Origin of the sequence: Rhabdonatronobacter sediminivivens, from assembly GCF_013415485.1 — a bacterium.
GTDB classification, from domain to species: Bacteria; Pseudomonadota; Alphaproteobacteria; order Rhodobacterales; family Rhodobacteraceae; genus Rhabdonatronobacter; species Rhabdonatronobacter sediminivivens.
Genome location: NZ_JACBXS010000003.1, coordinates 1 through 112,936, shown reverse-complemented (window position 1 = coordinate 112,936; position 112,936 = coordinate 1). Strand labels below are relative to the sequence as shown.

Here is a 112,936-nt window from a genome sequence, read left to right as displayed (position 1 = left end):
CTGGCGGTGTTCCCCTGGCTCAGCCTCGCGCTGCTATAGGCCGCCCGGGCCGCGCGCGGGCAGGTCGGCCAGCACCGCCTGCGCGGCGGCGCGCGGATCGCCCGCCTGCCAGATGGGTCTGCCCACCACGATATGATCCGCCCCCGCAGCGATGGCCCCCGCAGGGGTGGCGACCCGCTTCTGGTCCCCCCGCGCGCTGCCCTCCGGGCGCACACCGGGGGTGACGATCAATCGGCCCCGTGCCTCGGGCAGGGCACGCAGGCGGGCGGCCTCGTGCGGGCTGGCAATCACCCCGTCGGCCCCGGCCTCAAAGGCGCGCGCCGCGCGTTCGACCACGATATCCGCCATGTCCCCCGGCACCATCATCCCCGCATCCAGATCGCCCCGGTCCAGCGAGGTCAGCACCGTCACCGCCAGGATCTTCATCTCGGACCCGGCGGCCCCTTCCATCGCCGCGCGCACCACATGCGGGTCGCCATGCACGGTCAGGAAATCCAGATCAAACCGCGCCAGGCCGCGCACCGCGGCCTCAACCGTGGCGCCGATGTCAAAGAGCTTCATGTCCAGAAAGATGCGCTTGCCCTGCTCATCCTTCAACTCGCGCGCCAGTGCCAGCCCGCCGCCGGTCAGCATCCCCAGCCCGATCTTGCAAAAGGAGACCGAGTCGCCCAGCCGCTGCACCAGCGCCAGCGCGTCAATCGCATTGGGCAGGTCCAGCGCAACGATCAGCCGGTCATCGGCCCTGGTGACAGTCTGAAGCGACATGGCTGCATCCTTTCGCGCGCTGAAGGCCCACCGGTGATACGCCAGCCCCGCCAATCCGTAAAGCCCCCGACACCCGCAGCGCGCGCGCCCGCGCCCCTTTCGGGGCGCAGCGCCCACGAGGCGCACAGGGCGGGTGGGTGGGTGCGGCTCGTGGGCGCTTCCCGGCGCGGGCCAGACGCGCATCCACGGGTGTCGCGCATCTGCGGATCGGGTATACTCCTGCCCCATGCGGATCGTCACCTTCAATGTCCAGAACCTGCGCCTGCGCCGCGCCGCCGGGCGGCCCCGTTTCGACGGCGCGCGCGATCTGGACACGCCGGGCGATGACACCCCCGCGGCCGGCGCGCTGGACCTGGCCGACCGGCGCCTGACCGCGCAGGTGCTGGCCCATGCTCAGGCCGATGTGATCGCCCTGCAGGAGGTCTTTGACCAGGAAACGCTGGATTATTTCCATGACCATCTGTTGCGCGCTGCCGGTGCACCGCACTATCCCCACCGCCTGTGCCGGCGCGGGAATGACGGCGGCGGGCGCAACCTGGCGCTGCTGTCACGCCGATCCTGGGCGTCTGTGCAAAGCCATGCGCAATTGATGGCGGCTGATTTCGGGGACAGCAACCCGCCCGGCACCGCCCCGGAAACGCCCGTGTTCCGGCGCGATTGCCTGTCGGTGCGCCTTGACGCGCTGACCCTGTTCCTGTGCCATTTCAAGGCCCCCTGGCCGGACCCCGCCGCCGCCTGGCCCGTACGCGCGCTGGAGGCCCGGGCGCTGCGCTGGCTGATCGACACCCGGCTTGGCAAGGATCCGCAGGCGCTCTGGCTCATTGCCGGGGATCTGAACGAACCCAGTGGACCCGGCGCGCCCGGATCGGCGCTGGCACCGCTGGTCGCCGACGGGTTCGCGGTGGATCTGATGGCGCGGATGCCCGATGCCGCGCGCTGGACCTTCCATGAACCCGGCAACGGGCGCTATGGCCGCCCCGATGCGCTGCTGGCCTCGCCCGCGCTGGCCCGGCGCTTTCCCCATGCCCGCCCGACGATCCTGCGCGAGGGCCTGTCCCAGAACGCCGCGCGCCATGCCGGGACGCGCCTGCAGGACGTGGGCAAGCACCGCCCTCATGCCAGCGACCATGCGGCAGTCCTGATTGACCTCCCCGGCCTGTGATCGGCGCGATCGGCGCGCCCGCCTGGAAGCACCCCGCGCCCCGTCTGCAACGGCGTCGCCTGCGTGGACCGCCCGGTCAGAACCCGCCTGAACCCCCTCCCAGCCATGCGCAATCCGCAGGTGCAGGCGCTCCGACTGCCCGAGGGCACGATCATCGGCGAAAGCGCGGCGATCATCCTGACCCTGGGCGAGCGACATCCGGGCGCGCTGGCCCCCGGCACCGGGCGATTCGGATCGGCCGCAATTCCTGCGCTGGCTCATCTACATGGCCGCAAGCCCCTACATGACCTTCGTCCAGTTCAATCATCCCTATCTGTTTCTTCAGGACCGCAAGACCCATGCCGCGCTGATCGCAAACGCGCGCAGCCGTTTGCTTGCCCAGTTCTCAATCCTTGAAAATGCGATAGCAGGGGCGCCGTTCTTTCTGGCCCGGGGCCTGACCGCGCTCGATCCCTATCTTTGCATGCTGGTGGAGTTCCATGACGACCATGCCGCGCACTTTGATGGCAGGCCAGGGCTGCACGTCCTGCACGGCACCGTTTCCGTGCGTCAGTCCGTGCAGACCATCCGGCCCGGCCACGGGTGACCCTTCACGCAATGGCCGCGCGCAATGACCCTGACGCGGTGCCGCACGCCCTTGGCGCCCTCAGAACGCCAGCGCCGTTCCGTCATGGGCCTCAAAGACACCGCTGCGGGCCAGATCCAGCGCGGCAAAGCGGGTGCGCAGGCCTGCCACGGCCGCGTCCAGGCCGATATCGGCACCGGAACCGCCCATGTCGGTGCGCACCCAGCCGGGGTGATAGACCCCCACGGCAATGCCTTCATCACGCAGATCGGTGGCCAGGTTGCGGCCCAGGTTCAGCACTGCCGCCTTCGAGGCCCGATACACATAGGCCCCGCCATTGGCATGGGCGCTGGAGCCCATGATCGACCCAAGTATGGCGATCCGCGCGCCGGGACGCAGATGCGGGCGCATGGCCTGCACGGTCCAGAACACCCCGGCCACATTGATGGCGAAACTCTGCGCCCAGATCTGCGGCGTCAGATCACCCGGGGCCATATGCTTGTCCAGATAGACACCGGCATTGCAGATCAGAAGGTCGACGGGCCGCTCCAGCCGCCCGGCCAGGACCTGCAGCGCCTGCGGGTCGGTCACATCCGCTTGCTGCCAGTCAATCCCCGCGTCCGGCGGGGCGGCGCCGCGCGTGCAGGCCACCACCTGCGCACCCTCCCGCGCGTAGCTCAGGGCCAGCGCCCGGCCGATCCCGCGGGCCGCGCCCGTGATCAGGACATGGTCCATCGCACCCTCCTGCGTTGCCCTGGCTCAGAAATCGACGGCAATGCCCTTGCGTTCCCAATCGCCATAGCGGACGGGTTCGGGGCCCTTGCGGCCGCCCAGTTCGCGCGGGGCGGGCGGGGCCTCGGCGGCGGCTTCCTCGGCCAGGCGGCGGCGCTCGGCGGCCTCGGCCAGGGCGCGCCGGGCGGCGGGGGGCAGATCGGGGCGGGGATCGTCGGACATGGGCGTCTCCTGCGGGCGGTTGCTTGTCTGGACCCTGCCGCTGTTATAGGGCTGGGCGGGCGCACAGACAACCGGACCCGCCATGCCGCCGCCGCCCCCTCGTCGCCCACGCCCCGGGCCCGCGCCCCGGCCTGCACCGCCCGCGGATGCGCGGGCGGGCGCACTGGCGCTGCTGCGCGCCACGCTGGGCCGGGGGCAAACCCTGGCCGAGGCCCGCAGCACCGCGGACACCCCCTTTTCCCGCCTGCCCCCGCCCGATCAGGCCCGCGCCCTGCGGCTGGCGCTGTCGACCCTGCGCAACCTGGACCGCGCCGATACCACCCTATCACCGCATCTGCGCACCCCCCCGCCCGAGCCTGCGCGCACCATCCTGCGGCTGGCCATCTGCGAATGCATGGTCTTTGACGCGCCCGCCCATGGGGTGGTCAATGCCGCCGTGGCCCTGACCCGCACCAGCCGCAAGGGCGCGGGGCTGGCCGGGCTGGTCAATGCCGTCCTGCGCAAGGCCACCGCCACCCCCCGCAGCACCTGGGACACCCTGCCCCCCCAGCGCCTGCCCGCATGGCTGCGCAAACCGCTGACACGCGCCTGGGGCAAGGCGCGCGTCAGCGCGATGGAGGTCGCCCATCTGCAGGGCGCCCCGCTGGACCTTACCCTGCGCAGGCCCGATCAGGCCGCGCACTGGGCCGCGCAACTGGGGGCCGAGCTTCTACCCACCGGCAGCCTGCGCCTGCCCGCCGGCGCGCAGGTCACCGCCCTGCCCGGCTATGCCCAAGGCGCCTGGTGGGTGCAGGATGCCGCCGCCGCCCTGCCCGCGCAACTGCTGGCGCCGGCGCCCGGCGCGCGGGTTCTGGACCTCTGCGCGGCACCGGGGGGCAAGACGCTGCAACTGGCCGCCATGGGCGCGGATGTCACGGCGCTGGATATCTCGGCCCCGCGTCTGGAACGGCTGCACCGCAACCTGGCGCGCACCGGCTTGCGCGCGCAGGTCGCCACCGCCGATGCGCTTGACTGGCGGCCTGAAGCACCCTTTGACGCCATCCTGCTGGATGCGCCCTGTTCGGCCAGCGGCACCATCCGGCGCCACCCGGATATGCCGATGGCACGCAAACCCGCCGATCTGGAGGCGCTGCGCAGCCTGCAGGCGCGCCTACTGGACCGCGCCCTGGACCCGGCGCAGGGGCTACTGCGGTCCGACGGGCGGGTGGTCTATTGCACCTGCTCACTGCTGCCGCAGGAAGGTGAGGACCAGATCGCCGCCGCCCTGCATCGCCACCCGCAGATCCGCCTGCGCACCCCGTCCCTGCCCGGCGTGGATCCGGCGTGGATGCATCAGGGCGGGCTGCGCACACGCCCCGACCATTGGGCCGGTCGCGGGGGGCTGGACGGGTTCTTCATGGCCGTTCTGGACCATTGCCCCGATGCAACGACCGGCGCATGATCGACCCCGCCGCAGTCCCTGCACCGGTGACTTTGCCGCCCCGCCCCCATAGACTGCGGCGTGAAAGCGGATGAGCGCCCACTGCAAAGGACCAGACCCCGCGTGATCCACCATGACGCCGCGCCCTCGCGGCGCACCCGTTTCATGAACGCCCTGGCCGCGCGGATCACGGCCCGCGGTGTGCAGCCTGCTGACTTCACCGCCCCGCCCGAACCAAGCGGCCTCGGCGCATCGGCGCGCGGCCAGCAGGTGCTGGACGGGCATTTCCTTGTCGGCGGACGGATCGTCCAGCTGCCACAGGGCACCTCACCCTGGGACCGTCCCATGCCGGACCGGGCGCTGAGAAACGGGATGCACGGGTTCGAATGGCTGGACCATCTGGCCGCCCTGGGCAACCGGGCCGCGCGGCGAACCGCGCAGGACTGGACGGCGCAATGGATCGCCCGCTTTGGCCGGGGCAGCGGGCCGGGCTGGTCGCCTGCACTTGCAGGCCAGCGGCTGCGGCGCTGGACCGGCCATGCGCTGTTGCTGATGTCCGATGGCAAGGCCCCGGCGCGCGATGATGCCTTCCTGCGCGCACTTGCCCATCACACGGCCTTTGTCGCGCGCCGCTGGGATGCCGCAGCGCCTGGCCAACCACGACTGGAGGCCCTGACCGGGCTGCTGCTGGCCGCGCTCTCGCTGCAGGGGATGGCGGGCCATGTCCCCGCCGCCAAGGCCGCCCTGGTCCGCGAATGCCGCGCCCGGATCGATGCCAATGGCGCCATTCCCAGCCGCAACCCACAGGAACTGCTGGATATCCTGGTGCTGCTGACCACAGCCGCACGGGCGCTGGAGGATGCCGGACGCATGGTCGAACTGGCCATCACCGAAGCGATCGAACACATCGCCATCACCCTGCGCACCCTGCGCCATGCCGATGGCGCGCTGCCGCGCTTTCACGGGGCCGACAGCGCAACCGAAGGGCTGCTGGACCGGACGCTGGCCGAGTCGGCCATTCGTGCCCCGTCCCGGGACGGGCGCGCCATGGGATATGGGCGGCTGACAGGCGGGCGCAGCACGCTCATCGTCGATGCCGCCCCGCCGCCGCTGGGCCCGGGGTCCGAGCGCGCCCATGCCTCCACCCTCGCATTCGAACTGGTGTCGAACCGGCGCGCGGTGATCGTCAACTGTGGCGCGGGGGCACCCTTCGGCGCCGATTGGGAACGGGCCAGCCGGGCCACGGCCTCGCATTCCACCCTGGCGCTGGATGGCCTGTCCTCGGCCCGGATGGGGGTCACGCGCCGCGGCAGCGCCCCCCTGGGTGACGGACCGCGCACCATCGGCGCCGAGCTGGAGCGCGAACCCTCGCACACCGCCTTTCTGCTCAGCCATGACGGCTATGTGGCCAGCCACGGGCTCACCCATCTGCGGCGGCTGGACCTCAGCCGCGATGGCCGGGCGCTGGTGGGCGAAGACACGCTGGTGGCCCTGGCCCCGGACGACAAGCACCGGCTTGAACGGGTGCTGGCCCGGGCGGGCGACCACGGTATCGGCTATGCGATCCGCTTTCACCTGCACCCGCAGGCCCGGGCCGAACCGGACCCCGCAGGCACCGGCGCCACCATAACCCTGCAAAGCGGCGAGGTCTGGGCGCTGCGCTTCGAGGGCCCGGCACGGCTGTCGCTGGAGCCATCGGTCTATCTGGAGGCCGCAGCACTGCGGCCCCGTGCCACAATGCAGATCACCTTGTCAGCCGCGGTCCGGGACTATACCAGCCAGATTGCCTGGACCCTGGCCAAGACCGCCGACACCCCCCTCGCCCTGCGCGACATCGGCCGCGATGACGCGCTGGCGCTGCCACCACTCTGACGACCCATAGGGCCGCCCATAACCCGAAAGACCCGCCATGACCGATACCCTTCCCCTGCGCCGCGCCTTGATCTCGGTTTCGGACAAGACCGGCCTGATCGACCTGGGCCAGGCGCTGGCCGCGCGCGGGGTGGCGCTGATCTCCACCGGTGGCACCGCATCGGCCCTGCGCAACGCCGGGCTGCGCGTGCAGGATGTCGCCGAGATCACCGGCTTTCCGGAAATGATGGACGGCCGGGTCAAGACCCTGCACCCCATGGTCCATGGCGGGCTGCTGGCCCTGCGCGACAATCCCGCGCACAGGGCCGCCATGGACACCCACGGGATCGGCGACATCGACCTGCTGGTGGTCAACCTCTACCCGTTCGAGGCCACGGTGGCCCGCGGCGCCGGGTATGACGAAGCGGTGGAAAACATCGACATCGGCGGCCCGGCCATGATCCGCGCCGCCGCCAAGAACCACCGCTTTGTCACCGTGCTGACCGATCCGCAGGATTACGGCCCCCTGCTGGCCGAACTGGACAGCCATGACGGCCATACCGGCTATGCCTTCCGCCAGCGCATGGCGCAGATCGCCTATGGGCGCACGGCAGCCTATGACGCGGCGGTCTCGGGGTGGATGGCCGGTGCCATGGGCGAGCCCGCCCCGCGCCACCGGGTGGTGGCCGGAACCCTGGCCCAGACCCTGCGCTACGGCGAGAACCCGCACCAGACGGCCGCTTTCTACCGCGATGGCAGCGACCGCCCCGGCGTGGCCAATGCCACCCAGCATCAGGGCAAGGAACTGTCCTGGAACAACCTCAACGACACCGATGCCGCCTTCGAACTGGTGGCCGAATTCCTGCCTGCCGATGGCCCCGCCTGCGCCATCATCAAACACGCCAACCCCTGCGGCGTGGCCCGCGCCGACACCCTGGCCGAAGCCTACGCCCGCGCATATGATTGTGACCGGACCTCGGCCTTCGGCGGGATCATCGCGCTGAACATGAAACTGGATCTGGCCACCGCCCGCGCCATCACCGAGATCTTCACCGAAGTCGTCATCGCCCCCGGCGCTGACGAGGACGCCATGGCGCATTTCGCCACCAAACCCAACCTGCGGCTGCTGACCACCAATGGCCTGCCGCTGGCCGGCGCACCCGCCCTCTCGCTGCGCCAGCTCTCGGGCGGGTTTCTGGTGCAGGACCGGGACAGCGCCATGATCGATGCCGACGCCCTGCGCGTGGTCACCGACCGCGCCCCCACCCGGGCCGAGCTTGATGACATGCTCTTTGCCTGGCGCGTGGCCAAACATGTGAAATCCAACGCCATCGTCTACGCGAAGGACCAGGCCACCGTCGGCATCGGCGCAGGCCAGATGAGCCGGATCGACAGCACCCGCATTGCCGCGCGCAAATCCGCCGACATGGCACAGGCGCTGGACCTTCCCGCGCCCCTGACCCAAGGGTCAGTGGTCGCCTCGGACGCCTTCTTCCCCTTTGCCGACGGGCTTCTGGCCGCGGCCGAGGCCGGGGCCACCGCCATCATCCAGCCCGGCGGCTCCATGCGCGATGACGCCGTGATCGCCGCCGCGAACGAAGCTGGCCTGGCCATGGTCTTCACCGGCCAGCGCCATTTCCGGCACTGAACGGCCATGCGCATACTCGCTGCCACACTTGCCCTGACCCTGCTGGCCGATCAGGCCAGCAAATGGGCCGTGATCGACCGCATGGCCCTCGCCCAGCGCCTCTATGTCGAAATCTGGCCCCCCTATCTGAATTTCACCATGGCCTGGAATACCGGCATCAATTTCGGCCTGTTTGGCGGCGGCACGGATGCCACCCGCTGGATCCTGATCGCCCTGGCCCTCGCCATCTGCACATGGGTGCTGGTCTGGACCTGGCGCGAGCGGGCCAACCGCATGATGCAACTGGCCGCCGGTCTGCTGGTCGGCGGCGCGCTGGGCAATGTGATCGACCGGCTGCGCTACGGCGCCGTGGCCGATTTCATCAACATGAGCTGCTGCGGCATCAACAACCCCTATGCCTTCAACATTGCCGATGTGGCCATCTTCGCCGGCGCGGGCCTGCTGATCCTCTTTGCCGGGCGCAAGAACACCCCGTGACGGCTGGCGGCATATGGGGTAAACAGGGCCCGAGATACGCGAACACAAGGGGCTTTATGATGCTGCGCGGCAAGGGTGTTCTGGGGGTAATGGCGCTGGCGCTGCTCACGCTGGCCGGATGCGGCGGGACGGAAAACCCCGCGCTCATGCATGCCGCCGCCGAATCGCGCAGCCCGGATGAGTTCGCCATCCTGCCCACCCGCCCTCTGGAAATGCCGGACCGGATGGACAGCCTGCCGGACCCCACGCCGGGCGGAACCAACCGCGCCGACCCGCAGCCCCGCGCCGATATCGCCGCGGCCCTTGGCGGCAGCCGCCAGGCCGCGCTCGAAGGCGCGGTTCCCGCCGCCGATGGCGCGCTGGTCTCTCGCGCCACTCGCTTCGGCACCGACCCCGCCATCCGCGACCAGCTGGCGGCCGAAGACCTTGAATTCCGTCGCGCCAATCGCGGCCGCCCTCTGGAACGCCTGTTCGCCGTGAATGTCTATCACCGCAACTACCGGGTCATGGCACTGGACCGCTACGCCGAGCTTGAACGCTGGCGCGCCCGCGGGGTGCAGACCTCTGCCGCCCCCCCGCCAAGGGAACGCTGAACCTCTCCGCACCATCCCGGGCCTCCTCTCAGCTTCATCTTGCCGGAAATACTCTCCGGGGGTGAATGCGCGCCCGCGCGCAGAGGGGGCAGAATGCCCCCTGAAACCCGCACGCAGTGCCAGAAGACCTGCGCGCGGAACGCGCGCTCCGTGTGATGACGCAGCGTGACGGGTGACAGGCCCCCACGCCCCTGCCACTGTGGCGCCACTCTGGAACCGAAGGTGCCCGCATGTCCCCCTATCCGCATCTGTTCACCCCGATTGATCTGGGCCGGCTGACCCTGCCCAACCGTGTGCTCATGGGCTCCATGCATACCGGGCTGGAGGAAATGGGCGACTGGAACCGCGTCGCCGAATACCACGCGGAACGCGCGCGCGGCGGCGTGGGGCTGATGGTCACCGGCGGCATGGCCCCCAATGCCGAAGGCGGCGTCTTCCCCGGCGCGGCGGGGCTTTTCACCGACACCGACATCGCCAACCACCGCACCGTCACCGACCGGGTGCATGACGCGGGCGGGCGGATCGCCATGCAGATCCTGCACGCCGGCCGCTACGCCTATGGCAAGGACTGCGTCGCCCCTTCGGCCATCCGCGCCCCCATCGCCCCCTTCACCCCCCGCGAACTGGACGAGGACGGGATCGAAAAGCAGATCACCGACATGGTGACGGCGGCCACCCGCGCCCGTGACGCCGGCTATGACGGGGTCGAGGTGATGGGCTCCGAGGGCTATTTCCTCAACCAGTTCCTCTGCCTGCACACCAACCACCGCACCGACCGCTGGGGCGGGGATTATGCCAACCGCATGCGCCTGCCGGTCGAGGTGGTGCGCCGCATCCGCGCCGCCACCGGCCCCGACTTCCTGCTGATCTACCGGATTTCACTGCTGGATCTGGTCCCCAATGGCCAGAGCTTCGACGAGGTCCTGCGCCTTGCCCGCGCGATCGAAGAGGCGGGCGCCGATGTGCTCAACACCGGCATCGGCTGGCATGAGGCGCGGGTGCCCACCATCGCCACATCCGTACCGCGCGCGAATTTCACCTGGGTCACGCGCAAGCTGATGGGGGCGGTGGGGGTGCCAGTGATCACCTCGAATCGCATCAACAGCCCTCAGGTGGCCGAAGACGTGCTGGCGCGCGGCGATGCCGACATGGTCTCCATGGCGCGCCCCTTCCTGGCCGACCCGGAGTTCCTGGCCAAGGCCAAGGCCGGCCGCGCCGCTGAAATCGCCCCCTGCATCGCCTGCAACCAGGCCTGTCTGGACCACACGTTTCAGGGCAAGGTCGCCTCGTGTCTGGTCAACCCCCGCGCCGGGCATGAAACCGAGCTGACCTACACCCCCACCACCACGCCGCGCCGCGTCGCCGTTGTCGGCGCCGGGCCTGCGGGCATGATGGCCGCGATCACGGCGGCGCAACGCGGGCATGCGGTGACGCTGTTCGAAACGGCCGACCGCATCGGCGGGCAGCTCAACATGGCGCGCGTGATCCCCGGCAAGGAGGAGTTTCACGGCCTGGTGGACTGGTTCGCCACCATGCTGGAGCGCGCAGGCGTGACGCTGCGGCTTGGCCAGGCCGCGGATGCCTCGGCGCTGGCGAGCTTTGATGCGGTGGTGATCGCCACCGGCGTGCGCCCGCGCGACCCCGGGATCCCCGGGCAGGCGCGGGCGAATGTCCTGCGCTACACCGATGTGCTGCACGGCAAGGCACAGGCGGGCGCACGCGTCGCAATCCTGGGGGCGGGGGGGATCGGCTTTGACGTGGCCGAATACCTCTCGCATCACGGCCCCAGCCCGACGATGGAGCCCGCGCTTTGGGCCCGGGTCTGGGGTGTCAGCGATCCGGCCCGCCACCCCGGGGGCCTTGCCCCCGACGGCCCCCGCCCCGAGGCCCCCGCCAGGGCCATCACCCTGATGCAGCGCAAGGCCGAAAAGCCCGGCAAGCGGCTGGGCAAGACCACCGGCTGGATTCACCGGCTGGGCCTGCAGGCGCGCGGGGTGCGGATGATGGGCGGGGTGGAGTATCTGCGCTTCGACGATGCGGGCCTGCATATCCGCCGCGACGGCAGCGAAGAGGTGATCGCCGCCGATACCTTCGTGCTTTGCACCGGGCAGGAACCCGAGCGCGCCCTGGCCGAGACGCTGGCCGCGACGGGGGCGGAAATCCATGTGATCGGCGGGGCGGATGTTGCCGCAGAGCTGGACGCGAAGCGGGCGATCGACCAGGGCGCACGGGTGGCCGCAGCGCTGTAGGGATCCGATCCAGGGGTGTTTGAAACGATGCCCCCGGACCAAGCCGATAGCCGGGGGGCCAGCCCCCCGGACCAAGCCGATAACCGGGGGGCCAGCCCCCCGGACCCCCCGGGATATTTTTACAAGGATGAAAGGGGGGCGGGGTTTTGCTGCGGAATGGGTCAGCGTCCGGCGCGGGCCTGTTTGCGGAGCATCCAGCCGACGATCAGAACGGCGATGGTGACGATGCCGATGATGATCGTGGCCAGCGCGTTGACATCGGGGCTGACACCCAGCCGCACCTTGGAAAAGATCACCATGGGCAGGGTGCTGGCGCCGGGGCCAGAAACGAAGCTGGCGATCACCAGATCATCGAGCGACAGTGTGAAGGCCAGCAGCCAGCCCGAGACCAGCGCCGGGGTGATCACCGGCAGGGTGATGTCGAAGAACACCCGGACGGGGCCGGCGCCGAGGTCGCGGGCGGCCTCTTCGAGGCTTTCGTCCATATCACGCAGGCGGGACTGGGCGATCACGGCGACAAAGGCGGCGCAGAATGTCGTATGGGCGATGATGATGGTGGTCAGGCCGCGCCCGGCGGGCCAGCCCAGTGTCAGCTCCATCGACACGAACAGCAGCAGGAGCGACAGGCCGGTGATCACCTCGGGCATGACCAGCGGCGCGGTGATCATGCCGGTCAGCAACAACCGCCCGAAGAACCGCCCCATCCGCACCAGCACGAAGGCCCCCAGCGTGCCCACGATCACCGCCAGGTTGGCCGACCAGAACGCCACCTTCAGGCTGACCCAGGCGGCGTTCAGGATCTGGCGGTCGCGCAACAGCTCTCCATACCAGCGGGTCGAAAAGCCGCCCCAGACCGTGACCAGGCGGCTTTCGTTGAAGGAAAACACCACCAGCGAGATGATCGGCGCATAGAGGAACACGAAGCCGAAAACCACCGCCATGGGCAGGACCCAGCCGCGCCCGGTCATTTCAGCTCCCTCCGGTTCTGGACCGATTGCAGCCACATGATCGGCGCGACCACCAGCACCAGCATGACGATCGCCACCGCCGAGGCCACCGGCCAGTCGCGCGAGGAGAAGAACTCATCCCACAACACCCGGCCGATCATCAGCGTGTCCGGCCCGCCCAGCAGCGCCGGGATCACGTATTCGCCGATGGCCGGGATGAAGACCAGCATGGAGCCCGCCACGATCCCCGGCAGCGACAGCGGCAGGGTCACGGTGAAGAAGGTCACCATGGGCGAGGCGCCCAGATCCGCCGCCGCCTCCAGATGCGCATCATCAAGCTTGGTGAGGTTGGCGTAGAGCGGCAGGATCATGAAGGGCAGATAGGTGTAGACGATACCGATATAGACCGCGAAATCGGTCTGCAGCATGGTCAGCGGGCTGTCGATCACCCCGGCCCAGATGAGGAAATTGTTGATCACGCCTTCGCGCCGCAGAAAGCCCATCCACGCATAGACCCGCAACAGGAAGCTGGTCCAGAAGGGCAGGATCACCAGCAAAAGCAGGATCGAGCGGCGCGGTTCGGGCGAGCGGGCGATGAAATAGGCCATCGGGTAACCGATCAGCAGCGCGAAGATGGTGGAGACCACGGCAATGCGGATCGAGGACAGATAGGCATTGGCGTAAAGCCGGTCCTCCATGAGCCAGCGGTAGTTTTCCAGCGTGGCGATGATCTGCAGCGTGCCGTCGGCGTCACGCTCCCACAGCGGCGTGTAGGGGGGGCGGGCGATGATCGCCTCGGCCAGGGAAATCCGGCCCAGCACGAAGAAGGGCACCAGGAAGAACACCAGCAGCCACAGCATGGGGATGGCGATGACCAGCGTGCGCCCGCTGATCCCCAGCCAGCCGAACACCCGCGCCGTGCCGCGCCAGGGCGCGCTGCGGGTCAGGGGGTTGCCGGGCGCGGCGCTCATTCGGTCAGCACCTTGAACGCTTCGGGGCGAAAGCTGGCCCAGACCCGTTCATCCCAGCTGATGGGCTTGCCTTCGCGCAGGTTGTTGGGTTCGGTCACACGGATCATGCGGCCCGTGTCCAGCACCACGCGAAAGGTGGACATATGGCCGACATAGCCCACATCCTCGACCGTGCCGCGCAGGACATTGCGCGCGCTGTCCGGGCGGTCGCGGCTGAGCGTGATGCGTTCGGGGCGCAGGGCGCCCCAGACGGTCTGCCCCCGCGTCAGCCCGGTTTGCGGCGGGACCAGCACCGCGCCCCCCGCATCCGGGCAGGCCAGCCGCATCATGTCGGGGGCGGCGGCTTCGACCGTGGCTTCGAACAGGTTCACCGAGCCGATGAAATCGGCCACGAAGCGGGATTTCGGATTCTCGTAGATCTCGCGCGGTTCGCCCACCTGTTCGATCACCCCGTCACGCATGACGCCGATGCGGGTGGCCAGGGTCATCGCCTCATCCTGGTCATGGGTGACCACGATGAAGGTCACGCCCAGGGTTTCCTGAATGCGGATCAGCTCGAACTGGGTTTCCTCGCGCAGTTTCTTGTCCAGCGCGCCCAGGGGTTCGTCCAGCAGCAGCACCTTCGGCTGCTTGATCAGCGCGCGGGCCAGGGCGACCCGCTGGCGCTGGCCGCCGGAAAGCTGATGCGGTTTGCGCCGGCCAAAGGACTCCAGCTTGACCATTTTCAGCATCTCGGCCGCGCGGGCATAGGCCTCGCGGCGGGACATCCCCTCGCGCAGCAGGCCGTAAGCCACGTTCTTTTCCACCGTCATATGCGGAAACAGCGCGTAGGACTGGAACATCATGTTGGTGGGGCGCCGGTCCGGGGGCACGCGGCCCATGTCCTGCCCGTCAATCAGGATGGCGCCTTCGGTCGGGGTTTCGAACCCGGCCAACATCCGCAGCAGCGTGGACTTGCCGCAGCCTGACCCCCCCAGCAGGCAGAACAACTCGCCCCGGTGGATGCCCAACGACACGTCATTGACGGCGGTGAAATCGCCGAAGCGCTTGGTGATGTTGCGGATTTCAATAAAGGGCTGGCGGGCGGGATCGCGCCAGGGACGGGTATCGGCGGCAATCTGTGGTTCGGACATATTGGTGCGTCCCGGCTTGGAAAAGACCCGCCCGAGCCAGTGCCCCGGGCGGGTCATGTCGCTTACTGGCCGGTGCGCACCCGGGTCCACAGGCGCGTCACGGTCCGGTCGGTGCGGCTGTCATAGGTGACGCCGGTAAACAGCGTGTCCAGCACGTCATCGGTGGGATAGATTGCCGGATCGGTGCGGATATCCTCGTCCACCAGATCAAAGGAGGTGGCATTGGCGTTGGGGAACCAGACGTAATTGGTGATCTCGGCCGCGACCGAAGGCTCCATCATGAAGTTGATGAAGGCATGGGCGTTTTCGGGGTTCGGCGCATCCGCCGGGATGGCCAGCATGTCGAACCACTGCATCGCCCCTTCGCGCGGGATCGCATACCAGACATTGACGCCGCGGTCCGCTTCCTCGGCGCGGTCGGCGGCTTGCAGCACATCGCCGGACCAGCCCACGGCCACGCAGATTTCTCCATTCGCCAGGTCCGAGATATACTGCGAGGAGTGGAAATACCGCACATGCGGGCGCGCCTCCATCATCATCTCGGCGGCGGCTTCGAAATCCGCCGCATCGGTGGATTGCGGGTCCAGCCCCATCCAGGCGAAGGCGGCGGGGAACATGTCGGTGGGCGAATCAAGCCAGGAGATCCCGCAATCGGCCAGTTGCGCGGCGATCTCGGGGTCAAAGACCATGTCCCAGGTATCGACCTCGAAATCCTCGCCCAGCCGTTCGGCGACCATGTCGATGTTGTAGCCGATGCCGGTGGTGCCCCACATGTAGATGGTGGCATGTTCATTGCCCGTGTCATGGGCGGCGGCGGCGGCCATCAGGCCTTCGTCCATATGCTCCCAATTGGGCAGCTGGTCACGGTCCAGCGGCTGATACACCCCGGCCGCGATCTGGCGCTGCAAGAAGGTCGCCGTCGGCACCACCACATCGAACCCTGAAGAGCCCGCCAGCAGACGCGCCTCCAGCGTGTCGTTGCTGTCATAGACGTCATAGTTGACAGTGATGCCGGTTTCTTCGGTGAAGCGCTCCAGCACTTCATCGGTGATGTAATCGGACCAGTTGAACACATTGACCACATCGGCCTGCGCCGCGCCCGCCTGGGCGATGATGGCGGCACAGGCGGCCATGACAAAGCGGTTTTTCTGCATGGGTGAAGCTCCCTGACTTGGGTGGCCTGGGCCACATGGATTTCCGGGCGTTCGCCGCCTCTGGGAAAAAGTCTAAGGGCCGTGGCAGCAGTTTCACAAGCCAAAAGCTGCGTGATCGGCATGGGCCAGCAAGGATTTGATCAAAATTCCGACCTCAGCCCAGCATTGCGCGCCGCAGTCTGACAGCTTCGGCGCCCTCGTCCAGCGTCACATCCGCCATGCACAGCATCTCGCCCGCGGCCACATCGCGCCCAACCGGCACCCCATGCGCCAGACCGATCGGTAACAGCGCGCCTGCCCGCGACTGCGCCGCCGGAACCGCCTTGCCCCAGACGGTCCAGCCGCCCTCGCCGTCCAGAACCTCGCCCGCGCGCAGGTCGCGCTTGGCCACGGCCACCGCATCGCCGCGCCATTCCCGCGTCTGGCCCGTGGGTTCCCCCCGCAGCGCCGCCGAGAGGACCGAGACCGACAGTTCCAACCCGATCAGATGGAACGGCTTGTACATGGCCGCATAGCGCCCCGAGGCATCCGTCGGCAGCCCGTATTGGCGGAAACAGGCAGCCGCATAATCATTGGGCGCCTTCAGCACCACATAGACGCCCCAGCGCAGATCGCGGAACACCGGGCGGCCATCGCGCTCCAGACTGGAGACAACCTCGACCATCCCGTCGCGCGCCAACTGCCCGCCAACCGCGCGCGGGCGCAGCACATGGGCCAGATCATCCACCCCGCAGGGCGGGAAGCCCAGGCCACCCTCGGGCACATCCAGCCCGCAGGCATTGGCAATCGCCGCCATCTCGATCGCGGATTTGGTCCCATCAAGGAAACTGTTGAACATCTGCGGGTTCATGCCCGCCGCGGCGGCCTCCTGCGCCGTCAGCCCGTAGTGCGACCAGACATCATCCGGCGTCACGCCATGATAGGCGGGCAGGTACTTCGTCCCCTTCCCCGCCGCGGCCACCTCGAACCCCGTGGCGCGGGCCCAGTCCACCATCTCCGATACCAGCGCGGGCTGGTCGCCATAGGCCATGGAATAGACAACCCCCGCCGCCCGCGCGCGTTCCGCCAGAACCGGACCGGCCAGCACATCGGCCTCTACATTCACCATCACCACATGCGCGCCCGCCTCCATGGCGGCCAACGCATGGGCGATCCCGGGGCCGGGGGCGCCCGTGGCCTCGATCACCACATCCACCCCCGCCTGCGCCGCCGCCACACCGCTGTCCAGAAACTGCGTTCCCGCAATCCGCCCGTCATCCCAGCCCACCGTGCGGCAGGCCGCCCGGGCACGGTCCACGTCCAGATCGGCGATATGGCTGACCTCCAGCCCCGCGATATGCGGCACCTGTGCCAGAAACATCGACCCGAACTTGCCCGCGCCGATCAGCGCCACCCGCACCGGGCGCCCGTCGGCGCCGCGCTCTGCTGCCAGCCTTGCCAGATTCATCCACCTTCCCCCTCTGTCCTGCCTGCCGCAACAGGTCCCAGCCGCGCGCAGCGACAGCGAAGCGCCAGAAGACCTGCGCGCGGAACGCGCGCTCCGCATCCAAGGTTACAGAAACACCATCAGCGCCGAAACTGCCAGCAACAGCGCCATGATCCGCATGAACACCTGCCAGCGACGCGGCGATTGCAGCAGCGTCGTCAGCAGCGCCCCGGCCGAGGTCCAGAACAGGCATACCCCGAGGTTCACGCTGGAAAACGCCGTGGCCAACCGCGCGGCCTCCCACGCCGGGGCCATGCCTGCGCCATAGCCCGCCGAAGCCGCAAAGGCCACCGCCCAGACCTTCGGATTGATCCACTGAAACAGCACCGCCTGCCAGAGCGTCATGGGCGTGCCCTTGTCTGCGACCATCCCCGCCGGGCTGCGTGTAGCCTTGTAATAGTTCCAGGCCATATACAGGATCCACGCCGCCGCCAGCCCCCGCAACACCGTGCCCAGCACGGGGCTGGCCAGCACCAGTGCCCCCACGCCCAGCGCCGTGACCGCACCAATGACCCCCACGCCCAGCACCACGCCGAACAGATGCGGCAGGCTGGCCCGGAACCCGAAGCGCGCGCCCGAAGCCGTCAGCATGATCACATTCGGCCCCGGCGAGAACAGCCCGAGAAACAGGAACGCATAGAGCAACGGATCGAGGAACAAGCGCGGCACTCCCGGGAAAAAGGCCGGCGGAACCCCCGCCGGCCAGCGCATCGGATCAGTCGGGTAGAGCGTTTATTTTCGCATGTCGAAAAGCTCGGAACCGGAGTCCACTTCCGAGCGAGATGCTAAAGTACCGCTATCCGCCCAGAATGTAACTCGGGAACCACAGCACGATCGCCGGAAAGGCCACGCAAAGCGCCAGTCCCACCACCTGCAGCGCCACAAAGGGAATGATCCCCTTGTAGATTTGCTGGATCTTCACCTCGGGCGGGGCCACCCCCTTCATGTAGAAGAGCGCGAAGCCGAAGGGCGGTGTCAGGAAACTGGTCTGCAGGTTCACCGCCACCAGGATCAGGAACCATATGATGATCGGGTTGCCGATCCCGTCCCAGGTGCCGACATGGCCGCCGAAATCCAGCAGCGCCACGATGGGGGCAAAGATCGGCAGCACGATCAGCGTGATCTCGATCCAGTCGAAGAAGAAGCCCAGCAGGAACACCATGGCCAGCAGGACGAACAGGATCGACCACGGCCCCACGCCGGTGTCGCGGATGAAATTGACGATCAGGGTCTCGCCGCCGATGGCCTTGAACACGAAGGCGAAGGCCGTGGCGCCGACGAAGATGCCGAACAGCATCGCCACCGTCAGCGCCGAGCGTTTGCAGACCTCCAGGAAGTTCGCCCAGGTCAGGCGCCGGTTATACGCCGCCAGCAGGATCGAGCCGAAGGCACCCACTCCCGCAGCCTCGGTCGGGGTCGCAAACCCCGCAAAGATCGACCCCAGCACCATGGCGATCAGGAAGATCGGCGGCAGGAAGCTGGAGAAGATCATCTTCCAGAATTCCAGCCTTGTCGAAGGGCCGATGTCATCGGCCATGGGTGGCGCCAGTTCGGGGCGGAACCCGCACAACAGCAGGATGTAGACAAAATAGAGCGCCGCCAGCAGCAGCCCCGGCATGAGCGCGGCAATGAACACTGTCCCCACCGGCACCGACAGCAGGTCTGACATGATCACCAGCATGATCGAAGGCGGGATCAGGATGCCCAGCGTCCCCGAGGACGCGATGGTCCCCGTGGCCAGCGGCATGTTGTAGCCCGCCTTCATCATCACCGGCAGGGCCATGAGCGTGATCATCACCACCGAGGCGCCGATGATCCCCGTGGTTGCCGCCATGATGGTGCCCATCAACGTGACCGACAGCGCCAGCCCCCCCGGCACCCGCCGCAGGATCACCTGCAGCGCAAAGAGCAGATCCCGCGCGGCGCCGGATTTCTCCAGCATGGTGCCCATGAAGGTGAACATGGGGATCGCCACCAGCACCAGGCTTTCCATGGTCCCGCCATAGATGCGCAGCGGGATCAGGGTGAGTTGCTGCAGCCGGAAGGTGCCGAAGAAATCGCCCAGCACCGCGAACAACAGCGCCACACCGCCCAGGATGAAGGCCACCGGATATCCGGTGAACAAAAGCATCGCCAGCACGGCGAACATCACCAGCGGCAGATAGGTTACAAGAATTTCCATCGTTTATCTGTCCCTCGTCCCGGCGGCGTGTTCAGCGCGCCTGCGCCTGCGGTGGAAGCTCGCTCTCTTCGGGCGGTGCCGGGTTCTGGTGGCTGTAGGCGTAATAGTTCGACTGCGATTTCAGCGAAGGCGGGCCGAACAGATAGACCATGCATTTCAGTGCCACCGACATGCCCGCCAGCGCGATCAGCGCAAAGCCCAGCGGCAGCATGGCCTTGATGACGAAGCGGTTCGGAAGCCCGGTCTGCGCAGCCGATCCTTCGCCTATATTCCAGGATCGCATGGCGTTTTCGATGCCGTACTGCATGACCACATAGCAATAGGGCACCATGAACAGCAGACACCCGGCCAGTTCGATCCAGACGCGGGTGCGCGGGCGCAGCGTGTCGCGGACCAGTTCGATCCGCACATGTGCATCCTTCACATAGGCATAGCCCAGACAGAACAGAAACAGCGCTGCGTGCAGATGCCACTCCATTTCCTGAACCCTGGTGGCGCTGAACATCCGGTACCAGTCGGTGCGGGTCCATTGCGGATTGTAGCCCAGGTACTGGCGCTGGATCACATCATACATGATTGCAAAGATCAGTGCCGACAGCAGAACCACCGCCGCGGTGACCCCCACCCGTGTGAGGAAGGTTGCCAGCCCGTTGCTGGCGTCCAGCATGTTGTGGAAAACCGTCAGCCGCCCGCGCGCCATCCCGTAGCCGAACATGCCCAGAATGATCACCGTCAGCGCAAGCATCAGATAGGGCGCGTAGGGGGTCATGACCTCATAATAGGCCAGAAGGGCCTCGGCCTGCTCATCGCCGCGGTTGGCGACCCGTCGCAGGGCGTTGATCTCACGCGTGGTCAGCGCAAAGGGCTGGGCGAACATGACCGAAAACCAGCCCAATACGCTGGCGGCTGCAAACACCGCCGGATTGCCGCGCAGGAAGGTCGAAGCCACAAGGCCAAGCACCAGCACGCCCACCGTGGCGAAAATCATCGTCGAATCCGATGGCAGCACAACCAGCCAGAAAGCTGCGGCAAGCGACAAGATGCCACCAACGGTTCCAAGGGTCTCGCGCAAGGCCATGCAGCGGCTCCTTTCGGATCATAGGGATGCCGCGCGCGGCCAGATGTCGCGCGCGGCAAATGCATGGTTACAGTGAATGTGTCGGCGGATTAACGCAAGTAACCCCGTTCGCCCCAGACCGCGTAATTCTCGCGGAAGGTCCTGTAGCTTTCATAGACCCGGGCAAAATCGGGATCGGCGGCGGACTCCTCCTCGATCACTTCCATCCAGGCGGCTTCCAGCGCTTCCAGGATTTCCTCATCGAACTGGTGGATCGTCACACCGCGCTCTTCCAGCTCGGCCAGGGCATCGAACTGGATCGCCTCACCTTCGACGAAGCCGTGCAGCAGGTTGGCCTGGCAGACGGTTTCGATCTTGAACTGGGTCTGCTCATCCAGGCTTTCCCACAGATCCAGGTTGATCATCAGGTCAAACAGGGTGGACTGCTGGTGCCAGCCGGGCAGGTAGTAATGCTGCGCCACCTGATAGAAGCCAAGGTTCAGGTCGATGGCGGGCATCGAGAATTCGGCCGCATCAATGGTGCCAAGCTCCAGCGCCGGGAAGATGTCACCGCCTGCGAGCAACTGGGTCGAGGCGCCCATCTTCTCCATCACCTTGGCGCCCAGGCCGAAGAAGCGCATGGTCAGGCCCTGGAAATCCTCGACCGATTCGATCGGCTCGCGGAACCAGCCGGCGCCTTCGGGGGCCAGAACGCCGCACATGATGGATTTGATGTTGTGCGGCTCATAGAGCTCGTCCATCAGCTCCTGCCCGCCGCCATAGAAGAACCAGGCCAGGTATTCGCCGGTTTCCGGGCCAAAGGGCACCGAGCCCATGAACTGCAGCGCCGGAACGCGCCCGGCCCAGTAGCCCGGGGTGGACCAGGCCATCTCAACCGCGCCGGTGCCCACGGCGTCGAATGCTTCAAGCGCGGGGACGATGCCGCCGGGCTCCTGGAACTGGACGGTGATCTCGCCTTCCATGATTCGGGTGATGTTATCCGCAATCCGCACACCCAGCGTGCCCAGCTGCGTCAGCGACCCGGGATAGGTCGACTGCAGCTGCCAGGTTTCCTGGGCCTGCGCGGCCGGTGCGACCATGGCGGCGCAAACTGCGGTGGTTGTCAGTAGTTTCCTCATGGGGTTCCTCCCTGCTGTTGAACGGTCCCGGGCGTTCCCGGATGCGGCTTGATGCGCGCGTCATAGGGTGGGCTGGGTTCAACAAGGGGGCAGTTTCCTCTGCACTACGCCCTTTCCCATGCTCCTCCCGATTCGGTGGTAAAAGAAGTTTACCAATCTGTCCACGAAATTTTTACCCGAATTCGGAATTCCGAGTTCAGAATGTACAGAGCTTTCCAACCTCCTTCAACAGCGCATCACGCAGGTGCAGCATGCACCGTAACATCGCTTCAGGCTACAGTTACTTTTGGTTGGGGCGTCATTGCCGCGCGGTACGGCTGACCGAGACGTTCCGCCGGGTATAGAATTCCCCCATCAGGCCAACAAGAATGACCACCAGCGCGAACCAGATCGGATACATCAGTGATGTGTTGAACGGGTTGTAATCATTGAAGGTAAAGCCCCGCGCCTGATCGATCAGATGAAACAGCGGGTTCCAGGTGAAATAGGGCAGGAAGCTGGCCGGAAGGATATTGGCCACGAACATCTTGCCCGAGGCGATCATGTTGAACCGGGTATAGACCTGGGTCGTCAGCTTGACCGCATTGGGCGCCCAGGGTTTCACCGCCAGCAGCACCATGCCCAGCGCCAGCCCGGCAAACCAGGCCACCAGCAGCATGGCAAAGGCCGGGGCGGGCTGGTGCACCTCAAGCGGGGTCCAGATGGCGTGATACAGGAACAGGATCACGAACAGCGACAGCACCTGCACGTAAAGCTCGCCCAACGCGGCGCCGCCGATGGCGATGATGGTGTTCATCGGCGCGTGTTTCATCATGGGTGAGGTCGGCCCCTCGGACCCCACCACCGCCGAAAGCGTTTTCACATGGCACATGAACAGGAACACGCCGGTCATCAGATAGAGCAGGAAATCGCCCCGCAGACCGGCGCCCCGCAGGCCGAAGAAGGCAAAGACCACATAGAAGACCAGCACCAGCGCCAGGGTCTGGGCAATGTTGATCATCAGCCCGATGATGGCGTTGCCATGGCTCTTGCGGATGGAGCGAACCGCGGCGTGAAAGATCAGTTCGAATATGCTGAGCGCGACCAGAAACGCCGGTTCCGCGCGGTGTGTGTTCTGCATGGCAGCCCCATGGAATGCCGCTGACTTGCGGTTCGGCTATGCTGACAGCATAAGGCATGCGAAAAGGTTACTCAACGCGTGCGAAGGGAACAGGTCATGACCGAGGCAGAGCAGATCGAATCAGTGCTGCGCGACCTGGCCCGCGATGCCGGTGCGGCAATCATGGCGATCCACGCGCGCGATGATTTCGACATCCGCGCCAAATCCGACGACAGCCCCGTGACCGAGGCCGACCTGGCCGCCGATCGGATCATCATCGCCGGGCTGGAGCGCGCATTTCCCCATATCCCGGTGGTGACCGAGGAACGCGCCGACAGCCACAGCCTCTCGGCGGATCGGTTCTTCATCATCGACCCGCTGGACGGAACCAAGGAATTCATCCGCCGACGGTCGGATTTCACCGTCAATATCGCGCTGGTGGAAAACGGCGTGCCGGTGCGTGGCGTGGTCTACGCCCCGGCCCGCGCGCGCATGTTCTACACACGCGCCGATGGCAGCAGCGTCGAAGAGGAGGGCCCCTTTTCGACCCCCGGCACGTTACGTCCGTTGCGGGTGCGGGAACCGGCGAATGACGCGCTCAGGGTGGTGGCCTCGAAATCTCACCGTGATCTGGCCACCGACGCCTATATCGCCCGCTACCAGGTGGCCGATCTGGTCAGCGCCGGGTCATCGCTGAAATTCTGCCTGGTCGCCGCGGGTGAGGCTGATCTCTACCCCCGCCTTGGCCGGACCATGGAATGGGACACCGCCGCAGGCCATGCCGTGCTGGCCGGGGCCGGCGGACAGGTGCTGCGCTTCGATGATCACCAACCCCTGCTGTATGGCAAATCGGGGTATGAAAACCCCTTTTTCCTGGCCTTGGCGCCGGGTGTGGACCTGACACCCCCGGGCTGACCCCGGCACTGCGGCGGATACACAACACCCTGTTTCCTATCGGCCACAAACTGCAAATATAGCAGTCACCCTGCCCGAAAAACCCGCATTTCTTCATGAACTGGCCCTCGAACGTCTAAAATTTGACAGGATTCTCCGGCGAAAACTGGCCCCAAGCCGCAAGCGCGACAGGATTGCCCCTGCATCGCTTGCAAGACACAGGTCAGGAAATTGGAGAAAGACATGGCACATAAGGTCACCAAGGCAGTATTTCCCGTGGCAGGCATGGGCACGCGGTTCCTTCCCGCCACCAAATCGGTGCCGAAGGAGATCATGACGCTGGTGGACCGCCCGCTGATCCAATACGCCATCGACGAGGCCCGCGCCGCCGGGATCACCGAATTCATCTTCGTCACCTCGCGCGGGAAAAGCGCGCTGGAGGATTACTTCGATCACGCCCCGGAACTGGAGGCCAGCCTGCGCGCCAAGGGCAAGACCGCGCTGCTGGAAACGCTGGAGGCCACCAACATGGACAGCGGCGCCATCGCCTATGTCCGCCAGCATCAGGCGCTGGGGCTGGGCCATGCGGTCTGGTGCGCGCGCCATCTGATCGGGGATGAGCCCTTTGCCGTGCTGCTGCCCGATGACGTGATCGCTGCCGACAAGCCCTGCCTGAAACAGATGGTCGAAGCCTATGCCGATACCGGCGGCAGCATGGTCGCCGCCATGGAGGTCCCGCGCGACAAGGTCAGCGCCTATGGCGTGCTGGACGTGCATCCTGCCATCCGGTCGGTCCTGCCGGTCAAGGGGATGGTCGAAAAACCCGCCCCCGGCACCGAGCCGTCGAACCTGGCGGTGATCGGGCGCTATATCCTGTCGCCGGATGTCATGCGCAACCTGGACAGTGCGACCCCCGGCGCGGGCGGCGAGATCCAGCTGACCGATGCCATCGCCGCCCAGATCGAACAGTCGAACAATGTCTATGGCTACCGCTTTGACGGGCAACGCTTCGATTGCGGCTCCAAGGCCGGGTTCCTGCAGGCGACCATGGCCTTTGGCCTGGCGCGCGAGGATCTGCGCGAGGATCTGGAGGAGTACCTGCTCAAGACACTGGCCCAGCGTCAGGCGGCGGAATAACCCGGGGCCGGGGGGCGTTCAGTCCTCTGCAACCCCGCCGCGCAGGAACCGGGCCTGCAAGTCCGGCTCAGGCGCCACGGGTTCAGCGGCGAAATGGGGCCGCTGGCCCAGCCCGGGGAAGCGTGTGCGCAGATCCTCGGCCAGGGTGGGTGACAGACGCGGCACCATGGCGCTGCTGGCCCAGAGGCTTTCGACCGGGATGCCTTCGGCATAGACGATCTCATGCGCGTCGAAGACCAGGCTGAAATACTCTACAAAGCCCCCTTCGCGCAGGCGCACCCGGGCGCCATCGACCAGCGCGCGGGCGGGCACCAGAATCTCGGCCCGGCCGGCCAGGCGCGCATCGCCCCGCTGATACAGGAACACCCGGTGGTGCGGGCTGATCCGCAACGACGCGGCATTGCCCAGCACACCGGCGGCAAATTCCACCGGCGCAAAGGCGCCCTGCGCGCGCTGACTGGTCCGTCCGATCCAGACCAGCGGCTGCGCGCCATGGTCCCGGGTCAGCACCGCATCGCCGGGGCGCAGCGCCTCGATCGGGGTCTGCGTGCCATCGGGGCGGGCAATGCGGGTGCCGCGCACCAGGGATGCGCAGGCCATGTCCGACAGGCGGATGTCACCCGAGTCCGCCCCGGCGCGCACCAGCGTGTAATCCACCCCCGCCCGCATCGGGCTGAGCGGCAGCGCATAAACCGCATGCTCCATGCGCATCAGCTCCAGCGTCACGCTGTCACCGTCATGTGCCATCAGGACCAGCCGCCCGGCGGGGATGACAGGCGCGCCCGTCTGGCCCAGCGCCGATCCCGGCGCCACCACCATGGGGGTTGCGCGGGCATCCAGGTCCAGCCCCTGGGGCCGGGCAGTGGTGGAGAGCTGATAGATATCCCCCTCGAACACCTCGGCGGGTTCGGCAAGCGCATCCCCCTGCGCGGTGCCAGAGACCACGGTGATGTCTGCCGCGGCAAAGACCTCGGCCCGGAAGGGGGGGATGTCGGACATGAGTGCCCTTGTGACTGTGTTGCGCCCCATGGTTACAGGGGCGGCCCGGAAAAAGGCAAGCCCGGCGCGCGGATGCGGCCGGGCTGCGGGTTCGCGGGCGGCTTTGATCCGCCGGTCAGATGATGCGCACCTGGGTGCCGATCTCGACCAGTTCGTACAGATACTCCACATGCGGGTTCATCAGGCCGATGCAGCCGTTCGACGCGCGCCGCCCGATCTTGGCGGGGTTGTCAATCCCGTGGATGCGGTAATACTGCCAGCTGAGGTTCATGGCGCGGGTGCCCAGCGGGTTGTCCGGGCCGGCGTGAACGATTTCCGGCAGCGAGGGGTCGCGCTCACGCATGCCCGGCGTGGGGATCCAGGTGGGCTCGAACCGCTTCAGCGTGACATGGGTATAGCCGCGGCGGGTGAATTCCTCGGACATGGGCACGGACGAGGGATAGACCAGCTGCACGCTCTGATCCTCGGACCAATAATAGAGCGCGCGCGAATCCGTATCGCACAGGATCGCACCCTTGTTCAGGTTGTCGAAGTGATCTTGCCAGCGCTGGTTGCGAAAGCCCATTACATTGCGCTGCGCGCGGCGCACGGTGGTTTCGGGTTCATATTCCGGGACGGATACAGCCCGTGCAATCCCGGGAGCAGCCAACGCGCCCAGAACCGCAGCACCCGTTCCCAACAAAGCCCTCCGGGAAAATCGCTTGTCAGACATGGACCAATCCTCTTTCTTATTTGCCGTTTCTTGAATGCTTTATTGCGAAAAGAGTTCCCGAATCGCAAGTCACGAGCCCGTGCGCCCGGCAGCGCTGTTGCGGAAATGCGCCAATCCCGGCGCTTCAGGCGTGGCACGCGCAGCGCCGTGTCAATGAAAATCCCGGCTGGGAAACAACACCCGGGCCTGATCGCGCGGGTGGCGGGCGCTGCGGGGCTGGCGGGTGGGAACGGGGCGGCGGGCCTCATCCCCGCGGCCCTGCGTGGGGTCGATCTCGCCGCCCTGGCCCAGGGTCGACAGCCGGGCCGACAGATCCGTTACATCCTCGGCGATAAGGTGGATGACCATGCCTTCACGCTGCAGCCTTCCCGTGATGCGCAACAGCCGCCCACCGATCACCGCGCGGCGGAAGTGCGCGTAAACCTTGGGCCAGACCACCACATTGGCCACGCCGGTTTCATCCTCCAGCGTGATGAAGATCACCCCCGAGGCCGTGCCGGGCCGCTGCCGGGTGATGACCAGCCCGCAGGTGCTGACCCGCCCGCGCGCCTGCGCCAGCTCCGCCGCAGTGGTCAGCCCGGCGATGTCCGGGCGCAGCAGTTCCAGGGGATGCGCGCGCAGGGACAGGCGCAGCGCCAGGTAATCTTCGACCACCGCCTCGCCCAGCGTCATGTCCGGGAGCGTCACGCCCGGCTCCATGATCCCCTCGCCATCCATGCCCGCGAACAGCGGCAGGGGTTTGGATGCCCTGAGCGCGCGCACCGCCCAGAGGGCGGCGCGTCGGGTCAGGCCGAGGGCGGCAAAGCCGTCGCCCTCGGCCAGCCGTTCAAGTGCGGCCACCGGCACCCCGGCCCGCCGCCACAGGCTTTCCACATCCGGGTAGCCATTGGCGCGGGCGGCGACGATCCAGTCGGCATCCTCGGCCCGCAGCCCCTTGATCTGGCGAAACCCCAGCCGCAGCGCCAGCCGCCCGTCGGCGCGGGGCTCCAGCGTGCAGTCCCACTGGGATGCGTTCACGCAGACCGGCCGCACCTCCACCCCGTGTTCGCGCGCATCGCGCACGATCTGGGCGGGGGCGTAGAAGCCCATGGGCTGGCTGTTCAGCAGCGCGCAGGCGAAAGCCGCCGGGTGGTGGCGTTTCAGATAGGCCGAGGCATAGACCAGCAGCGCAAAGCTGGCGGCGTGGGATTCCGGAAAGCCGTATTCGCCAAAGCCTTCGATCTGGGCGAAACAGGCGGCGGCGAAATCGGCGTCATAGCCGCGCGCCAGCATCCCGCCGATGAACCGGTCGCGGAAGCTGCCGATGGTGCCCATGCGTTTGAAGGTTGCCAATGACCGGCGCAGGCGGTCGGCTTCCTCAGGCGTGAAGCCAGCGGCCACCACGGCGATCTGCATGGCCTGTTCCTGAAACAGCGGCACGCCCAGCGTGCGCTCCAGCACCCCGCGCAATTCGGGCGAGGGCAGATGCACCGCCTCCTTCCCCTGCCGCCGCCGGATATAGGGATGCACCATGCCGCCCTGGATGGGACCGGGGCGGATGATCGCCACCTCGATCACCAGATCATAGAAAGAGCGCGGGCGCATCCGGGGCAGGAAATTCATCTGCGCGCGCGATTCCACCTGAAACACACCGATGGCATCGGCCACACACAGCATGTCATAGACCTGCGGACATTCGCGCGGCAGGTTCTCCAGCGTGAATGCCGCCCCTTCATGCTGCGCGATCAGCGCAAACCCCTTGCGCAGGCAGGTCAGCATCCCCAGCGCCAGCACATCCACCTTCAGGATGCCCAGCGCGGCGATGTCATCCTTGTCCCATTCGATGGTGCTGCGCCCCTCCATCGCCGCATTGCCGATGGGGCAGAGCTCATCCAGCCGCCCCCGCGTGATGACAAAGCCACCCACATGCTGCGACAGATGCCGGGGAAAGCCGATGATCTCGGCGATCAGGGCCATGGTCTGGGTCAGGCGGCGGTCAGAGGGGTCCAGCCCGATCTCCTGCAATTGCTCCGGCCCCGGCGGCGTGGCCGACCAGCCCCATTGCAGCCCCGCCATGGCCCCCAGCACATCCGAGGACAAGCCCATGACCTTGCCGACCTCACGTATCGCGGCGCGGGTGCGGAAATGGATGACGGTGGCGGTCAGCCCGGCACGGTGGCGGCCATAGCGGTCATAGATATGCTGGATTACCTCCTCGCGCCGTTCATGTTCGAAATCCACGTCGATATCCGGGGGCTCGCCGCGCGCTTCGGACATGAAACGCTCGAACACCATGGAAATGGTGTCCGGCGCCACCTCGGTGATGCCCAGCGCGTAGCAGATCACCGAATTGGCGGCCGAGCCGCGCCCCTGGCACAGGATCCCGCGCCCGCGCGCAAAGGCCACGATGTCATGGACGGTCAGGAAATAGGCGGCGAAGCCCAGGGCGGCGATGATGCGCAACTCCTTGGCGGTCTTCTCGGCGATCTCGGGCGGGATGCCGCGCGGGAAGCGGCGCCACAGCCCGGCATGGGTCAGCCGCTCCAGCCGCGCCTGCGGGGCCTCGCCATCGGTGATTTCATCGGGGTATTCGTAGCTCAGGTCATCCAGGGTGAAAGCGCAGCGGGCGGCGATTTCGAGCGTGCGGCGCAGGGCGGCGGGATGGTCGGCAAAGATGCGCGCCATCTCGGCCGGGCTGCGCAACCGGCGTTCGGCATTGGGCAGGGCGCGGGCGCCGATGGTATCGATGGTGCAGCCTTCGCGCAGGCAGGTCAGCACATCGGCCAGGCGGCGGCGGCGGGCGTGGTGCATCAGCACATCACCGCAGGCGACCATGGGCAGGCCCAGGCGTTGCGCCAGCGCGGCCCGGGCCGCAAGGCGCGCACGGTCACGCCCGTCATAGCGCGGGGCGGCCCCCAGAAAGACAGTGCCGGGAAAGCGTGCGGCCAGCGCACGGGCGGCCCGGCTGGTGTCTTCGGCAGTATCTTCGGCGATATCTTCGGGCGGCAGTGCAATCAGGACCAGCCCCGCGCCATGGTCCAGCAGATCCGCCAGCGCAATGTCGCACTGGCCCTTCGGTGCGCGCATCTTGCCCAGGCTCAGCAGCCGCGAGAGCCGCGCCCAGGCGGCCCGGTCCACAGGCAATGCCAACCAATGCGCGGCGCAATCGCGCAACACAAGCCGCGCGCCAGGGATCAGCCGCGGCAGGCGGCCTGCGGGGGTCAGCGTGGCGCCGCCTTCGGTCTGGCGGCTGGAGGGATCAATCCGGGTCTGGCCGCGAATGGAAATCGTCCCGCCCTCGGCCGCCGCGCGGGCCAGTTCGCGCAACGCCACATGGGCGCGCACCACCCCCGCCACGCTGTTGCAATCGGTGATGGCAATCGCCGAAAGCCCCAGCTCGGCGGCGCGCGCGACCAATTCCTCAGGGTGCGAGGCGCCGCGCAGGAAGCTGAAGTTCGAGGTGACGCAAAGCTCGGCATAGCCGTCGGCAGCGGGCGCAAGGGCACTGGGGGAATCGGTCGCCATGGCGCGAACATATCATGAACATTTACCGCCGACCAAGGGGTGACCGGCGCAGAGGGGGTGGCCACACCCAACCGATGCCGACCCTAACGAAAGGCCTCGCAGGGATCAGGGCGGTCCACCGGGTCGGTGACGATCCACAGATCAAAGGGCGGCGCGGAGTCGGGCGCCGCTTCCAGCTGGCCCAGCGCCAGAACCGTGATCCCGGGCGCCGCACGCGCAAGCTTCAGCGGCACCCCCTGATCCCGGCGCACATGCCCGGTGCCGGTGATCACGACAACCGGCCCGCCAGTCTCGGCATGGGCCAGCATCGCAGTGCGGGCCAACATCGCATCGCGCAGCCGCTGGATCTCGACCATCGCGGGCAACAACTCATCAGGCAGCATGTCGCAATGGGCGGCAGCCTGAAGCGCTTCGCGGCTGGCCTGCTCATCCTCGGACAGGGGCTGGTCCAGACCGAAACTGGCCGCCTCGGGGCCGAACGCTTCTTCGGCAGTTTGCGCCATCATGGCACGGGCCTCATTGCGCGGCAGGGCCGCACCACGGATCCGCGCCTGGGGGGCGGCGTCGAAAATGGGGAAATACATGGCGAAATCAGGCCAGCCAGAGGCTTCCCATTCCAGAACCTCGGCCAGAACCTCGGGGTCCTGACGGTTTGCGGCGGTGACCCGCGCGGCCTGTCCGCGTGTCAGCATCTCGAACACCAGCGCCGCGGGCTCCAGGGCCGCAACGGCGCGGGCTTGATGGGTGTGATGCGCCGGGTTGTCATGGATTTCACCCAGCAGATACACATCGGCCGGGGGCAGGCGCTCCAGATCATCCGGCGTTATTTCCGACGCCTCAGCCCCAAGCGAAAGCACACAGAGCAGAACACCCGCCAACAACCCCGCCCCATCCGTTCGGAACGAACGGACAGCGCCCCCGAGGCGCACGGGGTGGGTGGGTGGGTGCGGCTCGGGGGCGCTTTCTCTATCGCTTGTGAAGCAGGAACTCATGCCAGGAAGTGTTGCACTTCCCGCGACTGGGTTTCAAGGTTGCGCCGCATCTTGGCAAAGGCTGCGGCTTCAAGCTGGCGCACCCGCTCCTTGGACAGGCCCAGCTCATCGCCCAGGGATTCCAGCGTGCGTGGCTCCTCGCGCAGCTTGCGCTCGCGCACGATGAAACGTTCCCGGTCGGTCAGCGCATTCAGCGCCACCAGCAGCCATTCCCGCAACTGCGCCTGATCCAGCTTGATTTCCACCAACTCGGTCCCGGCATCGCTGTCATCTTCCAGCGTGTCGATCCACTCACGCCCCTCCTCATCCGAGGATTGCGTGGCATTGAGCGAAAAATCCATCCCGCCCAGGCGCCCCTCCATCATCTCCACATCGTGGATCGGCACGCCCACCTCGGCGGCAACAAGCTCGCGCAGGGTCTGGCGGTTCAGGGTCTCGCCCCGGGCGGCCGCCTCGCGTTCGATCTGCGCCTGGACCCTGCGCATGTTGAAGAACAAGGATTTCTGGCTTGACGTCGACCCGGTGCGCACCAGCGACCAGTTGCGCATCACGTAATCCTGAATGCTGGCGCGGATCCACCACACGGCATAGGTGGAAAACCGCACCCCGCGGTCGGGGTCGAACTTGTCGGCGGCCTTCATCAGGCCCAGCCCCGCCTCCTGGATCAGGTCATTCATGGGCGCGCCATAGCGGCGAAACTTGGCCGCCATGGAAATGGCCAGCCGCATATAGGCGTTGATCAGCCGGTGCAGCGCGGCTTCATCGCGGTGGTCACGCCAGGCATAGGCCAGCGCGCGTTCGGTTTCGGCATCCAGCAATTCGGCCTTCATGGCCTGGCGCGAAAAGCGGCGATCATCTTGTCCGTCAAGTGGCATTCTGGGCCTCCGGAGCGTTGTTTCCCTTTCCCTGTATTGCTTCGGATACGCGACGACGGGCGGAATGGATGACTCATGGTGCGGAATGTCGCACCCTGGCCACGGGAAACACGCCGCTCAGAGGGGGATCGGAGCCTCGGCTCCAGGGGGAAGAAGCCCCCCGGCGGCAATCCACCAGCCCGGCGCCCGGGGGCGCAGCGCCGCGGCGGCATGGTCGGCAGCAGCACGGCTGGGAAACAGGCCAAAGCAGGTGGCCCCGGACCCGGACATCCGCGCCAGAAGGCAGCCGGGCATCTGTTCCAGTGCGGCCAGGGCTTCGGCGATGACAGGTGCATGAATGATGGCAGGCCGGGACAGGTCATTGCGCTGGCCGCGCAACCAGTCGGCAAGCGCCTGCGCATCCGGCCAGGGGGCCGAACCGGTCGGCAGCGGGTCCATGGGCGGGTTGTCGCGCCGCGCCAGCGCGGCAAAGACCGCTGGCGTGGACAGGCCGACCCCAGGATTGACCAGCACCACCCCCAGGTCCGGCAAGGCGGGAATGGCGGTCAGAACCTCGCCCACCCCCTGCATGCGGCAGGGCTGGCCATGCAGGCAGACGGGCACATCGGCGCCCAGCCGCGCCAAGGCCCCGGCATCCGGCAAGACCGCCCCGGTCAGCGCCGCAACCGCGCGCAGGGTGGCCGCCGCATCCGAGGACCCGCCCCCGATCCCCGAGGCCGCCGGCAGATGCTTGTGCAGGGTCAGCGCCACGCCACCTGCCCCCATCAGCCGCGCCGCCCGCAAGACCAGATTGTCCGGCCCGCGCGGCACATCCGCCGCATAGGGGCCCAGCACCGACAGCGACAGATCGCCGGCCTCGGCGGCATCAACCCTGTCGCCGAAATCAAGCAGCACCACCAGACTGTCCAGCAGATGATACCCGTCAGCGCGCTGGCCGGTCACATGCAGGGTCAGGTTGATCTTGGCGGGAGCCAGGGTCCGCAAATGGCGGGGCATGGGTCAGTTTCCGCCGGTCTCGGAGGCTTCCTCTTCCAGCACCACATCCAGTCCCACGTCCAGCTTGCGGCGGATGCGCTCGACCTCCAGATCCGGATGCGGAGCAAAGGAAAGCGCGCGGCGCCATTGGAACCGGGCCTCGCGTTCACGGCCGACCATCCAGTAGACATCGCCCAGGTGATCATTCAGGATCGGGTCCGTGGGCATCAGCTCTACCGCGCGCTCCATGACCGGCACGGCCTCGTCATACCGGCCCAGACGATAAAGCGCCCAGCCCAGACTGTCGGTAATATAGCCGGATTCGGGGTCGCCTTCGACCGCGCGTTCGATCATATCCAGCGCCTCGTCCAGATTGCGCCGTTCTTCGACCAGTGAATAACCCAGGTAATTCAGCACGCTGGGGTTATCGGGGACAAATTCCAACGTGCGCCGGAACCAGGGCTCGGCCTCGGCGAAGCGGCCATCGCGCTCCAGCGAAATGGCATAGGTGTAGTAGAGCACCCAGTGGCGGCGTTCGGGGTCATCGATCAGGGCGATGGCGCGTTCATAGACGTCGATGGCTTCGGTGAACTGTTCCTCGCGGCGCAGGAAATCGCCCAGGGTGGTCAGCACCACAAGGTCATCCGGCATCTGTGCCGCCAGCGCGCGCAGCCGGTCGATCGCGGCTTCGGGGTCGCCTGCCTCGAACAGGGCCTGCGCGCGGCCCATTTCCGCGTTCAGGAAGAAGGGATCACCCTCGGGGACACGGGCGTAGGTGCTGTCGGCCAGGTCATGCTGGCCCATGCCTTCCAGCAGACGGGCCGAAAGCATCATGGCTTCGGAATGATCGGGGACCAGAAACTCGGCCAGCCGCGCATAGACCAGCGGCAGGGTGCCATCCTCATCAGCGGCCAGCGCGCTGCCGATGACGTGATAGACCTCGGCCAGGCCTTCGCGCGCATTGCCGATCAGCGTGAACGCGGGCTGGCGACCCTCGGCAAAGGCGGTGCGCAGTTCCTCTATGTCGGATTCAACATCGGCCCCGAACTGTTCGAACGAAAGCTCCAGCGCCTCATCGAAGCGTTCAAGCTGACCCAGAACCAGAAGCTGCGCCACGACCCCGCGTCGCCCCATGCTGATCGGCCCCGCGTCATCGCCCATGAGGATTTCATGCGCGCCTTCGAAATCCCCCACCATGGCCAGCGCCAGCGCCTTGTTGTAGAGCGCGAAGGGCGTGACCAGATCGCCGGCGATGGCATCGTCAAAGGCGGCCAGGGCCTCGGACATGCGGCCCAGGCCGATCTGCGCCCAGGCCGGGGCCAGGGCATCGGTCAGCGGGCCGGTATCGGGGCCGGTTTCCACGGCGTCCAGCACCGCGGCGTAGTCCCCTTCGGCAAAGCGCGCGGCCTGCACCACCAGCGCGGCCACCTGACTTTGACCACCGCTGGCCAGAAGCGTCTGCGCCAGCGGCAGGGCCTTCTCCACCTGCCCCAGCAGGACCTGCGCGTGCATGGCTGCATCCATGAAGAACAGGTTGGCGGGGTCTGCCTGCAGGGCGCGCTGGAAATAGGTCGCCTGGGCGGCAAAGTCGTTTTCGACCAGCGCCACGCGCCCGGCCAGGAAGGCCCCGGCCAGCCCGTCACCATGGTCTGGCATGTCGTGCTGATCGGCGGTGGCAGGGGCCGCACCCAGCATGAGCGCGGCCGCAAGGGCGATGACGTGGCGATGTCCCGGCAAGGGAGGCTCCTTCGCTGCTTCGCCTGCAACCCTAGTGCCGCGCCCGGGCAGTGACAATCGCCCGGCCCGAAGTTTCACCCCCAGGCGGCGCAGATCACCGCAGTTTTACATGTTGGGATAGTTCGGCCCGTCCCCGCCCTGCGGCGTGACCCAATGGATGTTCTGGCTGGGGTCCTTGATGTCGCAGGTCTTGCAATGCACGCAGTTCTGGAAGTTGATGACGAATTCAGACTTGCCGTCCTTTTCCACCACCTCATAGACCCCGGCCGGGCAATAGCGTTGCGCCGGTTCGGCAAATTTGGGCAGGTTCACCGCAATGGGCACCGAAGCGTCCTTGAGCGTCAGATGCGCGGGCTGGCTTTCCTCATGGTTGGTGAAGGAAAACGCCACATTGGTCAGCCGGTCGAAGCTGAGCTTGCCATCGGGTTTGGGGTAGTCGATGGGCTGGAACTTCGCGGCCTCGCCGGTGGCGGCGGCATCGGTCTTGCCGTGCCCCATGGTGCCGAAGACCGAAAAGCCCAGCGTGTTGGTCCACATGTCCAGGCCCCCCAGCGCCAGCGAGGGCACCAGCCCCCATTTGGACCACATGGGCTTGACGTTGCGCACCTTTTTCAGGTCCTTGCCCACCGGGCCGCTGCGCAGCTCCTGCTCATAGGCGGTCAGCTCATCGCCTGCGCGCCCGGCTGCGATGGCCTCATGCGCGGCCTCGGCCGCGGCCTTACCCGAAAGCATGGCGTTGTGGTTGCCCTTGATCCGGGGCACGTTGACCAGCCCGGCGGAACAGCCCAGGAGCGCGCCGCCGGGGAAGACCACCTTGGGGATGGACTGATAGCCCCCTTCCGAGATCGCCCGCGCGCCATAGGCCACGCGCTTGCCGCCCTCCAGCAACTCGGCCACCATGGGGTGATGCTTGAAGCGCTGGAACTCCATATACGGGTAAAGATGCGGGTTTTCATAGTTCAGATGCACCACGAAGCCGATCAGCACCTGATTGTTTTCAAAGTGATAGATGAAGCTGCCGCCGCCTGCATTCTTGCCCAGTGGCCAGCCCATGGTGTGGGTGACGGTCCCCTCGCGGTGCTTTTCGGGGTCGATCTCCCAGATTTCCTTCATGCCCAGGCCGAACTTCTGCGGCTCATGCCCCTTGGACAGGTCAAACTTCGCCATCACGTCCTTGGACAGCGACCCGCGCACGCCTTCAGACAGGAACACGTATTTGCCGTGCAGCTCCATGCCCGGTTCATAGTTCGGGCCGGGGCTGCCATCGGGGTTCTTGCCGAATTCTCCGGCGACCACGCCCTTGACGCGCCCGTCCTCGCCATAGACCACTTCTGAGCACGCCATGCCGGGGAAGATCTCCACGCCCAGCGCCTCGGCCTGTTCGGCCATCCAGCGGCAGACATTGGCCATGGACACGATGTAATTGCCGTGGTTGTTCATCAGCGGCGGCATGGGCCAGTTGGGCACGCGCATCTGCCCGGCGGGGCCCAGGACGCGGAATTCATCGCGGGTGACCGGCACGTTCAGCGGCGCGCCGCGCTCCTTCCAGTCAGGGATCAGCGCATCCAGGCCAACCGGGTCCAGCACGGCACCGGACAGGATATGCGCGCCCACCTCGGACCCTTTTTCCAGCAGGACCACGTTCAGATCCGCATCCAGCTGCTTCAGCCGGATCGCCGCCGACAGGCCCGCAGGCCCCGCCCCGACGATCACGACATCATACTCCATGGCTTCGCGCTCGATCCCGGACATGGCGGCTCCTTCGATGGCTGGGCGGGAAATTTTGTTACGTTGATGCGATAGCGCAGCGGAGCGGCCACGGTCAATCACAACAGGGCGTCAAAGCACCGGACGCCGCGTCGCAGCCACGCCACATTCATCTTTTCGCCGGATTCGACGGCTAACCCCGGACCATGTTGCGTGTTTGTGTCTTTGAGTCAGCCCTGCCCCCGGCGCCTGATCTGGTGCCGGGGCTCGGTGCTGAATGCGCAACCTCCTTGCCGGACCTGCCCATATCTTCCCGAAAGACCGCCCCATGACCGATCTGAGCGCCCAGACCCCGCATCAGGACAGGATCCCGGATCTGCGCGCCCTGACCCTGCGCAAGGTCACGGTGGCGATCATCTCGCTGATCACCACGGTGGTGCTGACCCTAGGCAAGCTGATCGTCGGCGTCATCTCAGGCTCGCTCGCCTTGATTGCCGATGCGCTGCAGGGGCTTGTGGATATCCTGGTGACCATGGTCACGCTGGTGGTGGTGGCCGTTTCCGGGCGCGGGCCTGACCCCGCCTGGACCTGTGGGCGTGACAAGCTTGAAGCCCTGGCCGCACTGATCGAGGCGGCACTGCTGTCCATCATCGCGCTGTGCATCTGGTATCTGGCACTGGGCAAGCTGCTCTTCGGGGTAAGCGAGGTCACAGTGGAACCCTGGTATATCGGGGCGGTCTTCGTGGCGGTGGTGGCCGATTTCTGGCGCCATGTGGTGATCCGCCGGGCCGCGCGCGCCACCCGCTCCATGGCGCTGGAGGCCAATGCGGCGCATTTCCTGACCGATTCCATGGCCTCGGCCGCGGTGATGCTGGGGTTGATTGCGGTGCATTTCGGCTATCCGGTCGCCGATACGCTGGCGACACTGGTGGTCGCCGGGTTCCTGACCTTCACCGCCTTGCGCGTGGGGACACGGGCAGTGGACATGCTGATCGACCGCGTGGACCCGGATGTGTCCATCCGGGTGCTGGCGCTTCTACAGGCCCGCCCGGAGGTAGAGGCGGTGCCGGTCCTGCGCCTGCGCCGCCCGCCCCACTGCCATGTCGTGGAAACCCGGCTGCGCGCCGCCGTGCCGGACCTGCGCGCCCAGCAGGCGCTGGTTGCCGCGATCGAACGCGATCTGGACGCGGCCCTGGGACCGGTGGATGCGCTGGTCAGCATCGACCCCGCATGACCGCACAGGGGCGCGGCACCGATCACCGACGATAACGCTTGCATTCGCTCCTGCCCTGCGGTCAGATATCGAAGGAATCTGGAACGGCCCCGGCGTATGCTGCGGGCGGTTTTTTTACATCATGGTGATGCGCAATGGACAAGATACCTCTGACCCGTGACGGCCATCAGAAGCTTGATGCGGAACTCAAGCGGCTGAAATCCGAAGAGCGCCCCGCGATCATTCGCGCCATCGCCGAGGCGCGCGAACATGGCGACCTGTCGGAAAACGCCGAATACCATTCGGCGCGCGAAAAACAGAGCTTCATCGAAGGCCGGATCAAGGAGCTGGAATCGATCCTCTCGCGGGCCGATGTGATCGATCCCGCGCGGCTTTCGGGCGCCATAAAGTTCGGCGCCCGCGTCACCGTGATCGACGAGGATACCGAGGAAGAACACCATTACCAGATCGTGGGCGAGGCCGAGGCGAATATCGAGAACGGCCTGCTCAACATCAAGTCGCCCCTCGCCCGCGCGCTGATCGGCAAGGATGAAGGCGACAGTGTCGAAGTGCGCACCCCCGGCGGCCAGCGCAGCTACGAGGTGCTGCGGATCCTGTACGAATGACCCCGCGAACCCCGGCGCGATGACGAAACCGCCCCCCCCTGCTGCGCCCTCACGCGCCGGATGGCTGGCCGGTTTCGCCTCGGCGTTGTGGGTGGGGCTGGTGGCGGTGCTGTGGCGGGGCGATGGCACGGGCACTTCGGCGCTGGCCCTGGCGGCACTGGCCGCGGCGCTGCCGGTGGTGATGCTGTGGCTGGCGGTGGCGCTGCATCGGGGTCAGCAGGCCCTGCGCCAGGACATCGCCGCCCTGCGCGACCGGCCAGAGCCGCCGCCCCCACCAACGCCCGAGGATCTGGCCGCCGCCCTTGTCGCCCGTATGCGGGCCGAACCCGCGCTGGCCGACAGCGCGCTGGGGGTTTTCGCCAGCACCCGGACCGGCACCACACTTCTCGCCGAAACCCAGCCCAGCCTGGCGCTGGGGGCCATGGCGGCCGCCGATCCCCCCGCCCATGCCGATCTGATCCGCGCGCTGCATTTCCCCGAAGACGCCGAAGACCACGAGGGGTTTGCCGCGCTCAGACGCTGCCTGGCCCATCATTCCGCCGGCCCGTTGATCCGCAGCGCGCAACAGGTGGTCACCGCCCTGGCCGAGGAAGGCATCTTCATGGATGACCTGCCCACCGCCCCGGCCCCGCCCGCGCTCTGGCGCGCCTTTGCCGACGGGCTTGGCGGCCCGGAGGTTGCCGGGCTGGCCGGGCTGGAGGATGTGGACATCCTGGACCGCACCATTGCCCGCATGCGCAGCGATGCCGCCTTTCGCAACGATGCCCACCGCTTCCTGCGCGGCTTTGACGACTGTCTGCGCGCCACCGCCCCGCGGATGGAAGATACCGATCTTGCCCGCCTGACCGATACCCGCAGCGCGCGAGCATTTGTGCTGCTGGGCCAGGCCACCGGCGCCTTCGGGCGCTGATCAAAGGCGCCGCCCCGCGATTGCACGCCCCGCCCCGTTGCCCTATTGCTGCACAGGTGAAGCAACCGGGGGGCACAGCATGCCACAAACGCCATACTGGCAGGGGGTCCGCGCAGGGCTGCCCTTTCTGCTGGTGATCGTGCCCTTCGGCATGGTCTTTGGCGTCGCCGGAGCCGAGGCCGGGCTGAACATTGCCGAGGTGATGGGCTTTTCCATCCTGGTCATTGCCGGGGCTGCGCAATTCGTGGCCCTGCAGATGATGATCGACAATGTGCCGGTGCTGATCGTTCTGGCGGCCTCGCTGGCGGTCAATCTGCGCATGGCGATGTATTCGGCCTCGCTTGCCCCGCATCTGGGGCATGTGGCCTGGTGGAAACGCGGGTTTCTGGCCTATTTCCTGGTGGACCAGTCCTATGCCGCCAGTATCCTGAAATTCGAGAACACGCCGGATATGACCGCGGGGCAGAAGATGGCCTTTTACTTCGGCACCATCACGCCGGTGTGTTTTCCGTGGTATCTGGCCACCTGGGCGGGCGGGGTGCTGGGGGCCTCCTTGCCGCCGGGGCTGCCGATCGACTTTGCCGTGCCGATCACCTTTCTGGCGCTGATCACGCCGATGCTGCGCACCGCGGCGCATGTGACGGCGGCCAGCGTGTCGGTGGTGGTGGCGCTGGCGCTGGCCTGGGTGCCGTTCAACCTTGGCCTGCTGGTGGCGGCAGCGCTGGCCATGATGACCGGGGCCTGGGTGGAAAAGCGCCAGCGCCAGATCGCCGCGCGGCACCAGCCCTAGGCGCTTGCCTGAGGCTGGATTTCCGGGCACCCTGCGCCACCCTGACCCGCCAGCAACTGCCAGCAAGGGCCTGCGCTCATGCCCCAGCCCGTCCTGCATATCGCCCAGGCCCCCGCCGCCGACCCCGATGCCTGGGACCGGCTGGCCCGGGAACTGGGACCGGAGCCGCTGGCGCTGGTGATCGTGCTGGCCGCGCCCTCGGCCCCGCTGGAGCGGATGCCCGCAGGGTTCGGCAGCGGCGCGCCGGTGATCGGCTGCACCACGGCGGGGGAAATCGGCACCAACGGCTATACCGAAGACACCATTGTTGCTATCGGACTGCCGGCACGGGATTTCAGCGCCGATACGCTGCTGATCGATGATCTGGCCGGGCTGGACCCGGATCCGCTGATCAGCACCCTGATCCGCAGGCGCGCGGCGCTGAGCGCGCAGCATCCGGACTGGTCGCATGAATTCGCCTTTCTGCTGGTCGATGGCCTGTCCTACCGCGAAGACGCTCTGGCATCGGTGCTGGCAACAGGGTTGGGGCCGGTGCCGCTGTTTGGCGGGTCCGCCGCCGATGGGACACGGTTTCTGGAAACCCTGGTGCTGCAGGGCACGCGCCGGCTGCGCAATGCGGCGGTGGTGGCGCTGGTGCGCACACGCTGCCCCGTCCGGGTGTTCAAGCTGGACCATCTGCGCCCCACCGCCACCCGCATGGTGGTGACCGATGCCGACCCCGCGCGCCGGATCGTGCGCCGGATCAATGCCGAACCGGCAGCGCTGGAATATGCGCGCCTTCTGGGCCGTGACCCCGCACAACTGACGCCTTTCACCTTTGCCGCGCATCCGGTGGTGGTGCGGGTGGGCGGGCACCATCATGTGCGCGCCATCCGCCAGGTGGCCGATAACGGCGATCTGGTCTTCTACTCTGCCATTGCCGAAGGCATGGTCCTGACATTGGCTGAACCCATGGACATGGAGGACCATCTGCGCCGCGAACTGGGCACGCTTTCGTCGCCCACCCCGCCCGCCGCCATCATCGCCTGCGATTGCGTGCTGCGCCGGATGGAGGCCGAAGAAAAGCAGAAGGCCTTTGCCCTGTCGCAGGTTCTGGCGGCGCACCGGGTGGTGGGCTTTTCCACCTATGGCGAACAGTTCAGCGCCATGCATGTCAACCAGACCCTGACCGGGGTGGCGATCTACCCGCCAGGTCCAACGCCATGACCCATCCGCTGATCAACCCCGCCGACCCGCCCGACCGCCAGCGCGAAAAGCTGCTGACCATTGTGGACGTGCTGATGCGCCGCGTGGAACAGGTGACCGATGAGGCCGGCGCCGCCTATGCCCAGTTCGAACGCGCCGCCATGCTGGAGGATCAGGTCCGCCAGCGCACCCAGGATCTGGAGCAGGCGCTCGATCTGCTCAACCAGTCCAACGCCCGCCTGGCACAGGCCAACCGCGAAACCGAGGCCGCCCGCAAGGATCTGGCCAACGCCATCGAGACCGTGCAGGAGGGCTTCGCCCTGTTCGGCCCCGATGATGTGCTGGTCATGTGCAATTCGCGCTTCGGCATGCACATGCCCGATATCCGCGAAAAGCTGCGCCCCGGGCTGCGGTTTGCAGCCTATGTGGCGCTGGTCGCCGGGTCACGCCACCTGCGCCTGCCCGAAGGCACCGACGCCGAGGCCTGGGCCGAACGCCGCATGCAGCGCCACCGCGACCGGCACCTGATGTTCACCGTGGGCATGAGGCCGGACCACTGGGTGCAGGTCTCCGAACACCGCACCCGCGATGGCGGCACGGTGATCCTGCAAACCGATGTGTCCGACATCATCCGCGCCGAACGGGCCGAACGCGGCAAGCTGCTGGACAATCAGGCGCAGATGGTGCGTGCCACGCTGGACCATATCAGCCAGGGCGTGGCGATCTTTGACACTTCCGCGCGGCTGATGGGCTGGAACGAACGCGTGGCCGAGCTGCTGGGTCTGGCCCGGGGGCGGCTGCGGCTGGGCATGGTGTTCGACGATCTGGTGGCGCGGCTGGCGCGCGATGTGCGGCTGGGTCAGGGGATGACCATGGCCACCCTGCGCGACTGGGCGCGGGTGACGGGGCGGCGCGCGCCCTTGCGGTTCGAATTGCGCCGTGGCGCCATCATTCTGGATGTCTTTGCCCAGGACATGCCGGACCGGGGTTTCGTGATCTCGTTCACCGATGTCACATCCGAACGGGGTGCCATTGCCGCGCTCAGCCGGATCAATGAAACCCTGGAAGCCCGCGTGACCGAACGCACTGAAGAGCTGCAGGCCGCGCTGGCCGATGCCGAACGCGCCAATGCCGCGCGCTCGCGCTTTGTGGCGGCGGCCAGCCATGACCTGTTGCAGCCGCTTTCTGCGGCCAAGCTGTTCGTTGCCGCGGCCCGCGATGAGATGGGCCAACCTCGCCGGGCCGAAACCCTGGACAAGGCCGCAGCGGCCCTGGAAAGCGTGGAGATCATCCTTGAAGCCCTGCTGGACATTTCGCGGCTGGAGGCCGGCAAGGCCGCGCTGCGGCCCGGTCCGGTGCAACTGGCGCCCCTGCTACAGCGTCTGGCCGATGAATTCTCCCATGTGGCGCGCGAAAAGGGCCTGCGCTTTCGCCTGCGCGGAGGCGATGCGCTGGTGGTGTCCGATGCGGCCTATCTGCGGCGCATTCTGCAGAACCTGATCGGCAATGCGCTGCGCTATACCGACCGCGGCGGGGTTCTGGTTGGGCTGCGCCGCCGGGGCGCAACCACCCTGCGGCTGGAGGTCGTGGACACCGGCCCCGGCATTCCCCGGTCCGAACAGAAGGCCGTGTTCCGCGAATTTCACCGCCTGAATGCACGGGCCTCGGCCTCCGAGGGGCTGGGGCTGGGGCTGGCGATCGTGGACCGCGCGGCGACCCTGCTGGGCCATCCGCTGGCGCTGCATTCCATGCCCGGGCGCGGCACCCGCTTCACACTGGACCTGCCGCTGGCCGATCCGCCCGGACCCGCCACCCCTGCCCCGCCCGAACCCGCCGCGCCCGCCCCCGCCCCCAAGCGCGACCTGATCGGCCTGCTGGTCGAGGATGACGAGGATATCCGCAGCGCCCTGACCCTGTTGCTGGAGGGATGGGGCCATTCGGTGCTGGAAGCGCGCGGCCATGCCGATGCGCTGGCGCTGGTGTCGGAGATCGACATTGCCCCCGACTTCCTGCTGGTGGACAACCGCCTGTCCGCCAGCCGCAGCGGGCTGGAGCTGATCGAACGGATGCGCCATCTGCACGGGCCGCTGCCCGCACGCATCATCACCGCCGACCGCAGCCAGACATTGCGCGATGCCTGCGCCCGTGCGGGGGTGGCGATCCTCTATAAACCCATTGATACCGTGCTGCTGGAGCGGTTCATCGCCTCGGTCGCGGCGCGGGGCTGACCTTGTCCAATGGTCGCATTTGCAGCCCTTCGGCTTGACCCCGCAGCGGGGCCCTCGCACTCTGCCCACAAACAGGGGCAGGAGGAACCGTGGCCGACAGGATCACCGCGATCGACGATGTCATCACCGCGCTGGCCGGGCAGAGTTATGTCTGCGGCCGTGCGCTGGGCACCGTGGCTTTTCTGGCGCTGCGCCTGGGCCGGCCCCTGTTTCTGGAGGGCGAGGCCGGCACCGGCAAGACCGAGATCGCCAAGGCCCTGGCCGCCGCCCTGGGCCGCCGACTGATCCGGCTGCAGTGCTATGAAGGGCTGGACGCCGCGCAGGCGGTCTATGAGTGGAATTTCGCCGCCCAGATGGTTGCCATTCGCAGCGCCGAGGCTACGGGCGGCACGGATGCCAGCCATCTGCGGGACACGCTCTTCACCTCCGACTTCCTGATCGAACGCCCGCTGTTGCAGGCCATGCGCCCCCAGCCCGGCGGCGCCCCCGTGCTGCTGATCGACGAGGTGGACCGCACCGACGAACCCTTCGAGGCCTTCCTGCTGGAGGCCCTGTCGGATTTCCAGGTCACCATCCCCGAACTGGGCACCATCCGCGCGCCCGAGCCGCCCATCGTCATCCTCACCTCCAACCGCACGCGCGAGGTGCATGACGCGCTCAAGCGCCGGTGCCTGTATCACTGGGTGGATTACCCGCGCTTTGATCGTGAACTGGAGATCCTGCAGGCCCGCGCGCCCGAAGCCTCGGCCCGGTTGTCGCGCGAGGTCGTGGCCTTTGTCCAGCGCCTGCGCACCGAAGACCTGTTCAAGAAACCCGGTGTGGCCGAAACCATCGACTGGGCCAAATGCCTGCTGGCGCTGGATGTGCTGACCCTCTCGCCCGAGGTGATCGCCGACACGCTGGGCGCGGTGCTGAAATACCAGGATGACATCGCCCGCCTGCAGGGGTCCGAGGCGAAACGCATTCTGGATGAGGCCCGCGCGACCCTGGAGCCTGCAGGCTGAAACCTCGCGCTGACGGGAATGTGTCCCGGTTTCCACGATCAGGATAATGTGTTTTTCCGATTTTGATTAAATCGTAACCGATTCTCCGTTAACCTCTGTCCGAGACTTCTAGCCAGAGCCGTTCCTGACCGGAGAGGAAGCATGTTCGACTCCGACACTGTCACCACGCCCGCCGCCCAAAGCTGGGATCCGGCCGAGGCATGCTGGACCGAGAACCCGGCCCCCCGGCCCACACGCTCGGTGCCGCCGGGCATGACCCTGATGCGCCCCTGGCACGAAAGCGATCTGGACCGCTATGTCGCCTTGCTGGATGACCCGGCGGTCTGGGCGCATCTGCCAGACCCCTACCCCGACCCGCTGACCCACGATCTGGCGGCTCAGCTGATCGCGCTGTCAAACGCCGCAGATCATCACCTGGTCCGCGCCGTGGTGCTGGACGGCCAGCCCGTGGGGCAGGTGCGCCTGTCCTTCACGCCCGGAAGCGCCGATCGCAGCCGGGCCGAAATCGGCTACTGGCTGGGGCGCGACTATTGGGGCAAGCGCATCGCACGCGACATGGTCGCCCGGTTCTCGGCCCAGTGCTTCGCCATGATGCCCGCGCTGGCCGAGCAATACGCCCGGGTGCACCGCGACAACCCTGCCTCACGCCGGGTTTTGGAGCGGATCGGCTTTGTCGCCGCCGGCCCCTGCCCCGAACATGACGGCTTCGACATCCTGACCCGCCCGCGCCCGGCCTGAGCGCGCATCACAAAAGGCGCACCCCGATGGGTGCGCCCGGACTTCGGTTCACCGCGGGATTCAGTTGACGCGGGACCCTTCGGCCCGGCCTTCCACCAGCGGCTGCTCGTCACGCGCATTGCGCGCGATTTCGATGCGGCGCGGCTTCAGCGCCTCGGGGACTTCGCGCACCAGATCGATATGCAGCATGCCATCGGCATGGGTGGCACCCGTCACCTTGACATGATCGGCCAGGTGGAAGCGGCGTTCGAACGCGCGGGTGGCGATGCCCCGGTGCAGGAAGGTGCGCTCGTCATCGGTCTCCTCGCGCCGGGCGCTGACCAGAAGCGCGTGCTCCTTCACCTCGACATTCAGGTCCTCGGCGCTGAACCCGGCCACGGCGATCGAGATGCGATAGGCATTCTCATCCACCTTCTCGATGTTATAGGGTGGGTAGCTGGGGGCCTGCACGTCGCTGGCCATCACGCGGTCCAGCATGTCGGCGATCCGGTCAAAACCGACGGTGGCGCGGTAAAGCGGGGTTGGGTCAAATGCTCGCATTGGGTCATCCTCCGTTGAGCGATGGTTCTGCGGCCCTCCGGCATGGACGGGCCTGGTTGCGATGCCCGGACCCGTTGTCGGCGTCCGGACGCATCTGATCTGGGGAGCGGTTTTCGCTGTTTCAAGACCCGGGCCGCGCCGGAGTGACGATGGCCGGTCAGCGCCGGGGCGGCGCGCGCTAGCCCCGCGCCAGAAAGGGCATCCTGGCCGCCATCACCGTCAGGAAGGGGATGTTCACATGGGCGGGCAGGTTGGCCATATGCACCACCGCATCCGTTACATGGACCACCTCCATCATCGGTTCGGGGCGAATGGAACCATCGGCCTGGGGCACGCCATGGGCGATCCTTTCAGCCAGTTCCGTGCGGGCATTGCCGATATCGATCTGCCCGCAGGTGATATCAAAGGCGCGCCCGTCCAGCTCCAAGGTCTTGGTCAGGCCGGTGATGGCGTGTTTGGTGCTGGTATAGGCCACCGAACCCGGGCGCGGCGCATGAGCCGAGACCGAACCATTGTTGATGATCCGCCCGCCCATGGGCGCCTGACGTCGCATCCGGGCAAAGGCTGCGCGGGCGCACAGGAACATGCCAGTCAGGTTCACCTCGACCGCAGCGCGCCATTCGGCGGGCGACAGCTCGTCAATCAGCGCGCCCTTGGGCATCAGCCCGGCATTGTTGAACAGCACGTCAATCCGGCCAAAGCGGGCGGCGGTTTCGTCAAAAGCTGCGTCAACCGCGGCCGCGTCGGTCACATCGCAGGGCAGGACCAGCGCGTTGGGCGCATCGCCTGCGGTTTCCGCCAGCGGGTCGGCACGGCGGGCGATCAGGGCGACATTCCAGCCCAGGGCCAGGAAACGCGCGGCGCAGTCACGGCCGATCCCGGCGCTGGCGCCGGTGATGAGGATGGTGCGGGGGTCAGCCATCTCAGAACGCCTTGAAGGTCATGGTGGTCAGGGTCCGCGCGATACCCGGAATGTCGAACAGCCGGTCGGTCAGGTAATGGCCGACATCGGCCTCTTCGGGGATATAGACCTTGGCGATCAGGTCATAATCGCCCGAGGTCGAATAAAGCTCGGACACCACCTCGCGGTCCCAGATGGCGTCGGCGACCTGATAGGTCTTGCCGGGGTGGCAGCGAAACTGGACGAAGACACAGCGCATGACGGATCCGTTTCTGGCATTCGGGTCAGGGGCCAGCCTAGGACAGCGCGGCGCGATCCGCCAGTGCCCATCGGCAGGGGTCAGACATCGGAGCCGGTCAGGGCCAGCGGCGCCGGGGGCGCTTCCAGATCGTCGATCCCCAGCGGGGCATCGGGGCGTTTGAGGCGGTTGCGCACCACCCAAAGCAGACGGTGTTCGGCGCGGGTGATGGCCACATAGGCCAGGCGCTTCCACAGCGGGATGCCGGCCTCGGACCGGCCAGAGCGCGCGGCGGCCCACAGGTCCGGCGCAAAAACCTGCACTTGCGGCCATTGCGAACCCTGCGCCTTGTGGATGGTCACAGCCGCCCCGTGCAGGAAGGATGCCCCCATATTCGCGGCGAAGGGGATGAAGGGTTCTTCGTCCACATCCTTTTCGATCTTGACGATCGAGGCGACGGAAATCTGCGGCTCATCCAGCCCCATCAGATGCAGGCGTGAAAACCCCGGCCGCCGCCCCGGCCCCAGATAAACCGCCTGCGCGCCCTTGATCAGGCCGCGTGCCTCCAGGTCCATCCGCTTCTTGCGGTGTTTCAGCGGCAGCTCCAGCCCGTCGCAGATCAGCGGCTCGCCGGGCAGCAGTTCGGTTTCGGGCGCGTCATAGGCAGTGCGAAAGGCCTGGATCAGCCGGATGCGGGTGGCATTGCGCCAGACCAGCACCGGAGAGCGCGCCATCAGCCCGGCATTGACGCTTTGCGCCACGCTCACCCGGTCATCGGCGGCGGCGGCGGCCTCGATCCGGCGTTCGAAGTCCTCAAAGCTCAGATCGGGGTCGCCCAGGGCGTGGGCCAGGTCCAGGATGGGATTGTCATCAGCCTGGCGGTGGATGCGCGACAGGTGCCGGGTCTGGCCCTGGGGCAGGCGGTCAAAGACCATTTCACCGGACTGGCCCACGGGCGCCAGCTGGGCAGGGTCGCCGAACAGTACAAGGGTGGAGAAGATCTCCTGCAGATCCTCAAGCTGTTTGGCATCCAGCATCGAGCTTTCATCGACAAAGCCGATATCCAGAGGATCCTCACGCCGTTTCCAGCCGCGTATGAAATCCGACCCGCGCAGCCCGGCGGCGGCCAGGGCGCCGGGGATGGACGGGACCGAGGCGAAGAAAGCCGCGGCGCGGTCCAGCGCCGTATCGCTCAGCCCCTCGATCTGCGGGCGGGGGCCGTCCTCGGACAGCCATTGCGCGATCTTTTCGTATTCCGGGTCATAGACCGGGGTGTAGATGATCCGGTGAATGGTGGTGGCGGGCACGCCACGGGTGCGCAGCACGCTGGCGGCCTTGTTGGTGGGTGCCAGCACCGCAAGGGTGCGCCGTTCCTTGCGGTGCCGGGGTTCGTAATCCCCCGAAACCGTTTCCACCCCGGCATTGCGCAGCGCGCGGGTCAGGGCCGCCAGCAGCATGGTCTTGCCCGACCCGGCCTTGCCCAGGATCGCCAGCAGCCGCCCGCCATCGGTTTCCGCAGGGGCCGCAGTGCCGTCAAACAGGTCGATGCCAACCCCACGGAGCACCTCGGCGACGGAATCCCAGGCTTCGGCCTGATCTTCGGACAGGGTGGCTTCAACGGGGCGGTCAGGGCTCTGCATGGGCGGACCCTAGCGCAGAACCGGGGCGGGTTGGAGAGCGGATGGAGGGTCCGGGCGCAATTCATGGCGCAACGGGCAAGCGTGCATCAACCCCACCCATTGAAACGCGTGGGGATCAAGCGGCAGGTGTCACCTGGAACCGTAGTGGAGCGCCAGTGCAATCGGCTGCACGGGGCCATCCGCTGCCCCCTCTGGCAACCCCGGCTTCGATGCGATCTCGGTCTGTGCAACCAGCCGCGTATCTTCGATTTCCTTGGCCAGTGCATCAAGCCTGTTTTCCTTGGCATAGGCCCTGAGGTCGTCAAGAACCTCGATGATCCAGTCATGTGGCAAGGCAGCTCTCCGATGGTGCGAGGGGCAGTTGGACGAATGAAGAACGTTCATGGGCCAACACTACGCCGCCGGTGGTTTAGAAATGGTTGATGATCCCCAGTCTAGCAACAAGAACGGCCGCCCCCAGGGGGGCGGCCGGTGCATGGGCGGAATTCCGCGCGCTTAGCGGTTGCGGCTGGCTTCCAGCGTGTCTTCGAAGGTGCGCAGCCCGGTGCGCGGGGCCTGAACCAGAACGGCCATGTTGCCGGGTTTGTGCTCATTGCGGCGCATCTTCATATGGGCCTCGGGGATTTCCTCCCAGGGGAGGACCTCGGACATGCAGGGGTCCAGGCGGCGCTCGACCATCAGCTGGTTGGCCGCAGCGGCCTGTTTGAGATGGGCGAAATGGCTGCCCTGCAGGCGCTTCTGATGCATCCACATGTAACGGACGTCAAAGGTGCAGTTGTAGCCCGTGGTCCCGGCGCAGATCACGACCATGCCACCCTTCTTCACCACCAGGGTGGAGACCGGAAAGGTCGCCTCGCCCGGATGTTCGAAGACCATGTCAACGCTGACACCCTTGCCGGTGATCTCCCAGATGGCCTTGCCGAAGCGGCGCGCTTCCTTCAGCCAGTCATTGTATTCGGGCGTATTCACCGTGGGAAGCTGGCCCCAGCAGTTGAAGTCCTTGCGGTTGATCACGCCCTTGGCGCCCAGCCCCATGACAAAATCGCGCTTGTCCTCTTCCGAGATCACGCCGATGGCATTGGCGCCCGCGGTATTGATCAACTGGATCGCATAGGAGCCAAGGCCCCCCGATGCCCCCCAGACCAGCACGTTCTGGCCTGGCTTCAGGTCATGGGGTTCATGGCCGAACAGCATCCGATAGGCGGTGGCCAGCGTCAGGGTGTAGCAGGCCGATTCCTCCCATGTCAGATGCTTGGGCCGCGGCATCAATTGCTGCGCCTGGGCGCGGGTGAATTGCGCGAAACTGCCGTCATGAGTTTCATAGCCCCAGATGCGCTGGCTGGGCGAATACATCGGATCGCCGCCATTGCAGTGTTCGTCATCGCCGTCATCCTGGTTGCAATGGATGACGACCTCATCGCCGACCTTCCAGCGCTTGACCTTGTCGCCCACCGCCCAGACGATCCCCGAGGCATCGGAACCGGCCACATGATACGGCGCCTTGTGAACATCGAACGGCGAGATCGGCACACCCAGCGAGGCCCAGACCCCATTGTAGTTGACGCCTGCGGCCATCACCAGAACCAGCACCTCATGGCTGTCCAGCTCCCAGGTGTCCACGACCTCGACCTGCATCGCGGTCTCAGGCTCCCCGTGACGCTCGCGCCGGATTGTCCAAGCGTACATCTGCTTTGGCACATGGCCCAGTGGGGGCATCTCGCCCAATTCATAAAGGTCTTTTTCGGGCGCGTCATAGGCCGCGATCCCAGCATTCACATCAAGCGCCATTTCTGCCTCCGTCTGATCTGTGCCGCATCGCAGAATCAATGCGGCCTTGCAGCATGGATAGAATCGGGTGCGCAACATTGCAACCGCCAATCGGCGGAAATTGTAATTTTATGTCTCGGCTGGTGAGGGGAGGGTCAGGCCGCGCGGCAGGTCGGTGCCGGGCAATGCGTCGCGCTGCAGCACCGAGGCCGCATAGAATTCCAGCGCGCCACGCTCTTCGGCGACGGGTTCAAAGCCGGCGTCCGTGCGGGTGATCAGCCCGCGCAGCAACAGGGCGCGAAGCCCCTCATCCAGAGCCTCGGCCACATCGCCCGCGGGCAGATGCAGCCAGCACCCCCGCTGATGCAGGGTTTCCACCAAAGCCGCCGCCGCATTGCCCAGTTCCGCGCGCGATTGCGGGCCGTCCTGCCGGCACAGCATGGCCGCCGCAAGCGGAACCGGCAGCACCGGAACGGCCATGCGGATGCGCGCCATCAACTCTTGCGCAAGGGTATCCACCGGCTTGTCGGCGTTGCTGCGCAGGTGATCCCGCAGCGACAGGGGCGCGCCGTAGCAGACCGCCGCATGACCGAAGCGTTCGAACCGCCCGCGCACGCGCTTCCACATCACCCCCCAGACAAACCGCGCCAGAACCCGAGGCTGCACGGGAAAACGGCGTGACCCGGCGCGTTGCGCGGCGATCAACACGCGATCTTCAAGCACCCGATCATAATTCACCGCCACCGGGACAAAGACCACGTCCCGGCCGCTATCCGGGCTGAAGTCCTGCACGATATACCGCAGAAGCCCCAGCCGCGCCTTGCCGACAGTGCCATCCAGGCTCAACCCGCCTTCGGGGAAGATTGCCTGGGTCGTGCCCTGCTGCACCGACATCTGTACATAGCGCGCCAGCACCGCACGATAGAGGTTGTTGGAATAGCGCCGCCGGATGAAATAGGCCCCCATCGCCCGGATCAGCGCCTTGAGCGGCCAGATCCGCGCCCATTCCCCCACGGCATAGGACAGCGCCGAATGCTTGGACGCCAGCCAGGTGACCAGCACATAATCCATGTTGGACCGATGGTTGATCACGAAAACCACCGCTGCGCGCTTGTCGATGGACTGCAGCGCCGGGCTGTCCGCCCCCCCCAGATGCACGCTGTAGAGGCCCTGGCTGATCTTTTGCGCCAGTTTCGTGGCAAAGCCGAAATAGGTGGCGGTGGAAAACCCTGGCACGATCTCGCGCGCATAAGAGCGTGCGCGCTCAAAGGCGATGTTCTGCGGCACACCCTGTTCACGGGCGAATTCGGTCACGGCCTCCATCACCTGGGGGTCGTAGATCAGGCGGATGACCTGATCCTGCCGGCGCATCAGCTTGAAGGGTTCGATGGGGACCGACAGTTTCTGGTTGATGCGATCGACCGCACGCTGCATGCGCCGGCGCAGAAACCACCGCGCCGAAGGCACAAGGATGCGGTCCAGCGCCGCAACGGCCGCAAAACCCAGCACCAGAAGTAGGACCCAATACGGTAGCTCAACCGTCGCGCTCATGTGCCCGCTTTACACCATACAAGGAGTCAGACAACGGCTTTCGGTCTGGGCGGGCGCGAAATCTGAGCCAAATCATGGCAGATCGGCACAAGCCGGAGAAGTGTTGGAAGGCGCCGGGAAGAAAGGACCAATCATCATGGGACGTGAAGTGACCCTGTTCAGCAGTGAAGAGCGCAAGAGCCGCGCCTAAGTAAGCGCATTTCTGCGCGCACTGGCCGACAAGATTGAAACCGGCCGCGTGACACTGCGCCAGGGCAATGAGGAACTGGTGCTGGTGTTGCCCGGACAGATGGTGATGGAGGTCAAGGCCGAGGATGAGGAAAAGGGCAGCAAGGGCACCCAGCATTCGCTGGAGGTAGAGCTGAAGTGGTGGACGGGGCTCAGGTCCCCGGGGGGGGGTACAGCTGGGGTAAAGCGGCCCCCGGGGCGGTCATGCCGCATTGCAGCGATTTTTGCTTGACATTAAGTTGCGCCATGGCGATTTGTCAGGAAAGAAAGTTGCGCTGCAGGCGCAGGGCCTGAATACCGGAGACTCGCATGACCGACCCCAGCACCCAACGCGACAAACCCTGGCTGTTCAGGACCTATGCCGGGCACTCCACTGCGGCGGCTTCGAATGCGCTGTATCGCCGGAACCTGTCCAAGGGTCAGACCGGGCTCAGTGTGGCCTTCGACCTGCCGACCCAGACCGGCTATGACAGCGACCATGAACTGGCCCGTGGCGAGGTGGGCAAGGTCGGTGTGCCGGTGGCGCATCTGGGCGACATGCGGATGCTGTTCGACCAGATCCCGCTGGACCAGATGAACACCTCGATGACCATCAACGCCACGGCGCCGTGGTTGCTGGCCCTCTATACCGTGGTGGCCGAGGAGCAGGGCGCCGATGTCGCACGGCTGCAGGGAACGGTGCAGAACGACATCATCAAGGAATACCTGAGCCGCGGCACCTATATCTGCCCGCCCGAACCCAGCCTCCGGATGATCACGGATGTAGCCGCCTGGACCCGGGAGCATATGCCGAAATGGAACCCGATGAATGTCTGTTCCTATCATCTGCAGGAAGCCGGGGCGACACCACAACAGGAACTGGCCTTTGCGCTGGCAACGGCAACGGCGGTGCTGGATGATCTGAAGGGCAAGGTGCCTGCGGCCGAGTTTCCGGCGATGGTGGGGCGAATCAGCTTTTTTGTGAATGCAGGCATCCGCTTTGTCACCGAAATGTGCAAGATGCGCGCCTTTTGCGAGCTGTGGGACGAGATCTGCCGCACCCGTTACGGTGTGGAAGACCCGAAGTTCCGCCGCTTCCGCTATGGGGTGCAGGTCAATTCGCTGGGCCTGACCGAGCAGCAGCCGGAAAACAATGTCTATCGCATCCTGATCGAGATGCTGGCGGTAACATTGTCGAAGAAGGCACGCGCCCGGGCGGTTCAGCTACCGGCCTGGAACGAGGCCCTGGGCCTCCCGCGGCCCTGGGATCAGCAATGGTCGCTTCGGATGCAGCAGATCCTGGCCTATGAAACCGATCTGCTGGAATTTGACGACCTGTTCGATGAAAACCCGGCGGTCGCGCGCAAGGTGACGGAACTCAAGGAGGGCGCGCGCGATGAGCTGGGGCTGATCGACAGCATGGGCGGGGCCGTCAAGGCCATCGAGCACATGAAGCGGTCACTGGTGGACTCGAATGCCGCGCGGATCGCTCAGATCGAAGCGGGCAAGACGGTGGTTGTGGGGGTGAACCGCTACACGACCACCGAGGATTCCCCCCTGACCACGGGCGATGACGCCATCATGAAGGCCGACGCCGAGGCCGAGGCCGACCAGATTGCCCGCCTGCGGGCCTGGCGGGCAGACCGTGACGAAGCCGCCGTGCGCGCGGCGCTGCAGGCGCTGCAGGCCGCCGCGCGCAATGGCGAGAACATCATGCCGGCATCGCTGCAGGCTGCACGCGCGGGCGTGACCACTGGCGAATGGGCCGGAGCTATCCGGGCCACCTTTGGGGAATACCGCGCGCCAACCGGGGTGTCGCAGGCGATCTCAAACCGGACCGAGGGCCTGGAGGAGATTCGCGAAGCCGTCGACGCCGTCAGCGCACGCCTGGGGCGGCGTCTGAAATTCGTCATGGGGAAGCCGGGGCTGGACGGGCATTCAAACGGCGCCGAGCAGATCGCCGCGCGCGCGCGCGATTGCGGGATGAACATCCACTATGAGGGGATACGGATGACGGTGGATGAGATCCTGGAAACGGCCCGCACCCAGGATGCCCATGTTCTGGGCCTGTCGATCCTTTCAGGCAGCCATGTCTCGCTGGTGGCCGAATTGATGGAGAAGTTGCGGCAATCCGGCCTGGAGCACATGCCGGTGATTGTCGGAGGCATCATCCCCGAAGCCGATGCAGTCCGCCTGCGGGCGCTGGGCGTGGCCGCGATCTACACGCCCAAGGATTTCGAACTGAACCGGATCATGATGGATATCGTGACTCTGTCCGAAAAGGGACTGGTAGCTGCCTGAAACCTGTCTGGCCGGTCATGACCGCGGGCCAGGATCGGCCTGGAGCCGGGTTCACCGTGCGGTGGAGAGAAGCTGGCATAGCTGGTCAAGCTGTTCCAGTGTCTTGTACTGGATGGTCAGACGCCCCTCGCCCCCGGCGCGGTGATCTATGACCACCGACATTCCCAGGTTGGCAGACAGGTCCTGTTCGATCACCCGGGTATCCGCATCCTTTTCGCTGGACTGGGGTTTGCTGCGCTTGCGCGGTTTCGCCGGGTTTCGGGCCAGAGCTTCGGTTTCGCGCACCGATAACCCCTTGGCGATCACCTGACGCGCCAGCTCGGACGGATTGGGCGTGGTGATCAGGGCGCGGGCATGCCCGGCCGACAAGCGGCCGTCACGCAGGTATGTCTGGATCTCTTGCGGCAGGTTCAGCAATCGCAGCAGGTTCGCAATATAGCTGCGACTCTTGCCCATCGCCTCGGCCAGGTGTTCCTGGGTATGGCCAAAGCGTTCTACAAGTTGCTTGTAGCCCGCCGCCTCTTCGACCGGGTTCAGATCCGCGCGCTGGATATTCTCGATGATCGCGATTTCCAGCACTTCGGTATCGGTGAATTCCCGCAGCAGGACAGGCACTTCATGCAGCTTGGCTAGCTGCGCGGCCCGCCAGCGACGTTCGCCCGCGACAATCTCATAGTGGCCGGGCTGACCCGGGGTCGCGCGGACGATCAACGGCTGGATGATCCCCTTCTGGCGAATGGAGGCAGCAAGCTCTTCAAGGGACTCAGGATCAAAGGCGCGGCGTGGCTGGTCCGGATTGGGGGCCAGGGATTCGACCGGAACCAACTGAGCGCCCGAAGATGTAGCAGATGTTGTTGTGTTCAGCACATCAGTCCCAACATCTGCCATAAGTGCCGATAACCCGCGTCCCAGACCGCGGCGCTCCGGTTTCTTGTCAGTCATTGGGAGGTCTCCGCAGGTTTGAGCTTCTGGTGCTTGATGAGCAATTCACGGGCGAGGGCACGATAGGCAACCGCCCCGCGCGATGCGGTGTCGTAATTCAGCACTGGCATGGCGAAGGATGGCGCCTCGCTCAGCCGGACATTTCGCGGTATCATCGTGTTCAGGACAAGGGCTCCAAGATTGTCGCGCGCGTCAGACTCAACCTGTTGTGACAGGTTGTTGCGCTGGTCATACATGGTCAGAAGGATTCCTTCGATCCGGAGGTCCGGATTTGCGGTCTGCCGAATCTCGCGGATGGTCAGCATCAACTGCGAGAGGCCTTCGAGCGCGAAGAATTCGCTTTGCAGAGGCACGAGGACCGTATCCGCCGCGACAAGAGCATTGATCGTCAGCAGGCTGAGCGAGGGCGGGCAATCGATAAAGATATAGTCCAGCGCCGAATCGCCCAAAAGCGGTTGCTGCAACGCATCGCGCAACATCGATGTCCGGTTCTGATTGGAGTACAGCGCCATATCTGCGGACGACAGGTCAGAATTTGCCGGGCACAACCAAAGACCTGGAATACCGGTCATTTGCATAGCGCGCTCCAGCGGCGCTTCGCCCATCAGAACATCATAGGTGGACAGGTCGCGGCTTTCAGGAAGGACCCCGAGGCCGGTAGACGCGTTCCCCTGCGGATCCAGATCAAGCAGTAGGGTGTTCTGACCACGCTCTGCAAATGCAGCAGCAAGGTTGATGGCAGTTGTAGTCTTGCCTACCCCACCCTTCTGATTGGCGACAGCTATCACGCGTGGGCTGGTGTTATCAGTAGCATCAGACACGGGAAGGTGACTCCAGCTTCAAGATCACCGAGTCCTGACTTGTTCGGCTTGGATGTATTTCATACGAAAATGACCAGGATACAAGCGCTGCATCGACTTCCTGGCGATACGACCGTCCTTTGGGCAAAAGCGCGACACCGTCAGGCGCCATATGACGCGCGACAAGCGGAAGCAACTGTGACAAAGGGGCAAGCGCGCGCGCGGTCACTACGGCAGCAGATTGCGGGGGGGCCTCCTCGATCCGCGCGTTGAGGATCCTTACGGAAAGGGAAAGCCTGCGGCTTGCTTCGGAAAGGAAGGCGCATTTGCGGGCGTCGCTTTCGATCAGCATGACCTTCAGATCGGCATTCAATTCCTTTGCAACGCACGCGATGACCAGCCCTGGAAGGCCGGCACCGGCGCCAATGTCAACCCAGCTCTTCGCATGCTTCGGTGCGTGCATGTACAACTGGGCAGAATCGACAATATGTCGGCGCCACAGATCGGGCAGCGTTGAGCGCGCAACAAGATTTACGTGCTGATTCCAACGCACCAGAAGTGCGCCGTATTCATCGAGCCGTTCTACTGTTTCACGTGAAACACTCTGGCCCAACGCGGCGCTGAGCGCAGCAACGTCAGGACGCATTTCGCCGCGCCTGGACCTGAAGCCTGGCAACAATCAAGACCAGCGCAGCCGGTGTCATGCCCTCGATCCCTGACGCCTGAGCAACCGAGTCCGGGCGCAAGGACTCCAGCTTCACCTTCAGCTCGTTGGAAAGACCTGCAATGGCGCCGTAATCGAAGTCCTTCGGTATGAGCCGCGCCTCCTCGCGCTGGACAGTTTCGATTTCGGCATTCTGCCTCTGAATATAGTGGAAATACAGCGCCTCACGCTCCAGCTGTGCACGAGTATCGGAGTCAAGATCACTTACGGATGGAAGCAGACAAGCGATCTCGGCAAACCCGAACTCTTTTTGTGACAGAAGATCCATCGCAGATCTGCGCACACCATCGAGCCGCACCGAGATACCCTTCTGAGACAATTGCGACGGCGTGAAGGACGCATTGGTCAGAACTTCTCTTGCTGCTTCAAGTTTTTCCATCTTGCGAAGAAAGACCGCTCGCCGTTCTTCAGATACACAGCCCAAATCTTCGCCAATCGGTGTCAATCTCTGGTCCGCATTGTCGGCGCGGATCGACAGACGATACTCGGCGCGGGAGGTGAACATCCTGTACGGCTCCTTGACACCGCGCGTTGTCAGGTCGTCGACCATGACGCCAATATAACTGTTGGTTCGGCTCGGCACGAAGGGCTCTTTGCCCAGCGCACATGCCGCTGCGTTGATACCAGCAACGAGTCCCTGCGCAGCGGCCTCTTCGTAACCTGTCGTGCCGTTTATCTGACCCGCAAGGAACAAACCCTGGAAATACCGGGTCTCCAGGCTCGAATGAAGCGATCTTGGGTCGATGAAGTCATACTCGATCGCATACCCTGGCTGGGTTATGTTCGCATGCTCCAAGCCTCGTATTGTCCTGACATAAGCGTTCTGAACATTGGCCGGAAGGGAGGTCGATATACCATTCGGATACACGATATCGGTATCCAGCCCTTCAGGTTCCAGAAAGATCTGATGTGACGATTTTTCCGCGAACCGTACCACCTTATCCTCGATTGACGGACAATACCGGGGGCCACTGCTTTCGATAAACCCGCCATAGATTGCCGAGGATGACAGGTTCTCTGAAATAATCGAATGGGTTTCGGGGTTGGTTTCCGTAATGCCGCAAGCAACTTGTTGCGCGACCGGTCGATTGCCGGAAAGGAAGGAAAACAGCTGAGGGTCATCATCACCCGGCTGCATCTCAAGCGCGCCCCATTTAATGCTACGGCCGTCAAGCCTCGGCGGCGTTCCCGTCTTCAGGCGCCCTAATGGCAGATCCATGGAAAGCATCTGCTCGGCAAGCCGATGGGCAGCCTTGTCTCCCACACGCCCCCCGGCATGAGCACTGTCGCCGATATGAATCCGCCCGCGCAGGAAGGTTCCAGTGGTCAGCACCACCGATCGCGCGATCAAAACTGAATCGTCGGCCAGCCGCACGCCTGAAACAACGCCTTTGCTCAGTTCAAGTGCAGTAACCTCTACTTCAATGACCGTAAGCTGTTTGCGCGACGTAACGGCTTTCCGGATAAAGCTTGCGTATCTAGATCTGTCCGCTTGCGCGCGGGGACCTTGAACTGCTGGACCTTTCCTTCGGTTCAATAGCCGAAACTGGATACCCGCAAAATCTGCCGCCCGGCCCATGAGCCCATCCATCGCATCGATTTCGCGGACCAGATGCCCCTTTCCGAGCCCGCCGATTGCCGGATTGCATGACATCACACCCAGATCCGCGCTCCGGAACGTTACAAGCCCCACGCGCGCACCCATGCGTGCCGCGGCATCAGCTGCCTCCACCCCAGCGTGCCCACCTCCAACGACAATGACGTCAAATTGTTTCACGTGAAACACTCCTACTTGCCGATGCAAAAACTGGCAAAGATATCATCCAGCAGATCTTCAACATCGACCTTCCCGATCAATGAATCAAGGGCGTGAACCGCCGCAGATATATCCGCAGCTGCCAACTCCACCATTCCATCAACATCCTGGACGCAGCCAAAGGCCTTTTCGAGGCGGTCGCGCGCGGCTCTCAACCCTTGTTCATGGCGGGCCCGCACAGCAAACCCGTCCGGAGTCACGCGCTCCTGCAACCGGTCTTCCAGTCTCTGCAGCAGCAGATCGATCCCCTGGCCCGTCACACCGGATACCCCACCAGAGCCAGCCGCCTGAATGTCGGCTTTTCCAACAATAACAATATCATCAGCGCGAGGAGGCACCGCGGGATCAGCCCCCCGATGCTCCAGAAGGATAACTCTGATATCAGCGTCATCGGCGCGCTGTCTTGCCCGCGCGATACCGATCTGCTCGATCTCGTCGTCACTGTCACGCAAACCTGCCGTATCCAGCAAGGTCACGGGAAACCCGCCAAGGTCCATCTGCACTTCAATGACATCGCGAGTGGTTCCGGCAATATGTGATGTGATGGCAGCCTCACGCCCCGCCAGGGCATTGAGCAGTGTCGACTTCCCGGCATTCACCGGCCCGAGAATCGCCACCTCGAACCCAGAGCGTATGCGCTCCCGGGCACGCATCCCATCCAGTTCCGTATCGATTTCTCGAATGACCTGCTCAAGATTGGCCGAGATTTCCCCCATGAAATCGCCCAGTTGCTCTTCAGCAAAGTCTATACCAGCCTCAAGCAGTGCAAGCGCACGCACCAGCTTTCCACGCCATTGGCCGATCGTCTTGCCTGCAGCGCCTTCAAGAAGGCGGATGGCCTGTTTACGCTGAAATTCTGTATCAGAATCAACAAGATCCGCCAAAGCTTCGACCTGCACCAGATCAAGGCGACCGTCTGCCAGCGCACGCCGGGTGAACTCCCCGGCCTCAGCATGGCGCAGACCAGGCATGCGCCCCAGCTCTCCTTCGACAGCTGCCACTCCCGCAGGACTGCCATGGATCATCAGTTCGGCAACCCGTTCTCCGGTAAAGCTCGCCCCGTCTTCGAACAACAGCACCAGGCCGGTATCCAGTACCGAGCCACATGCGCCCCGCAGCTTTCGCAGGCTGGGCACCCTTGGCATCAATCCCGTCCCGGCGAGTGTAGTTGCAGCGTCCCAGGCCGCAGGACCGGATACTCGGATTACGGCGACCCCGGCGCGCCCCCGCGCAGTGGCCAAGGCATAGATCGTATCCATACGGACCCTTCGCCTGACATCATCCTCAGGTATTCATCGAATCGAAAAACTCGCTGTTGGACTTCGTCTGCTTCAGCTTCGATATCAGGAATTCGATCGCATCGGTCGTCCCCATGGGGTTCAGGATCCGGCGCAACACGAATGTTTTCTGCAGATCCGACTTTTCGACCAGAAGCTCTTCCTTACGGGTGCCGGATTTCAGGATATCCATCGCCGGGAAGACGCGTTTATCCGCAACCTTGCGGTCCAGAACGATCTCGCTGTTGCCCGTGCCCTTGAATTCCTCAAAGATCACCTCGTCCATGCGACTTCCGGTATCTATCAGCGCCGTCGCGATAATCGTCAGCGACCCGCCTTCCTCGATGTTGCGCGCGGCACCAAAGAACCGCTTGGGACGCTGCAGGGCGTTCGCGTCCACACCCCCGGTCAGCACCTTGCCCGAGCTTGGCACTACGGTGTTGAACGCCCGGCCCAGACGTGTGATCGAATCCAGCAGGATGACCACATCACGCTTGTGTTCCACCAGGCGCTTGGCCTTTTCGATCACCATTTCCGCAACCGCCACATGCCGTGTCGCCGGCTCGTCAAAGGTCGAGGCAATAACCTCGCCCTTCACGCTGCGCTGCATGTCGGTCACTTCCTCGGGACGCTCATCTATCAGAAGAACAATCAGATAACATTCCGGGTGATTGTTCTCGATAGAATTCGCAATATTCTGAAGAAGAACGGTTTTCCCGGTGCGCGGCGGTGCAACGATCAGTGCCCGCTGGCCCTTACCCAGAGGCGAGACAATGTCGATGATCCGCGCCGAACGGTCCTTGACGGTCGGATCCGCCAGTTCCATGTTCAGCCGCTCATCCGGATAAAGCGGTGTCAGGTTGTCAAAGTGAACCTTGTGGCGTGACCGTTCCGGATCATCAAAGTTGATCTTCGTGGCCCTTGTCAGCGCAAAATACCGCTCGGTTTCGGACGGGGCCTGGATCACGCCCTCAACCGAATCCCCGGTGCGCAGTGAAAACCGACGGATCATCTCGGGCGAGACATAGATGTCATCAGGACCGGACAGATAGTTCGCCTCGGGCGACCGCAGGAACCCGAATCCGTCCTGCAACACCTCCAGCACGCCGTCGCCAAAGATCTCCCAACCCTCTTCAGCCCGTTCCTTGAGGATCGAGAACATCATCTCGCCCTTGCGCATGCTCGAGGCGTTCTCGATCTCCAGCTCTTCGGCCATAGCCAGAAGTTCGGCCGGGCTACGGGATTTGAGTTCTGCAAGGTTGAGCTGGCTTACGGTCATGGGAATGGTCCATCGGCCATGACGAAGCATGGCACAAAAAGTTTGTGTGGGGGCATGAGACGACCGAAGCGGACGCCCCGGCAAGCTGTACCTAAGCCACGATACCCTGGAAGTCAATCGAGCCGGGCCCTGAGTTCGATCATGCCGCTGCCCTTCATAATCTCATTCTTGGATAAAGGACTCTGAAGAGTGTAGTAGGGCCTGTGGAACAGTGGATTATATTTCCCTCCACAACCTTATGCACAGCCGAACCCATGTCTGGTGGCGACTTTCTGCGCACAAAATAAGATTTTTAAACTTAAAATCATATACTTAATAAGATAATACAGACTCTTTCAGGGCGCCGCTTCGCCATTGCTCAGAGTTATCCACAGACCACCGGCGCAAGTCATCATTGTGGAGAAACAGCTGCCGGAGGCGGGACAGCCGCGCAGTCTTGCCGCCGTCCTTGCCGCGCATGTGGATGACGCCGGGTTTTCCCCTTGCCCCACATCGAATTCCCCACATAGATATCCCCATGAAACGGATCATCCTCGCTTCTTCTTCCGCCGCGCGACATGCCATGTTGCAGGCCGCAGGGCTCCAGAGTGTCGCTGAACCCGCGCGTATCGACGAAGTTGCGTTACGTGATTCGCTTCTCCATGAAGGGTGCACCCCGCGCGACCTCGCCGATGCGCTGGCCGAGGCGAAGGCCCGCAAGATATCCAATCGTTTCCCCGAGGATCTGGTGCTCGGATGTGACCAGGTGGCTGACCTCGGCGGCACTGTCATCTCCAAGGCCCCGGACCCCGAACAGCTGTTTGAACAGTTGTGCCGGATGCGCGGTCATAGCCATGAGCTGTATTCCGCTGCGGTGCTCTATCAGCAAGGTGTGCCGATCTGGCGTCATGTCGGTGTTGCGCATCTTCAGATGCATGACCTGTCGGATGCCTGGTTGCGCGGCTATATTGACCGGAACTGGTCCGAAATCCGCCATTGCGCGGGTGGCTACCAGATCGAGGCCGAGGGCGTTCGCCTGTTCGCACGCGTAACGAGTGACCACTTCACCATTCTCGGGCTGCCGCTCATGGAACTTCTGAACTTTCTTGTCCAGAGACAGGATCTGCCCATATGACAACTGTTCCCCTGGCCGGGGTGATCGGCGCGCCCATTGGCCACAGCAAGTCACCGCTTCTGCACGGGCATTGGCTTCGTGTCCTGGGGATCCGCGGGCATTACGTCCCGCTGGACATCGCCGCCGAGGATCTGACAACCTGCCTTGCCACCCTGCCTCGCATGGGGTTTCGGGGGGTCAACGTCACCATCCCGCACAAGGAAGCTGTGCTGCCGCTGGCCGCCGAGGTTTCGGCCCGTGCCCGGCGCATCGGCGCGGCCAACACGCTGACCTTCGGCACGGGTGGATTTCACGCCGACAATACCGACGGCGAAGGTTTCATGGAAAATCTGCGACAGGGCGCACCGGGCTGGGACCCTGCGGCAGGGCCGGCGCTGGTGTTGGGCGCGGGTGGCGCTTCGCGCGCAGTGGTCGTTGCCCTGCAGGATGCTGGGGTGCCCGAGATCCGTCTTTGCAACCGCACATTGACCCGCGCGCAGGCGCTGGCACGGGAATTCGGCGCCCCCGTGACCGTGGTTGACTGGGCTGACAAGGCTGTCGCTGCAGGGGATGCGGCGTTGCTGGTCAACACAACCTCGCTTGGCATGCAGGGTCAGAGCCCGCTTGACCTGCGACCCGATGCGCTCAATCCCCAAGCCCTTGTCACCGATATCGTGTATTCTCCGCTTGAAACGCCGCTTCTGCAGATAGCGCGCGCCCGTGGGTGCCGCACCGTTGACGGCCTGGGCATGTTGCTGCACCAGGCCGTGCCGGGGTTCGAGCGCTGGTTCGGCCAACGCCCCAGCGTGACCGATGAACTTCGCGCGGCGGTGCTGGCAGGATGACGCGGCCGCTGATCCTGGGGCTGACCGGCTCCATCGGTATGGGCAAATCCACCACAGCCGCCATGTTCGCTGCGGAGGGTATTCCGGTCTGGGATGCCGATGCTGCCGTGCACCGCCTCTATGCCCCCGGGGGGGCCGCAGTTGCGGCTGTTGCGGCGCTCTGCCCGGATGCGCTGGACGATGGCGGGATCGACCGCGGCGCCCTCAAGCACTGGATCGCATCGGATGACACTGCCCTGGCACGTCTGGAAAAAGCGGTGCACCCGCTGGTTGCCCGGGACCGTGCCGCGTTCATATGCAAGGCGCGTGAGGATGGCAAGTCCTTGGTTATATTGGATATTCCACTTCTGTTCGAGACAGGTGCAGATGCAGGTTGTGACCAGACACTTGTTGTCACAGCCTCGCCTGAAGTGCAGCAGGAGCGCGTGCTGGCCCGCCCCGGCATGACCCGGGTTCAGCTGGACAGCATTCTGGCCCGCCAGATGCCGGACGCAGAAAAGCGCGCCCGTGCCACACATGTCATCGAAACCCGAACCCTGGATCAGACCCGCGCCGATGTGCGCGCCCTGATCCAGCGCCTGATACCGGAGGAATGATGCGCGAACTGGTCATGGATACGGAAACCACAGGCCTGGACCCGCAGGAGGGGCATCGTATCGTTGAGATCGGCGCAGTTGAGCTGATCAACCACATGCCCACCGGCCGGACCTATCATCAATACATCAATCCGGAACGCTCCATGCCGGTCGAGGCGTTCGAGGTTCATGGCCTGGGAGATGAGTTTCTGGCCGGTCAGCCGGTATTCGCGCAGATCGTGGCCGAGTTTCTGGAGTTTGTCGGCGATGCCCGGCTGGTGATCCACAATGCAGCTTTTGACATGCGTTTCATCAATGCCGAATTGCGCTGGCTGGGCCGTGATCCCCTGCCCGACCGGCAGGCGGTGGATACGTTGGACATGGCGCGGCGGCGCTACCCGGGCGCACCGGCCTCGCTCGATGCGCTGTGCCGGCGCTTCGGGATCGACAACAGCGCCCGGGAAAAGCATGGGGCGCTGCTGGACAGCGAGATCCTGGCCGAGGTGTATCTGGAGCTGATCGGCGGCCGTCAGCCGGATTTCGCGCTCTCTGGTCCATCCCAACACCAGAGCCGGGCGGCCGAAAACGCCGGATGGCGCCCGAAGCCGCGTCCGAAGCCACTGCCGCCCCGGCTGACAGCCGCGGAACGTGACGCCCATGCGGCCTTTGTGGCCAATCTGGGGGAAAACGCCCTGTGGACCCGGTATCTGTCAAAGCACTGACCTTGATCCCGCGCGCCCCTGGTGCATGACGCAGCAGCGCCCACGAGCCGCGTCCCACCCGCCCACCCACGCGCCTCGTGGGCGCCGCCCTGTGCTGGGGCACAGGGCGGGAAGTCATTCAGGCCGAGCTGTCCATCTCCGATGCCGGTTTCTGCCGCATCAGAGTGATATGGCTTGCGCCATATTTCCTCTGATCCTCAATGACAAATCCGGTTGGCGCGGGTTGGGGCGCGGCCTCTTCCCAGATGACCAGCGCATCGGTTGCCAGCCAGCCGCCCTTGGTGGCCGACCCCAGCGCCTGTGCGCCCAGACCCTGGCCATAGGGTGGGTCCATGAAGACCAGGGTGAAGGGCGCGCCGCGGTTGTCACCCAGCCGGGTGGCATCGCGCCGGAACAGGCGCGTTGTCCCCATGGCCTGCAGTTTGTCGATGTTCTCGCGGATCAGGGCGCGACCCGCGGCACCGTTTTCGACAAAGGTGACATGCGCGGCCCCGCGCGAGAGCGCCTCGAACCCCAGCGCGCCGGTACCTGCGAACAGGTCCAGCACGCGTGCGCCCTCCAGCACCCGCCCGAACCGCCCGGAGCCAAGCATGTTGAACAGCGCCTCACGTACCCGGTCAGGGGTGGGGCGCAGGTGCGCCGCCGCATCCCCGGCGCCGACTTCGGCCAGCTTGCGCCCACGGAACCGACCGCCGACAATCCGCATCAGCGCAGCAGGTCCTTCAGGTCAACCGCCGGATCGGCCAGCCGGGCCGGGTCCGGGCTGCGGCGCTGGGTCAGCAGGCGCTTGCCCAGCATGAAGGCGCGCGGATCATTCATGGCGTCCACAGCCAGGAATGTTCCGCCGCCGAAATACCAGTGGCTTCGGGCGCTGCCACTCTCGCGCACGATGACCCGGTCATGCCCCGTGCCCAGCCCGGCGATCTGCAGCTTCATGTCATACTGGTCGGACCAGAACCAGGGCACCGGGTCATAGGGCTGGTCGGCGCCCAGCATGTTTGCGGCCACGCATTCGGCCTGATCGATGGCATTCTGCACGCTTTCCAGCCGCATCTGTTCCCCGCGCCAGGGAAAAGAGGCGCAATCCCCCGCCGCCCAGACATGGGGATCGCTTGTTCGGCCCTGCGCGTTGGTGGCGATGCCGTTGTCGATGGTCAGCCCGGCCGCTTGTGCCAGCGCATCATCCGGGGTGATGCCGATCCCGCAAACCACGAAATCCGCAGCGATGACCCGGCCATCGGCCAGATGCGCGGCGATGTCCCGGCCATCCCTGCCCTCCAGGCGCTCCAGCGGCGTGCCTTCAAGCAGTGTCACCCCCTGCCCGGCGTGCAGTTGGCGCATATAGTCCGAGGTCTCGGCCGCCGCGACCCGTTGCAGAATGCGCGGTGCGGCTTCGATCACGGTAACCGCCAGGCCGCGTTTGGCGCCCACCGCTGCGGCTTCAAGCCCGATATACCCGCCGCCGATGACCACCATGCGCCGCCCGGCCACGAATTCGGGCGCCATGCGGTCCACATCGGCCAGGGTGCGCACGGTATGCACCCCGGCCAGATCGCCGCCCATGGCCGCAGGAAGCCGCCGCGGAATGGCCCCGGTGGTCAGGGCCAGTTGCTCATAGTCCAGGGTCTGATCGCCCATGCGGATCTGGCGCCGGGCAGGGTCCAGCGCGGTGACGGCTGCATCGGTGATCAGCGTGATCCCCTGTTCGGTGTAATAGCTCTCGGGTCGCAGGAACAGGCGTTCCATGTCCATTTCGCCCAGCAGATAGGCCTTGGACAGGGGTGGCCGTTGATAGGGCGGCACAGGTTCGGCACCGATCAGGGTCAGCGGCCCGTCATGCCCCAGCGCCCGCAGCTTTGCCACCAGCGCCGCCCCGGCCTGCCCGGCCCCTACAACGACGATCCCGGCCATCTGTTCCGCTCCTGTGTTCGCATCTGGCCGCGAAGGTTTCGCCGCCTATATGTCGCCCACACTTATACACACCCCAGACAAGAGGAAAGTCATGAGCATCAAGCCGGGAGATACCCTTCCCCAGGCCACGCTGGGCCGCATGGGCGATAACGGTCCTGAAACGGTGGACCTGTCAGAACTGATCAAGGGCCGCAAGGTTGTCATCTTTGCGGTTCCGGCGGCATTCTCGTCTACCTGCCACACGGCCCATGTGCCCAGCTTCATCCGCGTCAAGGATGACCTGGCCGCCAAGGGGGTTGAGGATATCATCTGCATCTCGGTCAATGATCATTTCGTCATGAAGGCCTGGGCCGAGGCCACGGGGGGCGAAGCCGCGGGGATCAAGATGCTGGCCGATGCCGATGGCGCCTTTACAAAGTCGCTGGGCATGGCGTTTGACGCCCCGCCAGTGGGGTTCTTCGGCCGGTCCAGACGCTACGCGATGCTGGTCGAAGATGGCGAGGTGAAGGTGCTGAACCTGGAAGAAGCCCCGGGCACGTGTGAACTTTCAGGTGGCGAAGCCATGCTGCAGAAACTTTGATCGATCTGAACCCGGGCGGCGAAATCTGCACCGCTGTGCAGAATTTTTCCGCCCGGAAGCTTGCCAACGCGCTTCCGGGGGTCATCTTGTTCCCTCGGAGGAGCATACAGCGGCATGCAGAATACAGGGCTGCAACTCACCTCGATCAATGGTGTCGACCGCATCGCGGCGGCTGACTGGGACGCATGCGCCTGCCCCGAAGCGACCATGGGGCGGCCGGCGGACCCGTTTACCACGCACCGTTTCCTGAAGGCACTGGAGGATTCGGGTTCCGTGGGGGACGGCTCCGGCTGGGATCCACATCACTTTGTCCTGCGCGACGGGTCACGGGTCGTCGGTGTGGCGCCGGTCTATGCCAAGTATCACAGCCAGGGCGAATATATCTTCGACCATGCCTTTGCCGATGCCTGGACGCGCGCGGGCCAGTCCTATTATCCGAAACTGCAATGCGCGGTCCCCTTTACCCCGGCAACGGGGCGCAGGATCCTTGTCGTCCCGGACCGGGAGGACGATGCCGGGGGGGTCATGCTGCAGGGGCTTTCGCGGGCGGCGGCGCAGAACGGGCTGTCTTCGGCGCATGTGACCTTCTGCACCGAAGAAGAGGCGCGAAAGGGGGCGGATCAGGGGTATCTGCACCGGGTAACCGAGCAGTTCCACTGGCAGGATGCCGGGTTTGGTGATTTTGACGGCTTCCTGGGCGCGCTGTCTTCGCGCAAGCGCAAGGCCATCCGCAAGGAGCGCGCCACCGCCGCAGATTTTGGCGGCACCATCCATGAGCTGACTGGCGACGCCATTGAGCCTGAACACTGGGATGCGTTCTGGACCTTCTATCAGGACACAGGTGCGCGAAAATGGGGCCGACCCTATCTGACACGGGATTTCTTTGCTGCAGCACAGGCCAGCCTGCGCGACGATATCCTGCTGGTCATGGCGCGCAACAACGGGCGCTGGGTCGCTGGCGCCCTGCATTTCATCGGGCGGGATACGCTGTTCGGGCGCTACTGGGGCTGTATCGAGGATCACCCCTGCCTGCATTTCGAACTCTGCTATTATCGCGGCATCGATTTCGCCCTGCGCAACGGGATGTCGCGGGTTGAGGCGGGCGCGCAGGGTTCGCACAAGCTGGCGCGCGGATACCTTCCGCGCAAGGTCCATTCCCTCCACCATTTTCCCGACCCCCGTTTCCACGACGCCGTGGCGCGCTACCTGTCGGAAGAGCGTTCGGCCATGGAGCATGAAATCGACCTGCTGGCCGATATGGGCCCGTTCCGAAAGATCGCGGGCCGACCGCAGCATCAGGAGGAACCGCAATGACCGAGAAACTGACCGACCAGAGCTTGCTGGATCCGCTTCTGTCCCAGGGCTGGACGCTGCGCGATGATGGAGCGGCGATTGAAAAGACCTATACCTTCGCCAATTTTGTCGAAGCCTTTGGCTGGATGGCACAGGCCGCGATCTGGGCGGAGAAACTGAATCACCACCCCGAATGGTTCAATGTCTTCAAGACGGTGAAGGTCACGCTGACCACCCATGATGTGGACGGACTGTCCGAGCTGGACGTGAAGCTGGCCAGGAAGATGGACAAGCTGGCGGGATAAGGTGGAAGCGCGCGCAGCCTCCGTCCGGGCCGCGCGCCCACCCACCCACCCTTGCGCGCAGCCCGGACGGAGGCTGCGCGCGCCAGAGCATCTTGTGTCCCATGATCCGCGCTGACCCTCTGGGCGCGCATCGCGGAAAACCCGGATCCGGTCATCATTTGCGGGTGGCCGACTTTAATGCCAGGTGACATCGCCCAGAAAGATGTAGCCCGCGCCGTAGATGGTCTTGATCAGGCGCGGGTTTCGGGGGTCTTCGCCCAGTTTGGTGCGCAGGCGTGAAATCCGCACATCCATGGCCCGGTCAAAGCTTTCGCCCGCCGCGCCGCCCAGGGAGTCCTGCATCTGCGTGCGGGTGATCAGCCGCTTGGGGCTTTCCAGGAACAGGCGCAGGACCTCGCCCTCGGCATGGCTGAAGGGGATTTCGGCGCCGTCGCTGCGGGTCAGGATGTAGCGGTCGAAATGGGCGGTCCAGCCGTTGAACCGGGCGGTTTCGGCGCTGGCGCTGCCTGCGAAGCTGGCGGGGCGGCGCAGGCGCGCGCGGATGCGGGCAACAACCTCGGCGGGTTCAAAGGGTTTGATGATGTAGTCATCGGCGCCCAGTTCCAGCCCGGTGACCCGGTCCTGCACCTGCGCCCGGCCCGAAATGATGATGATGGTTGCCCCCGATTCAAGCGCCAGCCGGTGCACAAGTGCCAGCCCGTCGCGGTCCGGCAAGCCCAGATCCACCAGGCAGACATCAGGGGTGGCGTGTTTCAGCGCCGCTTCGAACTCGGTCGCGCGGGCAAAGCATGAGGTGCGGAATCCGGCATCTCCCAGGGCCTGCGCCAGCATCTGGCGGATTTCGGGCTCATCATCAAGGATCGCGACATGGGGCTGGTTCATGCGGCGACCTCTTGCAGCGAGGTCTGCAGATCCGCAGGGCCGAAGGGTTTTCCGAGCACCGGGAATTCGGCGGCTGCGGTGCGGCGCAGGCTGTCCCCCGGCGGCAGCGAGGTCATGAGCGCGGCACGTGTGAGCCCGCGGATGCGTAGGTGGCGGGCCAGGTCCAGCCCGCTCATTTCACCAGGCAGGTTGATATCGCTCAGCACCATTTCGATCCCCGGCAGTTCGGCCAGTTGCATGGCTTCATCGGCACTGGTGGCCTCGATCACGCTATGGCCCATGCTGCGCAACATCTCGCGCACGGATTCGCGAATTTCGGTGCTGTCTTCGACCAGCAGCACCATTTGCGGGGCGGCATTGGTGCTGACCCGGCGCAGGGGCAGGCGCAGCGTGACGCGGGCGCCGCCCTGCGCGCCGTTGGACAGCCGCACGGTACCCCCGCAAAGCGTGATCTGGTCATAGACCATCGCCAGACCCAGGCCTGATCCCTCGCCGCCCTTGGTGGTAAAGAACGGCTCCAACCCATGGGACAGGGCGGTTTCGGAAAAGCCCGGGCCCGTATCCTTGACCGTCACTTCCAGCCAGGTGTCCTGCACGGCGCGGGCGGTCAGGCGGATTTCGCCGCCCCCTTCGTCCAGCGCGTCGCGGGCATTCAGGATCAGGTTCAGCAGGCTGTCCTGCAGCGCACCCGCATCCAGCATCAGCGGTGGCAGGGCGGTTTCCAGCCGCACGCGCAGCTGCACCGTTTCCGGCAGCGAGGGGCTGGCCATCATGTGCAGGTCATCCAGAAGCGATTCCAGATCGGTCGGCCCCGGGCGGATTTCGCGGTGCCCCGAGATCTGGGCGATCCGGTCCAGCAGCACCCCGCCGCGCCGCGCCGCCGCCATGGTGGAGCGGGCCAGCTCGGCCAGACGCGGGGGCAGTGCGGTATCGCGCAGCATCCGGCCCTGCAGGCCGAGGATGATGGTCAGCAGATTGCCGAAATCATGCGCCAGCCCCGATGAGAGCTGCGCGGCCAGTTCCCGCTTGCGGGTCTGGGCCAGGGCGGCGCGGGCCTGGGTTTCCTCGGTCACGTCCATGGACAGGATATAGATGCCATTGATTGGCCCGGTGCCGATCTGGTCCGGGGTAAAGGCCACGCGGATGCGACGCCCGCTTTCGGTGTCGGTGAATTCGTAGACGGACGCCTCTCCGCGCAATGCGCGCTCAAGTGAGGGGCGTATCCTGGCGAAGGCATCGCCCAGCGCCTCGGAGGCATGCAGGCCGATGATGTTGCGCGGACGCCCGGGCATGACCGCCGACAGGCGCCGGTTGGAAAAGGTATAGCGGTAGTCCCTGTCCATATGCGCGATATGGGCCGGCATCATCTCGGTGGTCAGCCGGGTGCGGGCCTCCATCTCGGTCAGTTCGCGCTTGGTTTCTTCCAGCCTTGCATTGGTGGCGGCCAGCTCGCGGTTAGCCTGGGCCAGGCGTTCGGCATGGGTCAGCAACTCACCCGAGAGTTCCTCGGAGCGGGCGCGCAGAAGCTGTTCCTGCAGCCGCACCTCGGTGATGTCGGTATAGACTGTGACCCAGCCGCCCTGGTGCAGCGGCGCGCCTTCGACGGAAATCCAGCGTCCGTTGGCGCGCTGGCGCTCCATGTAATGCGGCACAAAGGCGCGCGCGGCCTCGACCCGGCTGCGGATGGCTTCGTCGCGGTCCTTGACCGGGCCGTATTCGCCACGATCCACCAGATAGCTTATGATATCCTCAAAGGCGACGCCGGGCTGGACAAGGTCATCGGGAAAGCCGAACATCTCCTGGAAGCGGTGGTTGCACAGGGCAAGCTTGAGGTCGCTGTCAAAGATCGACAGGGCCTGCTGGATCAGGTTCAGCCCGGCATTCATCAGCCGAAAGCGCGTATCCTCCAATTCCGGCATGCTGTCCTCCCTTTGAACACGCCCGGGGAGTTCAGGTTTACCCTGCCCATGCGCCTGGCGAAAGCTGCCATTGCCACCTGTTACAATTCGAAAGGATTGGGCAAAAGTGAAGCAATACTTGCCCAGCAAGACAAGGCCAACGCGCCGGTGATCCGGCGATTCTGCCCGGGCTATGAGGTAGGCCCGCGCAAGACGGGAGGACAGACGCCGTGAGCACCACGCCCGCGCAGGATGCACCCTGCTCGATCCCCGCGCTTCTGGCGCGCAATGCCAGCCGCTACGGGGCAAAGACCGCGTATCGCGAAAAGGAATTCGGGATCTGGCAGCACTGGACCTGGTCCGAAACCGCCGAGGAAATCCGCGCCATGGCGCTGGGCTTTCTGGCGCTGGGCATGGAGCGGGGCGACTATGTGGCCATCATCGGCCGCAACCGGCCCGCGCTCTACTGGTCCATGGTGGCCGCGCAATCGGTGGGGGCGATCCCGGTGCCGCTCTATCAGGACGCGGTCGCCGAAGAGATGGCCTATGTGCTGGACCATTGCGGCGCGCGCTTCGTGGTGGCCGGCGATCAGGAGCAGGTGGACAAGGTCATCGAGGTGCAGGAGACTGTCACCTGCATCGAGCAGATCCTTTACCTGGACAAGCGCGGGATGCGCAAATACGACCACAGCCGCATGAACTGGCTGGAGGATGTGCAGACCGAAGGCCGCGCCGCCGCGCAGCGCCTGGGCGCCAAGCTGGACAAGCGCACCGCCGAGCTGACCTATGACCACACTTGCGTCATGCTCTACACCTCGGGCACCACGGGCAAGCCCAAGGGCGTGGTGCTCAGCAACCGCAACATCATCGAAACCTCCCGCGCCTCGTCCGAGTTTGACAAGCTGAAACCGGGTGATGAAATCCTGGCCTATCTGCCCATGGCCTGGGTTGGCGATTTCATCTTTGCCATCGGGCAGGCCTACTGGACCGGGTTCTGCGTCAACTGTCCGGAATCGGCGCAGACCATGATGACCGACCTGCGCGAGATCGGCCCCACCTATTACTTCGCCCCGCCGCGCATCTTTGAAACCATGCTGACCACGGTGATGATCCGCATGGAGGACGCAAGCCCCATCAAGCAGCGCCTGTTCCACCATTTCATGGCCCATGCGCGCAAGGTCGGGCCGAAGCTGCTGGACGGCAAGCCGGTGAGCATGGGCGCGCGGCTGAAATACGCGCTGGGCAACCTGCTGGTCTATGGCCCGCTGAAGGACACGCTGGGCCTGCGCCGCATCCGCGTGGCCTACACGGCGGGCGAGGCGATCGGCCCCGAGATCTTCGAGTTCTACCGCTCGCTGGGGATCAACCTCAAACAGCTTTACGGTCAGACCGAAGCATCGGTCTTCATCACCCAGCAGCCCGATGGCGAGGTTCGCAACGATACCGTGGGCGTGCCCAGCCCCGGCGTGGAGGTGAAGATCGCCGAGAATGGCGAGGTTTACTACCGCTCACCCGGCACATTCGTCGAATATTACAAGAACGCCGACAGCACGCGTGACACCAAGGACCCCGAAGGTTGGGTGGCCACCGGGGATGCCGGGTTCTTCGAGGAAGCCACCGGGCATCTGCGCATCATCGACCGCGCCAAGGATGTGGGCAAGATGGCCGATGGCGGCATGTTCGCGCCCAAATATGTGGAAAACAAGCTCAAGTTCTTCCCCAATATCCTGGAAGCGGTGGTCTTCGGCAACAACCGCGACCGCTGTGTGGCCTTCATCAACATCGACCTCGGCGCAGTTGGCAGCTGGGCTGAGCGCAACAACATCGCCTATTCAAGCTATCAGGAACTGGCGGGGCTGAAGCGTGTGCTGGATACGATCCAGGAGCATGTGGAGCAGGTCAACGAAAGCGTGGCGCAGGACAAGATGCTCTCGGGCTGCCAGATCCACCGCTTTCTGGTGCTGCACAAGGAACTGGACGCCGATGACGGTGAAATGACCCGCACCCGCAAGGTGCGCCGCCGTATCGTCGAGGACAAGTTCGCCGATCTGATTGACGCCCTCTATGGTGACAAGGACAGTGTCTACACTGAAACCGAAGTCACCTACGAGGACGGGCGCAAGGGTCGGATCAAGGCAACGCTGGAAATCCGTGACGCGCGCGTCTTCGGCAACGAACAGAGGATTGCCGCAGAATGACCCAGTCACAGCTTCCCCAGGAAAGCCCAAAGTACCCCGTTGCCGCCATCATTGCGGTTGCCGGTCTGATCCTGGCCTTCGCCATCGTGCGATTCTTTCCCGAGTTCCTGAAACCCGCGATCAGCGGCTCCATCACCGGCGCGTTCGGTATTCTTGCGATCCAGCGCATCTGGCCGGGCCTGCCCTTGTCGCGGATCCATTACATCATCGGCTCGATGATCGCCTACGGGTTGGTCGTCGGCCTTGTCGGAAGGCTCTGAACCATGCTCGATACCCAGCCGGATGAGGGCTACACCACCGCTGACGGTCGCAAGATCGGCGGTGTGGCGATGGAAATGAAGAACATCACGCTGCGCTTCGGCGGCGTGGTGGCAATCAAGGACATCAGCTTCGATATCCGCTGGGGCGAGGTGCGCGCCATCATCGGCCCCAATGGTGCGGGCAAGTCCTCGATGCTCAACGTCATCTCTGGTTTCTACAACCCGCAGGAGGGCGAAGTCATCTACAAGGGCTATCGCCGCCCGCGGATGCGCCCCTATCAGGTGGCCCGCACCGGCATCGCCCGGACTTTCCAGAACATCGCGCTTTTCGAAGGCATGAGCGTGCTGGATAACATCATGACCGGGCGGCTCAACCACATGAAGGCCAACATCTTCCAGCAGGCCATGTGGTGGGGCAAGGCCCAGAAGGAAGAGGAAGAAAACCGCGAGAAGGTTGAAAAGGTCATCGACTTCCTGGAGATCCAGCACATCCGCAAGACCCCGGTTGCCCGCCTGCCTTACGGCCTGAAGAAGCGGGTGGAGCTGGCCCGCGCATTGGCGGCCGAGCCGTCGATCCTGCTGCTGGATGAACCCATGGCCGGCATGAATGTCGAGGAGAAGGAGGACATGTGCCGCTTCATCCTGGATGTGAATGACGAATTCGGCACCACCATCGTCCTGATCGAACATGACATGGGCGTGGTCATGGACCTGTCCGACCGGGTGGTGGTGATGGATTACGGCAAGAAGATCGGCGACGGCACCCCGGACGAGGTGCGCAACAACGAAGAGGTCATCAAGGCCTATCTGGGGGTGACCGATGACTAAACGCGCCGCAACAGTTGTTTATCGGGGGGGCAGACATGCCTGACACGCTACTTTTTGCCATGGAGGCAGCCGCCAATGGCCTGACGGCCGGGGTCATGTATGCCCTGGTGGCGCTGGGTTTCGTGCTGATCTTCAAGGCCAGCGGGATCTTCAACTTCAGCCAGGGGGTCATGGCGCTTTTTGCCGCGCTGACGCTTGTGGGGCTGCAAAGCGGGCAGATACCGTTCGCACATCTGATCAACGCGATCTTCGGCACGCGGCTGCACTATTTCGGCTTCACGCTTCCGACGCTTGCTGCCATCGCCGGGACCGTTGTGGTCATGATCGTGTTTGCCTGGCTGGTCGAGCGCTACATCTTCCGCCACCTGGTCAACCAGGAGCCCATCATCCTGTTCATGGCCACCATCGGCCTTGCCTATTTCCTCGAAGGTCTGGGCGATCTGATGTGGGGGGCCGAGGTCAAGCGGCTGGACGTGGGTATCCCGCAGGGCATGTCGCTGGCGGTGGACGAGACCACGTTCAACTGGTTCGGCTACGGCTTCTACATGGACACGCTGGAGCTGTGGGCCGCGCTGATCGCTGCCATTCTGGTGGGCGCGCTGGTGGTATTCTCGCAATACACAAAGCAGGGCCGTGCGCTGCGTGCGGTGGCCGATGACCACCAGGCGGCCCTGTCGGTCGGCATTTCGCTGCGCTTCATCTGGGTGCTGGTGTGGTCGCTGGCGGGGATCGTGGCACTGGTCGCGGGCATGATGTGGGGCGCAAAATCGGGGGTGCAGTTCTCGCTGTCGCTGATCGCGCTCAAGGCACTGCCGGTGCTGATCCTGGGCGGCTTCACCTCGATCCCCGGGGCGATTGTCGGCGGATTGATCATCGGCGTGGGCGAGAAGCTGTTCGATTTTTTCATGGGACCGCTGATCGGTGGCGCCACCGAGAACTGGTTCGCCTACATGCTGGCGCTGGTGTTCCTGCTGTTCCGCCCGCAGGGGCTGTTCGGCGAAAAGATCATCGAAAGGGTCTGATCCATGCTTTACCGTGAAGCGGGCGATTTCAAGACGTCCTACACCTCTGACAACCAGACCTTTCCGATCCGGTTCGATCGCTATGGTTATTACTTCGTGCTGGGCGTCGCCTTCCTGGTCATGCCGCTGATCCTGAACGACTACTGGACCAACGCGCTGGTGGTTCCGTTCCTGATCTATACCATCGCGGCGCTGGGGCTGAACATCCTGATCGGCTATTGCGGGCAGCTCAGCCTTGGCACCGGCGGGTTCATGGCGGTGGGGGCCTATGCCAGCTACAAGCTGATGACCGGGTTTCCGGACCTGAACATCATCTTCGTGATCCTGCTGTCGGGGCTTGTCACCGCCGGGGTGGGGGTGCTCTTCGGCCTGCCCTCGCTGCGGATCAAGGGCTTCTACCTGGCGGTGGCAACGCTGGCGGCGCAGTTCTTCCTGATCTGGCTGTTCACGCGGACGCCCTGGTTCTTCAACTACTCGCCCACGGGCATGATCTCGGCGCCCACGCGGACGGTGTTCGGCATCCCGGTGACCGGCGCCTCGGCCAGTGCGCTGTCGATGTACATGATCTGCCTGGTATTCCTGGTGGCGCTGGCGTGGCTGGCGCGCAACCTGACGCGCGGCACCCTCGGGCGTCAGTGGATGGCGATCCGAGACATGGACATCGCGGCCGAGATCATCGGCGTCAACCCGCTCTGGTCGAAGCTCACCGCCTTTGCCGTGTCCTCGTTCTATATCGGTGTCGCGGGCGCGCTGCTGTTCGCCGTCTACCTGGGTGCGGCCGAAGCGGGCGAGGCCTTCGGGATCGACAAGTCCTTCCTGGTTCTGTTCATGGTCATCATTGGCGGGCTGGGGTCAATCTTTGGCGCCTTTGCCGGGGCGTTCTTCCTGATCGCCGGGCCGGTGCTGCTCAAGATCATGCTGGTCGACAACCTTGGCTGGGCCACCGATCTGGCCGCGCATCTGGAGATCATGATCATCGGCGCGCTGATCATCGTGACCCTGATCATGGAGCCGCACGGGATCGCCGCGCTGTGGCGTACGATCAAGGAGAAGCTTCGGCTCTGGCCGTTCCCCTATTGAGGGTGCGGCGACGACCCGGCGCCCGGGGTAGTGGGCGCATCAATCACCGTCATCCAATGTGGGAGGAGACACCAATGAAGATGACAAGACTGACCGCAGCCCTTGCGGTCACCATGACCGCCGCAGCCCCGGCCATCGCCGAGTCGCTGTTCTTCCCCAACATGAGCTATCGCACCGGCCCCTTCGCTGCCGGCGGCATCCCCTTCGCCGATGGCTATGCCGATTACTTCACGCTGATCAACGAGCGGGACGGCGGCATCGGTGGCGTGCCCATCCGCTACAGCGAATGCGAGACCGCCTATAACACCGAGCGGGGCGTGGAATGCTACCAGGCGCTGCGCGGCGAAAACCCGCTGGTGCTGCAGCCGCTGTCCACGGGCATCACCTATCAGATCATCCCGCGCGCCGCACGCGACGAGATCCCGATCCATTCCATGGGCTACGGGCGCACCTCGGCCGTGAATGGCGAGGTCTTCAACTGGACCTTCAACTACCCGGCCAACTACTGGGACGGGGCCAGCGTGATCATCAACTACCTGCTGGATGAAAACGAGGGCAGCCTGGACGACAAGAAGATCGTGCTGCTCTACCACAACTCGGCCTATGGGCGCGAGCCGATCCCAACGCTGACCCGCCTGTCCGAGCGCCTGGGCTATGAGTTGCTGACCATCGGTGTGGACAGCCCCGGCCAGGAGCAGGGCAGCCAGTGGCTGCAGATCCGCCGCGAACGTCCTGACTATGTCATCATGTGGGGCTGGGGGGTGATGAACTCCACCGCCGTGCAGGAAGCCGCGAATATCCGCTTCCCGATGGAGAACTTCATCGGCGTCTGGTGGTCGGGCTCGCAGCAGGACGTGCTGCCCGCCGGGATGGGCGCGGATGGCTACAAGGCGCTGGCAATGCACGGGACGGGCACGGACTATCCGGTCTATGACGACCTGCAGGAATACGTCTATGACCGCGGCCTTGCTGCGGGCACCGGCGATGAGGTCGGCACCGTGCTCTATTCGCGCGGGATGTATGCCGCGATGCTGGCGGTCGAGGCCGCGCGCACCGCGCAGGAAATCCACGGTGTGGCCAACATCACCCCGGCGATGATGCGCGACGGCATGGCCAATCTGGTCATCACCGAAGAGCGCATGGCCGAACTGGGTCTGCCCGACTTCGGCCCCCCGTTCGAGGTCAGCTGCCAGAACCACGGCGGTTCGGGCCAGGCCATGATCCAGCAGTGGGACGCCAGCGCCCAGGAATGGAACCTGATCACCGACTGGATCGAACCCGACCGTGAGCTGATCATGGAAATGGTGATGGAGGACAGCCTTGCCTTCGCCGCCGAGAACGACATCGAACCGGCCTGCCTGAACTGAGGCACGCCTCCGGCGGCCCCGTCCGGGGCCGCCACCACCCCCGCAGGGGGGTAGCTGCCACCCGCCCCCGAAGCGAAGGTCCGAACCCATGCTAGACGCCGCAACGCCGCAGAACACCACCGAGCAGCCCACGCAGGCGAACCTGCTGGAGGTCAACAACATCGAAGTGCTCTACAACCACGTCATCCTGGCGCTCAAGGGCGTCAGCCTGGAGGTGCCCAAGGGCGGCATCACCGCGCTTCTGGGCGGCAATGGCGCGGGCAAATCGACCACGCTCAAGGCGATTTCGAACCTGATCCATTCCGAACGCGGCGAAGTCACCAAGGGCTCCATCATCTATGACGGTGAAAACGTGGTGGACATGAGCCCCGCCGATCTGGTCAACCGCGGCGTCGTGCAGGTGATGGAGGGACGCCACTGTTTCGAACACCTCACGGTCGAGGAGAACCTCCTCACCGGGGCCTATACCCGCAAGGAGGGGCGCAGCGAGATCGCCGCCGATCTGGAGCTGGTCTATGAATACTTCCCCCGTCTGAAGGAACGGCGCAGGTCGCAGGCGGGCTACACCTCGGGCGGGGAACAGCAGATGACGGCGATCGGCCGCGCACTGATGTCACGTCCGCAGATGATCCTGCTGGATGAACCGTCCATGGGCCTTGCCCCGCAGCTTGTGGAACAGATCTTCGAAATCGTCTCGCGGCTGAACCGGGAACAGGGGGTGACTTTCCTTTTGGCCGAACAGAACACCAATGTCGCGCTGCGCTATGCGAATACCGGGTTCATCCTGGAAAACGGCCGCGTGGTGATGGAAGGCAACGCCAAGGAACTGCGTGAAAACCCCGATGTGAAGGAATTCTACCTGGGCATGTCCGACACCGGCCGCAAGAGCTACCGCGAGGTGCGCAGCTACCGGCGCCGCAAGCGCTGGCTGGCCTGATCCGCATACCTCCCTCCCAACCCCCGAAACCCGCGCGTGAGCAGCCATGACACAGCCTTTCGATCCCCTTGAATGTCGCAGCGCCGATGCGCGCGCCGCCGATCTGGCCCGGGACCTGCCTGCTCAGATCGCCCGCGCGCAAGCCACCCCCGGACTGGGGGCGCAACTGGCGGATATCGATGCCGCACAGATGCGCGACCGCGCCGCACTGGCGCGGCTGCCGGTGTTGCGGAAATCCGAACTGGTGGGCGCGCAGGGTGATCACCCGCCGCTGGGCGGACTGGCATCAATTCCGCTTGGCGGCTTCGACCACGTCTTCCAGTCTCCGGGCCCGATCTATGAACCCGGGCGCGTCAGTCATGACTGGTGGCGGCTGGGCCGCTTCCTGCATGCGCTGGGGATCGGTTCTGATGACATTGTGCAGAACTGCTTTTCCTATCACTTCGTGCCCGCCGGCATGATGTTCGAAAGCGCCGCCCGCGCCGTGGGGGCGACCGTGTTCCCCGCTGGCACCGGACAGACCGAACTGCAGGTCCGCGCCGCCGCCGATATCGGCACTACCGCCTATGCGGGCACGCCGGACTACCTGAAGATCATCCTTGACAAGGCCGAGGAGATGGGCGTGCGCCTGTCGCTGACCCGTGCGGCGGTGGGTGGGGGCGCGCTGTTCCCCTCGCTCCGGCAGGAGTATGCCGACCGCGGCATCACCTGCCGCCAGTGCTACGCCACCGCCGATCTGGGCAATATCGCCTATGAATCCGATGCCATGGATGGGCTGATCGTGGATGAGGGCGTGATCGTCGAGATCGTTCGCCCCGGCACTGGCGATCCCGTCCCCGAAGGCGAGGTGGGCGAGGTTGTGGTCACCACGCTGAACCCCGACTATCCGCTGATCCGCTTTGCCACCGGGGACCTTTCGGCGGTGTTGTCGGGCGAAAGCCCCTGCGGGCGCACCAACATGCGCATCAAGGGATGGATGGGCCGGGCCGACCAGACCACCAAGATCAAGGGCATGTTCGTGCGCCCTGAACAGGTGGCCGCCTTCGTCTCGCACCACGAAGAAGTGCACCGCGCCCGCGTCATCGCCACCCGTGACGGTGAAATGGACGTGATGACGGTGCAGATCGAAACCCGCGCCAGCAATCCCAAATTGTATGAAGGCACGGTCCTTGATACGCTGAAACTGCGGGGCAAGGTCGAACTGGTGCCGCCCGGCACATTGCCCAATGATGGCAAGGTGATCGAGGATCTGCGCAGTTACGATCAGGGCTGACCCTTTCGCGCCCCCGCGAACGGAGGTTTGGATGCTTGTTCGGTTCCTGTCGGTCTGCGCTGTCTCGCTGGCCTTGTCGCTTCCGGCGTCGGCGGCCGGGCTGGTGCTGATCATCGCCAACGAGGATTATGAGACCCTGCGCGATGCGCGCGGTGCAGGGCAGGTGCTGGCCGCCGAGACCCGCCTGCGGGCCGCAGGGTTCGATGTGGAAACCACAAGTGATCTGAGCGCCGCCGAGATCCGCGGCGCCCTGTCGCGCCTGTCGCGCAACCTGCGCCAGCAGCAGCGCGAACGGGTGGTGATCGTCTTTGCCGGTCACATGCTGCACGGGGAACAGAGCGTGTGGCTGATGGGCACTGAAGCCGAAAGCCCGGATCTGGCTACCGTGGATAATGACGGGGTGCGGCTGGAAACCGTGTTGTCGGTGGCATCGCGTATCCAGGGCGGTGCCGTGGTGGCGCTGGCAGAGGGCAGTTTTCCGGGCAGCCCCGGCGACGGGCTGACCGGTGGCCTGCCGGACCGGATCGACGTGCCCCAGGGCGTCAGCCTGGTGCGCGGACCCGTGGGCCAGATCACGGCCTTCGTGCGCGAAGCCATGGTGCCCGGCACCAATCTGGGCGGTGTCGTGCGCCAGACCCGGACCCTGTCCATCGAAGGTTTCGATCCGCCCTTCCTGACCTTTCTGCCCGAAGGGTTCGAGCCCGCGCAGGAGGCTGACCGCCGCGCCTGGGCCGAGGCCGAGGACGCCGACACGGTCGAAGCCTATGACGCCTATCTGGAAGCCTTTCCCTCGGGCGGTTTCGTCGAGGCTGCCCGCAGCGCCATCGAGGCGCTGGAGACGACCCCCGAAACCATCGAGGACGCGCTGGGCCTGACCCGGGACGAACGCCGCGCGATTCAGCGGGACCTGACCTTGTTGGGCTTCAACACCCGCGGCATCGACGGTATCTTTGGCCCGGGCACCCGCGGGTCAATTCGGCTGTGGCAGGCCCAGAACGGGTACGAGGACACGGGTTTCATCACCCGGGACCAGATATTTCAACTCAACGCCCAGGCCGCGCGCCGCGCCGCCGAGATCGAGGCCGAGGAACGTGAGCGCCGCGCCGCCGAGGAGCAGCGCGACCGCGCTTTCTGGGCTGAAACCGGGGCTGCGGGCGACGAGGCCGGGTTGCGCGCGTATCTCAACCGCTACCCGCAGGGGATTTTCGCCGAGCTGGCGCGCGAACGCATCGGTTCGATAGAGGCCGAGCGCGCCCGTGCCCGCGCCGAGCGTGAACGCGCCGCCTGGGCCGATGCCCGTGCCATCGACAGTATTGCCGCCTATGAGAGCTTTCTGGCGGATTGGCCCGAGGGGGACAATGCCGCAAGCGCGCGCAGCCGGTTGGAGGAGTTGCGCGAGGCGGCGCGCCCCGCGCCTGAACCGCAACCTGACCCAGGGGTCTCGCCCGAGCTTGTCGACCGCGACCGGGACGCGGAGCAGGCGCTGGCCCTGGGCCAGATGACCCGGGTGCTGATCGAGCGGCAGCTGCGCGGCGAAGGGTATGATCCCGGCGCTGTCGACGGCAGTTTCGATGCCAACACGCGCGCCGCCCTGGCCGATTGGCAGGAGGATAACGGCATGACGCCCACCGGTTACGTCACCAGTGCGGTGATCGACGGGCTGATACGCGGCGCCGTTTTCCGTCTGTTCGACTGACAGCTGCGGCGAGCGGGGCAGGAAGCGCCCCCGCGCCGCGCCCACCCGCCCACCCTGCGCGCCGACGGCGGGCGCTGTCCGGCGCAGGGCGCCGGACAGTGGCATTGCGATCGGTCGGCAAGTTATCTGTGCCGCGCCTGCATCCCGGTCATGGCGTCGCGTTCGGCCTGGGTCAGCGATGTTGCGCGCAATCGGGCGGCGCGGGCGTTCAACGAGGCGGCGCGGGCTTCGATCCCTGCGGCCATGTCAGGTGCGCCCTCCTGAGCGCGGGCCTGGGCCACGACCCTGGACAGCGGCAGGAGTTCAGGTGTTGGAAGATCCCGTGCGGCGGGGTCTTCGGGCGGGAGATGCGTTGGCGCGAAACACCCGGCCAGCAGCGCCGTAATGACGGCCGTGGCGCCCATCTTTTGCAGTCCGGACCGCATCCTGTTCCCTGCCTCCATACCCGGTGCGAAGCCTATGTCAGCGCCCGTTGCTGTGCAAGCGCAGGGCGCTATCGGCTTGCGCGTGGTGCGCAATGGGGGGCATGGTCCTGTCATGGCCCGAAAGCCCGGATCCCGATCTGATATCACCGGACCGCGCGTGCGCGCTGCGGCGCTGCGGCTGTTTGCGCGCGAAGGGTTTGCCGCGGTTTCGATGCGTCAGATCGCGGCTGAGGTGGGTGTGCAGGCGGGGGCGCTGTATCTCTATACCCCTGACAAGCAGTCGCTGCTGTTCGATCTGATGCAGGACCATATGCGCGGCGTATTGGAGGCTCTTGACGCCCTGCCGCCCCGGGAAACGGCGCTGGAGCGGCTGGAGCAGTTCACCCGGTTTCATATCCGCCATCACGCTGCGCGCGCGGATGAGGTCTTTGTCTCCTACATGGAGTTGCGGAACCTGGAGCCCGGGAATTTCCGCGTCATCGAAGGGTTGCGCCGCGCCTATGAGGACCGTTTGGAAACCATCCTGCGCGACGGCATGGCCGAAGGGGTCCTTGATGTGCCGGATACGAAGCTGGCGACATTGGCGCTGATTGCCATGCTGACCGGCGTGAATACCTGGTACCGCGAGGGCGGTCGGCTGAGCTTGCAGACGGTCGAGGGCATCTACTGGGACATGACGCGCAAGGCCGTGTCCCCGGTCCGGTGACCGCAGTCTGTGGTCAGTTGTTGGTGTTCAGTTCCGAAAGCGTGTCATCGTCATCGAAAGTCGGATTGTCGGTATTGCACAGTGCGCCCGGGTCATCACAGGTGGGGAAGGTGGTCCCGATGACGCCGGTTCCGTCGTCGAATTGAAGCTGCGGGGCAAAGCGCGGCCGGGCAACGATGAACTGCCGCAGGACCTGGCGGTCCAGCACTCGGCCAACCAGCGGCAGCGAGCGCATGATGGGCACGAAATCCACCATGGTTTCGACAATATAGATCGATTCCCGCGTCGGAAGCACGGGGAAGCGCTCGATCACTTGCGGGGTCAGGTCCGTGTCGGTCAGCGGCTCAAGGCTGTTTGTGCCGTAGGACCACACGACTTCATATTGTTCGATGATGGGGTTCCAGATGACCGAGGTCACCCGGAGATTGGTGCGCGGCTGCCCCCCGGACAGATAGGAAAAGATCCGGTTGTAGCTGTCGATCTCTTCCGGGGTGATCGGCGTGAACTGCTGGCGGCCGATGGAGTCGGACACCGTATACGCGGCGCGCTGGCTGTCCGTGCGCGCGGCAAAGGCATCAAAATAGACAAAGGTGGCCATGAAGGCCCAGAACACCACGGGCAGGATGATGACTGTTTCGGCCGTGATGGCGCCGCTGTCGTCACGGCCATAGCGGCGCAAGAGGTCTGACAGATACTGGCGCATGGTCATGCTCCGGGCTCGTTGATGTAGAAGGACGCGGCGATCATGCGGAACCCGCCCTGCGAATCCGTTGACAGGCGCAGGCCAAGCCGACTGGTTGGAAAGATCAGGTCCACGATCAGGCAGGCACGCACAAGCGTTGGCCGGACGTCGCCAGCCTGGGTGAAGGTGTTGACCGGCATGATGTCAAGCTCTCGGTCAACGCATTCGATATCGGCCTGTGGCGGCGCCCAGCCCGCCAGGTTGATCCCGGTCAGTTCCAGGGCCAGATTGTCGTTGCAATTGGGGATCAGGAAGGAATGGTCGCAGACTGCCCGGCGAACCTCGTCATGTTGCGGTTCACTGCCCAGCCGTCCCAGGCGCAGGTCGCGGATGGTCAGGTCCAGGGCCCGGTCCAGCATCACCTGGCGCATTTGCAGCACCCCGGCTTCGACCCCCATGAAGAAGACGGAAAACAGCAGCGGCACCATGATCACGAATTCAACCTGGGCCGAACCGTCCTGTCTGCGCAGCAGATCCCGGGGTGCGCGGCGCAGAGCGCGGAGAAAGCGTGCAATCCTGGTCATTCGAGCAACCTCAACCGCTGGATGCTGCCGGCAATGGTGCGAAAGGCCTGCTGAATTTCCAGCCCGTTCACATCGAAGAAGTAGTTTTCGGAATAGGCGCAGCGGCGCATGGCCTCGACCCCGTTGGGCGGTGCTTCGAAGGCCACGGCATAGACGCGCACGTTCTGTTCGCGCAGCCGGTCGCAGATCCGGAACAGACGCTCATCCTTTGGCCCCGGGGGCGACGAGGTGATGCGCTGGTCCAGCCAGTTCCAGTAGTTCTGGATCCCCGGGTAGTGATAGAGATACGCCCCCACCCAGCGCACCGGGAATGTGGCCCAAAGCTCACGGTAGTCCAGCTCCTGGATGATCCAGTCGTTGCAGGCGTAGAAGCGGAAGGCCGTGCGCCGGCTGCTATGCATCGATGGGCCATATTCGGTGCAATTGCTGTCCCAGCGGTCCGGCATGTTTGACCAGGTGCGGTTCATGGGGTTCTCCACCCGGTCAGGGATGTAGAAATTGCCCTGATTCCAGTCCGGATTCGGATGACGGACCGAGAGGCGCGCGCTTGATGGATTGGCCCAGGGCTTGTCAGGGAACTCGAACTGCGTCCCGTTGGCCCCTTCGGCGACAAGCTGCGAGATCAGCGTGTTCGCATTCGATGGCCGCTGGAAGCTGTGCCAGACACCCGAAGGCCCCTGCTTGAACTGGTTGGTCATGCGCCATTCGTCCCAGTTTTCGCCATCGGTCATCAGGACCACGGTCTTGATCGATTCCGGGTCTTCATATTCAAAGGGGCGGTCATCGAAGCTTGCATTGACCAGGTTCTGGCTGATCATGTCGTTGACGATGTTGCTGGAGGACATATCCATCAGCGCGGCGGCCCATTTCATGCCGATCTCGATCGAAGTGTTGCCATCGGCGATCAGGCTGCGCAGGCGGCGGCGCAGAACGTCCGGATCATCCTGCATGACCATGATCTCGGCGGTGTCCACATCCTCCGGTTCGAAATCATCCGCCGTCAGGCCCTGCGATGACACATAGTTGTTGAAGGCCCAGGTGCTCATGGAGCCGCGGATGCCGCCCGGATGCGTGGGGCAAAAGGACATCAGGTCGAACCGGGACATGTGCCAGGGGTCGAAATGCCCCGCCCCGGTCAGCGTGGCCGACTGGGACAGTTCAAGATTGTCATAGGAATTGTTGTTGAACAGCACACAGGCGGAATAGGGCTGATCATGGGTGGTGTTGTAATAGGACAGAAGATCATGCCCGGCATTCACCTGCCCCGTGTAGGGGACGATGGACACCGAAATCTGGTCATCCTGCGCGTCCTGATAGAGCGTATCGATGAAATCCTCTCCGGCGATGCGCAGGTTTTCGATGCGGTTGAACTGGTTCATGGAATTCGACAGGTCCAGAACCATCGTCACCTCGACATCGGTGATGCGTTCCTCGGCGCGGCTGACAACGGGCGATTCGTAGCGGGTCATCCCGATCAGGCGCGAGAAATAGGCCGGCACTGCCGCCCGCGTGACCACCTGCACATTGCGCGCGTTCAGGGTTTGTTCGCTGGTATCCACGCGGACCAGATACTCCAGAAGCCCCTCACGCTCGAAATAGTCGCGGACCACATCCTCCATGTCCTGGGGCTGGGTCAGGCTGGCCGCCGCAAGCGCGGCACGGTCTGCAAGTGACTGCAATTGCGTGCGTTTCTGTTCATATCGCACCAGATCGACGGAGATGCCGCCAACCATCAGGATCAGGATGAAGAAGACCAGACCCAGCACCATGATGCTGCCATCCTCGCGCCGCAGGACGTCCGGGGCATGCCGAAGGCGTGATCTGATCTGCCGTTTGACCATACGCAGAATGTCCATCAATACTAACCTCATCCGACAGCAAGGGCCGCAGCGACCCACGCGTGAAAACAGGACTTCAGAGAATGTCATACCCGCCGTTTCAGGCTGTTTTGGGGCGGGTGAACCGGGATTGTGGCAAGTTTCTGGCAAAATCGAATGATCCGGCTGAACCCAGTTCGGGGGCAGGCGCGCGGCAAGGAATTTCAAAATCGCCGTTTAATTGTGCAATCGACCTGTTAAGCTTCTTGTGTGAAAAGGACAGTGCATACCGATAAGTCGATGCTCAGAGGGAGGACAGAGATGCTGGATATCAAGGAACCCGGATTTCGCGAAAATGTCGATCTGATGTTTCGCCGTGCCGTGGCGCATATGGACCTGCCCCCCGGCCTCGCCGAAAAGATCCAGATCTGCAATTCGACCTATACGGTCCGTTTCGGTGTGCGCTTGCGCGGACGGATCGAAACCTTTGTCGGCTACCGCTCGGTCCATTCCGAACATATGGAACCCGTCAAGGGCGGCATCCGCTTCGCGCCCGAGGTCAACCAGAACGAGGTCGAGGCGCTGGCCGCCCTGATGACCTACAAATGCGCCCTGGTGGAAACGCCCTTTGGCGGGTCCAAGGGGGGGCTGTGCATCGATCCGCGCAAGTATGAGGAACATGAGCTGGAGCAGATCACCCGCCGCTTCGCCTATGAGCTAGCCAAGCGCGACCTGATTCACCCGGCCCAGAACGTGCCCGCCCCCGACATGGGAACGGGTGAGCGTGAAATGGCCTGGATCGCCGACCAGTACACGCGCATGAACACCACCGATATCAACGCGCGCGCCTGTGTGACCGGCAAGCCCCTGAACGCGGGCGGGATCAAGGGCCGGGTAGAGGCCACGGGCCGTGGCGTGCAATTCGCCCTGCGCGAGTTCTTCCGCCACCCCGAGGATGTCGCCAAGGCGCAGCTTACCGGAACGCTGGCGGGCAAGCGGATCATCGTGCAGGGGCTGGGCAACGTGGGCTATCACGCTGCAAAGTTCCTGCGCGAGGAGGACGATTCGCGGGTCATCGCCATCATCGAACGTGACGGCGCGTTGATGAATGACGAAGGAATGGACCCCGACGCCGTGCGCGACTGGATCGCTGAACACGGTGGGGTCAGTGGCTTTCCCGATGCGACCTTTGTCGAGGATGGCGCGCGTGTTCTGGAACAGGAATGCGATATCCTGATCCCCGCCGCCCTCGAAGGGGTGATCAACATGGGCAACGCCAATGCCATCCGCGCGCATCTGATCATCGAAGCCGCGAACGGCCCCGTGACCGCAGGCGCTGACGAGATCCTGCGCGAACGGGGGGTGGTGATCATCCCGGATCTCTATGCCAATGCAGGCGGGGTAACGGTGTCCTATTTCGAATGGGTCAAGAACCTCAGCCACATCCGGTTTGGCCGGATGCAGCGCCGGAATGAGGAAGCGCACGCCATGCTGCTGGTCAAGGAGCTGGAGCGACTGTCCGCTGATCGTGAACTCGGGTGGGAACTTTCGCCCGATTTCAAGCGCCGCTACCTGCAGGGCGCCGACGAACTGGCGCTGGTGCGCTCGGGCCTCGATGACACCATGCGCACCGCCTATCAGTCCTTTGCCGAGGTCTGGCGCAGCCGCAAGGACGTGCAGGATCTGCGCACCGCGGCGTTCGTCGTGGCGATCGAGAAGGTTGCAGCCAGCTATCGCGCCAAGGGGTTGTAACGCCGCATCCTGCCGCGGACCCGTCCACCCCTGACCGTGTGTTTCCCGGCCGCAAAAGCGCCCCCGAGCCGCGCCCACCCACCCGATGCGCGCCTCGGGGGCGCTGCCCGGTGCAGGTCACCGGGCAGGGACATCGTTGAGGCTTGCGCCCCTGATGAAGCGCGTGCGCCGGGTTGTCAGGGAGGCAGGCGCCAGGCCTTCCTGCTTCAGTCCTGTCCGGGGACGGTCTGCAGCAATGGCATCAGTGCCGCCATGTCGGGGCCATGGGTCCGCCCGGTGATGGCCTTGCGCAACGGCATGAACAGCGCCTTGCCCTTGCGTCCGGTTGCGGCCTTGACGGCGCTGGTCCAGTCCTGCCAACTCTGCGGCCCATAGGGGGGTGGGGGGAGCAGTGCCAGGGCCTCGGCGACGAACTCGGCGTCTTCGGGGGCGATCACCGGTTCGGCGCCGTCGCGGCAGAGCGCCCACCATTGCCCCAGGTCTTCCAGTCGGTCGATATTCTCGCGTGTCACCTCCCAGAAGGCTTCGGCCTTCTGCGCGGGAACGTCCAGCGCGGCAATCCGCTCGGCAACGGCCTCGAAGGGCAGGCGCTGGATATGCTGGCGCGTGAGGGGCCAGAGGTCGTCGGCATCGAACTTGGTCGGCGCCGCTCCGAACTGTTCCAGCGCGAAACCGGCGGCGATCTCGTCCATATCCGCGGCAAGCACGACGGGCTGGCTGGATCCCAACCGCGCCAGAAGCGACAGCAGCGCCATCCGCTCAACCCCTTGGGCGCGCAGGTCGCGCAGCGATAATGTTCCCAACCGCTTGGACAGGGCTTCGCCCTGTGGGCCGGTCAGCAGGCTGTGATGGGCAAAAGCCGGAGGCGTGCCCCCCAGCGCCCGGATGATCTGGATCTGCGTGGCGGTATTGGTCACATGGTCGGCGCCGCGCACGACATGGGTGATCCCCATCTCGATGTCATCCACCACCGAGGCAAGCGTATACAGAACCTGCCCATCCGCGCGGATCAGAACCGGGTCGGAAACGCTGGCGGCATCGATGGATTGCGGCCCCAGGATCCCGTCGGCCCATTCGATCCGTTCATGATCCAGGCGGAACCGCCAGTAACCGTCGCGCTCGGTGCGCAGCCGGGCGCGGTCCGCCTCGGACAGGGACAGGGCAGCGCGGTCGTAGACCGGCGGGCGGCCCATGTTCAGCTGCTTCTTGCGCTTCAGATCCAGCTCGGTGGGGGTTTCGAAACACTCATAGAGCCGCCCGGCATCGCGCAGCGTCTCGGCGGCAGCATGGTAGCGCTCCAGCCGCTCGGATTGCCGCTCCTCACGGTCCCAGTGCAGGCCCAGCCAGTCCAGATCGGTCTTGATGGCATCGACATAATCCTGCTTTGACCGTTCGGGGTCGGTATCATCCAGCCGCAGGATGAAACTGCCCCCGGTCTTGCGGGCGATCAGATAGTTGAAAAGCGCCGTGCGCAGATTGCCGATATGCAGGTATCCGGTGGGCGATGGGGCAAAGCGGGTGACGGTCATGCGGGGCTCTCCTGTTGCGCTCCCTCTTTCACAGCGGCGTGGTTTTGTCCATATCGGCAGCGTGAGGCGCCTTGGCGACGGCAACCACCCGGAGGGCAACATGGTGAAACGATGGGCTGGGCGGCATGCGCCGTCGCTGGAGGATTTCGCAGCGCTGGCCGAGGCCGCGATTGCCGCGCTGCCGCCGGAATTCGCGCAGCATGCCCGCACGGTCGCGCTGAGGATAGAGGATTTCGCCCCCGAGGACGTTCTACAGGAGATGGCGATGGAGGACCCGTTCGGATTGACGGGTCTCTACAGCGGCGTACCCCTGCCTGAAAAATCGCTATTCGATCAGCCGATGGAGCCGGACACGATCTGGCTGTTCCGGCGTCCGATCCTGGAGGAATGGATCGAGCGCGGCGATGTCAGCCTGGGCGCGCTGGTAACCCATGTCTATGTGCATGAACTGGCCCATCACCTGGGATGGACGGATGACGATATTGCTGTCGTCGACCGTTGGTGGGAATAAGCGCGCGCGCCCCGCGCCGTTCGGGCCGTGGCGCCCACTCACCCGCCTCGCCCCGGCCCGAACGGCGCGGGGCGCGCGCGCATGCTGGTGTTTGCTGACTCAGAACAGGCTGCCCTGATCGGGGGCAGGTTTCGGGGGGCGCGGGGGGCTTGTGCGTGCGCCACCGAGCTTCAGGCGGCCATCGCGGAACTCGATCTCCAGCCCCGTGGCGTCGCTGGCGGCCTGTCTTGTAGTCAGAGGCTGGCCTGAAGCGTCGCGCACCACCGCGTAGCCGCGGGCAAGCGTGGCCGTGTAGCCCAGGCTCTGGCGCAGGCGCTCTGCCTGGGTGATGGCATGGCGAGCACGCTCCAGGCGGCGGTCAAGTGCTGCGTTCAGCTGGCGGGTGCGCTCGTCCAGCCGTGCCCTTGCGTCGGTGATCCGCGCGGTGGCGATCTCAGGGCGCAGGCGACCTGTACTCATGCCCAGAACTGCGGTCTTGTGGGCCGTGGTGGCGCTCAGGGCGCGGTCCAGGCGGGTGGATTCGGGCAGGGTTGCCCGGGCGCGTTCCAACTGCCGTTGCGCCGCAGCGGCAAGGCGCAGCATGCGTGAGCGCAGCCGCTCCTGATCCTTGCTGGCCTGGCGCAGCAGGGCGCTGGCGCGCAGACCGCCTGCGGTTTCGGCCAGGGCGCGCGCCTTGGTGCTGACCAGGGTGCGCAGACTGCCGGGCAGGCGTTCGGCCCAGCGGTCGAACCCTTGCCAGGCGCCCGCCAGCAGCGAGTCGGGGCGGGGCAGGGCGCGCGACAGGTCGCGCAGCCGTTGGTCGCGCCGGGCAATCATCTGCCCGCTTGCGCGCAGCAGCCGTGCCTGCTGCCCGGATACATGCGCCAGCAGATCGGCGCGCACTGGCACCGCCACTTCCGCGGCGGCGCTGGGTGTGGGCGCGCGGCGGTCGGCGGCATGGTCGATCAGGGTGGTGTCGGTTTCATGGCCCACCGCCGAAATCAGCGGAATCTCCGAAGCTGCGGCGGCGCGGACCACAATTTCCTCGTTGAAGCCCCAGAGATCCTCGATCGATCCGCCGCCGCGTGCGACGATCAGCACATCCGGGCGCGGCACCTTCCCGCCCGGCGCCAGCGCGTTGAACCCGGTGATGGCGCGGGCGACTTCGGGGGCGCAGCGTTCGCCCTGCACGGCAACCGGCCAGACGATCACCTGCACCGGAAAGCGGTCGCGCAGCCGGTGCAGGATATCGCGGATCACCGCCCCCGAAGGCGAGGTCACAACTCCGATCACGCGCGGCAGATAGGGCAGGGGGCGTTTGCGCCCGGCATCGAAGAGCCCTTCGCCGGCCAGGGCGGCGCGGCGTTTTTCCAGCATGGCCATCAGCGCACCCGCGCCGGCGGGCTCCACGCTTTCCACCTGAAGCTGATACTTCGACTGCGGGCCGAAGGTTGTCATGCGCCCCGTGGCGATGACCTCCATCCCTTCCTCGGGGCGCACCCGCATCCGGGCGACCTGCCCTTTCCAGCTGACGGCGGCCAGCACGGCGCGCTCATCCTTCAGGTCGAAATACATGTGCCCTGTGCGCGCCACCACCACGCGCCCCACCTCGCCGCGCACGCGCACACGGCCGAATTCACCCTCGATCACACGTTTCACGGCGCCCGAGATTTCGGCCACGGTGAATTCGGGGGTGTTGGACACCGGTTGCGGGTCGTCGATCAGGTCCATGGGGCGCTCATGCTTGTCAGGGCGGCAGCGATACCCTAGACCGCTGCGCAACAAAGGCCAAGCCGGGGGCGGGTGCGATGAATATTCTGGTGCTGGGCGGGGGCGGGCGCGAACATGCCATCGCCTGGGCGATCAAGCAGAACCCCAAATGCGACCGGTTGGTGGTGGCGCCGGGCAATGCGGGCATTGCGCAGATCGCCGAATGCGCGGATATCGACATCAATTCGCGCAGCGCCGTTGCGGAGTTCTGTCAGGACAATGCCATCGAGTTCGTGGTCATCGGGCCTGAAGCGCCGCTGGCCGCCGGGGTGGCTGATGCACTGCGCGATGCGGGGATCGCATGTTTTGGCCCTTCGGCAGCGGCGGCTCGGTTGGAGGCTTCGAAAGCCTTTACCAAGGAAGTCTGCGATGCTTGCGATGCGCCCACCGCCGGTTGGGCGCGCTTTGCCGATGCCGATGCCGCCAAGACCCATATCGCCGCACAGGGCGCGCCCATAGTGGTCAAGGCCGACGGGCTGGCCGCGGGCAAGGGGGTGGTGGTGGCCGAAACCATCGCCCAGGCCTGCGAGGCTGTGGACATGATGTTCGCCGGAGGGTTCGGCGCCGCAGGGGCCGAGGTGGTGATCGAGGAGTTCATGCATGGCGAGGAGGCGTCCTTCTTTGTGCTGGTCGATGGCACGGATGTGCTGCCCATCGGCACGGCGCAGGACCACAAGCGCGTGGGCGAAGGTGACACCGGCCCCAATACCGGCGGCATGGGCGCCTATTCCCCGGCGCCGGTCCTGACCGAGGCCCTGCAGGCGCAGGTGCTGGAGCAGATCATCCGCCCCACCATGGCCGAGATGGTCCGGCGCGGCACGCCCTATCAGGGTGTCCTTTACGCCGGGCTGATGATCCATGACGGGCAGGCGCGGCTGGTGGAATACAATGTCCGCTTCGGTGACCCCGAAGCGCAGGTGCTGATGATGCGGCTGGGCGCGCAGGTGCTGGACCTGCTGATGGCCTGCGCCGAGGGGCGGCTGTCCGAAATGGCCGTCAACTGGGCCGATGACCATGCCATGACCGTGGTGATGGCAGCGCAGGGCTATCCGGGTGTTTATGAAAAGGGAAGTGAGATCAGGGGCCTGCAAGGCCTCCCCGCGGATTCCTGGCACATGGTCTATCATGCGGGCACCCGCGCCGATGGCGGGCGCATCCTGGCGGATGGCGGGCGTGTGCTGAATGTGACCGCCCGTGGGCGCACCCTGCAGGAGGCCCGCGACAGGGTCTATGACATGGCCGGGCGGATCGAATGGCCCGAGGGGTTCATGCGCCGCGATATCGGCTGGCGGGCAATCGGCACGGACTGACCGGGCCATTCCCGGGGCGCTGGCCGGGCCGCCGGTCGAATGCCACCCGGGCGGGCGGGGTTTGGTGCGACCTCAGATACTGTCGAAATCCATCGGTTCGGACATCATCCCCGATGACTCCATGTCGGACATGTCGAACGGGTCTTCTGGCGGCTCGGGGTCGGCGGGAAGCCCGGGTGGTGCGGTGTCTTCCGGCGGTTGCGAGAGGGCCGCGGACAGGAAGGTCGGGTCTTCGGGCGTCTGCTGGTCTGATGTGATCCGCACCGCGCGGTTGCCATGGGCCTGGCCCAGCCGCGCTGTGGCGATGGGAAGGCCATCGACCCCTTCGACCTGCACCTGTTCAAGCGCGCAGACCGGCACCTCAAGCACATCGCCGGGGCGCAGTTGCGTGGCCTGCCCCAGCGGCATGGGGACGCGCGCCAGGATTGCATTCAGCTTGACCGGATAGCGCTGCATCGCGTGGCGCATGGTGGTGGCGATATCACTGCGGGGCAGGGCATCTGCGGCCGGTGCAAAGGCGTCATGCGCATCCGGGGTGCTCTCAGGGGGCGCGGGCTCATCGAACGGGTCCGGCGGTGGGGCGAGGGGGACAGCCAGCAGGAACGCCCCCGAACGGCGTTCGTCGGAAGCCTCCGCCGGTGTGTCAGCGCCACCGGTCACGCCGGGCGGGGGCGGGATGGTGGCCAGATCGGTCTGCAGCACAACATAGTCACAATCGTCCAGGATCAGCCCGACCGGGCGCGGCTCCTCCATGAATGAGGCGAACCGGTACCCCCGGCCCCATCCCGAATCGGGGTCTGCGCTGTGGTCCAGTTTCGCCAGCATCAGATCCATGACCGGTGCCACCAGCGCCGAATCGGTCCGGGTGGGTTTGCGGCGGGTGTTCGGGGTGACGGGGGGGATGCGGCTGAGCGTCTGGTAATCGGCCGCGGCGGTCGCGATATCGGCATCCAGGATGACCAGGCCCGGTGCGGTGGCGCCATTTTCCAGGATGCCGATGAACATGCCGGTTTCCAGCCGCTCCAGAAGCTCGCACAGGGGCATCCGGCATTCGGTCATGGTGGCAGGACTGATGGGCAGGTTGCCACAGGCGCGCAGCGCCCGGCCCAGAGCCAGGCGCCCCTGTTCGCTGAGCGACCTGGGCGCGGGCGCGTCCGCCGCCAGCTGGCTGACCCGGGATGGGGCCACCATGCGGCGCAGGATGGGTTCACCCCCTGGTGGCATGTCCTGTTCTGTATCCATCATGACCCCGGCTGCACGGTTTGCGCCCTGCATTCTGGCAGGGTCCGGTTAGCAAACCCTTTCCGTTATACGGTTCGGGGGCCAATTGCGCGGATGGCCTGTAAGCCGGATTCTGTTCCGGGTTGCCCCGGCGATGACCATTCATCTGGCCCTGTCGTTGCCGACAGGGTCTGGCTGCCAACCCGGACCTCGGGCTGAAGCGGCCCTGCGGCGATATCCCTGTGGGATCAGCCCCGGCATGAGGTCCCTATTCGGCATTGCTCCAGGTGGGGCTTGCCGTGCCGTCCCGGTTACCCGGTCCGCGGTGGGCTCTTACCCCACCGTTTCACCCTTGCCATGCAGGCATGGCGGTCTGTTCTCTGTGGCGCTTTCCCTCGGGTTGCCCCGGCCGGGCGTTACCCGGCACCTTTGCTTCATGGAGTCCGGACTTTCCTCGCACCCGTTGGCGGGCACGCGGCCATCCGGCCATCCGCGCCCTGCCCACATAGGCGCTGCGCCGGGGCGCGTCAATCAGCGCTTGCGCGGCGCGGTGGGGGTGCCTTGGCGTGGGAGCGCGCCCGGTTTGGGGCCTTGCCCCGGGCCTTTGGCGCGCGCGCCGCGCCCGGGGCGGGGGCGTGGCGGGGGCGGGTCTGCCGCGGGGTCCAGGCCCAACTGGTCGCGCAGCACGCGCGGTTTGACCTCGCGCAGGGCGCCCGGCTCCAACTGGCCAAGCTGAAAGGGGCCATAGCTGACCCGGATCAACCGGTTCACCACCAGCCCCACATGCTCCATGGCGCGGCGGACCTCGCGGTTGCGGCCCTCGCGGATGCCGACGGTCAGCCAGGCATTGGCGCCCTGCTGGCGGTCGATCTGGGCGATCATGGGCTGGAAGCGCTCGCCCTCGATCTCCACACCTTCAATCAGCGGGGCAAGCGTCGCCTCGGAAGGCCGGCCGTTCACCCGCACGCGATACTTGCGCAGCCACCCGGTCGAAGGCAGCTCCAGCCGGCGTTTCAGCTCGCCATCATTGGTCAGCAGCAGCAGCCCTTCGGAATTGATGTCCAGCCGCCCCACGGGCATCAGCCGGGGCAGACCCTCGGGCAGCTTGTCGAACACCGTCTCGCGGCCCTTTTCATCGCGGGTGGTGGTCACCTGCCCCTGGGGTTTGTGATACATCCACAGCCGCGCGGGTTCCGGCGCGGCCAGGGGCTTGCCATCCACGGTGATCCGGTCGCTGTCGGTTACGTTCAGCGCCGGCGAGGTGATGCGCTTGCCGTTCACCGCCACGCGCCCGCCGGTGATCAGCCCCTCGGCATCACGGCGCGAGGCGACGCCCGCGCGGGCCAGCACCTTGGCGATTCGCTCGCCGCTGCGGGGGGGAGAGGGCTTGTCACTCATGGGTTTGGCATAGCGCGGAAACGGGGGGCGCAAAAGAGCCGATCGGCGCTTGCAGGAATGGGTCAGGGGGGGCATCAACAGGGCATGAGCCGCTTTCACAGCCATATGCAGGCCGCGCTGGAGCACGCCGCCCTGGCCGCCGCGCGCGGCGAGGTGCCGGTGGGCGCGGTGATCGTGGCGCCCGATGGCCGCGTGGTCGCGGCCGAGGGCAACCGCACCCGGGAACGCGCCGACCCCACCGCCCATGCGGAAGTGCTGGCGATTCGCGCCGCCTGCGCCGCGCTGGGGAGCGAACGGCTGCCGGGTCATGATCTGTATGTGACGCTGGAGCCCTGCCCCATGTGCGCCGCCGCCATCGGCTTTGCGCGCATCCGGCGGCTTTACTATGGCGCCGCCGATCCCAAATCCGGGGGTGTGGCGCAGGGCGCGCGGGTGTTCACGCATCCGCAATGCCACCACGCCCCCGAGGTCTATGACGGGATCGCCGCGCCCGAGGCCGAGGCCTTGTTGCGGGAATTCTTCGAAAGGTTGCGCTGATGTGGGCCGAACAGGTCATCGCCTATTGCGAACGCAGTGATTTCGCCTTCTGGGCCGAGCCGGTGAATGCCGTCACCAACGCGGCCTTCCTGATTGCCGCGGCGATCATGTGGCCCCGGGCGCGGGGGGTGCCCATGGCGCAGGCGCTGGTTGGGGTGCTGGCGGTGATCGGTGTGGGGTCTTTCCTGTGGCACACCCATGCCACGCGCTGGGCGGGGCTGGCCGATGTGCTGCCGATCCTGGTCTTCATCCTGATCTATCTGTTCGCGGCCACGCGCGATTTCCTGCGGCTGGGGCTGGTGGGCGGTGCCGGGGCGCTGGCGCTGTTTGTGCCCTATGTGGCGGCTGTGGCCTGGGCGCTGGGGTTGGTGGTGCCGGGGCTGGGGGCGAATGCGGTCTATGGGGCGGTGGCGCTGCTGATCGTGATCTATGGGCTGATTCTGCGCGGGACGGCCACGGGGCGCGGGCTGCTGATCGGGGCGGGGGTTCTGTTTGTCTCGTTGGGCTTTCGCATGGCGGATGCGGCGGTCTGCGATGCCTTTCCCATCGGCACGCATTTCATGTGGCACATCCTGAACGCGGTGATGCTGGCCTGGATGATCGAAGTCTATCTGCGCTACCGCCGCGGGTTGTCCTGATCCGGCAGGGCGGAAAACAGTGGCGCGGTCAGTTCGCGCAGCAGCTTGCGGCGCATGACCGGGGGGAAATCGCGCCAGGTCTCGGCATATTCCACAAACGCGCCGGGGCCACGGATGACGTGATCGCGGTAGTAGCTCAGGATGTCAGACTCCAGCCCGCCAATGGCCAGCCCGTTCACCGTGATGTCGTCGAAGTTGAAGCGGGCGTAGATGCGTTCGGGCGTGGGGCCATCATTGTTGCGCCCATCGCCCGAAATATCGAGCGTGCGCGCCGCGCAATCCGGTGCCCCCAGCAACAGCCGCCCGCCAAAGAACAACGCCCGGCCCACGGCGGTCTGCCCGGCGAAGCTGCGGTCATGAGCCTGCAGGGTGGTGATGACGGCATCGATCCCGGCGGCATCTTCCAGCAAGACCCAGCCCTGGATCACATGCTGTTGCCAGCGGCTGCTCCATTCGTAGATCGCCAGCGCGACAGGCTCGGACGGGGTCAGGATCGCTGACCGAACCCCGGGGTCCCGGAATGCGGCGATCAGCCCGTGCAGCTGGGTGTCATAGGCGGCCTCGCTGACCGAGCGAGAGGCGTCAAGCCCCAGGGCAAGGGCCAGCCGACAGGCTTGCGCGGGCCATGCGACCAGCAACGCCAGCATGGCGCCGGGCAGAACCTGACGCCATGCGGTGCGGGAGCGGCGCGTCAGCAGCGCGGGACAGGGCGTGTGCATCATGGACCAAGCATAACCCGGGCCATGATTCGGTCCAGATGCGGCAGGGCCGTGGTGCCTCGGCCCCGCGCAAGGGTCAGTGCAGCTGACGCTCCAGCAGCTTTTGCAGATCGGTGTCTGGCTGGGCTGCCATGAATTCCTCGGCAATCCGCAAGGCAGCTTCAAGTTCCTGAACGCTGTCCGCGCCTTCGATCTGGCTGCGGAAATACTCCAGCACCTGTGCGCGTGAGGCCTGGGTGCGCGGCGTACCTTCCGGCCCGCCATCATGGGCCATCTGCGTCAGCGCCTCGACCGTGGCGCGGGCATCCAGCAGGGCGCGGACCTCATCGTCATCAGCAAAGACATCGCCTTCGATCCCGGCGAACCGGCGCACGCGGTCGATGCGTTCATCCGAACAATCCAGAAGTGCTGCCAGCGCCGACACCTTGCCCATGGGTTTGCGTGATCCGACATAGCCATAGGGCGCATTGTCCGACCGCTTCAGCACCCGGTCCATCACCGGATCGATCACCGTCACGATATCGGTGATACCCGCGCTCTGGGCATATTCCAGTGATCCGATCATCAGCTCACACGTGGCATAGGAGATCGAATTGCGCCCGGTGCCCCGGTCCAGCCGTTCGGTATCCACGCAGAAGCGGGTGGATTCCCAGATGGTTGCGCTGCGAAGCGGGGGTTCCCCGTCCAGGATTGAGGAAAACACATCTGCCAGCATATGTGGACCAGTCGTCTGCAGGGCACGCACGCAGGCGATCACATGCCCTTCATCGTCGATCCCGATGACATAGGCCGGGTTCAGGTGATCGAACTCGTCGATCTCGCGCCCGTTTTCGATCTTCACGTCCCAGCCAAGCCGGTCCCCGAAAACCCGGGCCCGCAGCCTGTACATATCATCCAGCAGATCGCCGAAACGATCCGCGTTGAGCGCATCAACCACAACGATCATATTAGTAGCCTCCGATTAGTTACAGGTGAAGGATACCATCAAAGGTTGTGTGGGCCATTAGGGGAATCCCGTATGTCAAGTCATACCCGCGGCGATGGGCCGGTCCATGCGGGAATTCCGCTGCGCAAAAGAGAGTCCCGGGTGCCATCAGAACCCTGCGGCGGGCGTCACGTTGCCGGGCGGGGATGCGCGGCGCGGATCAACCGGTCGTTAATCGCCTGCCCCAGTCCGTGCTGCGGGACCGGGGCAAAGGCGATCGGGCGGGCGTGGGCATCGGCCTCATGCAGGATTCGGAACAGATTGGCCGCTGCCTCGGTCAGGTCGCCGCTGGCCGAAAGCGTCAGCGCCGCGCCGTCGCAGCCGGGGCCGAAGCCGATCCAGAGCTCATCTGGCGCGGGATCACTGACATTCAGTCGCACCGGCGCATGGGGCGCGTAATGCGATGAAAGCTGCCCCGGCGCGCGCGGGGCCTGGGCCTTGCCAGGGTCACGGGCGGGCGCGTTGCCCAGCAGCGCGGCGATGCCCTCTGCCGTGGTGCCGCCGGCGCGCAGCAGGGCCGGGTGGTCGCCGCTGCAATCCAGAATCGTGGATTCCACCCCCACCGCGCAGGGGCCGCCATCCAGCACCGCATCAATCCGTCCGGTCAGCCCGGCCATGACATGTGCCGCGCTGGTGGGGCTGATCCGGCCCGAAGGGTTCGCCGAAGGGGCGGCCAGTGGCCCGCCAAAGGCCTGCAACAGTTGGCGCGCCAGCGGATGCGCGGGCAGGCGCAGCGCCACCGTGTCCAGCCCCGCCGTGACCAGCGGTGACAGCCCATGCCCTGCGCGCAGCGGCAGCACCAGCGTCAGCGGCCCGGGCCAGAAGGCGGCGGCCATGGCCTCGGCCCCGGGGGTGAACCGTGCCAGGGCGCGCGCGTCCCGGATCTCGGCCAGATGCACGATCAGCGGGTTGAACCGCGGCCGGTCCTTGGCGGCGAATATTGCGGCCACCGCCCGGTCATTGCGCGCATCCGCCGCCAGCCCGTAGACAGTTTCGGTGGGCAGGGCCACCAGCCCGCCTTCGCGCAGGATCGTGGCCGCGGCGGCAATGCCCGCGCTGTCCGGCGGCAAAATCTGGGTGGTCCTGCGATCCATATCCGTGACGTTGCGTTGTAGTTCCAAGGGGTCCATGCCTGCGCTAGGATCGACGCAATAGGCTGAGAACCCCGGCTTGCCAAGCCGCAAGGCAAAGGAGCGCCCCATGCCGTTTACCGTGCCGCTGAAGGATTTCGAATTCCTGCTGGACCATGTGGTGGGCTTTGACCGCGTTCAGGCCACTGACATGTTCGCCGAGGCCACCCCCGACACCACCCGTGCCATCCTGACCGAGGCCGGGCGGTTGTGCGAGGATGTGCTGGCGCCCCTGCAGCGGGCGGGCGACCTGCACCCCGCGCGGCTGGAAAACGGGGTGGTGCGGACCTCTCCTGGCTTTGCCGAAGGCTTCCGCGCCATTGCCGAAGGCGGCTGGACCGGCATTTCCGCCGACCCGGAGTATGGCGGTATGGGCCTGCCCATGGCGCTGACAACCGCCGTAAATGACATGATGTCGGCGGCCTGCCTGTCGCTGCAACTCAACCCGTTGATGTCCCAGGGGCAGATAGAGGCCCTGGAGCATCACGCCAGCGAGGAGATCAAGGCGCTGTATCTGCCCAAGCTGATCGCGGGCGAATGGTGCGGCACCATGAACCTGACCGAACCGCAGGCGGGCAGTGACGTGGGGGCGCTGCGCACCAAGGCCGAGCCGAAGGGTGACGGCACCTATGCGATCAGCGGGCAGAAGATCTATATCTCCTGGGGTGACAACGATTTTTCCGAAAACGTCTGCCATCTGGTGCTGGCGCGCCTGCCTGATGCCGCACCGGGCACCAGGGGCATCAGCCTGTTCATGGTGCCGAAGCTGATCCCGGATGCCGATGGCACCCCCGGCGCGCGCAACAGCCTGCGCGTGGTGTCGCTGGAGCACAAGATGGGGCTGCATGGCTCACCCACCGCCGTGATGGAATATGACGGCGCCACCGGCTGGATGGTGGGCGCGCCGAACAAGGGCATGGCGGCCATGTTCACCATGATGAACAACGCGCGCCTGGGGGTGGGCGTGCAGGGGATCGGCGCGGCCGAAGGCGCCTATCAGCATGCCTTGGCCTATGCCCGGGACCGCAAGCAGGGCCGCACCCCGGTCAGCGGCAGCGGCGCCATCATCGAACATGCCGATGTGCGCCGCATGCTGGCCCGCATGAAGGCCGAGGTCTTTGCCATCCGCGGCATCGCGCTGATGAACGCTGTGGCCATCGACATGGCCCGCGCCACGGGGGCCGAGGACTGGGCCGCCCGCGCTGCGCTGCTGACCCCGATCACCAAGGCCCATGGCACCGATATGGGGATCGAGGTTGCGAACATGGGCGTGCAGGTCCATGGCGGCATGGGTTACATCGAGGAAACCGGCGCCGCGCAATTCCTGCGCGACGTGCGCGTGACGGCGATCTATGAGGGCACCAACGGCATCCAGGCCATGGATCTGGTGGGCCGCAAGATGATGGACGGGGGTGAGGCCGCCTTTCGCCTGTTGCAAGAGGTCGAAGACGCCGCCGAAGCCGCGCGCGCCGCGCTGCCCGATCTGGCCGGTCCGGTCTGGGACGCCGCCGAGACACTGCGCGAGGCCACCGAATGGCTGGTCGCCCAGGATGCGCCAGCCCGCAACGCCGGGGCCGTGCCCTATCTGCGCGCCTTTGCCCGGGTGCTGGGCGCGCATGTGCATCTGCAGGCCGCGGCCCGTGGCGCCGATGCGCGCCGGGCATTGGCGGCGGTGTTCATCACCCGCATCCTGCCGGAACATGTCAGCCTGCTGGCCGAGGCACGCGCGGGCGAGGCTGCGCTCTACGCGCTCTCAGACGACGATCTGGCCGCGTGATGCCCGACGGTAGACCCGAGCCTGACGGCATCCGCTACCCCTTCCCCGACCCGCCCGCCGAAGGCGCGGCGGTGGAGGTGGCCAAGGGCGTGCTGTGGCTGCGCCTGCCGCTGCCCATGAAGCTGGACCATGTGAATGCCTATGCGCTGGATGATGGCGATGGCTGGACCCTCTTTGACACCGGCTTTGACACCAGACGCACCCGCGCCATATGGGAGCGCCTGCTGAGCGGCCCGCTTGCGGGCAAGCCCGTGCGCCGGGTCATCGCCAGCCACCACCACCCCGATCATATCGGGCTGGCAGGCTGGTTCCAGAGGCAGGGGGCCGCGCTCTGGACCACGCGCACCGCCTGGCTGTTCGCGCGGATGCTGACGCTGGATGAACAGCCCCTGCCGGTGGCGGAAACGCTGGAGTTCTGGCGCCGGGCGGGGATGGATGCGGATGTGCTGGCGGCGCGTGCGCAGGAACGCCCCTTCAACTTCGCCGATATCGTGGCGCCGCTGCCGCTGGGGTTCCACCGCATCCGGCAGGGTGACATCCTCCACGCCGCCGGGCGCAACTGGGAGGTACATGTGGGAAACGGCCACGCGCCGGAACAGGCCACGCTCTGGTCGCGGGACTGCAACCTTGTTCTGGGGGCGGACCAGCTTCTGCCCTCGATCTCGCCCAATCTTGGCGTCTATGCGACCGAGCCCGAGGCCGATCCGGTGGGCGACTGGCTGGAAAGCTGTGCACATTTCCAGACCCTTGCGCGCGCCGAACATCTGGTGCTGCCGGGCCACAAGCTGCCCTTCACCGGCCTGCCGCTGCGGCTGCAGCAGAAGATCGACAACCACTTGGGCGCGTTGAAGCGGCTGGAGGCGTTTCTGGATCAGCCGCGCCGGGGCGGCGCGTGCTTCCCGCCCCTGTTCCGGCGCGAGATCGGCGCAGGCGAATACGGGCTGGCGCTGGTAGAGACCATCGCCCATCTGAACCACCTTTGTCTGCGCGGGCGAGCCCGGCGCTGGATGGGCGATGACGGCGCCTGGCGCTGGCAGGCCTGTGCTGGACAGTCACCGCAATAGCACCCAAATTCGGGTGACAGCCGCCGCGGGATCGGCTATCGCAAGGCAAAAGACCGATTGCAGGAGGACCGACATGGCCGAACATGAGCATGGCAAGATGGACATCACCGCACAGGAGAAGACCTTTGAAGGGTTCATCAGGTTCGTGGTCTGGGGCACCGCGATCTCGATCGGCGTTCTGATCTTCCTGGCTCTGGCCAACGCCTGAGCATGGTTTCGCCAACCGGTGAGGGCGCCGGTTCTGTCGCTGTCTTTCCCGGCTGGCGCCTGGTCCGGGCGCTGGGGATTGCGCTGTTGCTGGTGGCAGGGCTGGCGGCCTGTGCCGGGCGCGGGGTCTGGGCGCCGGATGACGCCGTGCAGGCCGCGCGCTATGCGCACCCCGGCGCGCCAGAGCTTGCGCTGATCACCGTGACGCATAACCGCACCGGTCGGGGCGACCATACCGCACTGTTGATCAGCGCGGGGGAGCGGGTGCTCTTTGATCCGGCGGGAAGCTGGTATCATCGCCTGGCCCCGGAACGCCATGATGTGCATCATGGGCTGGCGCCGCAGCTTTTTGCCATCTACATCAACTACCACACGCGCGAGACGCATCACACCGTGGTCCAGCGCATGGCGGTCAGCCCCGAGGTGGCGCAGCGCGCCCTGCGGCTGGCGCAGGAAAAAGGCCCTGTGAACAACGCCTTCTGTGCCCGCGCCACGGCCGAGATCCTGCGCGAGCTGCCGGGGTTCGAAGGGATCTCGGTCAGCTGGTTTCCACACGAGCTGAAGGCGCAGTTCGCGCAGCTCGACGGGGTTGAAACCCATACGCTGCGCCATGATGACCCGGACCTGACCGCGCGGATTGCCGCCGCGCAGCGCCCGCTCTGATGGCGGCCGCTGATCTGCAAGGCACCGCCTATGACCCGCCGTCAGACCCGCCCGAAGTCCTGCATGCCGACCATGAGCTGCTCTTCGTGAACAAGCCCGCGGGGCTGCTGAGTGTTCCCGGCAAGGGGCCGGAGCTGGCCGATTGCCTGATCGAGCGGCTGCGCGTGGCCTTCCCCGAGGTGCTGCTGGTGCACCGGCTGGACCGCGATACATCGGGGGTGATGGTCTTTGCGCTGACCCCGCATGCCCAGCGGCATCTGGGGCTGCAGTTTGAAAAGCGACAGACCCGCAAGCAGTATCTCGCCCTGGTTGCGGGCGATCTGCGCCCCGATACCGGACAGGTGGACCTGCCGCTGGCCGTGGACTGGCCCAACCGCCCGCGCCAGATGGTCTGCCATGACACCGGCCGCCCGGCGCAGACCGACTGGAAGGTCCTGCGCCGCAAGGGGGGCCACACCCGTGTGCGACTCTCGCCGCTGACTGGGCGCAGCCATCAGCTGCGCGTGCATATGCTGGCGCTGGGCCATCCGATCCTGGGCGATCCGCTTTATGCCGAAGGGGCGGTGTGCGATCATCCGCGGCTGATGCTGCACGCGCAATCCCTGCGCCTGCGTCATCCCGATGGCGGGCGCGGGATCACCGTCAGCGCGCCTTGCCCGTTCTGAGCCGGGCCGGGGCGATCAGATATTGTCCACCTGCGGCATGCCCATGACGTGATAGCCGCCATCCACATGCACGATCTCGCCCGTGGTGTGGCGGCCATAGTCCGAGGCCAGCCAGGCCGCGGTCCCGCCCACGGCATCCAGCGCGGCATTGGTGCGCAGGGGGGCGTTTTCCTCGGCGTGGCGATAGGTCTTGCGCGCCCCGCCGATGGCGGCGCCGGCCAGGGTCTTCATCGGCCCGGGGCTGAGGGCGTTGACGCGAATTCCCTGCGGCCCCAGATCGCTGGCCAGATACCGGACCGAGGATTCCAGCGCCGCCTTGGCCGCTCCCATCACGTTATAAAAGGGCGTGACCGTGTTCGACCCCTGAAAGGTCAGGGTCAGCAGCGTCCCGCCATCCGGCATCAGTTCCGACGCCCGGCGTGCGGCATCGATGAAGCTGTAGCATGAGATGTCCATCGTATGGGCGAAATTGGCGCGGCTGGTATGGATGAAGCGGCCCGTCAGTTCCGACTTGTCCGAAAAGGCGATGGCATGGACCAGGAAATCAAGCTTTCCCCAGCGTTCGGCCAGCGTGGCGAAACCCGCGTCCATGGCCGCATCGTCGGACACATCCACATCCAGCAGCAGGTCCGCGCCCACGCTTTCCGCCAGCGGCGCCAGACGGCGCCCGAAGGCCTCGCCCTGATAGGTGAAGGCCAGCTCGGCGCCTTCGGCTGCCATGACCTGCGCGATCCCCCAGGCGATGGAGCGTTCATTCGCCACGCCCATGATCAGCCCGCGTTTGCCGCGCATCAACTCCGCCATGCCCGCACCCTCTCTGCTCAGCCGTCGAACCGGCTCATGACCAGCGTGGCATTGGTGCCGCCAAAGCCGAAGCTGTTGGACAGGACGCTGTCAAATTCGACAGCCTCGCGCAGTTCGGTGGCGATTTCCTCGGGCCGGATACCGGGGTCCAGCTCGGTCACATTGGCCGAGGCCGCGATGAACCCGCCCTGCATCATCAGCAGCGAATAGATCGCCTCATGCACGCCGGTGGCGCCCAGGCTGTGCCCGGTCAGCGACTTGGTGGAGGCGATGGGCGGCACGTTTCCCTCGCCGAAGATGCGGCGCACGGCTTCGACCTCGGTCACGTCGCCCGCGGGGGTGGAGGTGCCATGGGCGTTGATATAGCTGATCTTGCGCCCCTCGGGCAGGGTGTCCAGCGCCAGGCGCATGGAGCGCTCGCCGCCCTCGCCCGAAGGCGCCACCATGTCATGGCCGTCCGAGGTGGCGCCGTAGCCGGTCAGTTCGGCATAGATCTTCGCGCCGCGCGCCTTGGCGTGTTCCAGCTCTTCCAGCACCAGCACCCCGCCGCCACCGCCGATCACGAACCCATCGCGCGTGGCGTCGAACGGGCGCGAGGCGCTTTCAGGCGTGTCGTTATACTTGCTGGACATGGCGCCCATGGCATCGAACAGGCACGAAAGCGTCCAGTCCAATTCCTCGCCACCGCCGGCAAAGATGATATCCTGCTTGCCCATCTGGATCAGTTCGGCCGCGTTGCCGATGCAATGCGCCGAAGTCGAGCAGGCCGAGGTGATCGAATAATTCACGCCCTTGATCTTGAACGGCGTGGCCAGACAGGCCGAATTGGTGGAGGACATGCAGCGCGTGACCATGAACGGCCCCATCCGCTTGGGGCTGCCCTTTTCCACCACGATCTTGTGCGCACTGAACAGTTGCGACGTGGACGGCCCGCCCGAGCCGACAACCAGCCCGGTGCGCGGGTTCGACACGTCGCCCGGCTCCAGCCCCGCATCGGCGATGGCCTGCTCCATGGCGATGAAGTTATAGGCCGCGCCCGCCCCCATGAAGCGCAGGTTGCGCTTGTCGATATGGTCTTCCAGCGTGATCTGCGGCTGGCCGTGCACCTGGCTGCGGAAGCCGTGTTCGGCATAGTCCGGTGCAAAAATGATCCCCGAACGCCCTGCGCGCAGGCTGTCGCTGACCTCGGATGCGGTATTCCCGATGGGCGAGACAACCCCCAGCCCGGTGATGACAACGCGACGCATGGTGCCTCCATTGATCCTGTCGGGCCCTTGTGTAGGGAAGTTGTGGCCCTGGGGCAAGCGGGAAGGGGGCGGAGGCCTGCGGGCAGGTCACAAACGGAAACAGGCGCCGTAAGGCCCGACAAGGCTTGACCTTTGGCAGGATGCGTCGTTTCCATCGGCTGCGCGGCTTTGCGTATGTTTCTTATAGGTGCCTGAAGAATGACACTTCTGCGGTTCGCGTCCGGTGCAATCATTGCTGTCGTCATTGCGCTGGTCGCTTTCCTGGCCCTGCTGGTCTACCTGCAATTCCGCGCGATCGAACCCGAGGCCGAGGTGCCGCTTGCGTTACAGCTGTTCGAGGCGAACATCTGGGTTGAATTCGCAGCCACCTTCATCTCGGCCATTGCGGTGTTTCTGTTGATCATTTCGGTGATGATGCAGGGCAGGGAACTGCGTGAGCAGCGCGCGGAGATGCAGAACCAGCACCAGGAGTTGCGCAAACAGGCAGACGCACTGGTTGAACAGACCAGGATCCTGATCCGTCAGGCGGATACAACAGAGCAGACGCTGCGCCTGACTGTCGAAAGGAACACCTGGGAAAAGGTCAAGGACCTGATGAGCGACCTGCGTGGGCTTGTCCATCTGCCTGCGGATGCTGATGCTCGGCAGGCACAGAACAAGACCATCGAGATCAAGAGGTATGCGTGGAAATTCGCCTACAGCCCCAAAAAAGACGATCACCCGGAGGCATGGACAGCGGCGCATTTTCTGCGCCGTGCAGCGCTGAACATGAAAAAGCCCTGCAAGCGATTGTCAGATGCCTTGGATCAGCATGAGCCGATTTCCTGTCCGGACTTCAGGGATGACTTCGACCTGATGGCGGAGCTGGTCAATGGCATCGACGCATTGGGGCAACAGTTGCCCGCCCATCGCAGAACCGCGCTTCAGGAAATGCGGCTGGATGTGTGGAAAGAGAACATGGCAGTGATCCAGCGTGCCCTTGACGAAAACGACGCACGCTGAAGGGGCAGGCCGTGCCGCGCTGCCTCAGCTCTCGCTCAGCGCCACCTTCATGTCCTTGACCTGATAAATCACCTCGCCATCGGCTTCGACAATGCCATCGGCCACGCCCATGGTCAGGCGGCGGCTTTGCACGGCCTTGGTGAAATCCACCTTGTAGGTCAGCATCTTGCGGTCCGGCCGGACCATGCCGGTCAGCTTCACCTCGCCCACGCCCAGGGCATAGCCGCGCCCCTGCCAGCCGCGCCAGCCCAGGTTGAACCCGGTCAGCTGCCACAGCCCGTCCAGCCCCAGACAACCGGGCATGATGGGGTTGCCGGGGAAATGACAGTCAAAGAACCACAGGTCGGGGTGGATGTCGAATTCGGCTACTACATGCCCCTTGCCATGGGCGCCGCCATCGGCGGAAATGTCGGTGATCCGGTCCATCATCAGCATCGGCGGTTCGGGCAGCTGCGCATTGCCGGGCCCGAACAATTCGCCCCGCGCGCAGGCCAGAAGGGCGTCGCGGTCAAAGCTGGTGGGAAACTGGGACATGGCGCGGCGCTCCTCCTGGGCCTCTATTTCCCCTCGTCTAGCATTGCGGTTCCGAAGCTGACAAGGGCGCCCGCCACGCTTGTGCCGCAGGTTGCACCTGATTTTCATTTGAAATCTGCCGGTGTCAGGCTTTATATACACGTCATGAATACCGGATTCGCTCCTCTGACCCAGTCCAGCCTTGCGCAGGGATCGACGTGGTTGAACCGCGCGGGTCTGCGCCCGACGCGCCAGCGCCTGTCATTGGCCGCGCTGCTGGTGGGGGATGGCCAGAACCGTCATGTCACGGCGGAAAGCCTGTTTGAAGCCGCAAGCGCCAGCGGCGACCGTGTGTCCCTTGCCACGGTCTACAACACGTTGCGCGCCTTTTGCGATGCCGGGCTTCTGAACGAGGTGACGGTGGATGCCACCCGCAGCTATTTCGACACCCGTACCGACGATCACCCGCATTTCTTCTGGGAAGACACCCAGGACCTGACCGACGCTCCGGCCGATGAGCTTGAGATCGCGCGCCTGCCAAAGGCGCCGCAGGGGGCAGAAGTCTCGCGCGTGGATGTGGTGATCCGGTTGCGCCGCCCCTGAGCGGCGATTGCGCGCCACGCGCCTTTTCGCTAAAGCATCGGCACTTGATCCCCCTTCTTCGCGCAGGCCCCTCATGTCCGACCCCCGGAAGCTGTTCATCAAGACCTATGGCTGTCAGATGAATGTCTATGACAGTGAGCGTATGGCCGAAGTGCTGGGCGCCTCGGGCTATGTGACCACGGATCGCGCCGAAGACGCGGACATGATCCTGCTCAACACCTGCCATATCCGTGAGAAAGCCGCCGAAAAGGTCTATTCCGAACTGGGCCGGTTCAAGCCGCTCAAGGCCGCCAACCCTGACCTCAAGATCGGGGTTGCGGGCTGCGTCGCCCAGGCCGAGGGCGAGGAGATCATGCGCCGCCAGCCTCTGGTGGATCTGGTCGTGGGCCCGCAGACCTATCACCGCCTGCCGGCGATGGAGCAGACCCTGCGCGATGGCGGCCGCGCCGTGGATACCGATTTCCCGGACGAAGACAAGTTCGACCACCTGCCCAAAGGCCGCCCCCGCGCCAAACGCGGCCCCACGGCGTTCCTGACCGTGCAGGAAGGCTGCGACAAATTCTGCTCCTTCTGCGTGGTTCCCTACACCCGCGGCGCCGAGGTCAGCCGCCCCGTCGCCCGCCTGATGGCCGAGGCGCAGGATCTGGTGGACCGTGGCGTACGCGAGATCACGCTGCTGGGCCAGAACGTCAACGCCTATCACGGCGCGGGCGCGGGGGGCGAATGGTCCCTCGCGCGCCTGATCGAGGCATTGGCCGGGATCGACGGGCTGGAGCGGATCCGCTTCACCACCTCTCACCCCAATGACATGCGCGAGGATCTGATCGCCGCCTTTGCCGAGCAGCCAAAGCTGATGCCCTATCTGCACCTGCCGGTGCAATCCGGCTCGGACCGGATCCTGAAGCGGATGAACCGCAAGCACACAGCCGAAAGCTATATCGACATCATCGACAGGCTGCGCGCGGCCCGCCCGGACCTTTTGCTTTCGGGCGATTTCATCGTCGGCTTCCCTGGCGAATCCGAGGCCGACTTCGAAGACACGCTCGCCCTGGTGCGCCGCGTGGGCTACGGACAGGCCTACAGCTTCAAATACTCCGCCCGCCCCGGCACCCCGGCGGCCGAGCGCAAGGACATGGTCCCCGAAGATGCCGCCGCCGATCGCCTCGCCCGGCTGCAGGCGCTCCTGTCAGACCAGCAGCGCGCCGCGCAGGACGCCATGGTCGGGCGCACCGTGTCGGTCCTGTTTGAAAAGCCGGGCCGCCTGCCCGGCCAGATGGTGGGCAAGTCCGACTATCTGCACGCCGTTCATGTCACCGACGCGCGCGCCACCCCCGGCATGATCGCGCGGGTGCGCATCACCGCCAGCGCCCCGAACTCGCTTGCCGGCGAACTGGCCTGACCTTCCATTTTCTTGCCGAAACTACTCTCGGGGGGAGCGCCCGGAACGGGCGCGGGGGGCAGACAGCCCCCCTCCCACACGCGCCATCCCTCGCCACCGCCGGCGGTTGACTCCCACCGCGCACCCTGTATAAGCGCGCCGTTCCGCCCTGCGGGACACGCATTCACATGGTGTTGGTGGCCCCCGCAAGGGGATGCCTGTCGCCAAGGGCCCGCGCGGCCTGCGGAAAGGACAACGCCCTTCACAACCGAAGGAGATCAGCCGTGACCAAACGCACGTCTGCCAAGTACAAGATCGACCGCCGCATGGGCGAAAACATCTGGGGCCGCCCGAAAAGCCCCGTCAACCGCCGCGAATACGGCCCCGGTCAGCACGGCCAGCGCCGCAAGCAGAAGCTCAGCGACTTCGGCACCCAGCTGAAGGCCAAGCAGAAGCTGAAGGGCTATTACGGCGACCTGACCGAAAAGCAGTTCCGCCGCATCTATGCCGAAGCCGCCCGCGTGAAGGGTGACACCGGCGAGCGTCTGATCGGCCTGCTGGAGCGTCGCCTGGACGCCGTGGTCTATCGCGCGAAATTCGTCCCCACCGTCTTTGCCGCGCGCCAGTTCGTGAACCACGGCCATGTGACCGTGAACGGCCAGCGGGTGAACATCCCCTCCTACCGCGTCAAGGAAGGCGATGTCATCGCCGTGCGCGACAAGTCCAAGCAACTGGCCGTGGTGCTGGAAGCCGTGGGCCTGGCCGAGCGTGATGTCCCCGATTACATCGAAGCCGACCATTCCAAGATGACCGCCACCTTCGTGCGCACCCCCGCACTGGGCGACGTGCCCTATCCGGTGCAGATGGAGCCCAACCTGGTGGTCGAATTCTACGCCAAGAACTGATCCGGCCCGCGCCCCGGGCGATACGGATTGTGCAAGGCTTCGGGCCGTCCTGTGCGGGGCGGCCCTTTTTCATGGACGGGACCGACACGCATGAGGTGCGGCAAAGGCGCATCCCTGCAACATTCTTGCGCACGGATGCCGTGAAACCGCTTCACACCTGAATCCTGCGGCACTAGAACGGCCTGAAACAAGGGGTCAGCTACCGATGCATGACATCATCCGCCCGCAACCCGGCATCATGGATATCGCCCTCTATCAGGGCGGCAAGGCGTCGATCGAGGGGCGCAATGACGCGGTCAAGCTGTCGTCCAACGAAAACCCCTTCGGTCCGGGCGAAAGGGCCATCGAGGCCTATCGCCGGGCCGGGCATGCATTGCATCGCTACCCCTCCACGGATCACCTTGCACTGCGCGTGGCGCTGGCCGCCACCTATGATCTGGATTCCGACCGGATCATCTGTGGCGTGGGTTCGGACGAGATCATCACTTTCCTGTGCCAGGCCTATGCCGGCCGCGGGGATGAGGTGCTCTACAGCCAGCACGGTTTCCTGATGTATCGCATTTCGGCGCTGGCTGCCGGGGCCACCCCGGTCGCCGCGCCAGAGCGCGACCGTACCACGGATGTGGATGCCCTGATCGCCGCCATGACCCCGCGCACGCGACTGGTCTTTGTGGCCAATCCCAACAATCCCACCGGAACCATGATCCCGGCCTTTGATGTCACACGCCTTGCCGATGCGCTGCCACCGCAGGCGCTTCTGGTCCTGGACGGGGCCTATGCAGAATATGTCGAGAATTTCGACGGCGGTGCAGCCATGGTCGAATCGCGCGACAATGTGGTGATGACCCGCACGTTTTCGAAGATCCACGGCCTGGGAGGGCTGCGGGTTGGATGGGGCTATGGGCCGCGCCATGTGATTGACGTGCTCAACCGGATCCGTGGCCCGTTCAACCTGTCCACCACGCAGCTGGAAGTCGGCGAAGCCGCCCTGACCGATACCGAACATCTGGAGCGCAGCCTGCGCGAGAATGCGCGCATGCGAACCTGGTTGCAGCGCGCCCTGCTGGACCTGGGGCTGAAATGTGACCGCAGCCATGCGAATTTTGTCCTCGCCCGTTTTGATAGCCCGGCCGAGGCCGAGGCCTGCAACGCGCATCTGCTCTCCGAAGGGCTGATCGTGCGCCAGGTGGGGGCTTACGGCCTTCCGGAATGCCTGCGGATCACGGTGGGCGATGAACCGGCCTGCCGCCGTGTTGTCCATGCCATTGCGCAGGTGCGGGGCCGGCGCTGATGCCTGCGCTCTACAGCCGTGTCGCCTTTATCGGTCTGGGGTTGATCGCCTCATCCATGGCGCTGGCCATGCGCCGCGCCGGGCTGGTCGAAAGCTACACCGGTCATGCGCGCAGCGCCGAAACGCGGGCCACGGCCCTGGATCTGGGCCTGATCGATACCGTCCATGACAGTGCCGCCGCCGCCGTGCAGGGCGCCGATCTGGTGGTGCTGGCCGTGCCCGTAGGCGCAATGGCTGCAATAGCACAAGAGATCGCCCCCCATCTGGCCCATGGCGCCACGCTGACCGATGTCGGATCGGTCAAGGGGGCGGTGATCGACGCCGTATCCCCGCATCTGCCCGGGTCCGTGCAGTTCATTCCCGGCCACCCCTTGGCGGGCACCGAGCATTCCGGCCCCGCCGCGGGCTTTGCAGAGCTGTTCGACAACCGCTGGTGCATCCTCACCCCGTTCGAAGACGTCTCTGCCGATGCCGTGGCCCGCCTGCGCGCGCTGTGGGAGGGGATGGGCGCGAATGTCGATCTGATGGATGCACCGCATCATGACCTGGTGCTTGCGGTCACCAGCCATGCGCCACATCTGATCGCCTATACGATGGTGGGCGTGGCCGATGACCTGCGCCGCGTGACCGACAGCGAGGTGATCAAGTATTCGGCCGCCGGGTTCCGGGATTTCACGCGGATCGCTGCCTCGGACCCGACCATGTGGCGGGACGTGTTCCTGAACAACAAGGCGGCCACGCTGGAAATCCTTGGCCGCTTCACCGAAGAGCTCTTCGCCCTGCAACGCGCCATCCGGCGCGAGGATGGCGATCACCTGCATGCCTACTTCACCCGGACCCGCGCGATCCGGCGCGGAATCGTCGAGGCTGGTCAGGACACCGACGCCCCCGATTTCGGCCGCGCTGCCTTGCGCAAGGGCACGCCCCGGGACTGAGCGATTCTGTTCGAATCGATTCGTCTCGGTGCCTGCGCCCTTCCCCGCACTATACCCTTGAAAACAAGGCCCTGACGGGGGTCCGGGCGATTCCACAGACGCACGCCCAAGTGCGCCGCAGTGGCCGCCAGGCCGTGGCGCAGTGGTATTGCCCGTTCGGACCGTCGGTCGCCGCGCAAAAATCAGACCATTCGGAAAAATCCAATAATTTCATTTAAAACAACTACCTACGCCCTATCCGGGCGCATCCTGACGCTAGGGAAGAGCGGATTTTTGTCATCCTTCTGTCTTTTTTCACTTGCGGAGTTTTGTTTGTGGACCTAGATAGCGCTCACCGGCGGCGGGGAGCTGCTGGGGATCGCG

General features: G+C 65.4%; 107 protein-coding genes and 1 other RNA gene (1 of these 108 cut by a window edge). 55 read left to right on the top strand and 53 right to left on the bottom strand.

What is annotated here, in order from left to right; all coding sequences use genetic code 11:
• Nucleotides 1-39 carry the 3' end of a TRAP transporter large permease gene (locus HUK65_RS02325; RefSeq protein ID WP_179904516.1) on the top strand. Its footprint begins 1,221 nt before the window's first position, so only the last 39 of its 1,260 coding nucleotides appear in the window; its start codon lies beyond the left edge, outside the window; it ends in the stop codon at nt 37-39.
• Here HUK65_RS02325 and pyrF read toward each other — a convergent pair.
• Complete coding sequence (gene pyrF, locus HUK65_RS02320) at nt 34-765, bottom strand: orotidine-5'-phosphate decarboxylase (protein ID WP_179904515.1); 732 nt, start codon at nt 763-765, stop codon at nt 34-36. The genes HUK65_RS02325 and pyrF overlap by 6 nt on opposite strands.
• Before the next feature lie 226 nt (nt 766-991).
• On the opposite strand from pyrF, the gene HUK65_RS02315 reads away from it, so the two are divergent.
• A complete protein-coding gene (locus HUK65_RS02315) occupies nt 992-1,927 on the top strand; it encodes an endonuclease/exonuclease/phosphatase family protein (protein ID WP_179904514.1) in 936 nt (311 codons plus the stop codon).
• A 265-nt stretch (nt 1,928-2,192) separates the two neighbouring features.
• Nucleotides 2,193-2,513 carry a hypothetical protein gene (locus tag HUK65_RS02310; protein ID WP_179904513.1) on the top strand — a complete coding sequence of 107 codons (321 nt, stop codon included), beginning with the start codon at nt 2,193-2,195 and terminating at the stop codon, nt 2,511-2,513.
• A gap of 60 nt (nt 2,514-2,573) precedes the next feature.
• Here the strand turns inward: HUK65_RS02310 and HUK65_RS02305 are convergent, their stop codons facing one another.
• Together HUK65_RS02305 and HUK65_RS02300 are read right to left on the bottom strand one after the other, a co-directional pair.
• On the bottom strand, nt 2,574-3,227 hold the full coding sequence (locus HUK65_RS02305; protein WP_179904512.1) for an SDR family NAD(P)-dependent oxidoreductase: 654 nt from the start codon (nt 3,225-3,227) through the stop codon (nt 2,574-2,576).
• Between the two features lie 24 nt (nt 3,228-3,251).
• The gene (locus HUK65_RS02300; protein ID WP_179904511.1) at nt 3,252-3,446 is read right to left on the bottom strand and encodes a DUF1674 domain-containing protein; all 195 of its coding nucleotides are present in this window, start codon (nt 3,444-3,446) and stop codon (nt 3,252-3,254) included.
• Between the two features lie 82 nt (nt 3,447-3,528).
• Between HUK65_RS02300 and HUK65_RS02295 the strand changes: the two genes are divergently transcribed.
• The 6 genes from HUK65_RS02295 (at nt 3,529) to HUK65_RS02270 (ending at nt 11,684) form a co-directional block, all read left to right on the top strand.
• On the top strand, nt 3,529-4,887 hold the full coding sequence (locus tag HUK65_RS02295) for an RsmB/NOP family class I SAM-dependent RNA methyltransferase (protein ID WP_179904510.1): 1,359 nt from the start codon (nt 3,529-3,531) through the stop codon (nt 4,885-4,887).
• Between the two features lie 102 nt (nt 4,888-4,989).
• The gene (locus HUK65_RS02290; protein ID WP_327787017.1) at nt 4,990-6,738 is read left to right on the top strand and encodes a heparinase II/III family protein; all 1,749 of its coding nucleotides are present in this window, start codon (nt 4,990-4,992) and stop codon (nt 6,736-6,738) included.
• A 37-nt stretch (nt 6,739-6,775) separates the two neighbouring features.
• Nucleotides 6,776-8,365: a bifunctional phosphoribosylaminoimidazolecarboxamide formyltransferase/IMP cyclohydrolase gene (purH, locus tag HUK65_RS02285; RefSeq protein ID WP_179904509.1), complete on the top strand. Its 1,590-nt coding sequence runs from the start codon at nt 6,776-6,778 to the stop codon at nt 8,363-8,365.
• 6 nt (nt 8,366-8,371) lie between these two features.
• A complete protein-coding gene (lspA, locus tag HUK65_RS02280; protein ID WP_179904508.1) occupies nt 8,372-8,842 on the top strand; it encodes a signal peptidase II in 471 nt (156 codons plus the stop codon).
• 59 nt (nt 8,843-8,901) lie between these two features.
• Complete coding sequence (locus HUK65_RS02275; RefSeq protein WP_179904507.1) at nt 8,902-9,435, top strand: DUF3035 domain-containing protein; 534 nt, start codon at nt 8,902-8,904, stop codon at nt 9,433-9,435.
• A 230-nt stretch (nt 9,436-9,665) separates the two neighbouring features.
• Entirely contained in the window at nt 9,666-11,684 is a 2,019-nt protein-coding gene (locus HUK65_RS02270; protein ID WP_179904506.1) for an NADPH-dependent 2,4-dienoyl-CoA reductase, read from the top strand.
• A 161-nt stretch (nt 11,685-11,845) separates the two neighbouring features.
• Here the strand turns inward: HUK65_RS02270 and HUK65_RS02265 are convergent, their stop codons facing one another.
• The 10 genes from HUK65_RS02265 to HUK65_RS02220 all read right to left on the bottom strand — a co-directional run bounded on the left by HUK65_RS02265 (nt 11,846) and on the right by HUK65_RS02220 (nt 22,873).
• Entirely contained in the window at nt 11,846-12,652 is an 807-nt protein-coding gene (locus HUK65_RS02265; protein ID WP_179904505.1) for an ABC transporter permease subunit, read from the bottom strand.
• Nucleotides 12,649-13,491 (bottom strand): ABC transporter permease subunit, encoded by an 843-nt coding sequence (locus HUK65_RS02260; RefSeq protein ID WP_235441726.1) that lies wholly within the window; start codon nt 13,489-13,491, stop codon nt 12,649-12,651. Before HUK65_RS02260 ends, HUK65_RS02265 begins: the two co-directional genes overlap by 4 nt.
• Nucleotides 13,492-13,598: 107 nt before the next feature.
• Nucleotides 13,599-14,735: an ABC transporter ATP-binding protein gene (locus HUK65_RS02255; protein ID WP_179904503.1), complete on the bottom strand. Its 1,137-nt coding sequence runs from the start codon at nt 14,733-14,735 to the stop codon at nt 13,599-13,601.
• Nucleotides 14,736-14,797: 62 nt separating this feature from the next.
• Nucleotides 14,798-15,889: a polyamine ABC transporter substrate-binding protein gene (locus HUK65_RS02250; RefSeq protein WP_179904502.1), complete on the bottom strand. Its 1,092-nt coding sequence runs from the start codon at nt 15,887-15,889 to the stop codon at nt 14,798-14,800.
• 154 nt (nt 15,890-16,043) lie between these two features.
• Entirely contained in the window at nt 16,044-17,336 is a 1,293-nt protein-coding gene (locus HUK65_RS02245) for an NAD(P)H-dependent oxidoreductase (protein WP_179904501.1), read from the bottom strand.
• Nucleotides 17,337-17,441: 105 nt separating this feature from the next.
• On the bottom strand, nt 17,442-18,044 hold the full coding sequence (locus HUK65_RS02240) for a LysE family translocator (protein WP_327787016.1): 603 nt from the start codon (nt 18,042-18,044) through the stop codon (nt 17,442-17,444).
• Nucleotides 18,045-18,171: 127 nt separating this feature from the next.
• Nucleotides 18,172-19,557 (bottom strand): TRAP transporter large permease, encoded by a 1,386-nt coding sequence (locus tag HUK65_RS02235; RefSeq protein ID WP_179904499.1) that lies wholly within the window; start codon nt 19,555-19,557, stop codon nt 18,172-18,174.
• Nucleotides 19,558-19,588: 31 nt separating this feature from the next.
• Nucleotides 19,589-20,635 carry a TRAP transporter small permease subunit gene (locus tag HUK65_RS02230; protein WP_179904498.1) on the bottom strand — a complete coding sequence of 349 codons (1,047 nt, stop codon included), beginning with the start codon at nt 20,633-20,635 and terminating at the stop codon, nt 19,589-19,591.
• 89 nt (nt 20,636-20,724) lie between these two features.
• Nucleotides 20,725-21,753: a TRAP transporter substrate-binding protein gene (locus tag HUK65_RS02225; RefSeq protein ID WP_179904497.1), complete on the bottom strand. Its 1,029-nt coding sequence runs from the start codon at nt 21,751-21,753 to the stop codon at nt 20,725-20,727.
• 298 nt (nt 21,754-22,051) lie between these two features.
• Nucleotides 22,052-22,873, bottom strand: a complete 822-nt coding sequence (locus tag HUK65_RS02220; RefSeq protein ID WP_179904496.1) for an ABC transporter permease — start codon at nt 22,871-22,873, stop codon at nt 22,052-22,054.
• 96 nt (nt 22,874-22,969) lie between these two features.
• On the opposite strand from HUK65_RS02220, the gene cysQ reads away from it, so the two are divergent.
• Both cysQ and galU read left to right on the top strand, forming a co-directional pair.
• The gene (gene cysQ / locus HUK65_RS02215; protein WP_179904495.1) at nt 22,970-23,767 is read left to right on the top strand and encodes a 3'(2'),5'-bisphosphate nucleotidase CysQ; all 798 of its coding nucleotides are present in this window, start codon (nt 22,970-22,972) and stop codon (nt 23,765-23,767) included.
• 222 nt (nt 23,768-23,989) lie between these two features.
• Nucleotides 23,990-24,883, top strand: a complete 894-nt coding sequence (gene galU / locus HUK65_RS02210) for a UTP--glucose-1-phosphate uridylyltransferase GalU (RefSeq protein WP_179904494.1) — start codon at nt 23,990-23,992, stop codon at nt 24,881-24,883.
• Nucleotides 24,884-24,901: 18 nt separating this feature from the next.
• On the opposite strand, the gene HUK65_RS02205 is transcribed toward galU, so the two are convergent.
• From HUK65_RS02205 to HUK65_RS02170, 8 genes are all read right to left on the bottom strand, one after another.
• A complete protein-coding gene (locus HUK65_RS02205) occupies nt 24,902-25,882 on the bottom strand; it encodes a Hint domain-containing protein (RefSeq protein ID WP_179904493.1) in 981 nt (326 codons plus the stop codon).
• A gap of 115 nt (nt 25,883-25,997) precedes the next feature.
• A complete protein-coding gene (locus HUK65_RS02200; protein WP_179904492.1) occupies nt 25,998-26,594 on the bottom strand; it encodes a L,D-transpeptidase in 597 nt (198 codons plus the stop codon).
• 150 nt (nt 26,595-26,744) lie between these two features.
• Nucleotides 26,745-30,098, bottom strand: coding sequence for an error-prone DNA polymerase (locus tag HUK65_RS02195; RefSeq protein WP_179904491.1), 3,354 nt, complete (start codon nt 30,096-30,098; stop codon nt 26,745-26,747).
• 83 nt (nt 30,099-30,181) lie between these two features.
• Nucleotides 30,182-30,976, bottom strand: a complete 795-nt coding sequence (locus HUK65_RS02190) for a ChaN family lipoprotein (protein ID WP_407692406.1) — start codon at nt 30,974-30,976, stop codon at nt 30,182-30,184.
• A gap of 110 nt (nt 30,977-31,086) precedes the next feature.
• Nucleotides 31,087-31,965: an RNA polymerase factor sigma-32 gene (locus HUK65_RS02185; protein ID WP_179904489.1), complete on the bottom strand. Its 879-nt coding sequence runs from the start codon at nt 31,963-31,965 to the stop codon at nt 31,087-31,089.
• Nucleotides 31,966-32,082: 117 nt separating this feature from the next.
• A complete protein-coding gene (locus HUK65_RS02180; RefSeq protein WP_179904488.1) occupies nt 32,083-32,961 on the bottom strand; it encodes a 4-(cytidine 5'-diphospho)-2-C-methyl-D-erythritol kinase in 879 nt (292 codons plus the stop codon).
• 3 nt (nt 32,962-32,964) lie between these two features.
• Entirely contained in the window at nt 32,965-34,677 is a 1,713-nt protein-coding gene (locus tag HUK65_RS02175; RefSeq protein ID WP_235441716.1) for a tetratricopeptide repeat protein, read from the bottom strand.
• Between the two features lie 105 nt (nt 34,678-34,782).
• Complete coding sequence (locus HUK65_RS02170; protein WP_179904487.1) at nt 34,783-36,429, bottom strand: electron transfer flavoprotein-ubiquinone oxidoreductase; 1,647 nt, start codon at nt 36,427-36,429, stop codon at nt 34,783-34,785.
• A gap of 283 nt (nt 36,430-36,712) precedes the next feature.
• On the opposite strand from HUK65_RS02170, the gene HUK65_RS02165 reads away from it, so the two are divergent.
• The 8 genes from HUK65_RS02165 to HUK65_RS02130 all read left to right on the top strand — a co-directional run bounded on the left by HUK65_RS02165 (nt 36,713) and on the right by HUK65_RS02130 (nt 45,078).
• The gene (locus HUK65_RS02165; protein WP_179904486.1) at nt 36,713-37,618 is read left to right on the top strand and encodes a cation diffusion facilitator family transporter; all 906 of its coding nucleotides are present in this window, start codon (nt 36,713-36,715) and stop codon (nt 37,616-37,618) included.
• A gap of 134 nt (nt 37,619-37,752) precedes the next feature.
• Nucleotides 37,753-38,223 carry a transcription elongation factor GreA gene (greA, locus tag HUK65_RS02160; RefSeq protein ID WP_179904485.1) on the top strand — a complete coding sequence of 157 codons (471 nt, stop codon included), beginning with the start codon at nt 37,753-37,755 and terminating at the stop codon, nt 38,221-38,223.
• Nucleotides 38,224-38,242: 19 nt separating this feature from the next.
• Complete coding sequence (locus HUK65_RS02155; protein WP_179904484.1) at nt 38,243-39,133, top strand: hypothetical protein; 891 nt, start codon at nt 38,243-38,245, stop codon at nt 39,131-39,133.
• 79 nt (nt 39,134-39,212) lie between these two features.
• A complete protein-coding gene (locus HUK65_RS02150) occupies nt 39,213-39,923 on the top strand; it encodes an AzlC family ABC transporter permease (RefSeq protein ID WP_179904483.1) in 711 nt (236 codons plus the stop codon).
• Nucleotides 39,924-40,001: 78 nt separating this feature from the next.
• Nucleotides 40,002-41,129: an FIST N-terminal domain-containing protein gene (locus tag HUK65_RS02145; protein WP_179904482.1), complete on the top strand. Its 1,128-nt coding sequence runs from the start codon at nt 40,002-40,004 to the stop codon at nt 41,127-41,129.
• The gene (locus HUK65_RS02140) at nt 41,126-43,336 is read left to right on the top strand and encodes a hybrid sensor histidine kinase/response regulator (protein ID WP_179904481.1); all 2,211 of its coding nucleotides are present in this window, start codon (nt 41,126-41,128) and stop codon (nt 43,334-43,336) included. Before HUK65_RS02145 ends, HUK65_RS02140 begins: the two co-directional genes overlap by 4 nt.
• A gap of 89 nt (nt 43,337-43,425) precedes the next feature.
• Nucleotides 43,426-44,340, top strand: coding sequence for an AAA family ATPase (locus HUK65_RS02135; RefSeq protein WP_327787014.1), 915 nt, complete (start codon nt 43,426-43,428; stop codon nt 44,338-44,340).
• Between the two features lie 141 nt (nt 44,341-44,481).
• Entirely contained in the window at nt 44,482-45,078 is a 597-nt protein-coding gene (locus tag HUK65_RS02130) for a GNAT family N-acetyltransferase (protein ID WP_179904480.1), read from the top strand.
• A gap of 60 nt (nt 45,079-45,138) precedes the next feature.
• Here the strand turns inward: HUK65_RS02130 and HUK65_RS02125 are convergent, their stop codons facing one another.
• The 7 genes from HUK65_RS02125 to HUK65_RS02095 all read right to left on the bottom strand — a co-directional run bounded on the left by HUK65_RS02125 (nt 45,139) and on the right by HUK65_RS02095 (nt 51,715).
• The gene (locus HUK65_RS02125) at nt 45,139-45,618 is read right to left on the bottom strand and encodes an Hsp20 family protein (RefSeq protein WP_179904479.1); all 480 of its coding nucleotides are present in this window, start codon (nt 45,616-45,618) and stop codon (nt 45,139-45,141) included.
• A 178-nt stretch (nt 45,619-45,796) separates the two neighbouring features.
• Complete coding sequence (locus HUK65_RS02120) at nt 45,797-46,540, bottom strand: SDR family oxidoreductase (RefSeq protein WP_179904478.1); 744 nt, start codon at nt 46,538-46,540, stop codon at nt 45,797-45,799.
• Between the two features lies 1 nt (nt 46,541).
• Entirely contained in the window at nt 46,542-46,778 is a 237-nt protein-coding gene (locus HUK65_RS02115; protein ID WP_179904477.1) for an Lrp/AsnC ligand binding domain-containing protein, read from the bottom strand.
• Nucleotides 46,779-46,858: 80 nt separating this feature from the next.
• Nucleotides 46,859-48,397, bottom strand: coding sequence for an ATP-dependent DNA helicase (locus HUK65_RS02110; RefSeq protein WP_179904476.1), 1,539 nt, complete (start codon nt 48,395-48,397; stop codon nt 46,859-46,861).
• 129 nt (nt 48,398-48,526) lie between these two features.
• On the bottom strand, nt 48,527-48,730 hold the full coding sequence (locus HUK65_RS02105) for a hypothetical protein (RefSeq protein ID WP_179904475.1): 204 nt from the start codon (nt 48,728-48,730) through the stop codon (nt 48,527-48,529).
• A gap of 162 nt (nt 48,731-48,892) precedes the next feature.
• Nucleotides 48,893-50,185, bottom strand: coding sequence for a crotonyl-CoA carboxylase/reductase (ccrA, locus tag HUK65_RS02100; protein WP_179904474.1), 1,293 nt, complete (start codon nt 50,183-50,185; stop codon nt 48,893-48,895).
• A gap of 108 nt (nt 50,186-50,293) precedes the next feature.
• On the bottom strand, nt 50,294-51,715 hold the full coding sequence (locus HUK65_RS02095; RefSeq protein ID WP_179904473.1) for a 1-acyl-sn-glycerol-3-phosphate acyltransferase: 1,422 nt from the start codon (nt 51,713-51,715) through the stop codon (nt 50,294-50,296).
• A gap of 202 nt (nt 51,716-51,917) precedes the next feature.
• On the opposite strand from HUK65_RS02095, the gene HUK65_RS02090 reads away from it, so the two are divergent.
• Nucleotides 51,918-52,175: an amphi-Trp domain-containing protein gene (locus HUK65_RS02090; RefSeq protein WP_268839230.1), complete on the top strand. Its 258-nt coding sequence runs from the start codon at nt 51,918-51,920 to the stop codon at nt 52,173-52,175.
• A 77-nt stretch (nt 52,176-52,252) separates the two neighbouring features.
• Nucleotides 52,253-54,223 carry a methylmalonyl-CoA mutase family protein gene (locus HUK65_RS02085; protein ID WP_179904472.1) on the top strand — a complete coding sequence of 657 codons (1,971 nt, stop codon included), beginning with the start codon at nt 52,253-52,255 and terminating at the stop codon, nt 54,221-54,223.
• A 51-nt stretch (nt 54,224-54,274) separates the two neighbouring features.
• On the opposite strand, the gene HUK65_RS02080 is transcribed toward HUK65_RS02085, so the two are convergent.
• Genes HUK65_RS02080 through rho form a run of 6 tightly spaced genes read right to left on the bottom strand, consistent with a single transcriptional unit; the run spans nt 54,275 to nt 61,061 of the window.
• Nucleotides 54,275-55,165, bottom strand: a complete 891-nt coding sequence (locus HUK65_RS02080) for a ParB/RepB/Spo0J family partition protein (RefSeq protein ID WP_179904471.1) — start codon at nt 55,163-55,165, stop codon at nt 54,275-54,277.
• A complete protein-coding gene (locus HUK65_RS02075; RefSeq protein WP_179904470.1) occupies nt 55,162-55,986 on the bottom strand; it encodes a ParA family protein in 825 nt (274 codons plus the stop codon). Before HUK65_RS02075 ends, HUK65_RS02080 begins: the two co-directional genes overlap by 4 nt.
• Nucleotides 55,979-56,611, bottom strand: coding sequence for a 16S rRNA (guanine(527)-N(7))-methyltransferase RsmG (gene rsmG / locus HUK65_RS02070; protein WP_179904469.1), 633 nt, complete (start codon nt 56,609-56,611; stop codon nt 55,979-55,981). Before rsmG ends, HUK65_RS02075 begins: the two co-directional genes overlap by 8 nt.
• Complete coding sequence (gene mnmG / locus HUK65_RS02065) at nt 56,601-58,475, bottom strand: tRNA uridine-5-carboxymethylaminomethyl(34) synthesis enzyme MnmG (protein ID WP_179904468.1); 1,875 nt, start codon at nt 58,473-58,475, stop codon at nt 56,601-56,603. The genes rsmG and mnmG overlap by 11 nt, the downstream gene beginning before the upstream one ends.
• A 2-nt stretch (nt 58,476-58,477) precedes the next feature.
• Nucleotides 58,478-59,764, bottom strand: coding sequence for a tRNA uridine-5-carboxymethylaminomethyl(34) synthesis GTPase MnmE (gene mnmE / locus HUK65_RS02060; protein ID WP_179904467.1), 1,287 nt, complete (start codon nt 59,762-59,764; stop codon nt 58,478-58,480).
• A 25-nt stretch (nt 59,765-59,789) separates the two neighbouring features.
• Nucleotides 59,790-61,061 (bottom strand): transcription termination factor Rho, encoded by a 1,272-nt coding sequence (rho, locus tag HUK65_RS02055; protein ID WP_179904466.1) that lies wholly within the window; start codon nt 61,059-61,061, stop codon nt 59,790-59,792.
• A 517-nt stretch (nt 61,062-61,578) separates the two neighbouring features.
• On the opposite strand from rho, the gene HUK65_RS02050 reads away from it, so the two are divergent.
• From HUK65_RS02050 to dnaQ, 4 genes are read left to right on the top strand one after another with little or no spacing between them, the layout of a single operon-like run.
• Nucleotides 61,579-62,175, top strand: coding sequence for a Maf family protein (locus tag HUK65_RS02050; RefSeq protein ID WP_179904465.1), 597 nt, complete (start codon nt 61,579-61,581; stop codon nt 62,173-62,175).
• Nucleotides 62,172-62,999, top strand: a complete 828-nt coding sequence (locus HUK65_RS02045) for a shikimate dehydrogenase (protein WP_179904464.1) — start codon at nt 62,172-62,174, stop codon at nt 62,997-62,999. Before HUK65_RS02050 ends, HUK65_RS02045 begins: the two co-directional genes overlap by 4 nt.
• Entirely contained in the window at nt 62,996-63,595 is a 600-nt protein-coding gene (gene coaE / locus HUK65_RS02040) for a dephospho-CoA kinase (RefSeq protein WP_179904463.1), read from the top strand. Before HUK65_RS02045 ends, coaE begins: the two co-directional genes overlap by 4 nt.
• The gene (gene dnaQ / locus HUK65_RS02035; RefSeq protein ID WP_179904462.1) at nt 63,595-64,296 is read left to right on the top strand and encodes a DNA polymerase III subunit epsilon; all 702 of its coding nucleotides are present in this window, start codon (nt 63,595-63,597) and stop codon (nt 64,294-64,296) included. The genes coaE and dnaQ overlap by 1 nt, the downstream gene beginning before the upstream one ends.
• Before the next feature lie 118 nt (nt 64,297-64,414).
• Here the strand turns inward: dnaQ and rsmD are convergent, their stop codons facing one another.
• Both rsmD and HUK65_RS02025 read right to left on the bottom strand, forming a co-directional pair.
• The gene (gene rsmD, locus HUK65_RS02030) at nt 64,415-65,002 is read right to left on the bottom strand and encodes a 16S rRNA (guanine(966)-N(2))-methyltransferase RsmD (protein ID WP_179904461.1); all 588 of its coding nucleotides are present in this window, start codon (nt 65,000-65,002) and stop codon (nt 64,415-64,417) included.
• Entirely contained in the window at nt 65,002-66,207 is a 1,206-nt protein-coding gene (locus tag HUK65_RS02025) for an NAD(P)/FAD-dependent oxidoreductase (RefSeq protein ID WP_179904460.1), read from the bottom strand. The genes rsmD and HUK65_RS02025 overlap by 1 nt, the downstream gene beginning before the upstream one ends.
• 91 nt (nt 66,208-66,298) lie before the next feature.
• Here HUK65_RS02025 and HUK65_RS02020 point away from each other — a divergent pair, with 91 nt between their 5' ends.
• The 3 genes from HUK65_RS02020 (at nt 66,299) to HUK65_RS02010 (ending at nt 68,385) form a co-directional block, all read left to right on the top strand.
• Complete coding sequence (locus tag HUK65_RS02020; RefSeq protein WP_179904459.1) at nt 66,299-66,787, top strand: peroxiredoxin; 489 nt, start codon at nt 66,299-66,301, stop codon at nt 66,785-66,787.
• Nucleotides 66,788-66,901: 114 nt separating this feature from the next.
• Nucleotides 66,902-68,101, top strand: a complete 1,200-nt coding sequence (locus tag HUK65_RS02015) for a GNAT family N-acetyltransferase (RefSeq protein WP_179904458.1) — start codon at nt 66,902-66,904, stop codon at nt 68,099-68,101.
• Nucleotides 68,098-68,385, top strand: a complete 288-nt coding sequence (locus HUK65_RS02010; RefSeq protein ID WP_179904457.1) for a 4a-hydroxytetrahydrobiopterin dehydratase — start codon at nt 68,098-68,100, stop codon at nt 68,383-68,385. Before HUK65_RS02015 ends, HUK65_RS02010 begins: the two co-directional genes overlap by 4 nt.
• A gap of 174 nt (nt 68,386-68,559) precedes the next feature.
• Here HUK65_RS02010 and HUK65_RS02005 read toward each other — a convergent pair whose 3' ends face one another.
• Nucleotides 68,560-69,267 carry a response regulator transcription factor gene (locus tag HUK65_RS02005; RefSeq protein WP_179904456.1) on the bottom strand — a complete coding sequence of 236 codons (708 nt, stop codon included), beginning with the start codon at nt 69,265-69,267 and terminating at the stop codon, nt 68,560-68,562.
• Nucleotides 69,264-71,186, bottom strand: coding sequence for a hybrid sensor histidine kinase/response regulator (locus HUK65_RS02000; RefSeq protein ID WP_179904455.1), 1,923 nt, complete (start codon nt 71,184-71,186; stop codon nt 69,264-69,266). The genes HUK65_RS02005 and HUK65_RS02000 overlap by 4 nt, the downstream gene beginning before the upstream one ends.
• 48 nt (nt 71,187-71,234) lie before the next feature.
• Between HUK65_RS02000 and HUK65_RS01995 the strand changes: the two genes are divergently transcribed.
• The 10 genes from HUK65_RS01995 (at nt 71,235) to HUK65_RS01950 (ending at nt 81,826) form a co-directional block, all read left to right on the top strand.
• Nucleotides 71,235-71,399: a hypothetical protein gene (locus HUK65_RS01995; RefSeq protein WP_179904454.1), complete on the top strand. Its 165-nt coding sequence runs from the start codon at nt 71,235-71,237 to the stop codon at nt 71,397-71,399.
• Nucleotides 71,396-73,363: an AMP-binding protein gene (locus HUK65_RS01990; protein WP_327787013.1), complete on the top strand. Its 1,968-nt coding sequence runs from the start codon at nt 71,396-71,398 to the stop codon at nt 73,361-73,363. Before HUK65_RS01995 ends, HUK65_RS01990 begins: the two co-directional genes overlap by 4 nt.
• Nucleotides 73,360-73,623, top strand: a complete 264-nt coding sequence (locus tag HUK65_RS01985; RefSeq protein ID WP_179904453.1) for a hypothetical protein — start codon at nt 73,360-73,362, stop codon at nt 73,621-73,623. Before HUK65_RS01990 ends, HUK65_RS01985 begins: the two co-directional genes overlap by 4 nt.
• 3 nt (nt 73,624-73,626) lie before the next feature.
• Entirely contained in the window at nt 73,627-74,451 is an 825-nt protein-coding gene (locus HUK65_RS01980) for an ABC transporter ATP-binding protein (RefSeq protein WP_179904452.1), read from the top strand.
• A 35-nt stretch (nt 74,452-74,486) separates the two neighbouring features.
• Nucleotides 74,487-75,473 carry a branched-chain amino acid ABC transporter permease gene (locus tag HUK65_RS01975; RefSeq protein WP_179904451.1) on the top strand — a complete coding sequence of 329 codons (987 nt, stop codon included), beginning with the start codon at nt 74,487-74,489 and terminating at the stop codon, nt 75,471-75,473.
• Between the two features lie 3 nt (nt 75,474-75,476).
• Entirely contained in the window at nt 75,477-76,553 is a 1,077-nt protein-coding gene (locus tag HUK65_RS01970; RefSeq protein ID WP_179904450.1) for a branched-chain amino acid ABC transporter permease, read from the top strand.
• A 74-nt stretch (nt 76,554-76,627) separates the two neighbouring features.
• Nucleotides 76,628-77,920, top strand: coding sequence for an ABC transporter substrate-binding protein (locus tag HUK65_RS01965; RefSeq protein WP_179904449.1), 1,293 nt, complete (start codon nt 76,628-76,630; stop codon nt 77,918-77,920).
• 88 nt (nt 77,921-78,008) lie between these two features.
• Nucleotides 78,009-78,857: an ABC transporter ATP-binding protein gene (locus tag HUK65_RS01960; protein ID WP_179904448.1), complete on the top strand. Its 849-nt coding sequence runs from the start codon at nt 78,009-78,011 to the stop codon at nt 78,855-78,857.
• Between the two features lie 46 nt (nt 78,858-78,903).
• Complete coding sequence (locus HUK65_RS01955; protein ID WP_179904447.1) at nt 78,904-80,130, top strand: phenylacetate--CoA ligase family protein; 1,227 nt, start codon at nt 78,904-78,906, stop codon at nt 80,128-80,130.
• Between the two features lie 31 nt (nt 80,131-80,161).
• A complete protein-coding gene (locus HUK65_RS01950) occupies nt 80,162-81,826 on the top strand; it encodes a peptidoglycan-binding domain-containing protein (protein ID WP_179904446.1) in 1,665 nt (554 codons plus the stop codon).
• Between the two features lie 122 nt (nt 81,827-81,948).
• On the opposite strand, the gene HUK65_RS01945 is transcribed toward HUK65_RS01950, so the two are convergent.
• Complete coding sequence (locus HUK65_RS01945) at nt 81,949-82,230, bottom strand: hypothetical protein (protein ID WP_179904445.1); 282 nt, start codon at nt 82,228-82,230, stop codon at nt 81,949-81,951.
• Between the two features lie 133 nt (nt 82,231-82,363).
• Between HUK65_RS01945 and HUK65_RS01940 the strand changes: the two genes are divergently transcribed.
• On the top strand, nt 82,364-82,957 hold the full coding sequence (locus tag HUK65_RS01940) for a TetR/AcrR family transcriptional regulator (RefSeq protein WP_179904444.1): 594 nt from the start codon (nt 82,364-82,366) through the stop codon (nt 82,955-82,957).
• A gap of 13 nt (nt 82,958-82,970) precedes the next feature.
• Here the strand turns inward: HUK65_RS01940 and HUK65_RS01935 are convergent, their stop codons facing one another.
• Genes HUK65_RS01935 through HUK65_RS01925 form a run of 3 tightly spaced genes read right to left on the bottom strand, consistent with a single transcriptional unit; the run spans nt 82,971 to nt 86,079 of the window.
• A complete protein-coding gene (locus tag HUK65_RS01935) occupies nt 82,971-83,666 on the bottom strand; it encodes a TadE/TadG family type IV pilus assembly protein (RefSeq protein WP_179904443.1) in 696 nt (231 codons plus the stop codon).
• Complete coding sequence (locus HUK65_RS01930) at nt 83,663-84,223, bottom strand: TadE/TadG family type IV pilus assembly protein (protein WP_179904442.1); 561 nt, start codon at nt 84,221-84,223, stop codon at nt 83,663-83,665. The genes HUK65_RS01935 and HUK65_RS01930 overlap by 4 nt, the downstream gene beginning before the upstream one ends.
• Complete coding sequence (locus HUK65_RS01925) at nt 84,220-86,079, bottom strand: pilus assembly protein TadG-related protein (RefSeq protein WP_179904441.1); 1,860 nt, start codon at nt 86,077-86,079, stop codon at nt 84,220-84,222. Before HUK65_RS01925 ends, HUK65_RS01930 begins: the two co-directional genes overlap by 4 nt.
• A 282-nt stretch (nt 86,080-86,361) precedes the next feature.
• On the opposite strand from HUK65_RS01925, the gene HUK65_RS01920 reads away from it, so the two are divergent.
• Entirely contained in the window at nt 86,362-87,792 is a 1,431-nt protein-coding gene (locus HUK65_RS01920; protein ID WP_179904440.1) for a Glu/Leu/Phe/Val family dehydrogenase, read from the top strand.
• 206 nt (nt 87,793-87,998) lie between these two features.
• Here the strand turns inward: HUK65_RS01920 and gltX are convergent, their stop codons facing one another.
• Entirely contained in the window at nt 87,999-89,321 is a 1,323-nt protein-coding gene (gltX, locus tag HUK65_RS01915; protein WP_179904439.1) for a glutamate--tRNA ligase, read from the bottom strand.
• Between the two features lie 100 nt (nt 89,322-89,421).
• Here gltX and HUK65_RS01910 point away from each other — a divergent pair, with 100 nt between their 5' ends.
• Nucleotides 89,422-89,832 carry a metallopeptidase family protein gene (locus HUK65_RS01910; RefSeq protein ID WP_179904438.1) on the top strand — a complete coding sequence of 137 codons (411 nt, stop codon included), beginning with the start codon at nt 89,422-89,424 and terminating at the stop codon, nt 89,830-89,832.
• 99 nt (nt 89,833-89,931) lie between these two features.
• On the opposite strand, the gene xseA is transcribed toward HUK65_RS01910, so the two are convergent.
• The gene (xseA, locus tag HUK65_RS01905; RefSeq protein ID WP_179904437.1) at nt 89,932-91,542 is read right to left on the bottom strand and encodes an exodeoxyribonuclease VII large subunit; all 1,611 of its coding nucleotides are present in this window, start codon (nt 91,540-91,542) and stop codon (nt 89,932-89,934) included.
• Between the two features lie 77 nt (nt 91,543-91,619).
• On the opposite strand from xseA, the gene purD reads away from it, so the two are divergent.
• Nucleotides 91,620-92,891, top strand: coding sequence for a phosphoribosylamine--glycine ligase (gene purD / locus HUK65_RS01900; protein WP_179904436.1), 1,272 nt, complete (start codon nt 91,620-91,622; stop codon nt 92,889-92,891).
• Nucleotides 92,892-92,963: 72 nt separating this feature from the next.
• Here purD and HUK65_RS01895 read toward each other — a convergent pair whose 3' ends face one another.
• From HUK65_RS01895 to HUK65_RS01885, 3 genes are all read right to left on the bottom strand, one after another.
• A complete protein-coding gene (locus HUK65_RS01895) occupies nt 92,964-94,136 on the bottom strand; it encodes a FliM/FliN family flagellar motor switch protein (protein ID WP_179904435.1) in 1,173 nt (390 codons plus the stop codon).
• A gap of 82 nt (nt 94,137-94,218) precedes the next feature.
• An RNA gene (gene rnpB, locus HUK65_RS01890) (RNase P RNA component class A) lies at nt 94,219-94,606 on the bottom strand.
• A gap of 37 nt (nt 94,607-94,643) precedes the next feature.
• On the bottom strand, nt 94,644-95,510 hold the full coding sequence (locus HUK65_RS01885) for a pseudouridine synthase (RefSeq protein WP_179904434.1): 867 nt from the start codon (nt 95,508-95,510) through the stop codon (nt 94,644-94,646).
• Between the two features lie 84 nt (nt 95,511-95,594).
• Here HUK65_RS01885 and HUK65_RS01880 point away from each other — a divergent pair, with 84 nt between their 5' ends.
• Entirely contained in the window at nt 95,595-96,047 is a 453-nt protein-coding gene (locus tag HUK65_RS01880; protein ID WP_179904433.1) for a nucleoside deaminase, read from the top strand.
• Entirely contained in the window at nt 96,047-96,685 is a 639-nt protein-coding gene (locus HUK65_RS01875; RefSeq protein WP_179904432.1) for a ceramidase domain-containing protein, read from the top strand. Before HUK65_RS01880 ends, HUK65_RS01875 begins: the two co-directional genes overlap by 1 nt.
• On the opposite strand, the gene HUK65_RS01870 is transcribed toward HUK65_RS01875, so the two are convergent.
• The 3 genes from HUK65_RS01870 to HUK65_RS01860 all read right to left on the bottom strand — a co-directional run bounded on the left by HUK65_RS01870 (nt 96,664) and on the right by HUK65_RS01860 (nt 99,483).
• Nucleotides 96,664-97,407 carry a DUF1194 domain-containing protein gene (locus tag HUK65_RS01870; RefSeq protein ID WP_179904431.1) on the bottom strand — a complete coding sequence of 248 codons (744 nt, stop codon included), beginning with the start codon at nt 97,405-97,407 and terminating at the stop codon, nt 96,664-96,666. The two genes, HUK65_RS01875 and HUK65_RS01870, sit on opposite strands and share 22 nt — an antisense overlap.
• 73 nt (nt 97,408-97,480) lie before the next feature.
• Nucleotides 97,481-98,350, bottom strand: coding sequence for an acyl-homoserine-lactone synthase (locus tag HUK65_RS01865; RefSeq protein WP_179904430.1), 870 nt, complete (start codon nt 98,348-98,350; stop codon nt 97,481-97,483).
• A 167-nt stretch (nt 98,351-98,517) separates the two neighbouring features.
• Nucleotides 98,518-99,483 (bottom strand): L-threonylcarbamoyladenylate synthase, encoded by a 966-nt coding sequence (locus HUK65_RS01860; protein WP_179904429.1) that lies wholly within the window; start codon nt 99,481-99,483, stop codon nt 98,518-98,520.
• Nucleotides 99,484-99,589: 106 nt separating this feature from the next.
• Between HUK65_RS01860 and HUK65_RS01855 the strand changes: the two genes are divergently transcribed.
• From HUK65_RS01855 to HUK65_RS01835, 5 genes are all read left to right on the top strand, one after another.
• A complete protein-coding gene (locus HUK65_RS01855) occupies nt 99,590-101,296 on the top strand; it encodes an acyl-CoA dehydrogenase (protein WP_179904428.1) in 1,707 nt (568 codons plus the stop codon).
• Nucleotides 101,296-102,360, top strand: a complete 1,065-nt coding sequence (locus tag HUK65_RS01850) for an MBL fold metallo-hydrolase (protein ID WP_179904427.1) — start codon at nt 101,296-101,298, stop codon at nt 102,358-102,360. Before HUK65_RS01855 ends, HUK65_RS01850 begins: the two co-directional genes overlap by 1 nt.
• A gap of 73 nt (nt 102,361-102,433) precedes the next feature.
• Entirely contained in the window at nt 102,434-102,568 is a 135-nt protein-coding gene (locus HUK65_RS01845) for an aa3-type cytochrome c oxidase subunit IV (protein ID WP_179904426.1), read from the top strand.
• A gap of 2 nt (nt 102,569-102,570) precedes the next feature.
• Complete coding sequence (locus HUK65_RS01840; RefSeq protein WP_179904425.1) at nt 102,571-103,230, top strand: hypothetical protein; 660 nt, start codon at nt 102,571-102,573, stop codon at nt 103,228-103,230.
• Nucleotides 103,230-103,895: an RluA family pseudouridine synthase gene (locus tag HUK65_RS01835; RefSeq protein WP_179904424.1), complete on the top strand. Its 666-nt coding sequence runs from the start codon at nt 103,230-103,232 to the stop codon at nt 103,893-103,895. The genes HUK65_RS01840 and HUK65_RS01835 overlap by 1 nt, the downstream gene beginning before the upstream one ends.
• Before the next feature lie 15 nt (nt 103,896-103,910).
• Here HUK65_RS01835 and HUK65_RS01830 read toward each other — a convergent pair whose 3' ends face one another.
• Entirely contained in the window at nt 103,911-104,699 is a 789-nt protein-coding gene (locus HUK65_RS01830) for an enoyl-ACP reductase FabI (protein WP_179904423.1), read from the bottom strand.
• Between the two features lie 17 nt (nt 104,700-104,716).
• Complete coding sequence (gene fabB / locus HUK65_RS01825; protein WP_179904422.1) at nt 104,717-105,946, bottom strand: beta-ketoacyl-ACP synthase I; 1,230 nt, start codon at nt 105,944-105,946, stop codon at nt 104,717-104,719.
• 198 nt (nt 105,947-106,144) lie between these two features.
• On the opposite strand from fabB, the gene HUK65_RS01820 reads away from it, so the two are divergent.
• The gene (locus HUK65_RS01820) at nt 106,145-106,948 is read left to right on the top strand and encodes a hypothetical protein (RefSeq protein WP_179904421.1); all 804 of its coding nucleotides are present in this window, start codon (nt 106,145-106,147) and stop codon (nt 106,946-106,948) included.
• Between the two features lie 24 nt (nt 106,949-106,972).
• On the opposite strand, the gene fabA is transcribed toward HUK65_RS01820, so the two are convergent.
• Nucleotides 106,973-107,482 (bottom strand): bifunctional 3-hydroxydecanoyl-ACP dehydratase/trans-2-decenoyl-ACP isomerase, encoded by a 510-nt coding sequence (fabA, locus tag HUK65_RS01815; RefSeq protein ID WP_179904420.1) that lies wholly within the window; start codon nt 107,480-107,482, stop codon nt 106,973-106,975.
• Between the two features lie 144 nt (nt 107,483-107,626).
• Between fabA and irrA the strand changes: the two genes are divergently transcribed.
• The 5 genes from irrA (at nt 107,627) to HUK65_RS01790 (ending at nt 112,573) form a co-directional block, all read left to right on the top strand.
• The gene (gene irrA, locus HUK65_RS01810) at nt 107,627-108,064 is read left to right on the top strand and encodes an iron response transcriptional regulator IrrA (protein ID WP_179904419.1); all 438 of its coding nucleotides are present in this window, start codon (nt 107,627-107,629) and stop codon (nt 108,062-108,064) included.
• A gap of 73 nt (nt 108,065-108,137) precedes the next feature.
• Nucleotides 108,138-109,463: a tRNA (N6-isopentenyl adenosine(37)-C2)-methylthiotransferase MiaB gene (gene miaB, locus HUK65_RS01805; RefSeq protein WP_179904418.1), complete on the top strand. Its 1,326-nt coding sequence runs from the start codon at nt 108,138-108,140 to the stop codon at nt 109,461-109,463.
• 263 nt (nt 109,464-109,726) lie between these two features.
• Nucleotides 109,727-110,347 carry a 30S ribosomal protein S4 gene (gene rpsD / locus HUK65_RS01800; protein ID WP_179904417.1) on the top strand — a complete coding sequence of 207 codons (621 nt, stop codon included), beginning with the start codon at nt 109,727-109,729 and terminating at the stop codon, nt 110,345-110,347.
• Nucleotides 110,348-110,552: 205 nt separating this feature from the next.
• Nucleotides 110,553-111,638, top strand: coding sequence for a histidinol-phosphate transaminase (hisC, locus tag HUK65_RS01795; protein WP_179904416.1), 1,086 nt, complete (start codon nt 110,553-110,555; stop codon nt 111,636-111,638).
• On the top strand, nt 111,638-112,573 hold the full coding sequence (locus HUK65_RS01790) for a prephenate/arogenate dehydrogenase family protein (protein WP_179904415.1): 936 nt from the start codon (nt 111,638-111,640) through the stop codon (nt 112,571-112,573). The genes hisC and HUK65_RS01790 overlap by 1 nt, the downstream gene beginning before the upstream one ends.
• Nucleotides 112,574-112,936: the final 363 nt, after the last annotated feature.

Bases quoted from the DNA above. Each gene is read 5' to 3' on its own strand.
- HUK65_RS01855 (WP_179904428.1), top strand. From the start codon at position 99,590: ATGCCGTTTACCGTGCCGCTGAAGGATTTCGAATTCCTGCTGGACCAT.
- HUK65_RS02170 (WP_179904487.1), bottom strand. From the start codon at position 36,429: ATGTCCGGGATCGAGCGCGAAGCCATGGAGTATGATGTCGTGATCGTC.
- HUK65_RS02095 (WP_179904473.1), bottom strand. From the start codon at position 51,715: ATGAGCGCGACGGTTGAGCTACCGTATTGGGTCCTACTTCTGGTGCTG.
- lspA (WP_179904508.1), top strand. From the start codon at position 8,372: ATGCGCATACTCGCTGCCACACTTGCCCTGACCCTGCTGGCCGATCAG.
- HUK65_RS02125 (WP_179904479.1), bottom strand. From the start codon at position 45,618: ATGCGAGCATTTGACCCAACCCCGCTTTACCGCGCCACCGTCGGTTTT.
- HUK65_RS02150 (WP_179904483.1), top strand. From the start codon at position 39,213: ATGCCACAAACGCCATACTGGCAGGGGGTCCGCGCAGGGCTGCCCTTT.
- HUK65_RS02305 (WP_179904512.1), bottom strand. From the start codon at position 3,227: ATGGACCATGTCCTGATCACGGGCGCGGCCCGCGGGATCGGCCGGGCG.
- HUK65_RS02180 (WP_179904488.1), bottom strand. From the start codon at position 32,961: ATGCCCCGCCATTTGCGGACCCTGGCTCCCGCCAAGATCAACCTGACC.
- HUK65_RS02225 (WP_179904497.1), bottom strand. From the start codon at position 21,753: ATGAGGAAACTACTGACAACCACCGCAGTTTGCGCCGCCATGGTCGCA.
- purH (WP_179904509.1), top strand. From the start codon at position 6,776: ATGACCGATACCCTTCCCCTGCGCCGCGCCTTGATCTCGGTTTCGGAC.
- coaE (WP_179904463.1), top strand. From the start codon at position 62,996: ATGACGCGGCCGCTGATCCTGGGGCTGACCGGCTCCATCGGTATGGGC.
- HUK65_RS01885 (WP_179904434.1), bottom strand. From the start codon at position 95,510: ATGAGTGACAAGCCCTCTCCCCCCCGCAGCGGCGAGCGAATCGCCAAG.
- HUK65_RS02010 (WP_179904457.1), top strand. From the start codon at position 68,098: ATGACCGAGAAACTGACCGACCAGAGCTTGCTGGATCCGCTTCTGTCC.
- xseA (WP_179904437.1), bottom strand. From the start codon at position 91,542: ATGGACCTGATCGACGACCCGCAACCGGTGTCCAACACCCCCGAATTC.
- HUK65_RS01860 (WP_179904429.1), bottom strand. From the start codon at position 99,483: ATGGATCGCAGGACCACCCAGATTTTGCCGCCGGACAGCGCGGGCATT.
- HUK65_RS01875 (WP_179904432.1), top strand. From the start codon at position 96,047: ATGTGGGCCGAACAGGTCATCGCCTATTGCGAACGCAGTGATTTCGCC.
- HUK65_RS02255 (WP_179904503.1), bottom strand. From the start codon at position 14,735: ATGTCCGAACCACAGATTGCCGCCGATACCCGTCCCTGGCGCGATCCC.
- HUK65_RS01995 (WP_179904454.1), top strand. From the start codon at position 71,235: ATGCGCCTGGCGAAAGCTGCCATTGCCACCTGTTACAATTCGAAAGGA.
- fabA (WP_179904420.1), bottom strand. From the start codon at position 107,482: ATGTCCCAGTTTCCCACCAGCTTTGACCGCGACGCCCTTCTGGCCTGC.
- HUK65_RS02115 (WP_179904477.1), bottom strand. From the start codon at position 46,778: ATGCGCTGTGTCTTCGTCCAGTTTCGCTGCCACCCCGGCAAGACCTAT.
- HUK65_RS02020 (WP_179904459.1), top strand. From the start codon at position 66,299: ATGAGCATCAAGCCGGGAGATACCCTTCCCCAGGCCACGCTGGGCCGC.
- pyrF (WP_179904515.1), bottom strand. From the start codon at position 765: ATGTCGCTTCAGACTGTCACCAGGGCCGATGACCGGCTGATCGTTGCG.
- HUK65_RS01960 (WP_179904448.1), top strand. From the start codon at position 78,009: ATGCTAGACGCCGCAACGCCGCAGAACACCACCGAGCAGCCCACGCAG.
- HUK65_RS01840 (WP_179904425.1), top strand. From the start codon at position 102,571: ATGGTTTCGCCAACCGGTGAGGGCGCCGGTTCTGTCGCTGTCTTTCCC.
- HUK65_RS02265 (WP_179904505.1), bottom strand. From the start codon at position 12,652: ATGACCGGGCGCGGCTGGGTCCTGCCCATGGCGGTGGTTTTCGGCTTC.
- HUK65_RS02260 (WP_235441726.1), bottom strand. From the start codon at position 13,491: ATGCTGTGGCTGCTGGTGTTCTTCCTGGTGCCCTTCTTCGTGCTGGGC.
- HUK65_RS02045 (WP_179904464.1), top strand. From the start codon at position 62,172: ATGACAACTGTTCCCCTGGCCGGGGTGATCGGCGCGCCCATTGGCCAC.
- HUK65_RS02025 (WP_179904460.1), bottom strand. From the start codon at position 66,207: ATGGCCGGGATCGTCGTTGTAGGGGCCGGGCAGGCCGGGGCGGCGCTG.
- HUK65_RS02120 (WP_179904478.1), bottom strand. From the start codon at position 46,540: ATGGCTGACCCCCGCACCATCCTCATCACCGGCGCCAGCGCCGGGATC.
- HUK65_RS02145 (WP_179904482.1), top strand. From the start codon at position 40,002: ATGCCCCAGCCCGTCCTGCATATCGCCCAGGCCCCCGCCGCCGACCCC.
- HUK65_RS01955 (WP_179904447.1), top strand. From the start codon at position 78,904: ATGACACAGCCTTTCGATCCCCTTGAATGTCGCAGCGCCGATGCGCGC.
- HUK65_RS02080 (WP_179904471.1), bottom strand. From the start codon at position 55,165: ATGACTGACAAGAAACCGGAGCGCCGCGGTCTGGGACGCGGGTTATCG.
- HUK65_RS01870 (WP_179904431.1), bottom strand. From the start codon at position 97,407: ATGATGCACACGCCCTGTCCCGCGCTGCTGACGCGCCGCTCCCGCACC.
- irrA (WP_179904419.1), top strand. From the start codon at position 107,627: ATGAATACCGGATTCGCTCCTCTGACCCAGTCCAGCCTTGCGCAGGGA.
- ccrA (WP_179904474.1), bottom strand. From the start codon at position 50,185: ATGGCGCTTGATGTGAATGCTGGGATCGCGGCCTATGACGCGCCCGAA.
- HUK65_RS01820 (WP_179904421.1), top strand. From the start codon at position 106,145: ATGACACTTCTGCGGTTCGCGTCCGGTGCAATCATTGCTGTCGTCATT.
- HUK65_RS02300 (WP_179904511.1), bottom strand. From the start codon at position 3,446: ATGTCCGACGATCCCCGCCCCGATCTGCCCCCCGCCGCCCGGCGCGCC.
- HUK65_RS02110 (WP_179904476.1), bottom strand. From the start codon at position 48,397: ATGCAGAGCCCTGACCGCCCCGTTGAAGCCACCCTGTCCGAAGATCAG.
- purD (WP_179904436.1), top strand. From the start codon at position 91,620: ATGAATATTCTGGTGCTGGGCGGGGGCGGGCGCGAACATGCCATCGCC.
- HUK65_RS02270 (WP_179904506.1), top strand. From the start codon at position 9,666: ATGTCCCCCTATCCGCATCTGTTCACCCCGATTGATCTGGGCCGGCTG.
- HUK65_RS01920 (WP_179904440.1), top strand. From the start codon at position 86,362: ATGCTGGATATCAAGGAACCCGGATTTCGCGAAAATGTCGATCTGATG.
- HUK65_RS01975 (WP_179904451.1), top strand. From the start codon at position 74,487: ATGCCTGACACGCTACTTTTTGCCATGGAGGCAGCCGCCAATGGCCTG.
- HUK65_RS02185 (WP_179904489.1), bottom strand. From the start codon at position 31,965: ATGCCACTTGACGGACAAGATGATCGCCGCTTTTCGCGCCAGGCCATG.
- HUK65_RS02015 (WP_179904458.1), top strand. From the start codon at position 66,902: ATGCAGAATACAGGGCTGCAACTCACCTCGATCAATGGTGTCGACCGC.
- HUK65_RS01790 (WP_179904415.1), top strand. From the start codon at position 111,638: ATGCCTGCGCTCTACAGCCGTGTCGCCTTTATCGGTCTGGGGTTGATC.
- HUK65_RS01980 (WP_179904452.1), top strand. From the start codon at position 73,627: ATGCTCGATACCCAGCCGGATGAGGGCTACACCACCGCTGACGGTCGC.
- HUK65_RS01865 (WP_179904430.1), bottom strand. From the start codon at position 98,350: ATGATCGTTGTGGTTGATGCGCTCAACGCGGATCGTTTCGGCGATCTG.
- rho (WP_179904466.1), bottom strand. From the start codon at position 61,061: ATGACCGTAAGCCAGCTCAACCTTGCAGAACTCAAATCCCGTAGCCCG.
- HUK65_RS02085 (WP_179904472.1), top strand. From the start codon at position 52,253: ATGACCGACCCCAGCACCCAACGCGACAAACCCTGGCTGTTCAGGACC.
- HUK65_RS02165 (WP_179904486.1), top strand. From the start codon at position 36,713: ATGACCGATCTGAGCGCCCAGACCCCGCATCAGGACAGGATCCCGGAT.
- HUK65_RS01935 (WP_179904443.1), bottom strand. From the start codon at position 83,666: ATGACCATGCGCCAGTATCTGTCAGACCTCTTGCGCCGCTATGGCCGT.
- HUK65_RS01830 (WP_179904423.1), bottom strand. From the start codon at position 104,699: ATGGCGGAGTTGATGCGCGGCAAACGCGGGCTGATCATGGGCGTGGCG.
- HUK65_RS01835 (WP_179904424.1), top strand. From the start codon at position 103,230: ATGGCGGCCGCTGATCTGCAAGGCACCGCCTATGACCCGCCGTCAGAC.
- HUK65_RS02155 (WP_179904484.1), top strand. From the start codon at position 38,243: ATGACGAAACCGCCCCCCCCTGCTGCGCCCTCACGCGCCGGATGGCTG.
- dnaQ (WP_179904462.1), top strand. From the start codon at position 63,595: ATGCGCGAACTGGTCATGGATACGGAAACCACAGGCCTGGACCCGCAG.
- HUK65_RS01925 (WP_179904441.1), bottom strand. From the start codon at position 86,079: ATGGACATTCTGCGTATGGTCAAACGGCAGATCAGATCACGCCTTCGG.
- hisC (WP_179904416.1), top strand. From the start codon at position 110,553: ATGCATGACATCATCCGCCCGCAACCCGGCATCATGGATATCGCCCTC.
- HUK65_RS02205 (WP_179904493.1), bottom strand. From the start codon at position 25,882: ATGTCCGACATCCCCCCCTTCCGGGCCGAGGTCTTTGCCGCGGCAGAC.
- HUK65_RS02315 (WP_179904514.1), top strand. From the start codon at position 992: ATGCGGATCGTCACCTTCAATGTCCAGAACCTGCGCCTGCGCCGCGCC.
- HUK65_RS02005 (WP_179904456.1), bottom strand. From the start codon at position 69,267: ATGAACCAGCCCCATGTCGCGATCCTTGATGATGAGCCCGAAATCCGC.
- HUK65_RS02245 (WP_179904501.1), bottom strand. From the start codon at position 17,336: ATGAATCTGGCAAGGCTGGCAGCAGAGCGCGGCGCCGACGGGCGCCCG.
- HUK65_RS02220 (WP_179904496.1), bottom strand. From the start codon at position 22,873: ATGCAGAACACACACCGCGCGGAACCGGCGTTTCTGGTCGCGCTCAGC.
- HUK65_RS02295 (WP_179904510.1), top strand. From the start codon at position 3,529: ATGCCGCCGCCGCCCCCTCGTCGCCCACGCCCCGGGCCCGCGCCCCGG.
- HUK65_RS02130 (WP_179904480.1), top strand. From the start codon at position 44,482: ATGTTCGACTCCGACACTGTCACCACGCCCGCCGCCCAAAGCTGGGAT.
- HUK65_RS02250 (WP_179904502.1), bottom strand. From the start codon at position 15,889: ATGCAGAAAAACCGCTTTGTCATGGCCGCCTGTGCCGCCATCATCGCC.
- HUK65_RS02200 (WP_179904492.1), bottom strand. From the start codon at position 26,594: ATGTCTGACAAGCGATTTTCCCGGAGGGCTTTGTTGGGAACGGGTGCT.
- HUK65_RS02310 (WP_179904513.1), top strand. From the start codon at position 2,193: ATGGCCGCAAGCCCCTACATGACCTTCGTCCAGTTCAATCATCCCTAT.
- HUK65_RS01970 (WP_179904450.1), top strand. From the start codon at position 75,477: ATGCTTTACCGTGAAGCGGGCGATTTCAAGACGTCCTACACCTCTGAC.
- rsmD (WP_179904461.1), bottom strand. From the start codon at position 65,002: ATGCGGATTGTCGGCGGTCGGTTCCGTGGGCGCAAGCTGGCCGAAGTC.
- HUK65_RS02195 (WP_179904491.1), bottom strand. From the start codon at position 30,098: ATGGCGACCGATTCCCCCAGTGCCCTTGCGCCCGCTGCCGACGGCTAT.
- HUK65_RS02000 (WP_179904455.1), bottom strand. From the start codon at position 71,186: ATGCCGGAATTGGAGGATACGCGCTTTCGGCTGATGAATGCCGGGCTG.
- HUK65_RS02230 (WP_179904498.1), bottom strand. From the start codon at position 20,635: ATGGCCTTGCGCGAGACCCTTGGAACCGTTGGTGGCATCTTGTCGCTT.
- HUK65_RS01985 (WP_179904453.1), top strand. From the start codon at position 73,360: ATGACCCAGTCACAGCTTCCCCAGGAAAGCCCAAAGTACCCCGTTGCC.
- HUK65_RS01910 (WP_179904438.1), top strand. From the start codon at position 89,422: ATGGTGAAACGATGGGCTGGGCGGCATGCGCCGTCGCTGGAGGATTTC.
- HUK65_RS01895 (WP_179904435.1), bottom strand. From the start codon at position 94,136: ATGATGGATACAGAACAGGACATGCCACCAGGGGGTGAACCCATCCTG.
- gltX (WP_179904439.1), bottom strand. From the start codon at position 89,321: ATGACCGTCACCCGCTTTGCCCCATCGCCCACCGGATACCTGCATATC.
- mnmE (WP_179904467.1), bottom strand. From the start codon at position 59,764: ATGGATACGATCTATGCCTTGGCCACTGCGCGGGGGCGCGCCGGGGTC.
- HUK65_RS02140 (WP_179904481.1), top strand. From the start codon at position 41,126: ATGACCCATCCGCTGATCAACCCCGCCGACCCGCCCGACCGCCAGCGC.
- HUK65_RS01845 (WP_179904426.1), top strand. From the start codon at position 102,434: ATGGCCGAACATGAGCATGGCAAGATGGACATCACCGCACAGGAGAAG.
- HUK65_RS01850 (WP_179904427.1), top strand. From the start codon at position 101,296: ATGCCCGACGGTAGACCCGAGCCTGACGGCATCCGCTACCCCTTCCCC.
- greA (WP_179904485.1), top strand. From the start codon at position 37,753: ATGGACAAGATACCTCTGACCCGTGACGGCCATCAGAAGCTTGATGCG.
- HUK65_RS01965 (WP_179904449.1), top strand. From the start codon at position 76,628: ATGAAGATGACAAGACTGACCGCAGCCCTTGCGGTCACCATGACCGCC.
- HUK65_RS01930 (WP_179904442.1), bottom strand. From the start codon at position 84,223: ATGACCAGGATTGCACGCTTTCTCCGCGCTCTGCGCCGCGCACCCCGG.
- HUK65_RS02235 (WP_179904499.1), bottom strand. From the start codon at position 19,557: ATGGAAATTCTTGTAACCTATCTGCCGCTGGTGATGTTCGCCGTGCTG.
- HUK65_RS01945 (WP_179904445.1), bottom strand. From the start codon at position 82,230: ATGGGCGCCACGGCCGTCATTACGGCGCTGCTGGCCGGGTGTTTCGCG.
- HUK65_RS01880 (WP_179904433.1), top strand. From the start codon at position 95,595: ATGAGCCGCTTTCACAGCCATATGCAGGCCGCGCTGGAGCACGCCGCC.
- galU (WP_179904494.1), top strand. From the start codon at position 23,990: ATGGCACATAAGGTCACCAAGGCAGTATTTCCCGTGGCAGGCATGGGC.
- rsmG (WP_179904469.1), bottom strand. From the start codon at position 56,611: ATGCGTCCTGACGTTGCTGCGCTCAGCGCCGCGTTGGGCCAGAGTGTT.
- HUK65_RS01940 (WP_179904444.1), top strand. From the start codon at position 82,364: ATGGCCCGAAAGCCCGGATCCCGATCTGATATCACCGGACCGCGCGTG.
- cysQ (WP_179904495.1), top strand. From the start codon at position 22,970: ATGACCGAGGCAGAGCAGATCGAATCAGTGCTGCGCGACCTGGCCCGC.
- miaB (WP_179904418.1), top strand. From the start codon at position 108,138: ATGTCCGACCCCCGGAAGCTGTTCATCAAGACCTATGGCTGTCAGATG.
- HUK65_RS02275 (WP_179904507.1), top strand. From the start codon at position 8,902: ATGCTGCGCGGCAAGGGTGTTCTGGGGGTAATGGCGCTGGCGCTGCTC.
- fabB (WP_179904422.1), bottom strand. From the start codon at position 105,946: ATGCGTCGCGTTGTCATCACCGGGCTGGGGGTTGTCTCGCCCATCGGG.
- HUK65_RS02050 (WP_179904465.1), top strand. From the start codon at position 61,579: ATGAAACGGATCATCCTCGCTTCTTCTTCCGCCGCGCGACATGCCATG.
- HUK65_RS01950 (WP_179904446.1), top strand. From the start codon at position 80,162: ATGCTTGTTCGGTTCCTGTCGGTCTGCGCTGTCTCGCTGGCCTTGTCG.